Source organism: Bifidobacterium saimiriisciurei, from assembly GCF_010667655.1.
Lineage (GTDB): Bacteria > Actinomycetota > Actinomycetes > Actinomycetales > Bifidobacteriaceae > Galliscardovia > Galliscardovia saimiriisciurei.
In genome coordinates this window covers 57,672-173,014 of record NZ_WHZU01000001.1, presented here as the reverse complement: position 1 = coordinate 173,014, position 115,343 = coordinate 57,672, and the positions used below count along the sequence as shown (strand labels likewise).

The window sequence follows — 115,343 nt, the reverse complement described above, 5'->3', positions numbered from 1 at the left end:
AACGACATCGACTGATTGATGTCGTCCGATCGGACCAATTCATTCATTAAGAGGTTTGTGGGTCTATTGCATACATAGGGACGTCGAAAAGGACTTCCTCATGTATGCAATAGCCCCACTTTGTGTTTTCGCGATTGGATAGACCCACAAACCTTGCCGTATGGAGGCATAGCAACTTGCCATGCAGGACGCATGACGTCAACGAGACGACCATTGCAACGAACAAGACGGGGCGCATGACCGGATGAACCGGCATACGCCCCATCCTATTCAGAATTCATTCGTCTGAGCCTGCTCAAATCCGAGCCCGAACTCGCCGAAGCCGTCCGCCGCATCAAAGCCGTGCTGCGATAGCGTGAATCCCGTGATTTACACGCGCAAATTGTCGCGAAGAGGGCCTTTCGGCGACAATTTGCGCGTGTAAACCTCGGATTTCGGCGATTTGGGCATGAAAAAACGGGGAACAGGCCGAATGAGCGGTCTGTTCCCCGTTTTGGTCGCTCAGAGTGTCAGCGTCAGGCGGTGAAGTACTCGACGCCGGCCTCGAAGATCGGCTGGTACTTGTCGCCGGGCACGTTCACGTAGAGGCCGTTGCCGCTACGCTCCGAATGGCCCATCTTGCCGAACACGCGGCCGTCGGGGCTGGTGATGCCCTCGATGGCGAGCAGCGAGCCGTTCGGGTTGACGTTTAGGTCCATGCTCGGCACGCCGGCCTCGTCCACGTACTGCGTGGCGATCTGGCCGTTGGCCTTGAGCTGCGCCAGCACGTCGTCGTTGGCGACGAAACGGCCCTCGCCGTGGGAGATGGCGACCGTGTGCACGTCGCCGACCTCGGTCTTCGCCAGCCACGGGGAGAGGTTCGAAGCCACGCGGGTGCGCACCAGACGGCTCTGGTGGCGGCCGATGGTGTTGAACGTCAGCGTCGGGCATTCGTCGGTCATCGGCACGATGTCGCCGAACGGCACCAGACCCAGCTTGATGAGCGCCTGGAAGCCGTTGCAGATGCCGAGCATCAGACCGTCGCGGTTCTGCAGCAGGTCGCGCACGGCCTCGGTGACGGCCGGGGCGCGGAAGAACGCGGTGATGAACTTGGCGGAGCCGTCGGGCTCGTCGCCGCCGGAGAAGCCGCCGGGGATCATCACGATCTGGCTGCGTCGGATCTCGTCGACCAGGGCCTGCGTGGACTCGGCCACGGCCTCGGGCGTGAGGTTGTTGACGATCAGCGTGGTGGCGTCGGCGCCGGCGCGCTCGAACGCGGCGGCCGTGTCGTACTCGCAGTTGTTGCCGGGGAACACCGGGATGACCACATGCGGCTTCGCCACGGAAGCGCCCGTGTACACGGTCTTCTTCGGCGCGGTGAAGCTCACGGTCTCGACGGTCTCGCCCTTGCCGCGGTAGGGGAACACATCCTCGATGCCATGCTCCCAGGCCTCCTGCACGTCGGCCAGGTCGAGCGTCTCGCCGCAGGCCGCGAACTCGTAGGCCTCGGTGGTCTCGCCAATCTTGCCCATGCACACCAGGTTGGAGACGGCCGGCAGCTTGCCCTGGTCGGCCAGCTCCACGATGAAGCTGCCGTATGCCGGGGCGAACAGGTCGTCAAGGGCGATGGCATCGTCGAGCTTCACGCCGATGCGGTTGCCCAGCGTGTCCTTGAACAGCGTCTCGGCCGTGCAGCCGTAGCCCGGCGTGGAGACGGCGGCCACCTGACCGTCATCGACGAGGTTCTCGATGACCGACAGCACCTCGATGAGGCTCTCCGGCTCCGGAGTCAGGCCATCGGCCTTGTAGCGCGGGGCGATGCGGACCACGTCGTGGCCGGCCTTCTTGAACTCCGGGGAGGTGGCGCGGCCCATCGGGCCCACGGCCACGGCGAAGCTCACCAGCGTCGGCGGCACGTCGAGGTCCTCGAAGCTGCCGGACATGGAGTCCTTGCCGCCGATGGCGCCGACGCCGAGGTCGACCTGCGCCATGAGCGCGCCGAGCACGGCCGCGAGCGGCTTGCCCCAGCGCTTCGGGTCCTCGCGCAGCTTCTCGAAGTACTCCTGGAACGTCAGGTAGGCGTCCTCGCGGCGGAAGCCCGCGGCGACCAGCTTGGAGATGGACTCGACCACCGACAGGTAGGCGCCGGTGAACTGGTTGGCCGACATGATGTATGGGTTGAAGCCCCAGGCCATCGCGGAGGCGGTGGTGGTCTCGCCGAACACCGGGAACTTCGCGACCATGGCCTGCGACGGGGTCAGCTGCTCCTTGCCGCCGAACGGCATGAGCACGGTGGCCGCGCCGATGGTGGAGTCGAAGCGCTCGGACAGGCCCTTGTTGGAGGCCACGTTGATGTCGGTGACCAGCTCGTGCATGCGCTCGGACAGCGTGGCGCCCTTCCACGGGGTCTCGTAGGTGCCGCCCTGCTCCACATGCGCGTCCATGTACTTCGGGGCGCCGTTGGAGTTGAGGAAGGCGCGGCTCAGGCTCACGATGGTGTCGCCGTTCCACGTCATGACCATGCGCGGGTCCTCGGTGACGGTGGCGATGACCGTGGCCTCGAGGTTCTCCTCGCGGGCGTAGCCGAGGAACTCGTCCACATCCTCGGCGGCCACGTCCACGGCCATGCGCTCCTGCGATTCGGAGATGGCCAGCTCGGTGCCGTCAAGGCCCTCGTACTTCTTGGTGACCTTGTCGAGGTCGATGGTCAGGCCGTCGGCGATCTCGCCGGTGGCCACGGAGACGCCGCCCGCGCCGAAGTCGTTGCAGCGCTTGATGAGGCGGCAGGCGTCGCCGCGGCGGAACAGACGCTGCAGCTTGCGCTCGATGGGGGCGTTGCCCTTCTGCACCTCGGCGCCGCACTCCTCGAGGGAGTCGATGTCGAGCTGCTTGGAGGAGCCGGTGGCTCCGCCGATGCCGTCACGGCCGGTGCGGCCGCCCAGCAGGATGATCTTGTCGCCGGGGGCCGGGGTCTCGCGGCGCACATGGTCGGCCGGGGTGGCGCCCACCACGGCGCCGATCTCCATGCGCTTGGCCACGTAGCCCGGATGGTACAGCTCGTCGACCTGGCCGGTGGCGAGGCCGATCTGGTTGCCGTAGGAGCTGTAGCCGGCGGCGGCCGTGGTCACGAGCTTGCGCTGCGGCAGCTTGCCCTCAAGCGTCTCGGACACCGGCACGGTCGGGTCTGCGGCACCGGTGACGCGCATGGCCTGGTACACGTAGGAACGGCCCGACAGGGGGTCGCGGATGCAGCCGCCGATGCAGGTGGCAGCGCCGCCGAACGGCTCGATCTCGGTGGGGTGGTTGTGCGTCTCGTTCTTGAACAGGAACAGCCAGTCCTCGTCCTCGCCGTTCACGTCGACCTTCACCTTCACGGTGCAGGCGTTGATCTCCTCGGATTCGTCGAGGTTCCTCAGCACGCCGTGCGCCTTGAGGTACTTGGCGCCGATCGTGCCCATGTCCATGAGGCACACGGGCTTCTCGTCGCGGCCGAGCTCGTGGCGGATGGCGAGGTACTTGTCGAACGCGGCCTTGACCACGTCGTCGTCGATCTCGACGTTCGTCAGCTGCGTGCCGAACGTGGTGTGGCGGCAGTGGTCCGACCAGTACGTGTCGATGACCTTGATCTCGGTGATCGTCGGGTTGCGCTGCTCCTTGGCGAAGTACTCCTGGCACACCTTGATGTCGGCGAGGTCCATGGCCAGACCGCGGTCATCGATGAACTTGGCGAGACCCGCCTCGTCCAGTTCGAGGAAGCCGTCGATGACCTCCACCTTGCCCGGCGTGGCGACCTCCATCTTCAGGGTGTCGCGCGTGTCGAGGGAAGCCTCGCGGGCCTCCACCGGGTTGATGACGTAGTGCTTGATGGTGGCGATGTCGTCGTCGGAGAGCGCGCCCTCGAGCACATACACCTTGGCGCTGCGCACATCGGGGCGCTCGCCCTGGCTGATCAGCTGGATGCATTCGCTCGCCGAATCGGCGCGCTGGTCGAACTGGCCGGGCAGGAACTCCACGGCGAACACGGCGGCGTCGCCGGTCTCGGGAAGCTCGTCGGTGGCCACGTCGGTCTGCGGCTCGCTGAACACGGTGGGCACGCACTGGCGGAACAGCTCCTCGCTGATGCCCTCCACGTCGTAGCGGTTGATGACGCGCAGGCCCTTGAGACCCTCGACGCCGAGGATGGTGCGCAGCTCGTTGTTCAGCTGCTGCGCCTCCACGTCGAAGCCGGGCTTCTTCTCAACATAGATGCGAAAAACCACTGCAGTTTTCCTTTCTTGATTCGTATGGCCCCGTCAGGTCGGGCTCGTCGGTGAAAAACAACCAAGGGGAGGGACGCCGTTCACGCGTTCACCTCCCCTTGGCGGCTTCGCCGACGACTCCCCTCCGGGAGGGGAGTCATGGCCGTGGCCATGCCCAACGCTCCGGGGAGCCGTAACAACGATTACTTGACTTCGATGCCTTCGGACTTGGCCAGCTCGGCCAGGCGGGACTCGATCTCCTCATAGGCGGGGATGATCGAACCGAGGCCACGGCGGAACAGGTCCTTGTCGAGGTGCTCGACCTTGCCGGAATGGTCCTTCTGGTCCCACAGGCGGCAGGAGTCGGGGGTGATCTCGTCGGCCAGCAGCAGCTTGCCGTCGTCGGTGCGGCCCATCTCGATCTTGAAGTCCACGAGCTTCACGTCGATCTTCGCGAAGATCTCGATGAGGGCCTCGTTGATGCGGCGGGCCAGCGGCGCGATCTCGGCCAGGTCCTCGCGGGTGCACACGCCCAGGGCCACCAGGTCGTCATCGTTGACGAACGGGTCGTGCAGGTCGTCGTTCTTGAGGAAGTACTCGAGCACCGGCTCCTTGAGCGGCAGGCCCTCCTCGACGCCGAGGCGCGAGCAGAAGTGGCCGGCGGCGGTGTTGCGCAGCACGATCTCCAGCGGGAACATGTTCACCTTGCGCACCAGCTGGGCGGTGTCGTTCACGCGTTCGATGAGATGGCTGTCGATGCCGCGCTTCTTGAGCAGGTCGAAGATGATGGTGGTGATGAGGTTGTTCAGACGCCCCTTGCCGGTGAAGTCCTCCTTCTTCTCGCCATCGCCGGCCGTTGCCGTGTTCTTGTACTCGACCCAGAAGACCTCCGGATCGTCGGTTGCGTACAGCTGCTTGGCCTTGCCCTCGTAGAGCTTTTCCAGTTTCTCCATCATTACCTTTCTCACAACGTGATTTCACAGCGTTATCGGAGTGGAAATTCGGGGTGAATAATCGAGCCTAGGATATCAAGCGCCAGCTACAAACACACCGCGCCCGGACGTCTGGAAAACGTCCGGGCGCGGTGTTGCGGGAATGCGGGAATCCACGTCGTGCCGACGATGCGTCGTCAGCCGCGTTCGCCCACCGTGACCTCCAGTCGCCGTGCGACGTCGGCGGCCTTGCGGCGGGCCTCCTCCTCGGTCGGGGCGGCGGCCAACGCCACGGCCATGCGGCGATGGCCGTTCACGCCGGGCTTGCCGAAGATGCGCACGTCCGTGTCGGGCTGCGACAGGGCTTCGGCGAGATGACGGAACGTCACCTCGCCCTTGCCGGAGACGACGATCGCATGGCTGGCCGAGACCATATCCGGGTCCCGCAATGCGACCGACCGGCCGGATACCGGGACGCCGAGCACCGCGCGGGCGTGCAGCGCGAACTCGCTGAGGTGCTGCGAGATCATCGTGACCATGCCCGTGTCGTGCGGACGGGGGGAGACCTCGTTGAACAGCACACGGCCGTCCTTGAGCACGAACAGTTCCACGCCGTATACGCCCCAGCCGGTCTCGCCATGGCGTCGGGCGAGTTCCACCAGGCCGGAGACCATCGTCGTGGCGATCTCGGCGGCCTGACGGCGCACGTCGTCGGTGATCGACGCGCACTGCCACGACTCACGGTAGTCGCCGTCCTCCTGACGCTGGCCGATCGGATCGCAGGTGACGATGCCGGACGACGAGCTCACCGTAAGCACCGTCAGCTCGTAGTCCATCGGAACGAACGCCTCGACGACCACGCGGCTGACCTTGTGCTCCTTGGCGGTGCGGCCCTCGTTCTGCGCGATGTCCCATGCGCGGGCCACATCATCGGCGCCGCGCATCACCGACTGGCCATGGCCGGAGGAGCTCATCACCGGCTTGACCACGCAGGGGAAGCCCACGGCCGCCGCGCCCTCGGCCAGCTCCTCCTCGGATTCGGCGAAACGATACGGCGACGTCGGCAGTCCGAGATCCTCGGCGGCTAGGCGGCGCAGACGCTCGCGGTCCATGCAGATCTGCGCGATCTGGCAGCTCGGCACCACCTGCACGCCCGCCTCGGCGGCCTTTGACAGCTCGGCGGTGGCGATGGCCTCCACCTCGGGGATGATGATGTCGGGTCTCACGTCGGCGATCAGGGCGTTGAGCTCATCGGCCTTGGCCATGTCGAGCACGCGGGCCTCGTTCGCCACATACTGGGCCGGGGCGCCCTCATAGGAGTCGGCCGCGCAGACCCACACGCCCAGACGCATGAGCTCGATGACGATCTCCTTGCCCAGCTCGCCGGAGCCGAGCAGCAGCGCGCAGGTGCGGTTTCCGCGAAGGTCGCCGAGCGGGCGGTCTGTCGCGGCGGGGGGATTGGAGGAATTGACTGTGGGATTCTCAGACTTGCTCATGCCCTTTATTGTGGCATCAGCGCTACCCGTCAAGGCCATGCCTATGGAAATGACCGTGGAAACGCTTGTGCGGCTTGGTTTTCGGCGATGTCGGAGGACGCCGGGCACCTTCGCGACACGCCGATGTGACAAGCGCTGAAAATCGTGTATAGTATTCACCTGTTGCGCTCGTTCAGTCCGCTGAACGGAGACGACATGGTGGCTATAGCTCAGTTGGTAGAGCATCTGATTGTGGTTCAGAAGGTCGCGTGTTCGAGCCACGTTAGCCACCCCGAAGTCAAGGGCTTCTCCGAAAGGAGAAGCCCTTTTTCGTTATGTGACATGTGGCTTCATCATTGACGTGGTCCTATAACCCTACGGCCCTTGACCTGCGACGGCCAGAACGATATCCGGGCCCGAAATCGGTTTTGCGGGTCTATCCGTTCATTAATAGTCGGTCCACGACGGTCATAAAGAGATTTGTGGGTCTACGACATACATGAGGACGTCAGGAACGACGTCCACGCAAACGGATAGACCCGCAAAACCGATTTCGGGCCCGGATATCGTTCTGGCCGTCGCAGGTCAAGGGCCGTAGGGTTATAGGACCACGTCAATGATGAAGCCACATGTCACATAACGAAAAAGGGCTTCTCCTTTCGGAGAAGCCCTTGACTTCGGGGTGGCTAACGTGGCTCGAACACGCGACCTTCTGAACCACAATCAGATGCTCTACCAACTGAGCTATAGCCACCATGTCGTCTCCGTTCAGCGGACTGAACGAGCGCAACAGGTGAATACTATACACGATTTTCAGCGCTTGTCACATCGGCGTGTCGCGAAGGTGCCCGGCGTCCTCCGACATCGCCGAAAACCAAGCCGCACAAGCGTTTCCACGGTCATTTCCATAGGCATGGCCTTGACGGGTAGCGCTGATGCCACAATAAAGGGCATGAGCAAGTCTGAGAATCCCACAGTCAATTCCTCCAATCCCCCCGCCGCGACAGACCGCCCGCTCGGCGACCTTCGCGGAAACCGCACCTGCGCGCTGCTGCTCGGCTCCGGCGAGCTGGGCAAGGAGATCGTCATCGAGCTCATGCGTCTGGGCGTGTGGGTCTGCGCGGCCGACTCCTATGAGGGCGCCCCGGCCCAGTATGTGGCGAACGAGGCCCGCGTGCTCGACATGGCCAAGGCCGATGAGCTCAACGCCCTGATCGCCGACGTGAGACCCGACATCATCATCCCCGAGGTGGAGGCCATCGCCACCGCCGAGCTGTCAAAGGCCGCCGAGGCGGGCGTGCAGGTGGTGCCGAGCTGCCAGATCGCGCAGATCTGCATGGACCGCGAGCGTCTGCGCCGCCTAGCCGCCGAGGATCTCGGACTGCCGACGTCGCCGTATCGTTTCGCCGAATCCGAGGAGGAGCTGGCCGAGGGCGCGGCGGCCGTGGGCTTCCCCTGCGTGGTCAAGCCGGTGATGAGCTCCTCCGGCCATGGCCAGTCGGTGATGCGCGGCGCCGATGATGTGGCCCGCGCATGGGACATCGCGCAGAACGAGGGCCGCACCGCCAAGGAGCACAAGGTCAGCCGCGTGGTCGTCGAGGCGTTCGTTCCGATGGACTACGAGCTGACGGTGCTTACGGTGAGCTCGTCGTCCGGCATCGTCACCTGCGATCCGATCGGCCAGCGTCAGGAGGACGGCGACTACCGTGAGTCGTGGCAGTGCGCGTCGATCACCGACGACGTGCGCCGTCAGGCCGCCGAGATCGCCACGACGATGGTCTCCGGCCTGGTGGAACTCGCCCGACGCCATGGCGAGACCGGCTGGGGCGTATACGGCGTGGAACTGTTCGTGCTCAAGGACGGCCGTGTGCTGTTCAACGAGGTCTCCCCCCGTCCGCACGACACGGGCATGGTCACGATGATCTCGCAGCACCTCAGCGAGTTCGCGCTGCACGCCCGCGCGGTGCTCGGCGTCCCGGTATCCGGCCGGTCGGTCGCATTGCGGGACCCGGATATGGTCTCGGCCAGCCATGCGATCGTCGTCTCCGGCAAGGGCGAGGTGACGTTCCGTCATCTCGCCGAAGCCCTGTCGCAGCCCGACACGGACGTGCGCATCTTCGGCAAGCCCGGCGTGAACGGCCATCGCCGCATGGCCGTGGCGTTGGCCGCCGCCCCGACCGAGGAGGAGGCCCGCCGCAAGGCCGCCGACGTCGCACGGCGACTGGAGGTCACGGTGGGCGAACGCGGCTGACGACGCATCGTCGGCACGACGTGGATTCCCGCATTCCCGCAACACCGCGCCCGGACGTTTTCCAGACGTCCGGGCGCGGTGTGTTTGTAGCTGGCGCTTGATATCCTAGGCTCGATTATTCACCCCGAATTTCCACTCCGATAACGCTGTGAAATCACGTTGTGAGAAAGGTAATGATGGAGAAACTGGAAAAGCTCTACGAGGGCAAGGCCAAGCAGCTGTACGCAACCGACGATCCGGAGGTCTTCTGGGTCGAGTACAAGAACACGGCAACGGCCGGCGATGGCGAGAAGAAGGAGGACTTCACCGGCAAGGGGCGTCTGAACAACCTCATCACCACCATCATCTTCGACCTGCTCAAGAAGCGCGGCATCGACAGCCATCTCATCGAACGCGTGAACGACACCGCCCAGCTGGTGCGCAAGGTGAACATGTTCCCGCTGGAGATCGTGCTGCGCAACACCGCCGCCGGCCACTTCTGCTCGCGCCTCGGCGTCGAGGAGGGCCTGCCGCTCAAGGAGCCGGTGCTCGAGTACTTCCTCAAGAACGACGACCTGCACGACCCGTTCGTCAACGATGACGACCTGGTGGCCCTGGGCGTGTGCACCCGCGAGGACCTGGCCGAGATCGCGCCGCTGGCCCGCCGCATCAACGAGGCCCTCATCGAGATCTTCGCGAAGATCGACGTGAAGCTCGTGGACTTCAAGATCGAGATGGGCCGCACCGACGACGGCAAGCTGCTGCTGGCCGACGAGATCACCCCCGACTCCTGCCGCCTGTGGGACCAGAAGGACCATTCCGGCAAGGTCGAGCACCTCGACAAGGACCTGTTCCGCCGTGGCCTCGGTTCGATCATCCCCGCCTATGAGGAGATCGAGTCCCGCCTGGCCGAGCTGGCCAAGTCCGAAGGCATCGAAGTCAAGTAATCGTTGTTACGGCTCCCCGGAGCGTTGGGCATGGCCACGGCCATGACTCCCCTCCCGGAGGGGAGTCGTCGGCGAAGCCGCCAAGGGGAGGTGAACGCGTGAACGGCGTCCCTCCCCTTGGTTGTTTTTCACCGACGAGCCCGACCTGACGGGGCCATACGAATCAAGAAAGGAAAACTGCAGTGGTTTTTCGCATCTATGTTGAGAAGAAGCCCGGCTTCGACGTGGAGGCGCAGCAGCTGAACAACGAGCTGCGCACCATCCTCGGCGTCGAGGGTCTCAAGGGCCTGCGCGTCATCAACCGCTACGACGTGGAGGGCATCAGCGAGGAGCTGTTCCGCCAGTGCGTGCCCACCGTGTTCAGCGAGCCGCAGACCGACGTGGCCACCGACGAGCTTCCCGAGACCGGCGACGCCGCCGTGTTCGCCGTGGAGTTCCTGCCCGGCCAGTTCGACCAGCGCGCCGATTCGGCGAGCGAATGCATCCAGCTGATCAGCCAGGGCGAGCGCCCCGATGTGCGCAGCGCCAAGGTGTATGTGCTCGAGGGCGCGCTCTCCGACGACGACATCGCCACCATCAAGCACTACGTCATCAACCCGGTGGAGGCCCGCGAGGCTTCCCTCGACACGCGCGACACCCTGAAGATGGAGGTCGCCACGCCGGGCAAGGTGGAGGTCATCGACGGCTTCCTCGAACTGGACGAGGCGGGTCTCGCCAAGTTCATCGATGACCGCGGTCTGGCCATGGACCTCGCCGACATCAAGGTGTGCCAGGAGTACTTCGCCAAGGAGCAGCGCAACCCGACGATCACCGAGATCAAGGTCATCGACACGTACTGGTCGGACCACTGCCGCCACACCACGTTCGGCACGCAGCTGACGAACGTCGAGATCGACGACGACGTGGTCAAGGCCGCGTTCGACAAGTACCTCGCCATCCGCCACGAGCTCGGCCGCGACGAGAAGCCCGTGTGCCTCATGGACATGGGCACGATCGGCGCCAAGTACCTCAAGGCGCACGGCGTGCTGAGGAACCTCGACGAATCCGAGGAGATCAACGCCTGCACCGTGAAGGTGAAGGTCGACGTGAACGGCGAGGACGAGGACTGGCTGTTCCTGTTCAAGAACGAGACGCACAACCACCCCACCGAGATCGAGCCGTTCGGCGGCGCTGCCACCTGCATCGGCGGCTGCATCCGCGACCCCCTGTCGGGCCGTTCCTACGTGTACCAGGCCATGCGCGTCACCGGTGCCGCAGACCCGACCGTGCCGGTGTCCGAGACGCTTGAGGGCAAGCTGCCGCAGCGCAAGCTCGTGACCACGGCCGCCGCCGGCTACAGCTCCTACGGCAACCAGATCGGCCTCGCCACCGGCCAGGTCGACGAGCTGTACCATCCGGGCTACGTGGCCAAGCGCATGGAGATCGGCGCCGTGGTGGGCGCCACCCCGGCCGACCATGTGCGCCGCGAGACCCCGGCCCCCGGCGACAAGATCATCCTGCTGGGCGGCCGCACCGGCCGTGACGGCATCGGCGGAGCCACCGGCTCCTCCAAGCAGCTCGACATCGACTCCCTCGAGGAGTGCGGCGCCGAGGTGCAGAAGGGCAACGCCCCCATCGAGCGCAAGCTGCAGCGTCTGTTCCGCCGCGGCGACGCCTGCCGCCTCATCAAGCGCTGCAACGACTTCGGCGCGGGCGGCGTCTCCGTGGCCACCGGCGAGATCGCCGACGGCCTGACCATCGACCTCGACAAGGTCACCAAGAAGTACGAGGGCCTTGACGGCACCGAGCTGGCCATCTCCGAATCGCAGGAGCGCATGGCCGTGGACGTGGCCGCCGAGGATGTGGACGAGTTCCTCGGCTACGCCCGCGAGGAGAACCTCGAGGCCACGGTCATCGCCACCGTCACCGAGGACCCGCGCATGGTCATGACGTGGAACGGCGACACCATCGTGAGCCTGAGCCGCGCCTTCCTCAACTCCAACGGCGCCCCGAAGTACATGGACGCGCATGTGGAGCAGGGCGGCACCTACGAGACCCCGTGGAAGGGCGCCACGCTGTCCGAGCGCATGCACGAGCTGGTCACCGACATCAACGTGGCCTCCAACAAGGGCCTGTCCGAGCGCTTCGACTCCACCATCGGCGCGGCCACCGTGCTCATGCCGTTCGGCGGCAAGGAGCAGCTGACCCCGTCGCAGGCCATGGTCGCGAAGTTCCCGGTGTTCGGCGAGACCACCACCGCCTCCGCGATGGCCTGGGGCTTCAACCCATACATCATGTCGGCCAACCAGTTCACCGGCGCCTACCTGTCGGTGGTCGAGTCCATCTCCAAGCTGGTCGCCGCGGGCTTCCGCCGCGAGGACGCCTACCTGACGTTCCAGGAGTACTTCGAGAAGCTGCGCGAGGACCCGAAGCGCTGGGGCAAGCCGCTCGCGGCCGTGCTCGGCGCGCTCATGGCGCAGGTCGACCTCGGCGTCGGCGCCATCGGCGGCAAGGACTCCATGTCCGGCAGCTTCGAGGACCTCGACGTGCCGCCGACGCTGGTGAGCTTCGCCGTGGCCGTGGGCCCGATGGGCCGCGCCACCTCCCCGGAGTTCAAGAAGGCCGGCCACGACGTGGTCCGCATCGCCCCGCGCTACAAGGCCGATGGCCTGACTCCGGAGCCGGAGAGCCTCATCGAGGTGCTGTCGGTCATCGAGAACCTCGTCGATGACGGTCAGGTGGCCGCCGTCTCCACGCCGGGCTACGGCTGCACGGCCGAGACGCTGTTCAAGGACACGCTGGGCAACCGCATCGGCGTGAAGCTCGACGATGCCATCGCCCTTGACGACCTGTTCGCCCCGGCATACGGCAGCTTCATCGTGGAGCTGGCCGACCAGGGCAAGCTGCCGGCCGTCTCCAACCTGGTGTGCATGGGCAAGATTGGCGAGACCACCGAGGCCTACGAGTTCGCGGCCTGCGGCGAGACGCTCGACCTGGCCGACGTGCAGGAGGCCTGGGAGCATGGCATCGAGGATGTGTTCCCCTACCGCGGCAAGGGCGAGACCGTCGAGACCGTGAGCTTCACCGCGCCGAAGAAGACCGTGTACACGGGCGCTTCCGTGGCGAAGCCGCATGTGGTCATCCCGGTGTTCCCCGGCAACAACTGCGAGTACGACACGGCCGCCGCGTTCGAGCGCGCCGGCGCCGACGCCACCACGCTGATCGTCAACAACCTCACGCCCGAGGCCGTGGCCGAGTCCACGCAGGCCCTGGTCGACGAGATCCGACGCAGCCAGATCGTGATGATCCCCGGCGGCTTCTCCGGCGGCGACGAGCCCGACGGCTCCGCCAAGTTCATCACCGCGTTCTTCCGCGCCCCGGCCGTCACCGAGGCCGTGCGCGACCTGCTGCAGAACCGCGACGGTCTGATGCTCGGCATCTGCAACGGCTTCCAGGCGCTCATCAAGCTGGGTCTGGTGCCGTTCGGCGACATCGTGCCGATGACCGACGAATGCCCGACGCTGACGTTCAACACCATCGGCCGCCACCAGAGCCGTCTGGTGCGCACCCGCGTGGCTTCGAACCTCTCCCCGTGGCTGGCGAAGACCGAGGTCGGCGACGTGCACACGGTCGCCATCTCCCACGGCGAGGGCCGTTTCGTCGCCAACGACGACGTGCTGGCGCAGCTCAAGGCCAACGGCCAGATCGCCACGCAGTACGTGGACGAGGCCGGCGTGCCGAGCATGGACCTAAACGTCAACCCGAACGGCTCGCTGCTCGCCATCGAGGGCATCACCAGCCCCGACGGCCGCGTGTTCGGCAAGATGGGCCATTCGGAGCGTAGCGGCAACGGCCTCTACGTGAACGTGCCCGGCGACAAGTACCAGCCGATCTTCGAGGCCGGCGTCGAGTACTTCACCGCCTGACGCTGACACTCTGAGCGACCAAAACGGGGAACAGACCGCTCATTCGGCCTGTTCCCCGTTTTTTCATGCCCAAATCGCCGAAATCCGAGGTTTACACGCGCAAATTGTCGCCGAAAGGCCCTCTTCGCGACAATTTGCGCGTGTAAATCACGGGATTCACGCTATCGCAGCACGGCTTTGATGCGGCGGACGGCTTCGGCGAGTTCGGGCTCGGATTTGAGCAGGCTCAGACGAATGAATTCTGAATAGGATGGGGCGTATGCCGGTTCATCCGGTCATGCGCCCCGTCTTGTTCGTTGCAATGGTCGTCTCGTTGACGTCATGCGTCCTGCATGGCAAGTTGCTATGCCTCCATACGGCAAGGTTTGTGGGTCTATCCAATCGCGAAAACACAAAGTGGGGCTATTGCATACATGAGGAAGTCCTTTTCGACGTCCCTATGTATGCAATAGACCCACAAACCTCTTAATGAATGAATTGGTCCGATCGGACGACATCAATCAGTCGATGTCGTTCAGCAGGAAAACGTTGTAGGCCTTGTCCGCGATTATCTTCGTACCGGCGAAATCCATGCCGGCTCCGACCAACGCCCCGGCGACCGGCACGACCTTCACCAGATTGATGGCGCCCTTGGAACCGAATTTGGTGAGAAGCCGGAAGCCCACCTTCTTGTTGATGTTCATCAGCACCTGTCCGGGAAGCTTCTTCAACATGGCCATGGTGACCTTGTTTGCGACCTCTATGCCGGTCTTCTTTACGATATCCGTGATGGATGTGCCGACAAGGCACATATATGCCAGCGTCTGCACCTCGTCGTCGTGCGGATCGTATCCGCCCATATAGGCGAGCGCGGCGATCATGCGCATCTGCACATAAATCACGCTGGTGATATTCGCCGGTATGGTCACAGGCATGGTGATGAATCCACCGAAGCCGGTGACGAATCCGGACGTGGAGCATTTCGCGATCTGATTGGCGATGAACATCCTGGCCGCCTTCTCCGGCGAATCATACCGGTCCAGGTACTCCTGCGCCAAGGCATCGCTGCTTTTGCTGACCTTGGGGATGCCGTTCAGTGCGGCCGCATAGCACTTGTCCAGAATCTCGGACATCTGCTCTTCGGTCAACGACGGTGCAGACACGTTCGAGGCAACGTCTTTCATCGCATTCGCGGCATCGCTACCGGCCTGCTTTACCGATTCTCCAGCCTGCCCTGCGACCTTTTCGACCTCGTTGACGGCGTCCTTGGCCGCCTTGCCGACACCATCGACGGCGTTCTTCGCCGCTTGGCCTGCATTGTCGATGGCGTCTTTCGCCATGTTGCCGATGCCGTCGATGATGCTCACAGGCGTCTCCCTCGTCTCATGTCATGTGGCTGCAAGTGCCCCGTTGCAACTTCATAAAGAAGTTTACATTCTTACAAGCCATAAGACACATGGGCATGTTTGCAACAATGTCGGAGGGCTGTCTGGATTCACCTATCCACGTCGTCTAGCGCAAAGCAATCTGGATGCGGCGGACGGCTTCGGCGAGTTCGGGCTCGGATTTGAGCAGGCTCAGACGAATGTAGTCGGCGCCGACATGACCGAAGCAGGTGCCGGGCAGCACGGCGACGGCGGCGTGGTCGAGCAGGTGGTCGGCGAGGCGCTCACCGTTCCAGCCGCCGTCACGGGGCACGTGCGCCCACACGTAGATGCCTCCGGCTGAGTCGAACACGTCGAGTCCGGCCTCGCGCAGTCCCTCGGCCACGATGCGACGACGGGCGGCGTAGCGTTCGGCGAGTTCGGCGACGCATGACTGGTCGGAGAGCAGCGCCGCGATGCCGGCGTCCTGTATGCTGCCGGTGATCATGGAGCCCATCTGATAGTGGTAGAGCTTGAGCCGTGAGACCACGGCCTCGTTGCCCGCCACGAATCCGGCGCGCCAGCCGGCCATGGCGTACATCTTCGACAGTGAGCACACCTCGACGGCCACGTCGAACGCACCGGGAATCTCGAGGATGCTGTGCTGCTGTGCATCCGGCCCGCCGACGCCGAGGCCCGTGTAGGCGTAGTCGTGCACGATGACGAACCGATGCTCACGCGCCAGTTCGACGGCGCGACGCAGGAATTCAAGGGACGCCTGGGCTCCGGTGGGATTGTTCGGATAGTTGAGCACCAGCATCTTCACACGGTCCCAGGTGTCGGCGGTCACGGCGTCCAGGTCGGGCAGGAATCCATGGTCGGCGAGCGCGGGCAGCAGTATCTCCTCGGCACCGTGCATGACGGCCATGCAGTGGTATGAGGGATAGTAGGGGTCGACGAACGCGACGGCGTCGCCGCGGTCGATGAGGATGGCGTAGAGTCCGGCGAGCCCGTCGACCGCGCCTTCGACGGCGAACAGCTGCGTAGGCCAGTCGAGTTCCACGCCGTGCACGTTGCGGTACCATTCGGCGGCGGCCTCGAGAAACGCGGGCTTGCCGTCGAACGGTGTGTATCGCGCGTTGGCCGGATCGTCGACGGCCTTCTTGGCGACGGCGCGGATGAATTCGGCCGGATAGGCGTCGGGGTTGCCCTTGGCGAGGTCGATGACGTCCGCGCCCGAGGCGACGGCCTTCGCGACCTTCCGGTCGGTGACGGCGAACACGTTGGGCGGTATCGATTCGGCAATCGGCGCGAACGGCACCGGACATGAACGGACGTTGGAATCGGCTGCAAGCATGGTGATGGTCTTCTCCTGACTGATTCAATCACGCCCGAATATACCGTTCTTGCGTCGCGTTCCGCATGGGATTGATCAGCGGAGGCTATAACGGTTATCTATTGGCCGCTATTTCATGGATGTCCACGATGTCCTGCAGGGCGATGGTCTGCCCGTTGCCAAGTATGAGCAGCCGGTGCACGGTGTCGATGCGGCGGAGCGTGTCGCCGACGGTGACGTAGACGCCGCCGTCCTTGCGGGGGTCCGGCATGAAGAACGTCACCGAGACCTGCGGATGGTCCGACGCATGTTCGACGATGTGCCGCAGCCGTTCGTCCAACACCTGACGTTCGTCGTCACCGAGCTCCACACGCTGTTGGGTCTGCCTTGCCGTCTCCATGATGATGGCGTCGTAGCCGCTGAGCGCGGCGAACGGCATGAATTGCGCGGCGCGTTTGCGCAATGGCATATGCGGTCGTGTGGATGACCGGTGATGCGGCCTGTCGATGATGTCGTCGTATCGGTGGGTCGGGGTGAGGGGCATGAGACTCCTTTCCATGAGGTTCCGTTGGCTTAGGCGGCATGGCCGCCAATCTGGCTGTTGCGCTCGATGCCGGTGGCTCCTTCCTCGAGGTTCATGCCTTTGATGACGGCGTTTCTGCCGAACCGGTGTTTGATATCCAGCAGGGTCTTCTGCACGTCATGCTCCCGCCGCTCCCCTACCGCCGACTCCCGCCGCCGACGTTCCTCGGCTTCCGAGTCGGTGAACAGGTCGGGCTGTTCGTAATGGTCGCCGGCCGATTGCACGACGGCCGCTCCCTCCCCGTTCTTCTCCGGTTTGAGCCGTCCGGCGACGATGGTGATGCGACGGACGGTCAGGTTCGGATCGACGGCTCGGTCGTATATCCTCGTGGCCGCGTCGACGATGCGGCGGGCGGATGACGTATACGGCAACGTTTCCGTGCCGTGCGCGGCTTTCGGGATTTTCCTCCCGTAATGGTCCGTGTCAACCACGCCGGCATAGTGCGACGCATCGGTCCGGGGCGCCTCCCCCATGCCGCAGTCGTCCTTCCTGCCGCCGAGGTTCTCGATGTCGTAGCCGACCATGAGCGACACGCAGTCGGTCCGCTCGTTTCGTTCGACCATGTCTAACGCCAGCTGGTCGGCCATCTCCTTGACGATGATGCGGGCGTGCGCGAAATCATAGGGCTCGTGCAATACCTGTCCGATGCTCATGCTGTTGGATTCGGGGCGGTACGCCTTGATGTCGGCGATGGTGCACGGCTCCCATCCCCATGCGTGGTCGATGAGTAGTTCCGCGTTCACGCCGAACAGCCGGTACAGCAGATTCTCGTTGTAGAAGTCGGTGGGACCGCCGAGCGAGCAGCGTGCGACATCGCCCATGGTGTTGAGCCCGTGGGCCTCGAGTTTTTTCGCATAGCCGCGCCCGACCCGCCAGAAGTCGGTGAGCGGCCTATGATCCCACAGCAGCCGCCGGTACGACATCTCGTCGAGCTCGGCGACGCGCACGCCGTCGCGGTCGGCCGGCATGTGCTTGGCGACGATGTCCATGGCGACCTTGGCGAGATACAAGTTCGTGCCGATGCCGGCCGTGGCAGTGATGCCCGTGGTCGCGAGGATGTCTCGAACGATGGTCATGGCCAGCCGGTGCGCAGTCATGCCGCAGGACTTCAGATACCGCGTGACGTCCATGAACACCTCGTCCACGGAATACACGTGGATGTCCTCGGCGGCGGCGTATTTGAGATAGATGCCGTATATCTGCGCGCTGCATTCGAGATACATCGCCATCCGCGGCTTCGCCACGACATACGTCAGTGCCAGACGTGGGTTCTCCGCCAGTTCCGATGCCAGATACGACTCCCCCATGAACCGCCGGCCGGGCGCGCGAAGACGCCGTTCGGCGTTGACCTGCCGTACCTTCTGCACCACCTCGAAAAGCCTGGGCCGACCGGGAATGCCGTATGCCTTGAGCGACGGCGAGACCGCGAGACAGATGGTCTTCTCCGTGCGGCTCGCATCAGCCACCACCAGATGCGTGTTCAGCGGGTCGAGGCCGCGTTCCACGCATTCCGCCGACGCATAGAACGACTTCAAGTCGATGGCGATGTACGTCCGGTCGCGCAATCCCTCCTCACCCCCTGCCAAGCCCGAGCCTTCATCATCAAGACAAACAAACAAATGTTCGAATACCGTTTTCGAGACTATCATATCTCGAACATATGTTCGAATAAACGCCGTGTCGTTCAGCGCCACGACGGGGCGTCGGTTGTAGTGCGCGGTTGGTAACGTGGGAGCGATTGAATCCTGCGTTAACTCTATATGAAGGAGCGAGTGGCTTGTCCGCCGAACTGGAAGAAATTCACGAGGAATGCGGCGTTTTCGGCGTCTGGGGTCATCCGGATGCGGCACGTCTCACCTATTTCGGTCTTCACGCCCTGCAGCACCGCGGCCAGGAGGGCGCCGGCATCGTCTCGAACGATAACGGCCACCTCATCGGCCACCGTGGTCTGGGCCTACTCACCCAAGTGTTCGGCGACGAACGCGAAATCACCCGTCTTGCCGGCGACAAGGCCATCGGCCACGTGCGCTACGCCACGGCCGGCTCCGGCTCCACCGACAACATCCAGCCGTTCATCTTCCGCTTCCACGACGGCGACATGGCCCTGTGCCACAACGGCAATCTCACCAACTGCCGCACGCTGCGCCGTCATCTCGAGGACGAGGGCGCGATCTTCCACTCCAACTCCGACACCGAGGTGCTCATGCACCTCATCCGCCGCTCCGACCAGCCGACCTTCATGGACAAGCTCAAGGAGTCGCTGCGCAAGGTGCACGGCGGATTCGCCTACCTGCTCATGACCGAGGACGCCATGATCGGTGCGCTCGACCCGAACGGCTTCCGCCCGCTGTCCCTCGGCCGCATGAAGAACGGCGCCTATGTGCTCGCCTCCGAGACCTGCGCGCTCGACATCGTCGGCGCCGAACTCGTGCGGGACATCCGCCCGGGCGAGGTCATCGTCATCAACGACGACGGCTACACCATCGACACCTACACCGACCACACGCAGCTTTCCATCTGCTCCATGGAGTTCATCTACTTCGCCCGCCCCGACTCCAACATCTACGGCGTCAACGTGCACTCCGCCCGCAAGCGCATGGGCGCACGCCTCGCCCAGGAGTCCCCGGTCGACGCCGACATGGTCATCGGCGTGCCGAACTCCTCGCTCTCCGCGGCCTCGGGCTACGCGGAGGAGGCCGGCCTGCCCAACGAGATGGGCCTCATCAAGAACCAGTACGTGGCACGAACCTTCATCCAGCCCACGCAGGAGCTGCGCGAGCAGGGCGTGCGCATGAAGCTCTCCGCCGTTCGCGGCGTGGTCAAGGGCAAGCGCGTCGTCGTCATCGACGACTCCATCGTGCGCGGCACCACGTCCAAGCGCATCGTGCAGCTGCTCAAGGAGGCCGGCGCCGCCGAGGTGCACATGCGCATCAGCTCGCCGCCGCTGAAGTACCCGTGCTTCTACGGCATCGACATCTCCACCACCAAGGAGCTCATCGCCGGCAAGAAGAGCGTGGAGGAGATCCGCGAATACATCGGCGCCGACTCCCTTTCCTTCCTGTCGCTCGACGGCCTCGTCGAATGCATCGGTCTGCACGAGGACGCCCCGTACGGCGGCCTGTGCGTCGCCTACTTCAACGGCGACTACCCGACCGCCCTCGAGGACTACGAGCAGGACTTCCTCAAGTCGCTCACCCCGGAGGACCGCAAGCGCCTGCCCGAGTTCGCGCTCTACAAGAGCAAGTACGTAGGCAACGAATACTCCTGCCAGCAGGCCGGGGCCAAGGCCTGACGGTCCGTCCGTCGGGCAGCCGCTCCAACGGCCGGCGGCCCGACGGACGATTTCAACCATCCGCAACAGTTCGATATTCGATAGACACAAGTTCGATAGACACAAGTTCGATAGACACAAGTTCGATAGACACATCCGACGCGTCGGCCGACACACCGACGCACATCGACATTCACGAAAGGACCATCATGCCCGAAGCGTATGAAAAGGCAGGAGTCAGCGTCGAGGCCGGCTACGAGGTCGTCAAGCGCATCAAGTCCCACGTCGCCCGCACCAACCGTCCCGGCGTCGTCGGCGGCATCGGCGGCTTCGGCGGCCTGTTCGACCTCGCCTCGCTCGGCTACAAGGAGCCGGTGCTGATCTCCGGCACCGACGGCGTCGGCACCAAGCTCGTCGTCGCCAAGATGGCGAACAAGCACGACACCATCGGCATCGACTGCGTGGCCATGTGCGTCAACGACATCGCCGCCCAGGGCGGCCAGCCGCTCTTCTTCCTCGACTACATCGCCTGCGGCAAGAACGACCCGGCCCTGCTCGAGCAGGTCGTCGCCGGCGTGGCCGACGGCTGCGTGCAGGCCGAGGCCGGCCTCATCGGCGGCGAGACCGCCGAGATGCCCGGCATGTACGACGAGGACGAGTACGATCTCGCCGGCTTCACCGTCGGCGTGGCCGAAAAGTCCGCCATCGTCGACGGCTCCACCATCACCGCCGGCGACGTGCTCATCGGCCTGCCCAGCTCCGGCGTCCACTCCAACGGCTTCTCCCTCGTGCGCCGCGCCCTGTTCGACCAGGCCGGCTACACCGTCGACACCGAACTTCCCGAACTCGGCGGCGCCAAGCTCGGCGACGTGCTGCTCACCCCCACCAAGATCTACGTGAAGACCCTCAAGCCCCTGTTCGCGGCCGGCGTCGTCAAGGGCGTCGCCCACATCACCGGCGGCGGCTTCATCGAGAACATCCCGCGCATGATCCCCGACGGCCTCGCCGCCGACATCAAGCTCGGCACCTGGCCCGTCCTGCCGATCTTCGACGTGCTCGAGAAGGCCGGCGAGATCGACCACAAGGAGATGTACAACATCTTCAACATGGGCATCGGCATGGTGCTCGCCGTCTCCAAGGACCGCGCCGACGAGGCGCTCGCCATCCTCAAGGAGCATGACGAGGCCGCCTACGTGCTCGGCTCCATCGTCGAATCCGCCGACGGCAACCAGATCACGCTGCACGACTGATTCGCCACTCGTACGATTCGATTACGCAGCAACGGCAATACGCATCAATCGAACAAACGCACTGAACTGATTGAAAGGACTTGACATCATGGGTCAGAAAGTACTGGTCATCGGCTCCGGCGCCCGCGAGCACACCATCGCCCACACCCTGCTCAAGGGCGACACCGTCGACGAGGTGTTCGTCGCCCCCGGCAACCCCGGCATGAGCGCCGACGGCATCCACATCGTGCAGCTGAGCGAGGAGAACCACGCCGCGCTCATCGACTTCGCCGTGCAGAACGACATCGACTGGGTGTTCATCGGACCCGAGGTCCCGCTCATCGAAGGACTCGTCGACGACTACGAGGCAGCCGGCGTCAAGGCGTTCGGCCCCAACAAGAAGGCCGCCCAGATCGAGGGCTCCAAGACGTTCGCCAAGGAGCTCATGCAGCGTCACGACGTGCCGACCGCCGCCTACGCCACGTTCGAAAGCCTCGAACCGGCCGTCGACTACGTCAAGGAGCACGGCGCCCCCATCGTCATCAAGGCCGACGGACTCGCCGCCGGCAAGGGCGTCACCGTCGCCATGACCGAGGTCGAGGCCATCGAGGCCCTCGAGGAGATCTTCGTCGACCATCGTTTCGGCGCGGCCGGCGCCTCCGTCGTCATCGAGGAGTTCCTCGAAGGCCAGGAGTTCTCCCTCATGAGCTTCGTGCGCGGCGAGGAGTTCTGGACCATGCCGATCTCCCAGGACCACAAGCGCGCCTACGACAACGACGAAGGCCCCAACACCGGCGGCATGGGCGCCTACAGCCCCGTCCCGCAGATCGCCCAGTCCGTCGTCGACCAGGCCGTCGAAACCATCGTCAAGCCCGTCACCAAGGCCATGGTGGATGAAGGCACCCCCTTCACCGGCATCCTCTACGCCGGCCTCATCGCCACCGCCGACGGCCCCAAGGTCATCGAGTTCAACGCCCGCTTCGGCGACCCCGAGACCGAGGTCGTGCTCCCCAAGCTCACCTCCGACCTCGGCGCCGGCATCTGGGCCATCCTCAACGGCGAAACCCCGACGTTCACCTGGGACGAGCAGCGCTCCACCCTCGGCGTCGTCCTCGCCTCCGACGGCTACCCCGTCAACGTCATCAAGGGCGCCAAGGTCCCCGACATCGCCGTGGACGCCGACTCCCACGTCTACTACGCCGGCGTCACCACCACCGGCGAGAACGGCGACCAGCTCATCGCCAACTCCGGCCGTGTGCTCCTCGTCGAAACCACTGCCGACACCCTGCAGGCCGCTCAGGACAAGGTCTACGCGATCATCGACTCGCTCGATACGACCGGTCTGTTCTATCGCCACGACATCGGCGCAAAAGCGCTGAAGTGAAATAACGGAGTGTCCGCGGCATTATGGGAGATTCGATGTACTGAGCGCACCTTCATCTCCCACGCCTTGCGGCCACACACGTTATTTCCCTTCAGTGAGCGTGCCCAGCCCCCTCGTCAGAGGGGGCTTTTGCGTAGTGGCCGGATCCCCCACAAAACCGATGGCGCTCCGTCATGCCCGCCCACCCGTCGGTGGTGCGATGACGCGTGCGGCATCAAGACACGGCAGGACGAAGGCGTACAACAGTACGTCGAATCCTCCGCAACGACGATGACGCTCCGTCATCACATCACCGGGCGCCGCAAACATCACCTGCTGTTCACTTTGCGTTCATACTCCAATCCACGTCCGGCAACACCGCCGGACGACAATGAAGTATACGGATACATGTCTCTTCGTCGTTTCGGGGGATATTCGATACATGACGACCGGCGACGAGGGGACTCGAATAACAGGAGATGAGATGTTCAGGGCAGTGCATTCGTCGATGAAAACCTGGACGGTCGCGGCCATAGCCGCGGTTCTCGCAATGGTGATGATGCTCGCCGGATGCGCGGGCGGTACGGATTCCCAGAAGAACGGCGGTGGCACATCGTCCGGCGACACGTCGCAGACCGACCCGACATCGTCGGCCAAGCCAACGGTCTCGAACAACGGCAAGACCGAAACCTACAAGCCGGCTGACGGCAATGCCACGGCCACATTGAAGATCGCCTCCGGCTCGGAGAACAAGGAGGTGTCCGCGGCCATCCAGCGCGCGGTCGACGACTCCAAGATCGGCGTGACCATCGACTACATGGGATCGCTCGACATCATGAACGTGCTGAAGAACGGCGGCAAATCATACGACGCCGTCTGGCCGGCGTCGAGCATGTGGATCACCATGGGCGACACCAAGCATATCGTCAAGGACCAGCAGAGCACCTCCACCACGCCCATCGTGTTCGGCATCGCCAAGTCCAAGGCGCAGCAGCTCGGCTGGGCCAACGGCGACGGCACCACCAAAGCCGTGAAGACGCAGGACGTCATCGACGCGGTGAAGGCGAAGAAACTCACGTTCTCCATGACCAGCGCCACGCAGTCGAACTCCGGCGCCAGCGCCTACCTCGCGTTCCTCACCGCCATCGCCGGCAAGAACCAGGCCCTCACCAAGGCCGATCTCGACAATGCGAACGTGCAGGCCAACGTGCACACGCTGCTGTCCGGCGTGGACCGTTCGTCCGGCTCGTCCGACTGGCTCAAGGACATGGTCGTGGCCAATCCCGACCGGTTCAACGCCATGGTCAACTACGAAAGCCTCGTCATCCAGGCCGACAAGGTCCTGACCCAAAAGGGCAAGGACCCGCTGCTGGCTGTATACCCCTCGGACGGCATCGCCGTCTCCGACTCCCCGCTCGGCTATGTCGACCGCGGACAGAACCTCAACGACGCCTACGACTCCTTCGCCAAGGCCCTGAAGTCCAAGGACGCGAAGCTGCTGTTCGAGCGCGCCGGCCGTCGCACCGGCCTCGCGGGCGTGCTCACCTACAAGAACGATGCCAAGGTCAAGGATGCGTTCCGCAGCGAATGGGGCATCAACACCGGGGCCGACGCCTTGAAGACCATTCCGCTGCCGGCGGCCGACGTCATCGACGAATCGCTGAACGTCTACCAGTCGAGCCTGCGCAAGCCCAGCTGGACGGTATGGGTGGTCGACTACTCCGGTTCCATGCAGGGCGACGGCAAGGACGGCGTCGTGCGCGGACTCAACGCCGCGCTCGACCAGACGCAGGCCAGGCAGTCGCATCTTGAGGCCGGCAAGAACGATGTGAACATCCTCATCCCGTTCTCCGGCGACGCGCAGGAGCCGACCAAGTCGACCGGCGCCGACACGACCGCCATTCTGCAGCGCGGCCAGGCGACCGACACCATCGGCGGCACCGACATCTACGACGGTCTGGAGAAGGCCCTGCAGAACCTGCCGAAGAACACCGGCGACTACACCACGGCCATCGTTCTGATGACCGACGGCGTCTCGCAGACCGGCAACAAGGACGCGTTCACCAAGCAGTACAAGGCCTCCGGCCACGACGTGCCCGTGTTCTCCATCATGTTCGGCCAGGCCGATCCCGCCCAGCTCAACGAACTCGCCAAGCTCTCCAACGCGAAGGTGTTCGACGGACGATCCGAGGACCTGGCTTCCATCTTCCGCCAGGTGAAGGGATTCAACGGATGATCAGCACCATCATCAGCTTCCTCGCCGGACTCGGGCTCGCCGCCCTCACGTTCTGGGTGGCGGGCGGCGGCATCGTCGGTCTCGTCGGCGCGGTGGTCGTGGCCGCCGGCGGATACATCGGCGTCTCGTACCTCACCCAGCCGGAACGCAAACTCGGCAAGGTGCTTGCATCGGCCGTGCCCAACGGGCAGAAGGCCGTGGAGGCCATCGACATGGCCAACGCGCGCATGAACGCCATCAGCGGCCTGATGTCCCAGGTGCGCGACCCTGCCGTACGCAAGGAGGTCAACGACATCGTCGTGGCCACGAAGGCGCTCACGGCGTTCGTCGAGGACAATCCCCGTTCGTACGAGACGCTGCGGCATTTCATCAACGTGTATGGCGACCAGACGCAGAACCTGCTGCAGGGCTATGTGGAGGTGGAGCGTTCCGGCGCCCGCGACCAGATAGCGAAGGCACGCATCGACACCATCAACGCCATGCAGGTGCTCGAGCAGACCGCCGCCGGCGAGCTCTCGCACGCCGTGGAGGCGAAGACGCTGGCCCTGTCCGCCGATTCGGAGGCCATCGCGCGGTTGGCCAGCATGGACGGCTACAGCGTGGAGACGGCGCATGACACCTTGCCGGGCGATGCACAGGCGCGGTCCCAGCGGAACGGCCGGCGCCCCGCATCGACATATACGTCGCCGATCCCGTACGACCGGCCGGCGAACGGACCGATGAACGTGCCGGCGGGAACGCCCGGGCCGCTGCCGGCGTCCGGACCATCGCCGGCATCCGGAGCCGGCGCGGCGGAAACGCCGACGGCACCTTCGCCGGCCGCGGACGTTCCCGCCGACGATGGAACGGCTCAGAAAGGAGTCAGGTCGTGAAACTTTCGAAATCGAAGATCATCGGTCTCGCCGCGCTGCTCGTGGTGGTGCTCGTGCTCGGCGGCGTCACCGTGCTGCGCAACTGGAAGGCCAGCACCGCCCCCAAGCCCGTGAAGACCGAAAGCGTGACCGGCTATCTCGGCGGCGAGAAGATCACGCTGTTCGAGGACCAGCAGTTCAAGGACCTCGCCGCGAAGAACGGCCTGAAGATCGACTACCGCAAGGCCGGCTCGCTGTCCATGATGGATGCCGACAACAACGGCATGGACTATCTCTTCCCGTCGTCCAAGGTCGCCGTCGAATACGGCAAGTCGAAGAAGATCGACACGTCGGGCGCCGACATCGTGTTCAACTCCCCCATCGTCATCTACACGCACAAGCAGGTGGCCGACGGCCTGGTGAAGACCGGCATGATGAGCAAGACCGACGGCGTCTACCATATGGACATGGCCAAGGCCGTCGACGCGCTGAAGACCAACAAGACGTGGGCCCAGGTCGGCTGGTCGGGCGGCTACGGGCAGTTCCGCATCGACTCGACCGACCCGGTGAAGTCGAACTCCGGCAACGAGTACGCGGCCCTGGTGGCCACGGTATTGAACGGCGGGCAGCCCGCGACCGTGCAGTCCGTGCAACGCGACCAAGCCACCCTGCAGTCCATATTCTCGAAATCCGGTTGGATGGAGACGAGTTCGGAGGACAGCTTCAACCAGTTCCTCACGCTTGGCGTCGGATCGAAACCCATGATGATCGGCTATGAGAGCCAGGTGCTCGACGTGGCCGCCAACCAGCCCGACGCATGGAACCAGGTGAAGGACGACATCGTCATCGTCTACCCGACGCCGACGGTATGGTCCACGCATATGCTCATCCCGCTTGACGACAAGGGCCGCAAGCTGCTGACGCTCCTCAAGAGCGACGACATGCAGAAACTCGCCTGGCAGCGGCATGGGTTCCGTTCGGCGAACTTCACCGGCACCGACGGCATCAAGCGGTTCAAGGTGCCCGGCACCGTGGACCAGGTCACCGCCGTCTCCGAACTGCCCAGCAACGACGCCATGCAGGCGATCATCACCACGCTCTCGAAAGGACAATGAACCATGAAGGAAATCTCTCTCAGCGACCTCGCGGGAGGCTCGCAGACCAGTGCCGTGGACCTCGCCGCACCGTCCGGGGACCAGGCGCTGGCCGCCGACGCCACGCCCGACCAGCAGATCGCGAAGCTCAATCCGGCGGATCAGGCGAAGGTGACGCAGCTGGCCGGCTCGCTCGACCTGACCAAGGCCGGCATCGAATCCGCATACGGCAAGGACGTGCAACGCGCTACGTCCACGTTCGCCGACGACATCCTCGCCAAGACGCGTTCGAAGGACGCCGGCCAGGCGGGCGAGCTGCTGCAGGGTCTGCTCGTCACCGTGGACGAGGCGGAGCTGAGCGGCATCAAGAAGGTACCGATCCTCGGCACGATCGCCGTGAACATCAACAAGCTGCGCCGCCGCTACGAGAAGGTCTCCACGCAGATCGACGACATCGTCGCCAAGCTGGAGGGCGCGCAGAGCCAGCTCGTCTCCGACATCTCGATGTTCAACACCATGTATGACCGCAACGCCGAGCAGTACCGCGACCTGAAAATCACCGTGCTCGCCGGCAAGAAGGCGCTGGCGGACTTCAACGCGAACCAGCTGCCAAAGCTCGAGCAGGAGGCCGCCGCGTCGCAGGACCCGATGCAGGCGCAGATCCTCTCCGACTTCAAGGCCAAGCTGGAACGCTTCGCCAAGCGGCTCGACGACCTCGACCGCGTAAGCGTGATCTGCCTGCAGACCGCGCCGCAGATCAAGATCATCCAGAACGCCGACCAGATGGTGTGCGACAAGATCGACACCACCATCTCCACCACGATTCCGGTGTGGAAGAGCCAGATGGTCATCGCGCTCGGCCTAGAGAACCAGCGTCAGGCGCTCGACCTGCAGAAGAAGACCGACGACGTGACCAACAAGCTTATCCAGGCCAACGCCCGTGCTCTGCATCAGGGTGCCGTGGACGCGGAGAAGGCGAACCAGCGTTCCGTGGTCGACATCGAAACGCTGGAGAAGGTGAATTCCGAACTCATCGCCACGCTGCGCGAGACCGTGCAGATCCAGAAGGAGGGCAAGGCCAGCCGCGCCGCCGCCGAGGTGAAGATGCGTCAGCTCGAAGGCGATCTGAAGAACGCGCTCATCGAGAACGCCCAGCAGCTGGGGCGGTAAGGGCAGCTTTCCGAGATACGAGATATGTATTGGCTCCCCTCGCTGAGGGGAGCTGGCCGCCGCAGGCGGTCTGAGGGGAGTTGAGTACCCGAGGTGCCACTCCCCCAGTCGACTCACGCCATTGGCTCCCCTCAGCAAGGGAAGCCAATGGGTATTCTTATACTTTCACTCACTTCACGGCACCGGTGAAGTCGTCGACCAGCGCGCTCATCCAATCGGTGAGGTTCGTGTACTCCTTCGGCATCTGCTCGGTGAGCTTCACCACGGGCACATCGCCTTCCGCCGCGGCAGCCTCCAGATGCTCGGTGGTGTCGTTCGATTCCTGCGTGTTGAGCACGAATACCTTCATCTTTCCGGCCTTCAGCGCGTCGGAGAACTGCTTGATGTCGGCGGGCGAGGGCTCGCTTTCGTTGGCGCTGGCGTTCTTGTAGCCGCTGGTGGTGGCGTCGGTCATGCCGAGGTCGTCGGCGAGGTACCATGCCACGGACTCGCTGGCGGCGTACGGCACGCCCTTGGTCTTGGATTCGGCCGCCTTGATCTTGTCCTCGACCTTCTGCTCCTGGGCCTCCCATGCCTTGTGCCGCTGTTCGAAGTAGTCCTTCTGGTCGGGCATGGCCTTCTCGTAGGCTGCGGTGATGGCATCGGCGGTCTTCTCGCGCACATCATGGGAGAACCAGACGTGGGGATTGTCGCCTTCCTTGATACCGTCGGTCTCGGCGGCGTTCACCACGTCGGCCTTGGTGCCTTCCGTGGCCTTGGACGCCCATGAATCGTAGTCGGCGCCGTTCACGACGGCGACCTGCGCCTTGGCGAACGCGGCGACGTCGGATGTCGTCGGCTCGTAGTCGTGGGCCTCCACGTTCGTGCTCGCCATGATCGACTTCACATCGACCTTGTCGCCTCCCAGCGCCTCAGCCACGGAACCCCACTGGTTGATGCTCGCCACCACCGCGATCTTCTCGGATGACCCGCCGCCGGACGTCCCCGCACCGCCGCACGCCGCCAAACCGATGGTCATGATCGCCGCCGTTGCGGCAGCCGCCAGCATGGTCATCCCGCGCCTGAACCGATTCGACGCAATTGCCTTGGTCCTGTCGCTGCCGGTCATGCTTGTATCGTTCATTGTTCGTCGTCTTTCTACCGTTGCATTCCCCTCTCTGAGGAAATCCACGCTCTTAGTATACACATAAATTGATAATCATTTTCATTATTGGATAAATTTCTTTTCCATTGGCAAAACCATGAATCAATCCCGAAAACACGAACCGAGGGCATCTGCCCCCAGTCGTCATCCGACAATCGTCGAAATTCCAATGCCGCGTTTGTTCCCAGCCGGCCGTCCTTGCCACGGAGCGTCATATAACGGCATTTGGGCGTTCCCCGCCATTCATACGCGTCACCGAACGACGATGTCCCCTCTTATTGCATTCCGTGCCACGAACCCCAACCGACACTCCACCGCCCTTGTTGCAATTTCAACGGTTTCGAACCAAACCACTCTTCATGAAAGCCCATCCGCCGTCACGGAATGGATAATCGCGGCAAAATGGCTTTCCCTGCCGAACTTTTCCGCCACGAAGCGAAAAAACGCAACGAAAACGGGCTCCGTGCCAAAAATCCGGAGCGAAAAGCCGGAGTTCACTGCCTCAACGCGGTGATGAGGTCCTGCATGGCGTCGTTGGGTGGCAGTTCGGTCACGTTCTGCACGGTGTCGACGGTGCCGGGCACGCCGAACCGCCTGATGGAGTCGGTGCCGGAGAAATCCACGCTACGGAAGCCGTGCCGCTCCCATGCGAGCTTCTGCGCCGGCTTCGATTCCAGCAGCGTCAGCAGCCTCTCCCCCTTGGCGTCGAGCGCCATGAACGTGTGCGTGCTCCACACGGTCGGCGTCGGATACGCGATGACCAGGTCGTCCTTCACCTGCGCGTAGGCGTCGGGATTGTTGACGGCGAGATCGAGAATCTGGCTTTCATAGCCGACCATCATGGGCTTGGAGCCCACGCCGAGCGTGAGGAACTGGCTGAAGCTGTCCTCGGAGGAGGTCTCCATCCACCCGGACTTCGCGAAAATCGAACGGATCACGGCGGCGTCGCGTTTCACCGTCGCCCGCGTGGCCGGCTGCCCGCCGTTCATCGTATTGGCCAGCAACGCCGCGTATTCGTTGCCGGAATTGGATTTCACCGGGTCGGTGCTTTCGATGTGGAACACGCCGTAGCCGCCCACGTACCCGACCTGGGCCCATGTGCGCCCGGCCTTCATGGCGTCGACGGCCTTCGTCATGTCGAGCCGCCACACGTCGCCGTCACGGCGCATGATGCCCGACTTCGCCAGCCCCTCGGCCACGGATTTGTGCGTGTAGACGACGATGGGCGAGTTGAAGACGATGTCCTGCCTCGCGGCCTTGACGCCCTTGGAGGCGCCGTATTCGACTGCGGTGCGCGACGAGGGAAACAGGTAATCCATGCCCGACCGGTCGGCCGTCATCATGTCGAGGGAGCCGGCCTTGCGGTAGTCCACCTTGAGTCCGGAGTCGGCGGCGAGCTTCGTGAATTCCTCGTCGTCGAACAGGCCGGTCTTCTCGCCGCCGAGGTATCCGGTCACGGATACGGTCGACCGGGCCGGTCGGGATTCGGGCTTCGACGTCGTTCGCCATACCGCGAATCCGCAGATGACCGCGACCACGACGATCAAGGATATGAGCCCGACGATCCTGTTCCTGTTCATATTCCCATTTCAGTCGGTGGCGTTGACTTTGCCTGTGGAGGATTCATCGGCGGCCTCGACGCCATCGTCGGCGGATCGCCTCTCGGCGTCCGCGCATTCGGCGCACACGCCGAAGATCTCAAGAATATGGTGGCTGATGGCGAAGCCGTTGTCCTCGGCCACCTTGCGGAACCATGCCTCGCTCGGCGGTTCGATGTCGATGGTCTTGCCGCAGCGCTCGCATACAAGATGATGGTGGTGCCGCTGCGCGTCCTCGCCGCAGTCGCGGAACAGCTGCTCGCCGCCCATGCGGATGGTGTCGGCCTCCCCCGCCGCCGCCATGGCGTTGAGCTGACGGTATACGGTGGCCAGACCGATCTTGGAGCCTGCGTCCTGCAGCCGGCGGTGCAGGTTCTGCGCGGATATGAAATCATCCGTCTGCCGCAGCGCCGCACGAACCGTTTCCTTCTGAACCGTCCGCCTTGTCAGATGCTCGACCATGCATACCCCGTTTGCCGTGAACTCATTCGTTGCGCGTACTCATACAGAACGCACTCATATAGAATACGCACGTCAACGACCAAAAATACGGGCCCAAAATCCCATTATCAGCGATTTACGGTGCGTTGCGGTCGTTTCCGGAACGGAAAACGACCATGACGCACCGCGAATCGGCGATATCGGGGTCTTGGGCCCGTATTTCAATAACCGATTACTTCATCTGTGCCATGATTGCCCGTCATGACCATCCGTCATGACATACGACGATTACAGCGGCCAGTAGGGGGCCACTTCCTTGTCGAAGGCGTCGGACACCTTCTTCGCCACGACGGCGGGGTCGGTGTCCCAGATCTTCTGGTTGAACAGCTCGCATTCGATGTCGCCTCGCCAGCCGGTGTTCCATACGGCCTCGGTGAGCGGCTTGAAGTCGATGACGCCTTCGCCCATGTAGTGGCGGCTGAGCAGCGGATCGGCCTCGAGAGGGGTCTTCCAATCGCACACCTGGTACGTGGCGATGCGGCCTTCGCGTCCGGCGCGGGCGATGGATTCCTGCACCTGCGGGTCCCAGAAGATGTGGAAGGTGTCGACGGTCACGCCGACGGCCTTCGGATTGAACGGCGCGGCGATGTCAAGCGCCTGGCCGAGCGTGGAGACGCAGGCACGGTCGGTGCAGTACATCGGATGCAGCGGCTCGATGGCGAGCGTCACGCCGGCGTCGAGGGCGTCCTTCTCAAGCTCGGCGAGCGCCTCGCCGATGCGCAGGCGCGCGCCGGTGAGGTCCTTGGAGCCTTCGGGCAGGCCGCCGACGACGAGCACGAGCACGTGGCAGTCGAGCGCGGCGGTCTCCTCGATGAGCTTGCGGTTGTCGTCGATGGAGGCGCGGCGGGCGGGCCCCTCCTCCATGGTGAAGAAGCCGCCGCGGCACATCGTGGAGACGCGCAGGCCAGAGTCCTTCACCATCTGGACGGCGGTTTCGAGGCCGACGGCCTCGACGGGTTCGCGCCACAGGCCGATGCTCTGGTAGCCGGCGGCCGAGCACACGTCAAGCGCGGTCTTGAGGTCCGCGTACTTGATGGTGGCCTGGTTCATGGAAAGAATCGGATTGGTCATGATTGATGCTTCCTTAGTGCTTCAATGCTTCCGTATGCTTCCGCGAGGATACCGACCGGGTCACAGCAGGTTTTCGGGGACCTCGATCTTGCGGCCTTCCTTGGCGCTTTCGTAGCCGAGGTTGGCCAGACGCACGCCGCGGGCGCCGGATTCGAAGTCGTACGGGTAGGGCTTGTGCTCGACGAGGGCGCGGATGTACTCCTCCCACTGGGCCTTGAAGCCGTTCTCGAACTGCTCGTCGGTGGCGATCTCCTGCCAGTTGTCCCAGTAGTTGTGCGGATCCGGGACGTCCGGGTTCCAGAAGGCGAGCGGCGTGGCCGGGCGGGCCTGAATCTTGGCGGTGAACAGGCCGATGACCGCGGAGCCGAGCGTGCCGTCCACCTGGAACTCGACGAGTTCGTCGCGGAAGACGCGGGTGTTCCAGGAGGAGTTCATCTGCACGGTGATGCCGTTGACGGTGTTGAACACGGCGTAGGCGGCGTCCTCGGCGGTGGCGTCATAGTGGTTGCCCTGCTCGTCCCAGCGGTCGGGAATCTCGGTCTTGGCGTCGGCGTAGACGTCGGTGATGCGGCCGAAGAGGTTCTCGATGATGTAGTTCCAGTGCGGGAACATGTCGGAGATCATGCCGCCGCCCTGCTCCTTCTTGTAGTTCCAGCTGGGGCGCTGAGACTTGTGCCAGTCGCCTTCGAACACCCAGTAGCCGAACTCGCCGTGCACGGAGAGGATGCGGCCGAAGAAGCCGGAATCGATGAGGCGGCGCAGCTTGAGGAAGCCGGGCAGGAACAGCTTGTCGTGTACCACGCCGGAGACGACGTCGTGCTCCTTGCCGAGCTTGACGAGTTCGACGGCGTCCTCGAGGGTCTCGGCGATGGGCTTCTCGGTGTAGACGGCCTTCTTGCCAGCCTTGATGGCCTTTTCGATGGCGGCCACGCGGGCGGATGTGACGAGGAAGTCGGCGTACAGCGGGTACTTGTCGTCGGCGAGGACCGAGTCGAGGTCGGTGGTGTACTTGATGCCGCCGTGCTTTTCGGAGACGGCCTTGAGCTTGTCCTCGTGACGACCGACCAGGATTGGGTCGAGCTGCACGCGGGAGCCGTCGGAGAGTTCGACGCCGCCCTGCTCGATGATCGGGAGGATGGAGCGCACGAGATGCTGGCGATAGCCCATGCGGCCGGTCGCGCCATTGAGAATCACGCCCAGAGTCTTATCTGCCATGATGGTTGTTCCTTTCGGGATTGTGTTGTGTTTGATTGATTGACGATATGCGTATTGGTATTGGTGGCTCCCCTCATGGTTGGGGGGAGCCGGGATCCTGCGGAATCAGTCGATGTTGCCGTTCTCGCGGTAGGAGCGCCAGACGTTCTCGAAGAAGTCGTCGTCCTCGGGAATCGGGTGCACCGGTCGCCAGCTGCAGGAGACGGTGCCGTTGGCCTGGGTGTCGGAGTCCTGGCTGAACTTCGTCTCCTGGGTCACGCCGTTGTAGGCGCCGCCGTCGAGCTTGAAGCGGAAGATGTCCTCCATGTCGAGCGGGGTGTCGGGGTCGTCGCCGTAGCCCTTGACCGGCAGTTCGCCTTCGGGGTTCGTGTAGAGCACGGAACCGCGGGAGGTGTTGCCGGCGTGGTCGGCGTATTCGGCCATGGCGCCGAGGTACACGTAGGCGGTGGTGAGGATGTCGCGCACGAGGAACAGGCGGTCGACGCTGCGGCGGGAGCCGGCGTTGGCGCTCACGGTGCTTTCGTATTCGTCGAGCCATTCGCCCACCTGGCGGTATGCGGCCTCGACCTCGTCCTTCTGGCGGACGGGGCCGGCCTTGGCGCTCATGAGCTCCTGCACGTCCTTCATGTACTGGTGCACATTCTCGGAACCGCTCTGCTCGGCGCGCGCGGTGGCGGTGTCGAACAGGTCGAAGTCCTCCTTCGCGCGGTTCGCGACGGCGGCCTCGAACGCGGCGTCGTCGAGGGTGGCGGCATCGGCACGGCGGGCGGCGATGTACGTCGCGGCGCGGATGGCGGCGACCTGACCGGCGTTGAGGCCGGTGCCGCCGGGACGGTACACGCCGTGCACGCCGTCGGCCTCGCCGATCGGGAACATGCCTTCGACGTTGGAGCGCCACCAGGCGTCCATGACCAGTCCTCCGTTGTTGTGCTGGGCGCACAGGTCGATGCGCAGCATCTCCTTCTCGAGGTCGACGCCCGGGTTCTTCTCCAGATAGAACTGGTAGGCGGGCTCGTTCATGTGGCGCAGGCGCTCGATGGGGGTGCCGGTCAGCGCGCCGGCCTGCTCGAGGTACTCGTAGGCCTCCTTGTCGAGCTTGGAGGCGTCGAGCTCGGGCTGCACGGGGTTGGAGCGGAAGTCCAGGTACACCTTGCGGCCGCGCAGCACGGTCTCGCGGTAGACGAGCAGGTCGATGAGCGAGCTGCCGTCGCGGGCCTTGCGGATGTCGAACGGCCACTGGTAGCCCTTGAGGAAGATCAGCGAGAGCTGGCGGCCGTAGTCCGGGATGGCCTCGGAGAGGAACTCGCGCTCGTCGGAGCCGTCCTGGGCGGTGGAGACGAAGCGCGGCAGCACCTGCATGTAGGTGCCGGAGACGTTCCACTTCGGGTTGGTGGAGGCGAGGCCGAACTGCCATTCGGTGAGGTTCTTGCCGTCGACGCCCGCACGGTAGGCGGCGCCGGAGGCACCCCACTGGCCGTTCGGGTACACGCGGTTGCTGTAGATGCCGGCAGGGCCGCCGGTCGCGTAGACGAGGTTGGCGGTGCGCAGCACGAGGAAGCGCGACTCCTCGGCGCCGTCCTGCACGTCGGTGCGCAGCACGAGCAGGCCGACGACCTTGCGGCCGCCCTTGCCGTCGTCGGCGGTGAGGATGTCGACCACGCGGCAGCGGTCGTAGGTGTGGATGCCCTTGGACTCCACCGAGGCCTGCAGATGCTCGACCATAGACTTGGAGGTGTAGGGGCCGATGGACGTGGCGCGACGGCGGGGGTCGTGGTCGGTCTTGTAGCCGATGTACTCGCCGTACTTGTTGCGCGGGAACGGCACGCCGAGGTCGCACAGGTGCAGGAAGCCCTGGGCGGAGACGGCCGCCTCCACGAGCGCGGTGTCGCCGTCGACGGCGCCGCCTTCGAACAGGGTCTGCGCCATCTCGCGCACGGAGTCGGGGTCGCCGCCGGAGAGGGTGAGCTTGTAGTAGGTCTGCTTGTCGGAGCCGGCGTTGCGGGAGGTGCCGCCGTTGATGTGGTCGGAGACCAGCACCACGTCGGTGACGCCCAGGTCGTACAGGCGTTCCGCGGCGCAGTATCCGGCGGCGCCGGTACCGACCACGACGGCCTGGTGGGTGACGACCGGCACGTCGTGGCCGGCGATCGTGAGTGTGGTTTCGTTCATATTGGTGCCTTAGTGAGGTGCCGGACGTTCATCGTCCGGAAGAACGGTTGTATGGGGGAATATGGAGGGAAAAGAGTGGGTGTGGCCCCTTCCCGGGCGTCGGGCCGAATGCCGTGGACGAAGACGCATGAATCTCATGGAAAGAAAGGAGGAGTTGTCTCACAAGATATGCGGTTGAAAGCCTTATGTCCTTCGTCCGGGCCGCCGCGAATCCCGCACAGAGGAGAATGCGGGCCGTGGCGCGACCGTCGGTCCTGCGAAAGGGGCCAGGTCTGTCAGAGCACCGGGATGTGCATGCCGCCGTCGACGTTGATGATGTCGCCGGTGGAGTACGGGGTGTTGCCGGAGGCGAGGATGGACACGGCGCCGGCGACGTCGGCGGGCTTGCCCCAGCGGCCGATCGGGGCGCCGCCGTTGGCGAAGAAGGTGTTGTACTTGTCGTGCACGGTGGAGGTCATGCTCGTGGCGATGATGCCCGGGCGCACCTCGTAGACCACGATGCCTTCGGGGGCGAGGCGCACGGCCCACAGCGAGGTGGCCATGTGCACGCCGGCCTTGGAGATGCAGTACTCGCCGCGGTTGAGGGAAACCGTCTCGGCGGAGGTGGACGCCATGTTGATGATGGTGGCGACCGGCTGCTCCGGCGGCTCGGGGAGCTTGTCGAGCGGTCCGCGCAGCTCGATGACGCGGTTGGCGAAGGCCTGGGTGAGGAAGTACGGTCCACGCAGGTTGATGCCCAGCACACGGTCGAAGCTTTCGGGCGTGGCCTCGAGCAGGTCCTTGCGCTCCTTGGGGGCGACGCCGGCGTTGTTCACGAGCACATCGAGGCGGCCCCAGGCGTTCACGGCGTCGTCGAGGTAGCGCTTGTGATCGTCGAAGTTGTCGACGGAACCCTGCACGTAACGCACGAGGGAGTCGTCGCCGGCCTCTTCACGCAGCTCGGCGAGCACGTCGGTCGGCTCGTCCCACACATCGAGGATGGACACGGCGAAGCCGTCGGCAATCAGTCGCTTCGCGATTCCGAAACCGATTCCCTGCTTACCACCAGTAACAAGAGCAACTTTGTGCGTCATCGCAATCTTCTTAACGGTTTTCTTGCTGTCGTTTTGAACCATACACCATTTTGAAACCGGTTTCAAATCAAGTCAGAAATAATCCGCGAAACGCCGGAAAAATCGTCGCTTTCGAAAATTTATCTCCCAAACATACGACGTCTCCGAAATCAATCGGCACAACGGTTTTCAAAGCCTCGACACGCCGACGGCGAAGCAAATCATGGCAACCCGCCGTCGCGACACTCCGGAAAGGCATGGTATCGTGTTTTTCCAGCGATGTAACTAGTTACCTAAATGATGTTCGCATCGTCGGTTCCGCATCAGCGAGAATGGCCCGGACGCCCGATGTCCGGCCTGTCGACGACGGAATGACCGACGGCGAATGCCATACAGGCGACATCCTACATCCCCCACCCCGTTTCCCCTATGATTTGCAGCAGATGCAAAGGAGCATGATGAACATCAACGTCAAGAACGCCGCCGTCACCGACGCGCAGCAGAACTCATTCCCATGGAGGCCGTCGATAGCCCAGTTCTTCGGCACCATCGGCTTCTACGCCCCGTTCTTCGGCATCAGCGCCGTGCTGCTGCCGGCCAAGATCCAGATGATCGCCCCCGACCAGAAGGTCTCCATGGTGGCGAGCGCCACGAGCATCACGCTGCTCATCTCCGTGTTCGCCGGCTTCATCTGCGGCGCGCTGTGCGACATGACGCGCTCCCGCTTCGGCGCCCGCACGCCGTGGATAGTCGGCGGCGGCATCCTCGCCACCGTCTGCCTCGTCATCTTCGCCACGTCGTCGAACGCCACCGTCGCGCTGGGCGCATGGTACGTGTACGTGGTGTGGTACAACGCCGTCATGGCCGCCGCCATGGCGTGGATGCCCGACCTCATCGCCCCGAAGTACCGCGGCACGGCGAGCTCCATGTTCGGCGTGGCCACGCAGATCGGCCTCAACGGCGCCCAGTCGCTGGCCTCCCTCTACATCACCAACGTCTCCAAGGGCGTGTTCATCCTGCTAATCGTCGCCGACGTCGCGCTGATCCTCGCCGTCGTCATCTGCCAGGAGAAGTCGAACAAGCACGTTCCGCGCGAGCCGTTCTCCTTCGAATCCTTCAAGACGAACTTCCTGCCGCCGCGTCACGCCGGCCGCGACTACTGGTTCGCCGCGCTCGCCCGCCTCATGTACATGATGCCCGGCGGCATCGGCACCTACCGTCTGTACACGCTGACCGACTACATGCACACCCCGGCCGAGGCGGCCGCCAAGTGGATGAGCCTCATGGCCGCGCTGAGCCTCGTGATGGCCATCGTCGCCGCCGTGATCTCCGGCCCGCTGGCCGATAAGCTCAAGACCATCAAGGTGCCGGTCGCCGTGGCCGTGTTCCTGGTGGGCGTGCCCTGCTGGCTGCCGTTCTTCATCCCGACGCCGCTCATGTACACCATCTACGTGGCGCTCTCCGGCCTCGGCGGCGGCATCTTCGTCGCCCTCGACCAGGCGCTGATGACCTCCGTGCTGCCGAACCAGAAGAACGCCGCCAAGGATCTGGCCTTCCTCAACGTGGCCGGCACCATCGGCCAGATGCTCGCCCCGCTTCTGGCGGCGGCCGTGATCGGCATCTTCGGCTACATGGGACTGTTCCCGATGGGCTTCATCGTGCTGTCCATCGCCGCCGTCTCCGTGTTCGGCATCAAGGGCGTCAAGTGATCTGACTCTTACCACCCCTCCTTTTCGAGCGTTCCGCATGGTCTGCCAGCCATGCGGAACGTTTTTTCATGCGCATCCGTCTGTTCGCCTTTCATATGCATGAGACTTCCGGACACGATTCATCGATTGCCGCCGCATCTCATAATTCATGATTCGTTCCTATGATTCGCGCCGTGCACGAATCGGCATATGCACCGGCAATCGCCATATCGTGCCTCGGCCTTACGCAACATGACGCCTGCAATCGGCTTCCACACGGGTATTCCATCGGCACGATTCGCCGGTTACCGCGGCATCTCACGATTCGTGCCATACACGAATCGCAGAATATATCGATATCAGACGATTCGCCCCCTGATTTTCGCGTATCGAATCGTCTATTGCATCCATATCTCACGGTTCGTGAATACACGAATACGCGGATATCTCGGCATCTTGCGATTCGTCGGGAAAAAACGACGTCGATGGCAACGTCATAGTCAACGAGGCTCCTCCCGAAAAGCACTAAAGTCCCCAAACGCAAAAGGCTTCGCACCATATTGGGTGCGAAGCCTTTGAGGTATCGGATGCGCGACCTTTGCGCATCAATCAGTCAGGATTGTCGGCCGGGCCGCGATGCAGCCTGCGACACGGACCGGCCGTCAGTGCCGTTCGGCGTAGTCGAGGTATTTGAAGTCGGCGTGGGAGCCGTGGGCGTCCATGTCCTGGGCACAGATGCCGAGCATGGCGCCGGTGAACGCACAGCCCTTGATCGTGCGTTCCACATAGTCGTCGCTGATGTGGTCGGCGGGCTGGTCGCCGCCGAGCGGCTTCAGTTCGCCGTCGCCCAGCGCGTAGGAGAATTTCGCGACGGCGCCGCGCACCTCCACGTGCAGCTTCACCGGGTCGGTGCCGGAGATCTCCACCTGCTCGCAGCCGTACTCAAGATCCTCGTGGTCGCAGCGCAGGATCTGCAGCACGCGGGTGTCGGTGCCCTCGGTGTCGAAGGTGACGCACGTGTAGATCCAGTTCTGGGTGTCGTAGTAGAGAATCAGTCCGGCAAGCTGCTGGAAGTTCTTCGGCTGGAAGTCGATGACGGTTTCGGCGTCGAAGTCGAAGTGCTCCCAACGGCGGGCGAACAGGCTCTGCCGGTGCTGCGAGCGCAGGGACTGGCCGCCATAGAGGCGCAGCCAACCGGGACGGGCGGTGAGGCTGTAGTCCTCGCCGGCAACGAGCGCGGTGCGCAGGGTCTTGAGGCTCGGCGGGATGGCCGGGTCGGTGACGGAGGTGAGCGGGGTGGAGAGGGCGTCGGACGCGGCTTCATCTGCGGGCACGGCCAGAGCCGAGAAGTCGATGCGCTCAGAGTGGTCCGTCTTCTGCACCACGCCCTGCGAGATCTTCGGGGCGGGCACGTCGAGGTCGGGGCTGATGGTGTTGTTCTCCAGGCGCGGCCAGCCGTCCTCGGTCCAGTAGATCTTCTGGATGCCGGTCTCGCGGCCGAGCGTGCAGTTGCCGCGTTCGGTGAGCGGACGGCCGCAGATCTGGGTCACGTACCATTCGTCGCCGATCTGAAGGAAGCAGCAGTGACCCGACTTCTGCAGCGGGTTGGTCGGCTCGTCGCGCGCGGTGAGCAGCGGTGTGTACGGCGAATCCTCGAACGGGCCTTCGAGCGTGCGGGCGCGGGCCACGGTGGCGGCGTGCATGTAGCCGGTGCCGCCGGCCGCGCACAGCAGGTAATACCAGCCGTTGCGCTTCAGGATCTGCGGCCCCTCGCACACGCCGAGCTTGGTGCCCTTGTAGAAGTGCCTGCGTTCTCCGATGAGCTTCATGGTCTCCGGGTCGAACTCCTGGATCACGGTGCCGGCGAACAGTTCGTGGCTCGGACGGTAGTCGTAGAGCATGTTGAGGAACCACTTGCGGCCGTCGTCGTCATGGAAGATGGCCGGGTCGAAGCCGGACGCGGTCAGGAAGTGCGGCTCGCTCCACGGTCCGGTGATGCTCGGCGCGGTGATCACGTAGTTGAGCGTGTCCTTGAACGGCGCATAGGTCTTCACGTCCGTGTAGACGAGCCAGAACTTGCCGTCGGCGTAGCTCAGGTGCGGCGCCCACAGGGAGCCGGAGTCGTAGTTGCCGAGCAGGTTCACCTGGGATTCGCGGTTCACAGGCGCGGCGACCCACTCCCAGTTGACGAGGTCCTTGGAATGGTAGATGTCGATGCCCGGCCACCATTCGAAGGTGGATGTGGCGATGTAGTAGTCGTCGCCCACGCGCAGGGCGCTGGAGTCCGGGTGGAAGCCCGGCAGGATCGGATTGTGGATCATCGTGGTCATGGGAAACTCCTTTGTCATGAAATCACAGTAATACGGCCACGCCGTCGAAGTCGGTCAGGCCGCTGACGGTCAGCGTGCCGTCGGCAAGCGTCACGTTGATGCCGCTGCGGTGGAACGCGCGGGCGATGACGCTGGAGAAACCGGCATCCGCATCACCATCGTTCGCCTCGTCCAGCGAGATTGTCACGTTCTCCGGCGCATCGTGGAACGTATGCAGCACCACGAGCGTGCGGCCCTGCGCGTCGGTGCCGTGCTCGCCGCGGCGCACGATCGCCTGCCATCCGCGTGGATGACGGTAGCTGCCGAGTTCGGACCCATGCCATTCGCTCGCACCGTGATCGATGGTCGGCGCGGCGGCACGGTAGAAGTCGACGCCGCTGTGGATCACGTCGTTCTTCTCGCCGGAGAACGCGTTCGCGTCGCCGGAGAAGCAGAGACGGCCGAGCAGGCCGGAACAGATCTGATAGTGCAATTTGCTCGCCGGCTCCTCGTCACGCACCACGGCCCAGATCTGCGACTGACGCGGCAGAATCATGCGGTGCATGTTCGCGGCGATCACGGGGATCTCGTCGCATTCGTGCGCGTCGGAGAAGCTGGCCATGGCGCCGATCTCCATGAACGACTGCACGAGCCGGTGGCCGCCGGACGCGCAGATCTCGATCATCAGGTCCGGCAGTTCCTCGCGGATGCGGCGGAAGAAGTCCTGCGACGCCTGGACCTGCGAGTACAGGCCGTCGCCCAGCGACGCGTCCGGGTCGCCGGGGGTCTCGCAGCCGATGCCGATGGTGTCGTTGTAGTCGACTTTCATATAGTCGAATCCGTTGTCTCGCAACATGTCGATGACCTTGTGCGCAAGGTAGTCGCGGACCTCAGGATTGCGCATGTCCCACCAGCGGCGGTTGCCGGAGGTGATCGGCAGTCCGTCTCGCGTGAGCAGCCATTCGGCCTTGTTGAAGCAGTCGGGCTCCTGGCGTCCGGCGACCTCGAATTCGAACCAGATGCCGGCCTTCATGCCGGCCGCGTGGATCGCGTCGACGACGGGCTTCAGACCGTGCGGGAACGCGGTCTTGCTGACCTTCCACTTGCCGAATCGGCTGGCCGCCTCGAACGCGGCGTCGTCGAACCATCCGGCGTCGATGACGAAGTATTCCACGCCGAGCGCCTTGACCGCGTCGAGCTGTTCGAGCACGCTCTTCTCGGTGGGCACGCCCCAGGTGGAGCAGAATTCGTTGAAGATGATGGGCAGGTGGTTCTCGGATTCGGGAACGTCGAGATACCGTCGCACGTTGCCGGCCACGGCCTGCGCGGCCTGGTTCACGTCGCCGGCGACCACGGCGACGACGGCCTTGGGCGCGTCGAAGCGCTCGCCCGGCTTCACGGCGTGCGTCCACTGGCCGAATTCGCGGTCGGCGATGCCGCCGGACAGGCTCAGCCCGTCGTCTCGGCGGTAGGCCTCGATCTGCCAGCTGGAGGCGTGCGTGGTGGCCGCGGCCCAGGTGACGCCGGCGCGCTCATCGGTCAGTCCCACGAACGGTACCCATTCACGTACGGGGAAGCTGCCGACCGAGCCGAAACGCACGGAGTTGGCGGAGAATCGCTGCCAGCTGGGTTCGAGCTCCAGATCCTCGACCGGCTGGGAGAGCAGTCGTCCCTCGGCGCTCCATGTGCTGCGCATGCGGTGCAACGCCAGGTTCTCCGGGTCCAGTCCGGTGGCGAACGGCGAGAGCGAGCCGAGCGTGAAGCTGGAAAGCATCTCGAACGTGATCGATTCCACGGAGTCGTTGACGACGGACGTGCGGATCTCCACGGCCGGACTCTTCGTCGTCATCGTCAACCTGTGTTCGTAGTGCCAGCCGCGCGGGTCGTCGATGCGCGTGGTCACGGTGGTCACGCCGTTGTCGTCGGCGAGTGCGCGCGGCTTGCCGAACTCCATGCGCGCCACGGTCTGCGAGTTACGCATGGTGCGCCCCTGCGAGAAGCCGAACGGGTAGTCGTCTCCGATGATCTTGGCCTGCACGAGCGGTTCGGCGGCGCAGTCGTCGCGCAGGGCCGCGTCGACACCGCCATCGTTGCCGAGCACGTCGGACGGCACGAGCAGCAGTTCGACGATACCGGTTTCGGCGTCGCGGCGGTATACGGCCGTGGTCCCGCCCACGGTGGACTGCAGAAGAATCGTTCGCATATGTGTTCCTCGTGTTCCTTGTTTCAGTCGAATCATTGCCGTCGGCTCCCCTCGGTCAGACATTCGTCTGACGGCTACCCTCAGAGAGGGGAACCGACCGTGCAGCGGATTGAGAGGAGTGCGACCTCACGAATATCGCTTCCACGACCTTCCATTGACGCGGATGTTGTCAGCGGCCATGTCGTCGCAGCCGTCGGTGAGAATCGCGGGGCGTTCGTCGTCGTGCAGCGTGCGCAGCCGGACGTTCCGCAGCTGCAGGTCGGCCACGTTGCGCAGGTCCATGAACGACGTGCGCGACCAGTCGGGCCAGTAGTTTTCGCTGGACCTGCCTTCCGGCGCGACCAGTCGGTCGAGCACCTTCGGGTATTCGCCGGCGGGGATGTCGGACTGCTTCACGCCGCCGATGAACGTGTACCGGATGTCGCTGAGCGTCACGCCGCTAATCGGATGGCCGTCGGCCGCGTCGAAACGGATGCCGTTGAATCGCGGCGAGCCCATCACGTCGTCGGTGAAACGCATGTGCGTGTTCGCCATCTCCTCGTCGTCGACCGCCGTCAGATGCGAGATGTCGATGTTCTCGAGCCTGCCGATGGCCGGAACATGGTCGAGTTCGATGGACGTGCCGTAGTCGTCGGGCTCGAAGCGGTTGTTGAGGATCACGAAGATCGGACGGGTGACGTTGCGCATGACGATGTTGCTGACGCTGATGTCGCTGATCGTGCCGCCCTCGGTGCTTTCGATCTTGATGCCCTCGCGCCACACACGGTCGAGCGTGCAGTTACTGATCGTGACGTTGCGGATGTCGCCGATCGACTTCAGGCCGATGCGGATGCCGGCGCAGATGCCGGAGAACTCGCAGTTGGTCACGTGGACGTCGTGCACGGGCAGCGCCTTGCTGCTGGCCTGCAGGCAGAAGTTGTCGTCGGTGCCGCGCACGTAGCAGTCGGAGACGAACACGTGGGCGCAGCCGTCGAAGTCGAGGCCGTCGCCGTTGTAGCGCTTGTCGTTCCTGATGTCCACGCCGCGCACCCAGATGTATTCGCTGTCGAGGAACGCGGTGGTCCACGCGGCCGCGTTGTACAGGCGCAGGTTCTCGATGTGCACGTTGGAGCAGCGCAGCACGCGGATCATCATCGGCCGGTAGATGGAGCCCTCGTTGGGGAACGCCTCGGCCTGTCCCTCGATCATGCCATGGCCGATCAGACCGAAGTCGTGCGCGTCCTCGGCGTAGATGAAGCAGCGGTCGATGTTCGTCTCGTTGCGGTAGCGGTTGTGGTGCACGTCCGGCGAGTAGTCGGCGATGTTCGGGCTGGCGACGAGCCTTGCCGACGCGGCGACGTTGAGATACACGTTCGACTTCATGAACAGCGTGCCGGAGAGGAACGCGCCGTCGGTCAGACGGACCGTGCCGCCGCCGTTCGCGGCGCATGCGTCGATGGCCCGCTGGATGGCCGCGGCGTCGTTGGTCGTGCCGTCCGCCTTGGCGCCGTAAGTACGGGGATCAATCGTCATTGAAAGGTTCCTTTTGTGTTGTGTGGGATGGGTATGCACCTTTATGGAATCGCCTCCCCTCAGTCAGCCTGCGACTGACAGCTCCCCTCGACGAGGGGAGCCAGTGGAAGCCGGTCATGCTCTGGCTACCTCATGATTGAGGGGAGCCGATGGAAGCCGGACAGCCTCTCTTATTGGCTCCCCTCATGATTGAGGAGAGCTGTCGGCGCAGCCGACTGAGGGGAGTCGACGACACCTACTCGACCGTCACCCTGCGAACGCTCACGCCAGCTGGGCGTCGAGCGGCAGGTTGTCGATGGCGTTCCGCGCGGCCACGAGCGCGTCCTTGAGCGGCGCGACCTCGGGGTACCAGCGGCGCTCCCATTCGAGCGACAGCGGGCCGGTGTAGCCGCCGTTCTTCAGCAGACGGCAGCACTTGGCCAGCGGCACGCGGCCGGTGCCCTGCAGGACCGGGGTCTGGTCGCCGGGGAACGCGCAGTCCTTGATCTGCACGAGGCCGCGGCCGTTCGCGATGTACTGGCCGATGTATTCGAACGTGGTCACCGGGTCTTCGCCGACGCGCCACGGGTGGGCGAGATCCCAGATGGAGCCGACGCGGTTGCCGGGGGCCAGACGGTCGATTTCGGCGTGGATCATGGCGTTGCGCTCGCCATTGGTGTGCGAGTCGTGGGTTTCGAGCAGCGGCTGCACGCCGAGCTTGTCGGCCAGCGGCAGGGCCTTGACGATGATGGCGGCGCCGCGCTTGGAGATGCCGGCGAGATTCTGGCCGTCGGGCAGGGCGAGACCGGGCAGGCGGTCGGGGGTCCAGCACGGGTCGAGCGGGGCGGTCGGGAACACGCGCACGTACTGGGCGCCGAGCACGTCGGCCATGTGCAGGCAGTGTTCGAGGCTTTCGAGCAGTTCGTCCTCGGTGCGGTCGGGGTTGCACACCTGCACGCGGGAGTCGACGGAGAAGATGGAGACGTTGGCCTTTTCGGCGAGCTCGTCGCGCATGGCCTTGAGCTCGTCATCGGTGGAGGTCATGGTGAATTTCATTTCATCGCCGACCGCGACCTCGATCTTCGTAACACCGGTTTCAGTGAAGGTCTTCGCCAGTTCATCCATGGTGTCGTACGGCGCGCCGAGCGTGCTTGCAGCCAGTTCCCAAGCCATTGTCGCTTTCCTTTCCTAAGCCTCGTTGCTGAGGTATCGCAGGGCTTTGGGAAACATATGGTTCCGTCGGCCCCTATATCATCCATATCGGCCCATCGCGGCTCGTCGTCGTTTCTGACTCCCCGCCGTTTCTGAAACCGATTTCAAAAACAGTTTCAGTGTACACCAATCCACGCCCCGAAACAGCGGGTTTTGCGAAAATCGCCGTCGTACGACGCCAACGCGAATCCCGCGCATGACACGCACAAACGCATAGCGTCGAGCGACCGGTGCACAAACAGCGACCGGTGCACACACACGATACAAAACCACGACGCCCGGCGTCGACGCATGGCACGGAACGAATAATCACAACGAAATGTCGTTCCGTGCCAGAATTTCCTGGCACGGAACAGAAAAACAACAATGAAAACGACTCCCGTGTCACAGGTACGTGACAAGCTTGTCGATCGGCTTGCGACGCGCGTGTTTCGCCGACGGCTCGGCGTCGACGGCCGGATAGCCGAGGTCGAGCATGGCAACGACCCGCTCCTTGTCGGCCAGTCCGAACGCTTCACGCACCTTGTCGGGGTCGAACACGTTGACCCAGCAGCTTCCGACGCCGCAGTCCGTGGCGGCGAGCATCATCTGCGTGGTGGCGATGGACGCGTCCTCCACGCCGGAATCGTATCTGCCGCCCGGATATTCGAACACGTCGGTCATGTCGTACGTGACCATCAGCACGGTCGGCGCGCCATACCGGCATTCCGACAGTTCGTCGACCTTGGCGAGTCCCTCCGCCGAACGGATGACGTACACATGCTGCTCCTGCTGGTCGACCGACGTCGGCGCCAGACGACCGGCCTCGAGAATCGCATCCAAATCGGATTGCGCGACCTGCCGCGCATCATACTTCCGGCATGCATACCGCCGCGCAATCACATCGTTGAATTCCATCGTGCATATCCCCTTCCATCGCCATTCCGACGATTCCGGGACCCACTATAGGCGCGGATTACTGCGCGGAATCGCGCACGATCATACGGCCCTGCACGGTCTCGAGTCGCGACTGCGGCGGCTCCTCGCCGGCGCGCTTGGCCTGGATCTGCTCGTAGAGCATGGCGAAGGCGCGTTCGCCCATCTCGTTGAAGTTCTGCCGATAGCTGGTGAGCGCCGGCTTCCACAGGGGCGCGAACTGGCGGTCGTCGAATCCGACGACGCTCACGTCCTCGGGCACGCTGCGCCCCTCCTCGCGCAGGCCGTTGATGACGGCGATGGCGGTCTCGTCGTTGCCGGCGAACACGGCGGTCACGTCGTCGCGGCGGCCGAGCGCGCGACCGGCCTCGACGGCCTCCTGCAGATCGGCGGCCGAAACCCGCAGAATCTCGGGAATGGGCGCGCCGGCCTCGGTGAGGGCGTCACGCCAGCCGTTGGTGCGGGTGTTGCTGCTCGGGCCTTCGGCGCGCGCCACGTGATAGACGGTCTTGTGGCCATGGCCGAGCAGGTATTTCGTCATCTCCCTGCCGCCCTCGCGTTCGGAGTTGATGACCTGATACGGGCCCTCCCCCGCGTTGCCGCCGACGATGACCAGCGGCATGCCGTCGGGGATGTAGCGCAGCGCCTCGGCGCCGGCATGGTCGTATTCGTAGACGATGACGCCGGCGGGGTTGGAGCCGAGCGCCATCTGCACCATCTGCTGCACGTCGTCGATGTGGTGTTCGCTCAGCGTGGTGACGCCGAACAGGTAGTTCTTCGACTGCGCACCGCGTTCCACACCGATATTCGTCATGTTGGTGGAGAACGTGCCGGAGTTCGTGGCGAACACCATGACGGAGTCCATCTCCTTGTTCGCCAGTGCGCGGGCGACGATGCTCGGCTTGTATCCGAGCAGTTTGATGGCCTGCGCGATGCGCTTGCGCTTCTCCTCGTTCACGTTGGCGGTGCCGTTGAGGTATCGGGAGACGGTGGGCGCCGAGACTCCGGCGAGTTTGGCGACGTCCTTGATCACCGGCGTGCTGCGTTGCGCGTTCCTGGCCATGGTTGTGGACTCCTTGGATGATATATGCCGTCATACGGCGGCGGTACTGCATTCATGACCGTCGGCATGAAATCATTTCAGATTCCATGCCGACGATTGGAATGTGGCTTATTATTTCAAGCCATGCTGACATGACCGACAGTCATGTAAGCGATTGCCTCACGCTTCCTTGGCGGCGAGCGATGCCTTCAGCGCCGGGGCGACGGAGACGGCCGGGTCGAGCAGCGGGATGAGCGTGGCCTGCGTGGCGTGGTACAGGTCGGACTTGCCGGGCCACACGGTGGTGAGCACGTGGTTGTCCTTGTCGAGCTGGTGGAACCACGAACCCTTCTCGTGGTCGACGAGGTATTCGTCGATGTACTGCCAGAACCTCGCGTACCAGTCCTTGTACTCCTGCTTGCCGGTGACCTTGGCGAGCGTGGCGGAGGCGTTGACGGCCTCGGCGAGCGTCCAGTGCATGCGGTCGGTGACCACGGGGTTGCCGTCCCAGTCGGTGGTGTAGGCCAGTCCGATGGTGCCGTCGCGGTTCCATGCGTCTTCGAGCGCGCGGTTGAACAGATGCTCGGCGGCGTCGACGAGCGCCTTCCTGCCGGCGTCGTCACGGTCGGAGCTCAGCGCGTACTGGGTGATGAGTCGCGACCATTCGATGCCGTGGCCGGGGGTGGCGCCGAACGGCTTGAACTGGTCGTCGGGCTTGTCGCGGTTGCAGTCGAGGTCGGGCTGCCAGTCCTCGTTGAAGTGCTCGGGGATGCGCCACTCGTTGTTGGCGGCCCAGTCCACCACATGGTCGATGATGCGTCCCGCGCGACGGCGGTACTCCTCGTCGCCGGTCACGTCGGCCACGGCGAGGAAAGCCTCGGTGGTGTGCATGTTGGCGTTGAGGCCACGGTACGGGTCGAGCTTGGTGAACTCGGTGTTCCACGTGTCCACGGCCAGGCCGATCTCGTCGTCCCAGAAGTGCTTGTTGTAGGCATCCAGCGCCTTCTCCAGCAGTTCGGGGCCCTTCGGACGGCCGATCAGCGTGGCGGACGTGCCTGCGAGGATCACGAAGGCGTGGGCGTAGCAGATCTTGTCGGGCGCGGGCTTGCCGTCCCACGTGATCTCGGGGTACCAGCCGCCGTTGGCGTCGTCGTGCAGATGGCCGAGCAGGCCTTCCACAGCGGCGTCGACCAGTTCCTCGGAACCGGGGTGGCCGAGCAGGGTGCCCAGCGAGTACACGTGCGCCATACGGCAGGTGATCCACGTCTGGATGCCGTGCGAGGGGTCGGGGTTGCCTTCGTTGTCGAGCCAGGCGGAGCCGCCGCCGGGCGCGGGGAACCTGTGGCCGAAGCCGAGCAGGTTCTCGGTCTCGCGCTTGAGCAGCGCGCGGTTCTCGTCGGTGCCGTATTCGTATTTCTTATCCATGACGGAAACGCTCCTGTCCGGTCAGGCCAGCGGGTTGGCTTCGAAGTGGATCGGCGGCTCGCCGGCGGCGATGTGCTCGAACTCGGCGAGCACGGAGGCGCCCATGCGGTTGAGGTCGCAGCCCATGGAGCCGGCGATGTGCGGGGTGAGCACCACGTTCGGCAGGTCCCACAGCGGGCTGTCGGCGGGCAGCGGCTCCTCCGGGTCGGTCACGTCGAGCACGGCGCGGATGCGGCCGGAAACGAGCTCCTTCTCGAGCGCCTTGTGGTCGATGACGATGCCGCGGGCGGAGTTGAGCAGCAGGGCGCCGTCCTTCATGAGGCCGAGCTCGTGCTCGCCGATCATGCCGGCGGTCTGAGGGATGCCGGGCGTGTGGATGGAGACGATGTCGGACTCGCGGAACACCGTGTCGAGGTCGACCTTCTTGGCGCCGTACTCGGCGGCCTCCTCGTCGGTGAGGTGGCGGCTCCAGGCGATGACGTTGAAGTCGAACGGCTTGAGCATCTCCATGAAGTCGCGGGCGATCTGCGCGGTGGCGGTCACGATGCCGATGGTCTTGCCGTAGGTGCCGGCGTCGGCGTAGTTGACCTCACGGTTGATGTAGGCGCGGGATTCGCCGTACTGGTGCTGGGAGAGCGTGTAGTCCTTGCTTTCGAGCAGGGCCACGCCGAGGCAGTATTCGGCCACGGGGATGGAGTTGGCGGCCTGCACGTTGGTGGCGAAGATGCCGCGTTCCTTGGCGATCTTGCGGGCCTCGTCGGTCAGGCCCTTGTAGGCGACGCCCTGGGCGGCGATGATGCCCTTGAGCTTCGGCATGTTGTTCAGCGCCTCGGCGGTGACCTGCGGGGCCTCCCAGCCGTACCACAGGTAGTCGGCGTCCTTCATGCGCTCGAGCGCGGCGGGGTCGGAGAAGTCGGTGATCTCGGTGTGCTGCTCGATGTTGGCGATCTCGTGCAGACGCTTCCACATGGGCTCCGTCAGCAGCTTCTCGGGCAGGCCGGGCTTGATGGACATGACGACGTTGAATTTCTCGGACATGACGCTCCTTTGCAATGTCGTTTCACCGGACGGTCATTTTTTGAAATTGATTTCTTACAATCAATTCTCTTTCCGCCTTGAAAACACTGTGTTCTGCGATTTTCATGAATTATTATATGAAACCGATTTCAGAATTGCAAACGCGACACGTCGCCGTCGTCGAATCATCGAGGACCAGTCTCCATTCCGACGGTTTGCGCAGGGAAGCCCCCCAGAACGCGGGAAAGCATGCGGAAATGCCGGCGGCGCCCGTTTCAGACGTGCACGTCGGCCGCGTATTCGCCGACATGCACGTTCAGTTCGCCCAACGTGCGGCATGGGCGCCCGCCACGCGTCACATCGACGAACCGCACATTCCTCACCATGCGCGCCCCGTCGAAGCCCGCGATAAGCGACGGCTCCTCCCCCGAACCATCGGCGATCTCCACGTTTTCCACCGTCACATGCTCGACGCCGCGGCCGGGGATGGGATTGTAGTCGGGGTTTTGCCTCACGCGGAAGTCGAACACGCGGCCATGGCGGAACGATTCGACGCGGACGCCGCGGTAGGCGATGTCTCTCGCAAGGTTGCCGTCGCCCACGTTGATGGCCATGACTCCGAGGTATCCGGGCTGGTATTCGTTGTGTTCGAGCACGTCGATGTTCTCGAACGCCACGTTCTCGATGATGTCGCCCCCATGCAGGTAGTCGCCGTGGGTGCCGATCATCGTCGGATGCGCCACGTCGGACCACAGCACGCAGTCGCGCACGGCGACGTTTCGGGTGTCGCCCCGATATTCCCAACGGCTGCCGTAGATGGCGATGCAGTCGTCGGAGGTACGAAGGAAGCACCGTTCGATGGTCACGTCGGAGCACGACATCATGTCGATGCCGTCGCTCCATCCTTCGCAGCTGAACGATTTGAGGTCGCGGATGACAACGTCGCGGGACGAGCCGAGCATCACCGTGTAGTGCGGCGGGTTGATGCAGCAGATGCCGGCGATCTCCACGTTTCGCGAATTCGCGACGGCGATGGCGCAGGTGCCGGCGAAGCGCTTGAAGTCGGCGAGATGGAGGATGCCGCGGCCCATGACGCGCACGTCCTCGGCACAGTCGACGCGCAGCGCGCCCTCGACCACGGCCCCGCCTTCCAGAATCAGCGTGGTGTGCGACGGCAGGTTCATCACGCCGTCCTCGATGAGGTAATGCCCCGGCTTCACTCGGATGACGAGTCTGCGGTCGGGCTCGATGGATGACGGGGCTTCATTGAAGTCGCCCGTATCATCGGCAGTTACATCGTCGGCATCGTCGCCGCAGAACCGCGTGCCGTCGAGATAGCCGGCGTCGAGAGGACGGCCCCGGCGGATGTTCTCCAGTTGCAGCAGCACATCCCGCCCCAATGTATTCGGCCCGTCCATGCGCCCCTCCACGACGACGTCGGCCTTGTCGCCGGGACGTTCCAGCGCGTCGACGTCCGCGATGGAGCCGGCGAAGAGATGAAGATTATGACGACGGTCGCAGTTGAGCTCCACCGACAGGTTCGCCGGCCGGTCGAGCCGGAACGCCACCCTCCGCGGCTCCACTTGCGGGGCAATGCCCAAGACAAGCGGTCGGATGTCCGCCGTATAGCAGTACCACCAGCCGGGACGTGTGACCTCGACCTCCACGACGCCTTCGAAGTCGAAGTACGCCATCGACGCCTCGGAGACGTCGTGCATATCGACCTTCACGCGGTATGTGGGCACCTCATGCCATGCATCGTCGCCGACGGTTCGCACGCGCACGATCAGATCGTGCTGCAATACGGCGCCTGCGGGCACCGGATACATACGAATCGTGGAATCATCGGAAGACGGAATCATGACGGCCTGCTCCTGTCAATAATCAATCGGAAAAATGATGGACGGCCCCGTTCGGGAGCCGTCCATCAGGGGAATCACCGGGAATCACTGGGCCTTACGACGCAGGGACAGTGCGATGCCGGCGGTCAACGCGATGACGGCGAGCGCCGTCACGCCGATGACGGATGCACCGGTGCGGGAGAGGCGGGCACTGTTGCCGGAGGCGTTGCCCTGGGCATCGGTCTTGCCGTTCGCGGCGTTGGAACCGTTGCCGGAGGTGTTGCCGCCGTTGGGCTTGGTGCCGTTCTGGCCATTGGAGCCGTTGGCGCCGGTCGAACCGTTGTTGCTCGAACCGTTGTTGCCGCTGTTGTTCGAGCCCGAACCACTGTTGTTGTCGGTGTTCTCGTCGTCGCCCGGCACCTTGACGGCATCATGGTAGGTGAACTGCAGCCAGTTGGTGGTCTTGGTGTCGGCTGCGGCGGCCGGGGTCGCGGCGGTGCCGAGTCGCAGCGCCGGCGCGCACTTGGTCACGTCGGGCTTGTCGGTTGCGCACGAGGCGTCGGATCCGACGACCGTCTGCTCCACCATGCGTCCGTCATGGCTCAGGTAGCTGATGCCGATCCAGCTGGTCATGGTGAACTTCTCGTTCGCGCCCACCTTGTCGGCGGTGGCGGTGATTGGGTTGGTGCCGTCGGCGGCCTGCTCGCCCACGCTCAGGTACTTGCCGGTCTTCGCGTCCTGCACGGAGTAGGTCTCGTCGGCGTTGGTCACCAGACGATACACGTCGGCGTCCTTCTGCCTGGCGGCGACCTTCACCGAGCCGTCGGCCTGGGTGGTGAAGTAGGAGTTCGTGGTCTCGGTGGTGTAGTTCTTCGGCAGCACGCCTCCGGTGATGGAGTTGGAGCCCTCGGGGACCTCACCGTACTGGGCGATGGCGTTCCATGCGGTCTGGTACCACGGCGCGATGCGCGTGCGGATCTGGAAGTACGGCTTGGTCGTGCCGGCCTTCTCCGCCTTGCCGTTGTACGAGGTGAGCGTGTCGAAGTTGAGGTTGTCGTAGTGCACGAAGCCCTCGGGACGGCTCGCCGCGGCGGCCTTGGCCATCCACGTGGTGTCGACGCCGGGCACCTTGGAGTAGTGCGCAAGCGCGGTCTCGTAGATCGGGCGGAGCTGGCCGCGGTACACGCCCTGCTCCTCCATCGTGCTCCACTTGGCCCAGTTGTCGGTGCGGCCGAAGATGTTGTCGATCGGCTGCGCCTTGAGTTCGCCTTCGCCGCTGAACATGTTGTACTGGGCGGCCCAGTTGTAGGCCTTGGCGAGCTTGTTGTTCTCCAGGCCCCACAGGTCGTCGCCCTGCTGTTCGGCGATGGCGCAGATGTCGCCCATGGCGCCGACGCCGAGCTGGCCGTGCGCCTGGTCGCGTGCGGATTCGGCGGTCTGGCCCCAGTCGCTCACGTAGTTGACGATCGATCCGTTGATGTACGGGCTCTTGTACATGTTCACGGCGTTGTCGTAGATCTCGGCGTTGTCGGTGGCCACGCCGATGGCGATCATGGTGTTGATGGGGATCACGTCCCAGTTGCCGTTGGCGTTCATGGGGGCGCCGCCGTCCTGGATCACCGGGTAGACGACGTTGAGCAGCAGGTTCTGGAACCTGGCGAAGTCGGCGGCCTTGTAGACGCTGTATCCGCCGTCGTAGTAGCGCACGATCTCGGCCGCGTTGATGAGCTTGTCGGTGGAGAGGGATGCGCCGAGGATCTGGTCGCGGCCGTCGAGGATGTCGAGCTTGTCGGACCAGCCGTTGAGGATCTCGACGGTCTTGTCGGCGTACTTGCTTTCACCGGTGACGACCCATTCCAGGGCGTTGAAGTAGGCTGCGGCACTGGCCTTCTCGTAGTAGGCGATGTTGCCGTGGCCGGGCTGGTCGCCGCGGCCGACGCCCTCCTGCGGGGTGTCGACGAAGTCGGCGGATGCGGTGTTGTCGGGCGCGGTGTTCTTCAGACGCAGGTAGTCGGAGTACCAGGGGTCCTCCTTCTTGGCCACGTGCTCCTTCATGGCGTCGAGCTGCTGCTCGCTGAGCGTGACGCCGGGGTGGTTGAACACGCGTACGGTCACGTCGTCGCTGGCCTTGGCGGCGCCGTCGGCGTAGTTGACGGTGACGGTTCGGCTGCCGGCCTTCAGTCCGGTGACGGTGGCGGACAGCACGCCGTCGGCGCTGGTCACGGTGGCGCCTTCCACGCTGTAGTGGCCGGCGTCGGCGTCGCCGTTGACGGGCGTCCATTGCACGGTGGCGCTGGTGCCGTTCACGGTGGCGTGGGCTTCGAGCAGGTCGGCCGGGGCCTCTTCGAACGTGTACTTGTACACGTGGTGGTCGCCGGCGACGGCGGTCATGCCGTTGTCGGTGGCCTGCACCGGGGACTGCGCGCCTTCGGCCCCGTCGCGCAGCGAGTTGAGGTGCGTGGCGATGGCGATCTTGCCGGCCTTGGCGTATTCATGCAGGTAGAAGCGTTCGTTCCACAGCACGGAGGATGCGGTGGCCTTGACCTCGTAGGCGTTGCCGGACATGTTGTAGTACGGCTGGTTCTTTGCGGTGCCGTAGTTCTGGATGGTCAGGTACTTGCCGTTGGCGAGCGACTTGATGGCGTAGGTGGTCTGCTGGGCGCCGCCCTTGTCGTCGTACTCGGATGCGGTGTAGTCGTAGCCGTAGATGGCGAACAGCGAGGCGTTGTCCTTGGAGTCGACGGTGGTGACCGCGCCGGTGCTCTTGTTCACCGCAAGGTATTTGCCGTCGTCGGTCCTGATGTTCACGATCTTCTGTGCGGTCTCGCCGTTGGCGATGTATGAGGAGAACGGCGTCTTCACGGCGAGGTCGACGGGCTTTTCGTCGTCGGCGTAGGAGGCGTCCACGTAGGGCCGGAGGCTGCCGTCGTCGGCACGGGTGGAGTAGAGGTCGGAGCCGGTGGTGCCCTCGGTGGACAGGCGCAGGGTCATGGTCTTGTCGCCGGCCGCCTTGGCGTCGTTGACGAGCTTGGTGATGTCGATGCCGAAGGAGACGTTGCCGCCGGCCATGTCGACGCTCACGGAGTCGGTGTCGCCGGCGATCGGCTTCGTGGACCAGGTGATGTTGCTTTCGCTCCATGCGGTGTCGGTGTCGGCGCCGTCCTTGCTCAGGTTCTCGCTGGCGCGCTGCACCTTGAGCGTGTTGGCGGCGTTCTTCTTCGACATGTTCAGTGTGACGGATTTGGCGTCGGGCCTGATGCCGGAGAGATCGAGACGCATGTAGGAGTCGATGTCGTTCTTGACGATGAGGGCGCCGTCGGCGTGGGCGTTGCCGGCGTCGGATCCCCAGACCCATGCGTTGTCCTTGATGACGTCGTCCACGGTGTCCGCGTATGCGGCGGTTCCGGTGGCCGCCAGTCCCACGGCGGCCATCATCGCGCCGCTTACCGCGACGCCTATGGCCGCGCCGCAGATGGTTCTTGCTTTCTTCAATACCGTCAATGCAGTACCCTTCCTCCCGACGGCCGCTGCGCCGCCGGATTCGATGTGCGTTCTCGTTGAACCACATTCCGCCCTACCGGAGAACATCTATGTAACCGGTTTCAAAACGGACTATCCCAGTATACACCGCCGAATGCGCCGACGACTTCGGACGATTGCAAAAAGACGACCGAGCTCGGGAAAAGCGTCGATTGCCGGAAGAGGACGATGAAAACCGGCTAGCGCCGAGGCAGCGAATCACGCAGGATGACGTCGGGCTTGGCATGCAGGAAGATGAGGCGGTGGCCCAGCCCCCGGTATTCGTCGTCACCGAGCAGAATGTTCTCGACAGCGGCGGCGCCCATGCCCTGCAACGGCAGGTGCACGGTGGTCAGAGCCGGGTAGACGTCCACGGCGTAGGGGATGTCCCCGAATCCGGTGACGCCGATCTGCCGGCCGGGTTCGAGGCCGGCGGTGCGCAGCGCGGTCATGGCCCCGATGGCCATCACGTCGTTCAACGCCACGATGCAGTCCGCGCCGGAGCCGTCATACAGCGCGCCCTCCCCCGGCAGCAGCAAACGGTCGCGAATCATCTGCGACACAACCGCGAAACCGGTCTCACGGCGGAATCCCCCGTTGGCCACGGCCCGGGGGTCGATGTCGACCCCGCTCTCGGAAAGCGCCTTGACCACACCCCTGTAGCGCTGTCCGGACGAGCGGTATCCGTCGTTGCCCTTGAGGATCACGGGACGACGGTATCCGGCATCCGCCAGCAGCCTCCCGATGGCGTATCCGCCCTCTTCGTTGCCCACGTCGACGGCGGGGAACGGCATGTCACGGTCGAGGATGAACACGACGCGCCCGCCGGCGTCGGCATAGCGCTTCAGCTCCTGTTCGAGCTCCTGACGCAGGTTGTCGTTGACGTTCTCGCTTTCCGAGATGACGATGCCCCTCGGCCGGGAGGCGATGAACCCGCGGATGCGTTCGAGCTCCTCGGCGCCGTCGGACGCCACGCCGATGGAAACGTCGACGCCGCGTTCGGAGGCCGCCTTGACCACACCTTGCGAGACGCCGGCGAAGTACGGGTCGGAGATGTCGGAGACCAGCAGCGCGATATTCGAGGATGTCCCCTTGGCCACGGCCTGCGCGAAGGCGTTGGGCCGGTAGTCGAGCCGCCGGGCGGCCTCCGCCACCTTGGCGTAGGAGTCCTTGCGCACCTTGCGCGTGCCGCCGTTGAGCGCACGCGACGCGGTGGCGATGGAGACGCCGGCCTCCCTGGCCACATCCATGAGCGTCGCCGCCTTGCCCTGATGATCCGTCGTCATCGCCGTTCATCCTCCATGTGATCGATACATGTGATTGATACCCGCCCGGCACATCGCCACATCTCTGCGGAAAACGATTGCCACGCCAATGGTGAAGTCTATCATCCGAGCGACGCCCCGACTATTATGGAAAGCGCTTACCGTACTGATTCGTGATTGATTCCTGGGGAAATCAAAGGAGCGTATCTCATGAGGACGCCACAGACGCCGGCGGAAACGAAGACCCGCACGGCAATCCGCACACCGATACAGACGACACAGGCCATGTCTCCGAAACCCATCGGGTCCATCGTGGCCGTGGGCACGACCGTGGCGGCCACCGTCATCTCCGTGTTCCAGAGCGGTTCGGGCACCGTCGGCACCCAGGGATACCGTCTCGCCACGCAGGACGGCGCGCGGATCGACTACCTCATCATGACCATCGCGGTCGCCGCCATCGGCATGATGCTGGCGCGGGCCCTCAGACGCGGATGAGACTCATCGTGTCGGCGCGATGCCCACGGAACCGCGGATTTTCAGCTGCGTAGGCATGATCACATCGTGCCCGAGACCGTCGAGACCGAGTTTGACGGCCATATGTCCCATGTTGGCGAAGGGGGCGTGCACGGTGGTCATCGGCACGACCAGATCCTCGGCGAAGGGCATGTCGTCGAAGCCGCCGACGGAGACGTCCCCCGGCACGCTTTTGCCGAGCTTGTGCAGCGCCGCGATGGTGTACAACGCCATGGCATCGGTGACGGCCACGACGGCCGTGCAGTCGGGGACCATGGGATAGGCGGCCATGACGTTGGCGATGACGCTGTCGCGGTCGTCGTCGATGGGCACGGCGATGCGGTCGTCGTATGAGAGCCCGGCCTCGTGCAATGCACGCAGGAAGCCTTCGTATCGCGCCGTGAACACGCTGGAGTCGGGCTTCCTGCCGACGAACATGAACGACCGGTGGCCAAGCGAGATCATGTATTTCGTCATCTCGTAGGTGCCGCTTTCGTTGGCGTAGTCGACGACGGCGATGCGCGGGTCGAGGCCCATGCGGGGACGGGCGAGCACCACCACGTCGGTGCCGACGGAAGCGAACTTGTCGACGTAGTCGTTGAGGATGCCGTTGACCGGCGCGTCGATGACGTCGCTGGCGGTCAGGACGACCAGCCGCGACCGCTGGGAGAGCAGGTTGTCGAATATGGGTTCGGGATCGTCCCAGTTGCCGCCGGTGGACTGCAGGCGGAACGTCATGTTCCGGTCGGCGGTCTCGCGCTCCACGCCGGCGGTCATCTCGCCGTAGGTGCCGCCGTAGATGTGGTCCACGACCAGGGTGACGGAGTTGGGCGGCGTGGTGAGCGCCAGGGCATGCGCGTTGGGGATGTATCCGAGTTCCTCGATGACCTTCCGCACCTTGGCGCGCGTGGCTTCGGAGACACGGGCGCCTCCGCGCATCACGCGCGAGACGGTGGCGGTGGAGACGCCGGCCGCTTCGGCGATGTCCCTGATGTTGACGTTGCCCGTACGGGCGGGACCGGGACCGTGATGCCTGGACTCGTCGCCCTCAAACTGCTCTTGGCGGCTCATACCGTCCCTCCGTTCGTCGTTGCAATGACCGTTGATGCGACGGCGACCACCGTGGTGACCATACCGTCACACGTACGTATATATAACGATGTTGTAGTGTAACTGATTTCCTTTACAAAAAGCGGCGGCATCGCAAGGAGTCGACGCCGCCGCATTCAGCAAGGTGATGGTTACTGAAACTTGTTACATTTCCGTTGCCCGGATTCGATGACGTTCCGGTCAGACGGCCGCCACGGCCGACTCCGACCGCCGCGCGGCGGCGTCATCGGCGTCAGGGGCATCGGCCAGACCGCGCTCCACGGCCCAGCGCACGGTCTCGTCGGCGAACCGCCGCGGATCCTCCATGTGCATGAAGTGACCGTGATCGGATTCCCACAGCGAGATCTCAACGTCAAGACCGTCCGGATCGCAGGCCCGCTCGTAGTCGCCGCGCGCCCGGCTGGTGTAGAAGCCGAGCACGGGCCTCGTGCGGCGCTTCGCCACTTCCGGAGTGTGCCCGCGCAGGCCGAACGACCCGTCCTCGAGGTATTCGGAGGAGAAGTAGTCGGCGAGCGCCGTGCCGTTCGTCCGGCCGGCGTCATCCATGATGGCCCTGCGGCTTTCGGCCGGCAGGTACTTGGAGAACGCGCCCTGGATGAACTCGTTCATGGCGCCGTGCGGGTCAGTGCGGAACGCGTCGAGGGTGCGCCGCATTCCGGCCACGTCGGCCGGCGAGTCGTCGCCGTTGTATGCGGGGTCGATGACGACCTCCCCGTCGAGGAGTTCGGGGTGGTCGGCGTTGACCAGCATGGACAGCTGTCCTCCCATGGAGTGGGCGATGAGCAGGGTGCGGGCGCCGGCCGGAACATGCCTGCGGATGTAGTCGGCCAGGTCCTCGGCCGCGGACGGGATGGTCCACGGCCCTTCCTGCGCACGCTCGGCATGGCCGGGAAGCGTGTAGGCGAGCACCTTCCACGATTCGGGCCATTGCACCGGCTCCCAGGTCTTCGGGGAGCCGCCCCATCCGTGGATGAGCACAGCGTATGTGGTGGAGGAAGACATCGGAGCACTCACCCCTTGACGGAGCCGAGCGCCACGCCGGACTTCCAGTATCGCTGCATGGCGATCATCACCACGGCAAGCGGCACGATGGAGAGCACGGCGCCGGCGAGGGCGATGGTCGTCGGGTCGAACAGGGCGGTCTGCTTGGTCTGCATGAAGCTGTAGAGGCCGAGGGAGAGCGTCCACTTGTCGGAGCCGCGCAGCATCACGATCGGCAGGTAGAAGTTGTTCCAGTTGAGCACGAAGGTGAGGATGAAGATGGTGGCGGCCGGGGTGGAGAGCAGCGGCAGCACGATCTTGCCGAAGATGAACAGCTCGCCGGCGCCGTCCACGCGGGCGGCCTCGAGCAGCTCGTCGGGCACGGAGCCGTCGATGTACACCTTGGCGAGGTAGACGTCGAACGCGTTGATGAAGAACGGCACGAGCACGGCCCAGATGGTGTCGGTCATGTGCACGGCGGAGAACATGAGGTACATCGGCATGGTGAGCAGTGCGGCCGGGATGAGGAACGAGCACATGACGAGGCCCATGCCCACTCCCCTGCCGGGGTACCTGAACTTGCTCAGCGAGTAGCCGGCGGCCAGCGAGATGACCATGCAGATGAGGGAGCCGAGGCCCGCGTAGAGGATGGAGTTCCACATCCACTTGAAGAACAGGCCGTTCTCGTAGGTAAACAGCTGCTGGAAGTTCTGCACGATGTTGTTCGTGTGGCCGAACCACAGGCCGTTGGTGTTGTAGAGGTCGACGCGGGTCTTGGTGACGGAGACGACGAGCCACCACAGCGGGGCGCATGCGTAGAAGGCCATGACGATGAGCACGATGAGCACGCCGAGGCGGGTGCGCTTGTTGCCCATGCCCTTAATCCCCTTGCCGGGAGCGTGATTGGCGGTTGCGGATGTCATAACGTATCACTTCTTCCTGTTCGAGAATCCGTAGATGAGTGCGGAGAGGATGCCGATGACGATGGCGAGCACCACGGAGAGCGCGGCCGCGTAGTTGTAGTCGCCGCCTGCGGTGAACGTGTAGTTGTAGATGGTCATGATCGGCGTGAAGTTGGCGGTCACGGTCTGCGGCGATGCGGAGCGGAACAGCAGCGGCTGGTCGAACAGCTGGAGCATGCCGATGAAGGAGAGCAGGCCGGTGAGCACGAGGGATCCCTTGATCTGCGGGATCTTGATGGACCAGGCGATGCGCAGCTCGCTGGCGCCGTCCACGCGGGCGGCCTCGAGCAGAGCCGGGTCGAGCGCGGTGAGGGAGCCGTAGAGGATCAGCATGTTGAAGCCGACCTGGGTCCACAGCAGCAGGTTGGCCATGGAGACCCACAGCATGCCGGGGCTGAAGAAGTTGACGTCGAGGCCGAAGACCATGAAGAACTTGCGCAGCGGGCCGATGTCGGGAGAGTAGAGGTACACCCACATCAGCGTGGAGACGATGGTCGGCACCATGTACGGGATGAGCAGGATGAAGCGGAAGGCCTTCTTGGCCTTGGCCTTGGCGGTGTCGATGAGCAGCGCCTCGAGCAGGGCGAAGCCCATGATGATGGGAACGACCACGACGGAGTAGATGGCCACGCGCCCCATGCCGACCCAGAAGTCGTGGTCCTGCATGACCCGTGCGTACTGGCTCAGGCCCGCGAAGTGCAGGGTGGGCTCGCCGATGCCGAGGCCGCTGGACTGGCGCTTGAAGAGGCTTTCGTAGATGGCGTAGAACAGGGGGATGATGAAGACGAAGAGGAAGCCCACGAAGAACGGCAGTCCGAACAGCGCGCCCTTGTAGCCGAGGCGCCTCTGCCATGACGGCGTCTTGTTCTCTCGCGCCTGGGCCGAGGACTTCGCCGCCGTGGATACGTGGACCGAAGATGTTACGGCACTCACAATCCAACTCCTAACGATGAATGGTGCATCGGCGAATCGTCGGGGCAAGCGGACGATGACCGATGGAAATGAACGGGATGAATGGTTTTCGGGAAAAGGAATGCCGTCGAGTGGAAGAAAGGAGAAACCCGACGGCATTCGTTATGAGGAGGAGAGATGGTAGGTCTCAGTCAGACTCGGATTCGGATCAGTTGGCGGATTCGACGCTGATGCCCTTGTCCTTGAGGTCCTTGACGGTCCATGCCTGGACGTTGTCGAGCATCTGGTCGGCGGTGATCTTCTTCTGGGTGAACTGCGCCCACTGGTCCTGCAGCTGCTTGAACATGGAGCTCCAGTTCACGCCGGTGGTGTAGGGGGCGAGGGTCTTGTCGGCCTCTTCGACCACCTTGGCGGCGTCGTCGTTGTCGTCGAGCAGCTTGTCGGGCAGGGAGTCCTTGACGTACTTGCTGGCGTCGGTGACGGCCGGGAAGGCGCCGGAGCCGGTCTGGGCGTTGGCAGCGGTCTTGATGGCGGTGTCGTTGGTGGCCAGCCAGGTGGCGAACTCGACGGCGGCCTGCGGGTTCTTCGCGCCCTTCGGCACGCCGTTGCCCTGCGCGTTCAGCGGGGTGACGACGTCGGAGCCGGCGGATTCCTTCGGCCATGCGACGGCGTGCCAGTCACCGAGCGACTTGGAGAAGTTCTGCTGGTAGGCGGACAGCTGCCAGGTGGAGGTGCCGACCGTGGCGAGGTTGCCGGACTGGAAGTACTGCATCAGGGCGTCCCATTCGACGTAGGTCTTCTGGGAGAACATGTCGTTGTCGACGATCTGCTGCAGGTAGGCGGCGGCCTTCTTGGTCTCCGGGCCGTTGATGTCGACGACCCACTTGTCGCCCTTGGTGGAGTACCACTTGGCGCCGAACTGCTGGGCCATGAGCACCAGCTGCGACGGGTCCTCACCGGGCAGGTTGATGAGCTTGATGTCCTTGTTCTTGGCCTTGAGGGCCTTGCCTGCGGCGATCATCTCGTCCCAGGTGGTCGGGGCCTTGACGCCGGCGGCGTCGAGGGTCTTCTGGTTGACGATCATGAACTGCGGGCTGACCTTGTAGGGGATGACCGCGAGCTGATCGCCGACGGTGAAGGAATCGACGGCCTGCTTGGAGATCTTGGACAGGTCGGGGTTGTACTGCTTGACGTTCTGCAGCGTACCGTCGGCCAGCAGCGAGATCGTGGAGTCCATGTTGACCTCGGTGAGGTCAGGGGCGTTGCCGGCCTTGACCGCGTTGACGAGGGCCTGCTCGGCCTTCTCCTGCGAGGCCTGCTGCTTGTAGACGACCTTGATCTTGCTCTGCGACTTGTTGAACTCGTCGGCCTGCTTCTTCTGGCCCTGGTCCCAGCCCCACCATTCGATGGTCACGGGGCCGTTCGAGGTCGAGGAGCCGCTGCTCGAGCCACCGCATGCCGCGAGCGGAGCCAACAGACCGACGGCGGCGACGGCGCTCACCGCGATCTTCATCCAACGCTTGTTCATACCGAACCCTCCTTGGTTTGGGTTATGTAACTAGTTTCAACCGCGAAACAATTACAGAATAGGGCAAATTTCGACAATCTGTCAATTTCGTTGAAATCATCGGCGTTTCGCGGTTTTTGCAGATGTTCATAGAGACCGCTATAGTGCCAGATAAGCTCGTAACTATTTACATGAACATCGTTGTTGTGCAGCTATCCGGCCGACGTCATCCGTCGGCCTCATGTGAACGGACCCGCGGGCGAAAACAACTATTTCCGAGGAAGGGAATGCTAATGACACAGCTGTCATTATGGCGACGGGCCGGCCGGGCCGGCATCGCCGCCGCCATCTCCACGGCCATGGCCATATCGGCGCTTGCGGCCGGCGGAAGCATGGCGAACGCATCGGAGGCCGTGACGCCTCGCATCGGCGCGCCCACGGCGAGCTCCGTCACGCCCGATCCCGACGGCACGGTGATCCAGACCGCCAGGATCAAGGGCTCCGACGGCGGCTACCTCGCCGTTCGCCAGAACGACGGCGCCGTCTACTCCACCAAGGACGCCTCCGAGGCGTCGGTGTTCAACGTCATCGAATACAAGTACAAGTACCAGGACTACGTGACCGGAACCGACACCATCCCCGCCGAGACCTTCGGCTCCATGGTCACCACGTACTCCTTCCAGGACACCCGCTCCGGCCAGTACCTGACCATCCAGAACTACCGTGAGAAGAACACGGTGGCCGCCAAGTACTACAACGACGACCCCACCTGGGGCTCGACCGTCTACGACATCTACGCCACCGCCGGCTACGTGGGCTACAACGAGCGCTTCTACATGGACCAGGACACCGCCGACGGCAGCTGGGCCATCACCACGCACATGAACTCCGAGCGCGACATCAAGCCCGGCGACGAAAGCGACGGCAAGTCGTTCGCCAAGTACCAGACCAAGCTTTCCGGCACCCGATTCGTCACCTTCAACACCGAGGCGAGCACCCCCGACAAGGCCCCCTATCGCGTGACATTCGAGAAGGCCGACCCGCAGTCCAAGATCGTCGCCGACAACGAGACGCGTGACTTCACCCACCCAGGCATCGCGCTTTCCGCCACCGACCTCGACACCATGAAGGCCCATGTGTCCAAGGGCGAACAGCCATGGAAGGGCGACTTCGAGAAGCTGCTGGCCGACTCGCACACCACCGACGGCCCCAAGGGCCAGAACTACACCGAGATCGGGCGCGGCTCCTACACCACCTGGGACGCCCCGCGCCGCGACCAGTTCGACAACGACGCCCAGACCGCATACAACAACGCGCTCGCCTGGGCGGTGACCGGCGAGGCCAAGTACGGCGACAAGGCCGCAGCGACCATCACCAACTGGACGCATCTCAAGGCGTTCAACGGACGCGACCGCATCCTCGGCGCCAGCATCGGCACCTACCGCCTGCTCGCCGCGGCCGAGATCGTCACCTACTACGACGGCGGCTACGCCGGCTTCACCAAGGACGCGCAGACCGCCCTGAAGAACGAGATGCTCGACGTGTTCTATCCCGTCATCCGCGACGGCAGCGCCCCGATGCTCGCCAACGGCAGCTGGGACGACAGCTCCATCATGACGATGATGGCCATCGGCGTCTACACCGAGAACGCGCACATCTACAACCGCGCCGTCACCATGTATCAGGACATCCACGTCAACGGCTCCATCGCCGCCTACATCAACGACGAGGGCGTCACCCAGGAGGCCGGCCGCGACATGGACCACGCGCAGCTGCCCATCGCCTGGATGGCGCAGATCTGCCTGACCGCCGAGAAGCAGGGAGACGCCAGCCTGTGGGGCCTGTACGACAACCGCCTGGCCAAGGCCATGAACTGGTACGCCAAGTACAACCTCGGCCATGACGACGTGCCCTATTCCATCGTCGACAACATCTACCATCTGCGCGGACCGTTCGCCTACTGGGACAAGATCAACACCTGGATCAACGTGAGCTACCGCGGCTTCCTCGCCCCGACGTTCGAGACCGCCTACGCCCACTACAGGAACGTCGAGGGCGTCGACACCACGTGGATGGAGAAGGCCGCCCGCGCCATGCGCCCCGAAGGCTACAGCACGCTCGACTTCCTCAACTACTCCACGCTGACCAACTACAACGGCGAGGCCACCACGCCGCGCACGTTCATCCAGCTGCGCACCTCGGAGAAGCCGTGGTACCAGAACACGTGGGACGAGGTCAACGCCTACCGTCCCGGCTCCGACGAGCTGCCCAGCGGCGTGGACCAGACGCTGAACTCCTTCTTCTCCGTGAACAAGGACGGCACGCTCGCCATCACGTCGAAGTGGGAGAAGGCCCCGCTGTTCGAGGTCATCAAAAACGCCGACGGCACATACTCGCTGCTCGCCACGCAGAACGGCAAGTACCTCTCCGTGACCGACGAGGCCGACGGCGCCGACCTGGTCGTCAAGGCCTCCGCCAGCACGATCGGCGACAACGAGAAGTTCGCGATCTCCGGCATCGGCGGCCCCGGCGCCACCATCAGCTCCCCCTCGCACGACAACCGCCAGCTGACCATCACCCCGAAGAGCAGCAAGGACCCGGCCGGCACCTCGCCGAAGCTGGTGCTGGGCGCAGCCGGAGTCAAGGGCTCGTTCGGCCTGATGCGCCAGGCCTCCGACATCACCGTGAAGTTCGACGCGAACGGCGGCTCCGAGGTGGCATCGCAGACCGTGCAGTGGAACGACCCCGTCTCCGAGCCCAAGGCACCGACCAGGGCCGGCTACACGTTCACCGGCTGGTACTCGGACGCCGGGCTCACCCAGGCATGGGACTTCAAGACCGCCAAGGCGACCGGCGACACCACCCTCCATGCGGGCTGGGCCAAGCAGGCCGCCGGCGTGGACAAGGCCGGCCTGATCGCGATGGTCAACAAGTACGCCGGCGTGAAGCAGGGCGACTACACCGACGCCTCATGGACGAAGTTCCAGGACGCGCTGGCCAAGGCCCGCAAGGCGCTTGACGGCGCCACCACGCAGGCCCAGGTGGACCAGGCCTCCAAGGAGCTCGACGCCGCCTACAAGGCGCTTGCCGTCAAGCCCGGCAACGGGCAGCAGCAGGGCAATGCCGGCGGCTCGCAGAAGCCCGGAAACAGCGGCCAGCAGGCGGCCGATGGCGGCAGCTCCCCGAAGCCGACCAACACCAACGCCTCCAACGCCAACGCCGACAACGGCGGAAAGACCAGCACCAACGGCGGCGCCCTAGGCCATACGGGCACGGCGGTCGCCGGCCTCGTCACGGCCCTGGTGCTGCTGACGGGTGCGGGCACCGCGTTCGTCATCCGCAGGCGCCGCGCATGACCCGGCACCAACAATGATGACGGCGGGCCATCGTTGATGGACCATCGCCATCATCTCCCCTGACTCGAGAGGGCCCCGGCAGATACGCCGGGGCCCTCTCGCCGTCTCATGCGTCATATCCCCGCATCCATAAGCCCCCTTCCCCGAACGGCGCCGACGACCAGCGGCAGGCACATACGGAAAATTGATACACGGAAAATCGGTAAGCATTTTCCATAAGTAAAATCTTTTTGTTGCAATAATTTGCTTTTCTTATGGAAAGCGCTTACTGTAACGGTAGTCATGAATCAGCGCACGCGTCTTTCGCACCGATCCACGACACCTGAGACGCCGCGCCCGAGACCTATGGACGCTCCGGTATACATCGGAAGGAACAATGATGCTCACCCAAATCCTTGCCGCCGTCGAACGGTTCGGCATTCCGAAGAAACTCATAGCGGGATTCCTCACCGTCGCCGTGTTCATGACCGGCGACGGCTTCGAACTCACGTTTCTGACGAAATACATGGTCGACCACGGCTTCTCCGCAGCGCAGGGATCGCTGCTCATCACCGTCTACGGCCTGTTCGCGGCGATCGCTGGATGGACTGCCGGCGTGCTCGCCGAGATGTTCGGAGCCCGCCGCATCATGCTCATCGGCGCCTGCTGGTGGATCGGCGTGCATCTCGTCTTCCTCGGCATCGCCCTGCCGAGCGGCGTCTATCCGTTCATACTCGCCGTCTATGCGCTGCGCGGATTCGGATACCCGCTGTTCATCTACTCGTTCATGGTGCTGCTCGCGCAGACGGTGCGCCCCGAACGCCTCGCCTCGGCCACCGGACTGTTCTGGACGTGCTTCTCGCTGGGCCTCGGCGTGTTCGGCGCCTACATCCCCAGCTTCCTCATCCCCGCCGTGGGCGAATACCGCACGTTCTGGTTCGCCATCCCCTTCTCGGTGGCCGGCCTGCTGCTGTGCCTCCTCATGGTGCCCAGGACCCGTGATTCCAAGGCCGCCAAGCTCACCCACGAGGAGCGCGTCAAGGAGCTTGCCGAGGGCGTGACCATCGCGTTCCACAACCCCGGCATCGCCGTATGCGGCATCATCCGCATGATCAACAGCCTGCTGCTCTACGGATTCCCCGTCATCATGCCGCTGTATCTGTGCGGCAGGCAGTACGGCGGCGACAACTGGTTCCCCGTGCAGGACTGGATGCGCATCTGGGGCTGCGTGTTCATCGTCATGCTGTTCTTCAACGTGTTCTGGGGCTGGTTCATGGACCGCTTCGGATGGGTGTGGCCCATGCGCTGGTTCGGCTGCGCGCTGCTTGCCATCTGCGCGCTCTCGTTCTACTACGCGCCGCGCCGGTTCGGCGCGAACGCGCCGCTGATGGTGCTCGCCGCCGTGTTCATCGGCGTCGGCACCAGCGCCTTCGCATCGATCCCCGCCATCATGAACAGCCTTGTGCCCGAGAAGCGGGGCGCGGCGCTTTCGGTGTACAACCTCTCCGCCGGCCTAGCAACGTTCGTCGGCCCTGGCATCGCCACCCTGCTGCTTTCCACGGTCGGCATCGCCGGCATCTGCTGGACGTATGCGGTGCTGTATGTGGCCGGAGCGGCGCTCACCTATACGTTGCGGCCGAAGCAGCCCGGCCTGGCGAAGAAGCCGGCCGCAGTCGTCCGGACGGCGGACGCCAAGGACGGCGACATCTCAATCGAGGCTGCGGCCAAGGTGACTGCGCTTGCGCACAACCCCATGGCAACCATGGACGACGAAGCGATATAGACCACTTCATCGGGACATCGGCCAGGCCGGGGCGTCATTCATCGACGCCCCGGCCTTTTTATTGTGTTTGTATAGCGCTCACATGTACGAAAAACCCACATTCCATACCACCTGACCGCTATATCGCACAGAATCCGACACGCCGACGAAACGGCGCAATACCAACCAATCGGTAGGTACATTTGCGCCAGCGCTTGCGCAAATTGCGCAGGTGGTCTATCGTTATTCATGTCAGCCAAACAGGGCGGACGAAAAACATGAAGGAGACAACATGAACATGAAGCATTCCATGATGCGCGGTCTGGCGCTGTACGGCGCTTCCACCATGGCCGGCATCTCCACCACGAAGCTCAACGAGACCATCCTCGACATCGCGCGCGACGAGCGCTGAGCTCACCCACAGACTTTCATAACCGAATAACCAATACAGACTTTTCAATCAAGGAGAACACAATGGACTTCACCAAGGCCCTTCGCAACCTCGCTTCCTACGCCGCCGACAACATGGTCGTCGCCCCGCACTCCGTCAAGGAGATCGCGGCCTTCCACGTCGACATGGACCGCTGAACCGGCAGCAGCAAGCGATAGATAACCAACAAAGACTTTCGATCAAGGAGAAACAACAATGAACATCAAGAGCGCTCTTCGCGGACTCGCCGCCTACGCCGCCGACAACATGACCATCGTCCCGGCCTCCCCCAAGGAAATCGCTTCCTTCCACGTCGACATGGACCGCTGAAACACCGGTCAGCGAGTTTCGACCCACTGAAAACACCTTCCGTCCCGCACTTCGGGTACGGTACATCCCCGGCGATAATCGCCGGTCATCAATCAATACGAAACAAACGGAGATATGACAATGAACATCAAGAAGAACCTGCTGCGCGGCCTCGCTCTCTACGGCGCCTCCACCATGACCACCACCCCGTCGATGAGCAAGCAGATGCTCGACACCATCCACAGCATCGAGAACGACGCCCGCTGAATCGCGGACTGGCATCCCGACCAATTCAATTCGTCAACCAAAGCCATAAGGAGTAATCATGGGCTTCAAGAACAGCATGAAGAAGACCTTCGCCCTCATGGGTGCCGCCTCCCTCACCGCCTACAACGGCCGCACCTACCAGCAGATCGCCGATTCCGTCCTGGAAGAAGACGCCCGCTGAGCTGAGGTCGAGATAGACATGGTCTGCCGCAAGGCATGACCACGGGAGGCCTTAGGGGAATCCCAACAGAGAAGAAGATAAGAGGATATGCGGCCAACGGCGTCCGCGTATCGCATTCATCACATACGTATATAAATCAATATGATTCAAGCGGCGCGAAGCCGCTTTTTTGTTATGCGCCCGGCAATCCCCCGACATGGAAACCCCCAAGGAGTTGATTCTGTTTTGAGGTCAGAGGGGACCACGCTGCGCGTCCGTATGCGACCGACCCGCGACTCCCGTCAATCCGCGCGCAGGCCGCGCAGCAGGGCGATCTCCTCACGATGCGTGGTCTCGGTGAGTTCTTTGGTCTCAAGAATCATCGGCAACTCTTCCATACGCGGGTCGTTGACCATCGTACGGAAGAACCCGAGGCCGAGCTCGCCTTCGCCGATATTGGCGTGACGGTCCTTATGCGATCCGAAGCCGAACTGCGAATCGTTGGCGTGAATGGCCTTGAGACGCCCCAGCCCGACGACGTCATCAAATTGCTTCAATACGCCGTCGAGGTCGTTCACAATGTCGTAGCCGGCATCATACACATGGCAGGTGTCGAAGGTAACGCCGATCATCGCCTTGTTCTCCACGCCGTCGATGATGGAGGCAAGCTCCTCGAAGCTGCGGCCGCATTCGGTGCCCTTGCCGGCCATGGTCTCGAGCAGGATCATGACGCCGGACTCCTCGGTATCGTCGTCGGCAAGCGCATCGAACACGCGGTTGAGGCCGTCGGCGATGAGGCGGCAGCCGGCCTCGCTCCCCTGCCCCACATGCGAGCCGGGATGAATGTTGATGTACGTGCGCTGGCCGGCCGCGGCGATGGGCTCCAGCAGTCGGATGTCCTGGGCGAGCGCGTCGATGGCGAAGGCGCGCTTGGAGGCGTCCTTGCCGGCGAAGTTGTAGACGTAGGGAGCATGCACGACCAGCGGGCCGTAATGCTCGGCCGCCAGCTGCTCGCCGAACGCGGCGGCCCCTTCGGGGGTCAGCGCCTTCGAACGCTTGCCGTACGGCGAACGCGGGAAGAACGCGAACGCGGTGCCGCCTTCGTCATGCGAACGCTCCAGCAGCTTCTTCCAGCCGCCCGAGGTCGACAGATGCGATCCGATGAAGAGCTTATCCATGTGCGGCTTCCTTCCCTGCGATATGGCAATCGTGTTCGAGACTACACCTCGGCCGGGCCCGAATCGCACACGTACCTCTGCAATCAGCGAATGGGCCGCCCCCGTCGTTTCCGGCCCAGCCCACCATGACCATGCGAGTTTTGTGGTTTTTCCGAGGTCATATCACACCAAACAGTCTGATTTTCGAGCGAATGCCAAGCGATACCGGACTATTAAAACCACAAAAACACACGAGGTCGATTCAACACGTCCTGATTCGCCCGCCCCGCTCATTTCCCCACCACACGATTCCAAGGCACCCATATCGCGTTGCCCACGACAATCGTCATCGCAGGTAAACTCCGTGTGACAAATCGTGGCACGACTTGCTGAAACCGGTTTCAAGAGCTATATTGGGAATCGTTGGGAAGGAAAACAACGAAAGCGATACACAAGATCGTTGATTTCCGAAGGATTATTTGGAATTCATCGATAGCGCGCATCACGATTCGGGTTTTCGTCCTTAACGAAGTCAATTGATGAAGAAACACTATGAAAGGTGGCAATCATGTCTCTCAAGGATTCGATGCTTCGCGGTATGGCTCTCTACGGCAGCGCCAAGATGGCCGGCACGATGGGCTGCTCCAACCACGAAATGAACGACACGATCATCAAGATCGCCCAGGATCGCTGATTCGGCGGTTCATATACGACGTGAAGGGTTGATTCGGCGCCCTTCGCGCAATTGCGGCAGAGATTGCAGCAGTCAGGCCGAATATGTGAGGGAAAGCGGACAACGGGGTCCGTCTTCTTCTTTTCTACGGGGATTTTTCTTTTTTACGGGATTTCCCCTCAACGAACCCCTCTTCCACTTCGGAATCCACTCCGCTTCGACGCCTCCATACACCTTGCTATGAGCAAAATGTCAATCGTGGGCTCGGTATTTCGAAAGTATGGTTTTCACTGGAAGCTTGGGACGCAATCGCAACGATTAGGAGCGGCGCGCTTCCCCGACGCCAGCGGCAAAACCTCATAATTCGCGTTTTCGGGATATTCAAATATTCAAAGATAAAAAGCAACGAAACCAGTATTATTTTAGGTCGGTTTTCGCTCGGATTCCAGCGGTTTTCCTTTGCGGCACATAGAACGATTGACGACTGGAAATCCACGTACGCCCTTCTACCATGGGAGCCATGAGCATTCCAAATGAGTATCCAATGAAGCAATATCTCGGCGGCATTGTTGAAGCACTGAAGGCTGCTCCCACCAACGGCGCCAATCCGAACGACGTGGAGACGATTCGTTTCTACGGCGAGCTGGGCAACGACGCTCCCGATTCGCAGCTGCCCAATGTGCTGGTCGCCATCGCACGCGTGACCCGCGCCGTCACCGAGGACGAAGCCGCCAAGAAGGAGTTCACGAAGGCCGGTGGATTCGGCTACGTGAAGGACGCGCAGCACGCCATCATGGCCACGCTGGACAAGGATTCCGAGGACCTCGTCAAGAAGCGCGGCTGAACGAACGTTCGCTCCCCGCGTTCACGATTCTCAGTAGAGAAAACCGTCAACTGACTCGTTGCCAGTGCGACGGTTTTTTCATGCGCATGCGTTATAACCGACACTGAGAGTCATTATGCGGAGGGTTTCACGCACCGGTGCGTTATAACCGACGTTACGGAACCATATGCGTCGGTTATAACGCATGTATCCGTTATAACCGACGCCGAATAACGGTAGGTTGCAAAAATACGAGGCCGTTCCGATTCGTTCAGCGCCATCCAACGGACGGGAACCGAAGACACGCCACGGTTCCTGTTTGTTGGCACCGCATAACCGACAGGATGCAAAGCAACGCCCCGGTTCCGATTCATCGCACCGTATGCAACGGATGGGAACCGGAGAGCCGGAACGATTCCGGTTCGTTGGCCGATACGCAACGGACGGGAACCAAGAAGCCGCCACGGTTCCTGTTTGTTTGGCACAGACCAACCAACAGGATGCAAAGCAACGCCCCGGTTCCTGCTCGTCGCATGATGACGACGGGAAGGAACCGGGGCGAACGGCGAGCGGCCGGAGACGAACTACTTCAGGTCGTCCCAGACGCCGGTGGCCTCGAGGTCGGCCACGGTGCGGGCGGTGTCGTCGGTGAGCACGGTGATGTGGCCCATCTTGCGGTTGTGGCGCACCTGCGCCTTGCCGTAGTCGTGCACGTTCCATTCGGGATGCTCGCCGATGAGCGCGCGGCTGGGCGCCACATGCTGGCCGAGCACGTTCACCATGACGGCGGGGCTGAGCAGCTTCGGCTCGGGCAGCGGCCATCCGGCGATGCCGCGGATGTGCGCGTCGAACTGGTCGATGGAGCACGCCTCGATGGTGTAGTGGCCGGAGTTGTGCGGACGCGGCGCCAGCTCGTTGACGACCACGCGGCCGTCCTTGGTGATGAACAGCTCGATGGCGAGCGTGCCCGCCAGCTCGAAGCCCTTGGCCAGACGCAGCGCGAGGTCGCGGGCCTGCTCGTGCAGCTCGTCGCTCACCTCGGCCGGGGCTACGGTGATGTGCAGGATGTTGTTGCGATGGTCGTTGCGCACCATCGGGAACGTCACGTACTGTTCGCCGTTGCCGGAGACCAGGATCGACGCCTCGAACGCGAAGTCGACGAAGCCTTCGAGGATGCTCGGCGGGAAGCCGCCGCCGCGGTCGCCGCGGGCGCGGATCTTCTCGAGGTCGGCGTCGTTCTTCAGCACGTGCTGGCCGTGGCCGTCGTAGCCGCCGGAGCGGGTCTTCAGAACGCACGGGTAGTGCAGGTCGTCGATGGCGGCCTCGAGCTCGTCGAAGTCGTTGACCTCGCGCCACGGGGCGGTTTCGATGCCGTGCTTGTTGATGAACGTCTTCTCGTTGATGCGGTCCTGGGTCACGCGCAGCAGGTCAGTGCCCTGCGGGGCGGCGACCAAGTGGCGCACCTCGTCGATGGAGTCGGCGTCGACGTTCTCGAACTCGTAGGTGAGCACGTCGGACTTCTCGGCTAGGTCGTGGATGGCGGTCTTGTCGTCGTATTCGCCGACGACCTGGAAGTCGGCCACCTGCGCGGTCGGGCAGTCGGGGGTCGGATCGAGCACACCGATGCGGAAGCCGCGGTACTTGGCCACGATGGCCATCATGCGGCCGAGCTGGCCGCCGCCGACGATGCCGATGGTGGCACCGGGCTGCAGCATCTTGACGGCGCCGTTGGTTTCCTCAGACAAGCTGGGCATTGGACTCCTCTACCTTCTTCTTCAGTTCGTCGCGGTACTCCTGCAGCTCCTTGGCCAGACGCTCGTCGGTGGTCGAGAGGATCTGCACGGCCAGCAGGCCGGCGTTCGTGGCGCCGGAGTTGCCGACGGCGGTGGTGGCGACGGGGATGCCGCCGGGCATCTGCACGATGGACAGCAGCGAATCCCAGCCGGAGAGGGCGTGGGAGCGCACCGGCACGCCGATCACGGGCAGCGTGGTCTGCGCGGCGACCATGCCGGGAAGGTGGGCGGCGCCGCCGGCGCCGGCGATGATCACGTGGATGCCCTTGCTACGCGCGGAATGGGCGAAGTCGGCCATGAGCTCCGGCGTGCGGTGGGCGGAGACCACCTGCTTGGAATACGGTACTGCGAACTTGTCGAGCATCTCGCATGCGTGCTTCATCGTCTCCCAGTCGCTGGAAGAACCCATTACCACGGCTACGAGCGGTGCGTTTTCAGCCATCATTAACCTCCGTTGATCCGAACAGATACAACTGTACGCAACAGCGGGGAAAACACCGGCCGCGACGTGCGGAGACGGCAACGCCATCGGTTCCCCGGGGAAACGCATCCGCCCGGCGATGACGACGGCCCCGGCGAACGCCGAACGGCCCCGGCTCAGTTCTCGGCGAGCACCTCGACCCGCACCTTCTTGGAGCGCAGGAACGCGACGGCGTCGCGGATGTTGCGCTCGGGACCCTCGAACACGCCCACGATGCCGCCGATCGGGTACTTGCCCACGATCTGCACGTCGGCAAGCATGATGTTCACGTCGATGCCGAACTTGCGGGTGATCAGCGACACCAGGGGCTCCGAGACATCCTCGTGCACGTAGCGCAGACGGATGAGCTTCTGGCCGGGCCGTAGATCGACCACGGGGTCGTGGCCGGCGAGCAGCGCGTCGACCTTGCCAAGGCTGGAGACCGCCTCCATGAACACGCGGGTCTGGTCGGTCTGCGGGTCGGCGAGCACGGAGAACGTGCTGCCCTCCTCCACCACGAGGCCACGGTCGAGCACGACGATATGGTCGCAGATCTCCTTCACCGTGGCGATCTCGTGGGTGGCGAGCACCACCGTGGCGCCGGATTCACGGGCGAACTGCTGGATGAGGCGAAGAATCTCACGGCCTTCGATATGGTCCTGGGCGGCGGTGACCTCGTCGAACAGCAGGATCTTCGGGCTTGACGCGAACGCGCGGGCCACGGCGGCACGCTGCAGTTCGCCGCCGGAAAGCTGCGAGGGATGGGCGTCCCTCTGCGAGCGCAGGCTCACCTCGCGCAGCAGACGCAGGGCCTTGGCGCGGGCGGCCTCATCGGGACGGTCGGCGTCTTCGGCCTCTCCGGCGGCGATGGCCACGGATTCGAGCACGGTGCGTTCCTCGTCGAAGGCGGGGAACACGCCGGCCCGCGAGATCTGCGTGCGGAATCGGGCGAGCGCGGGCTTGCCGAGTTTCGCAAGATTCTCGCCAAGCACGGTGACGACGCCGGATGTGGGCGTCAGACGGCCGTCGATGAGTTTGAGCAGCGTGCTTTTGCCTGCGCCGCCAAGACCGATGACACCGTAGATGCCGCCCTGTTCGAAATGCAGGGTGACGTCCTTGAGCAGGGATTTCGGCCCGTCGGCCGTCAGCACCGTTTTGGTGACGTTGGAAAGGACTATCGCATCGTTCTCGACTGCATCGTGTTCTTCGGCCATCGGTCGCTACCTCCCCGCCGGGCCCGCCGCCGTGCTTCGCACCGGCCGACGGGCATACGCTGTTCCATACTGAATCCCAAGGGTATTGCACTTTTCCGACCGTTTCCAGCCTAGCGGCCGGAATGTCGGCGGGAACCGTCCCGGGATGCGTTCCGATAAACACCCACGGCGCCTGCAACCGCAACGTTTTACCGACGACGATATAAACGCGGGTTGTAGACGCCGATCAGATAATGCGAATCACACGTGGAGGACGACCTTGCCGAAGACGTCGCCGTCGAGGACCTTGCGGAACGCGACGTGCGCGTCGGCGAGCGCATACGTGGAGTCGATGACGGGATGGATGTCGGCGTGTTCGACGAATCGTAGCAGTCGGGCGAAGTCGTCGCGCGTGCCCATGGTGACGCCCTGTACGCGGATGTCCTGGAAGAACACGCGCGTCAGTTCGGCGCCGGGCTGGTCGCCGGTGGTGGCGCCGCAGACGGCGATGGTGCCGCCGGGGCGCACGGACTTGACGGAATGCGACCATGTGGCCGCGCCCACGGATTCGATGACGGCGTCGACCTTGCGCGGCAGACGCTCTCCCGGCCCGAACACGGCGTCGGCACCGATTTCGAGCGCCTTGGCGCGCTTCTCCTCGCTGCGGGAGGTTGCGAACACCTCGAGTCCGGCCGCATGGGCGAGCATGATGGCGGCGGTGGAGACGCCGCCGCCCGCGCCCTGCACGAGGATGGTGTCGCCGGGCTTGACGCCGGCTGCGGAGAACACGAGCGAGTAGGCGGTCAGCCAGCTGGTGCCGAGCGCCGCGGCCTCGTCCATGGTGAGGTTTGCGGGCTTGGCGAACACGTTGGCGCTGGGCACGGAGGTCTTTTCGGCCATGGTGCCGGCGTACTTCTCGGAGAGGATGGTGCGGCGCTCGCCGGGGGCCACGCCGTTGCCGTCGGTGCCGACGAACGTGTAGAGCACGACCTCCGCGCCGGCCTTGAGCCCCTTGCGCACGGGGATGTCGTCGTCGAGGACGCCGGCGGCGTCGGTGCCGAGGATCATCGGCGTCTGCTTGTCGGAGAGGCCGACGCCCTGCAGCGACCACAGGTCGTGGTGGTTCACGGTGGCGGATTTCACGGATATCGTGGACCAGTATTCGCGCGGCTGCGGTTCGGGCCGCTCCCCCACGGCCAGTACGGACATCGGATCGTCATGGTTCACGTTGCTTGCGTATACGGCCCTCATCGGCTCTCCTTTCGATTACGGCGGCACGGACACGGCCGGCCGCCGGTCCTATTGTGCGGCGAAGTCATGCGACGACACGAACGGACACGCGCGTCGCACGAATCTATACGAAGATGTTGGGGGTATTCACGGCAACCCGGATCATTCCGACGTGTTATCCGCTATGATTTCGCGGTTGGAACCTTCCCGCAGCGAGGATGACTATCGCAAAGGAGCACGATGAGCGATCTTCTGGCACATATCGACGGACCTGACGATCTGAAGCGTCTGTACGTGGTGCAGTTGCCTGCTCTCGCCGACGAGATCCGTGCCGCGCTGCTGCGGTATTGCGCGGCGAAGGGCGGTCATATCGGCTCCAACCTCGGCATGGTCGAGGCGACCATCGCCCTGCACTATGTGTTCGATTCGCCGCGCGACCGCATCGTCTTCGACGTCTCCCACCAAAGCTATGTGCATAAGATGCTGACCGGCCGCCGCCTCGCCTTCACCGACGAGACGCTGTTCGGTTCGGCGACGGGATTCACGAATCCCGACGAAAGCGAACACGATTCGTTCGTGCTGGGGCATACGGGCACGTCGGTCTCGCTGGCGTGCGGCATGGCGAAGGCGCGTGACCTCATGGGCGGAAGGAACAACGTGATCGCGGTGATCGGCGACGGGTCGCTGTCGAGCGCGGTGGCGTTCGAGGGACTGAACGAGGCCGCGGAGCTGAACGGCAATCTCATCATCGTGTTCAACGACAACGAGATGTCGATCGCCGAGAACCATGGCGGCATGTATGCGGGATTGGCGGAATTGCGTGCGACGAACGGAACGTCGCCGCACAATCTGTTCCGTGATATGGGATTGGACTACCGGTATGTGGCGGACGGCAACGATACGTCCGCCCTCGTGCAGGCGTTCGAAGATGTGAAGGACTGCGACCACGCGACGGTCGTGCATATCCATACGTTGAAGGGCAAGGGGCTCGACGCCGCCGAGGAGGGGCGCGTGGAGAGCAATCACTGGCATAACCCCGTTCCGGCGGCCGAGGCCGCGCCGGCGAGGCCGAATGCGAGGAAGACGTACGGCGGCATGGCGATGGATGCGCTGGCCGCACGATTCGACGCGGAGCCCGGCCTGGTGGTCATCTCGCCGGCGACGCCCGGCTCGAACGGCATCACACGTCAGTGGCGTGCGGCGGCCGGACGGCATTACATCGACACCGGCATCACCGAGGAGCATGCGGTGACGTTCGCGGCGGGCATCGCCCGGGCGGGCGGCACGCCGGTGCTGGCGACGAGCGCCACGTTCTTCCAGCGCGCCTACGACGAGATTCATCAGGAGTTCGCGCTGAACAACGTGCCGGGCACGCTGCTGGTGTTCTCGGGCGGCATCTCCGGCACCGACAACACGCATTCGGGCGCCGGCGACGTGGTGATGTTCGGCAATGTGCCGGGATTGACGTGTCTGGCGCCGACGAGCGGCGAGGAGATGCTGCGGATGCTGGCGTGGGCGACCGGCGACGCGCGGCGGCCGGTGGCGATCCGTATGCCGGGCGAGGCGGTGCTCGCCGGCGAGCGCGGCGGAGAGTATCCGCGGTTCGTTGCGACCACTGCGGAATCCGCCGGCGCGCAGTCCGATGTTGCGCAGTCCGATGTTGCGCAGTCCGATGTTGCGCAGTCCGATGTTGCGCAGACCGATGACGGCGCTATGACGAAGGCCGATAACGGGAAGGCCGGCGATGCTGCCGCCGCGGCCGGCGGAACGGCCGGCAGGTCGCGCGGGGCCGGCGAGGTGTCGGTCGACGACATCGCGGCGGCGTCGGTCGCCGGCGACCCGTGGGCGCGGTATACGGTCACGAGGGCCGGCTCGCAGGTGGCGATTCTTGGTCTTGGCAATGCGTATCCGTTGGCCGAGAAGGCCGCCGCGTCGTTGGACGACGCCGGCGTGCGGGCCACGGTCATCGACCCGCATCAGTATTCGACGATCGACACGGCCACGTTGGACGTGCTGCGCGAACGGCACACGGTGGTGGTCACCGTCGAGGACGGCCAGCTGGAAGGCGGCTGGGGCGGCAAGATCGCCTCGTATTACGGAGATTCCCCGATGCGCGTGCTGAACTTCGGAGCGCGTAAGGAGGTCACGGACCGTATTCCGTTGGACGCGCTATGCAAGCGCTACCGGCTCACCGCCGCCGATATCGCCGACGCGGCGCTGAAGGCGTTACACGGCTGACATACGGTCCGTCAATCCCGAAATCCGCGATTTACGGTGCTTTATGGTCGTTTTTCGGCGAAAAAACGACCATAAAGCACCGTAAATTACCGGAAACGGGTTTTTGCGCCGGATTACGGCCGCCAGCGGGAGCCATGTGAGCAAACGGTCAGCGGCCAAGCAGGCCGGAGATCTGGCCGACGATGTCGACGGGCAGGCCCACCTGTTCGGCGATGGCGCCCAGGTCGACCCCGCCCGCAGCATCGCTCACGGCCTGGCCGGCGCCTTCGGCGAGGCCGGCGCCCTGCTCCTGGATCATGCCGGCGACGTCGGCGATCTGGTCGGCGGGGATGTTCTCCGTGGCCAGCGTCTGCAGTTCGCCCAGCTGGTCGGCGTTCAGCGTGTCGCCGACGACGTTCTGGATCTCGCCGAGCTGGTCGGCGTTGAAGTGCTCGCCGATCACGGCCGGCAGGTCGGTGATCGAGCCGAGGTCGAACGTCTGGCCGCCGAGCGCGTCGCCGATGGCGCCTTGCACCCCGTTGGCGGCGTCGCCGAGTACGTTGCCGGCCGCGTCGCCGAGCACGCCCGAGGCAAGGTCGCGAAGACTATCGAACAATCCCATGATGATTCCCTTCTATGAACGGCGAACCGGCCGTCCATCCGTTCCTCCACTGTAACGGATGGACGGCCGGTTTGCCGAGAGATGACGCGGATGGCCTGCAACGGAATCATTCGACGGCACGGGCCATCCTCCGTCGGGCAATCACTCGCCGGCGTCGATGGCGCGCAGCACGTTGATCATCTCGATGGCGCCGAGCGCGCAGTCGAAGCCCTTGTTGCCGGCCTTGGTGCCGGCGCGTTCGATGGCCTGCTCGATGTTCTCGGTGGTGATGACGCCGAACAGCACCGGGGTGTCGGTGCCGAGCGACACCTGCGCGATGCCCTTGGCGGTCTCGTTGCACACGAGGTCGTAGTGGGAGGTGCTGCCGCGGATGATGGCGCCGAGGCAGATCACGGCGTCGTAGCGGCCGGTGGCGGTCATGCGCTTGGCGGCGATGGGGATCTCGAACGAGCCGGGCACCCACGCCACGTCGATGTTCTCGTCGTCGACGCCGTGGCGACGCAGTCCGTCCTGTGCGCCGGAGAGCAGTTTCGACGTGATGAACTCGTTGAATCGGGCGACGACGATGCCCACGCGAATCGGCTTGGCGTCGGTTCCGGCGGCCGGCGTAGCGCCGGCGACGAGCTGTCCTTCGAATACGGTCATGTCAGTTCTCCTTTGCGGTGGTGTTCAGGGCGCCGAGCAGGTGCCCCATGCGGTGTTGTTTGGTGGACAGGTAGTTCGCGTCGAATTCGTTCGGCGCGATGATCAGCGGCACGCGGGAGTCGATGGCGATGCCGGCGGCCTTGAGCTGGCTGATCTTGTCGGGGTTGTTGGTCATGAGGTCGATGGAGCCGATGCCGAGGTCGTCGAGGATCGCGGCGGCGGTCTCGTATTCGCGGGCGTCGGCGGGGAATCCGAGCTCGAGGTTGGCGTCGAGCGTGTCGAAGCCCTGCTCCTGCAGCTCGTACGTGCGCAGTTTGTTGAGCAGGCCGATGCCACGGCCCTCCTGGCTGAGGTAGAGCAGCACGCCGCGGCCTCGTTCGGCGATGCGACGCATGGCTTCGTGCAGCTGGGGGCCGCAGTCGCAGCGTTCGGAGCCGAACACGTCGCCGGTCAGGCACTGCGAATGGATGCGGCAGAGCACCGGTTCCGTGACCGTACCGGCACCGCCCGTCGCGGCGGCGAGGATGTCGTCGCCCATGACCAGCGCCACGTGTTCGCCGCCGTCCTCGGATTCGTAGCCGAACATGGTGAAGCGGCCATGCTCGGTGGGCAGCGTCACCTGGGCCACGCGGCGGACCGTGTGCGGGAACTCGTGCGCGCGGCGGTACTGCTGGAGCTGGGCGATGGTGATGTAGGTCAGGCCATGCTCCTCGGCGAACGCCTTGAGGTCGCCGCGGCGCATCATGGTGCCGTCGGCCTTCATCATCTCGCAGCACAGGCCGCACGGCTCGAGTCCGGCGAGGCGAGCCAGGTCCACGGTGGCCTCGGTGTGGCCGTTGCGTTCGAGCACGCCGCCCGGGCGGGCGACCAGCGGGAACATGTGGCCGGGCCTGCGGAAGTCGGCGGGCTTGGCGTCCGGGTCGATGCAGGCCATGGCGGTCACGGAACGGTCGCGGGCGCTGATGCCGGTGGACGTGGTCACATGGTCGATGGAGACGGTGAACGCGGTGTGGTGGTTGTCGGTGTTGTCGGCGCACATGGGCGGCAGGTCGAGACGCCGCGCCAGTTCGGCGGTCATCGGCGTGCAGATGAGGCCGCGGCCGTGCGTGGCCATGAACGCGATGTTCTTCGGCGTGGCGAAGCGTGCCGCGCAGATGAGGTCGCCCTCGTTCTCGCGGCCCTCGTCGTCGGCCACGACGACGATGCGGCCGGCGGCGATGTCGCGCACCGCCTGAGCGACGGGGTCGAGCGCGGTGGATTCGGTGCCCTTGTTGATGTCGGTCATGATGGTTTTCCTTTGCTCTAGAACCCGTGTTGGGCGAGGAATGATTCGGTGATGGTCGCGGGATGGGAGCCGCCGCCGGAAGCGGCCGATCCGGCATCGCCGGCCGCCGTGCCGCCGCCCATGCCGAGCAGCCGGGCCACGTATTTGGCGATGGGGTCGGTTTCGAGGTTCACCACGTCTCCGACCTTGCGTTCGGGCAGCACGGTGTTCGCGGCCGTATGCGGGATGATGGCCACGCCGAACGTGCGCTCGTCGGCGAAGGTGACCGTCAGGCTGATGCCCTCGATGGCGATGGATCCCTTTTCGGCGATGAACCGCATGAGCTCGCGCGGCGCGCGAATCGTGTATACGGTGGCGATGCCGTCGGGGCGTATCGATTCGATGACGCCGGTGCCGTCGATGTGGCCGGAGACGATGTGGCCGTCGAACCGTCCGTCGGCCGGCATGGCGCGTTCCACGTCCACACGGCTGCCGCGGCGCAGGCCGCCGAGACTCGAACGGCGCAGCGTCTCGTGCATCACGTCGGCGGTGAACGACGTGCCGTGCAACGCCGTGACGGTGAGGCATACGCCGTTGACGGCGATGCTGTCGCCGATGCGCGTGTGGTCGTCGACCACGACATCCGACGATACGGTGAGCTTGGCGAAATCCGCGCCCTGGACCACCGACTCCACGACGCCGAGGTCCTCAACGATTCCCGTGAACATGGTCTTCCCCCTCTTCGGCACTGTCATCGGCGTCGGACGGCTCGCTGCCGTCGTTGTCGTCGTTGTCGTATCGGACGAGGCCTTCGATGAGCAGGTCGTCGCCCAACGTTTCGACCGTCGTGTTCGTCAGGCGGAAGCAGTCGGCGGGCGTTTCGACGCCGTCGCCGCCGACCGGCGTCGGCGCGCTTGCCCCGCCGAAGATCTTCGGCGCCACATAGGCGTCGATTTTCGTGACGATGCGCGCGCGCAGTGCAGCCCATGCCAGCGACGCGCCGCCTTCGACGATCACGCTGTCGATGCCGCGCGAGCCGAGCACGGTGGCCAACGCGTTCACGTCGACGTGCCCGGCGGCGTCGGCGTCAATGGTGAGCACCTCGCAGCCGGCGTCGGCGTAGGGTTTCGCGGCCGGCTCGTTCCACGGCACGCAGGTGGCGATGATGGTCGGCACGTCGTGCGCGGTGCGCACGAGGGCCGAGTCGAGCGGCGTGCGCAGGCGGCTGTCGCAGACGATGCGGAGGGGATTGTGGCCGGTGGTCTCGCGGCCGTCGCCGGCATCGCCGTCGCCAAGTCGGCAGGTGAGCTGTGGGTCGTCGGCGATCACGGTGCCGACGCCGACCATGATGGCGGCGAACCTGCCGCGGTCCTCGTGCACGCGATGGCGGGCCGCCTCGCCGGTGATCCACCGCGAGGCGCCGGTCCGCGTGGCGATCTTGCCGTCGGCGGTCATGGCGTACTTGAGCAGCACGAACGGTTTGTGGGAAACGATGTAGTGCATGAAGATCTCGTTGAGCGCGTCGCATTCGTCACGCAGCACGTCTTCGGTGACCTCGATGCCGGCCTCGCGCAGCTGGCGGATGCCCTTGCCGGCGACGAGCGGATTCGGGTCGGCCGAGCCGACGACCACGCGCGCGATCCCGGCGTCGATGAGTGCCTGCGAGCACGGCGGCTGCTTGCCCTGATGGCAGCAGGGCTCCAACGTGACGTAGATGGTGGCGCCGCGCACGTCGACACCGTCGCGCTTCGCCGCCTCGAGTGCGGCGCGTTCGGCATGCCATCCGCCGAAGTGATCGTGATGGCCGACGGCGATGATGCGGCCGTCACGTACGATGACCGCACCGACCATGGGGTTGGGATTGACCTTTCCCGCGCCCTTTTTCGCGTGGCTCAGCGCCACGGACATGTAATCCCTATCGTCCACGTCTCCCCTTTCACCGCGATAGAGCATGTCCAGGGTTTCACGTGGCGACGGCGCATTCGTCGGGTCTCGTCGCACATCCGTTGCGATGTTCTCGCCGCCGATAACAAAAATCCCCGAATTCCGTTGGAATTCAGGGCTGCGTTATGACGATGGCGATGGACAGTGCGGATATGCACGAACATATACCGGCCTCGCATCGGCCCAACGGCCGTTCGGCCGCGCCGATGCGTCGACCGTGCCGACGCCGTCGCATTCTTCTTCCATCCAGACTATGACTGTCGGTACCGGAGTCCCACCGGTTCACGAGCGCTTTCGCTCCCACATGTTCAACGCGAACGCCGACGGCCGTTGCCGGCCGGATGGCGGTTCGCACCTGCATGCTCGCGGACTATACCGCCGATCGGGAATTTCACCCTGCCCTGAAGATGCGTGTTCAATTGTCGGTTCCGATTGAAGCGCCCGTCGCCGACAAACGCGACCGCATCACGCCCCAATCTCGAATAGTGGATATCACCATTGTTGATAACACCTTCAATATCGCCGGAATCTCAACGAAAATCCACGTTCGTCAACATTCCTCTAAAACCATATTGTGGCGAATCTCCAAGCGGATATCCGTCGGGCCGCAAACGACGACAAACAGGAACCGAATACCCTGTAATGGTTCCCATTCGTTGGGGAATTTACGACGGATGGGAGCCGGGCTTTCCCTGCGGTTCCCGTTTGTTCGCGGAAACACAACCAACAGGAACCGGACACGTTCCACGGTTCCTCTTCGTTCGTAAAACCACAACGGACAGGAACCGAACGCCCTCCATGGTTCCCGTTCGTTTACGACCCGACAACGAATGGGAACCGAACGCGTTCCACGGTTCCTTTTCGTCGTATGAGGACGGAGCTACGACGATGTTGGTAGTATGTCGGTCGGAGATTTGAATTCTTGCAGGGGCTACGACCGCGCGGATGAACGCGGCCGTCCGTAATCGGCTTGGTTCGGCATCCCGTCCGGCGCACGGCGACCGGCTTCGGCCGCATCCGCCCGCCGGCGCACCACGATGAATGGCTGACAACAACAAGAACACCGAGGGGACACTGTGTCGGAAGAATCACAGCACGCCGCGTCCATGACGGCGGACACGGCATCGACCAAGAACACCACGAACGAAACGCACGGCATGAGCTACATACCCATCGTCATCATGATGGTCGGCAGCTTCACCGCCATCCTCAACCAGACGCTGATGACGTCGGCGCTGCCGCATCTCATGCGCGAATTCGACATCACCAGCAACACGGCGCAATGGCTGAGCACCGGATTCATGCTCACCAACGGCATCATGATCCCGATCACCGCGTTCCTGATCCAGAGGTTCACCACACGGCAGCTGTTCTTCTATGCGATCGGCATGTTCCTGTTCGGCACGGTCGTATGCACGGCGGCGCCCGGATTCGCCGTGCTGCTGCTGGGCCGCATTCTGCAGGCCACTGGCGCGGGCATCCTTATGCCGCTGCTGCAGACGGTGCTGTTCCTTACGTTCCCGCCGGAGAAGCGCGGCACGGCGATGGGCTGGTTCGGCCTGGTGATCGCGTTCGCGCCGGCGCTCGGGCCGACGCTTTCCGGCCTGATCATCGACTTCCTGCCGTGGCGGTTCCTGTTCGTGCCGCTTATCGTCATCGCAGTCGCCGTGCTGGCGGCCGCCGTTCCGACGGTGCGCAACGTCACCAGGCAGACCGACCCGAGCATCGACATCGCGTCGGTCGTTCTGTCGACGATGGGATTCGGCGGTGTGCTGCTGGGATTCAGCCTCGCCGGCCAGGACGGCTGGACGGCGCCGGAGACGCTGGGCTCGATCGCCGTGGGCGCGGTGTCGTTGGCGGCGTTCATTCTTCGGCAGTTGCGCCTGAAGCAGCCGATGCTGAACTTCCGCGTGTTCGCCCGTCCGATGTTCAGCCTGTCGATGGCCGTGGTCGTTCTGGTGTTCGTCACGTTCATCACGTCGATGAACATCCTGCCGATGTTCATCCAGAATTCGCTGGGTATGACGGCCCTGCAGTCCGGCCTGCTGCTCATGGGCGGCGGCGTGGCCGAGGGCGTGTTCAACCCCATCGCCGGACGTCTGTTCGACAAGGTGGGCATCCGGCGTCTTGCCCCGCCGGCCATCGCCGTCGTGGCCGTGGCGGCGTTCGCGCTGTCGCGCATGCACGCGGACACGCCGGCGTGGTATCCGGCCGTGTTCTTCACGTTGATGATGGCCGGTGTGGCGTTCTGCCTCATGCCGCTGACCACCACGGCGCTGAACCAGCTGACCGGCCCGCTCATCCCCCATGGCACGGCGATGAACAACACGCTGCGGCAGACCATGGCCGCCATCGTCATCGCCTTGTATTTCACGGTGATGACGACGAACACGCTGCCCGCATCGGTGGCCGGCTCGGGGGAGGCCGGCCTGGCGCATGGCGTGGATGCGGTGTTCGTCGTCTCGACCGTGGTGTCCTGCGTGGCGTTCGTGCTGTCGCTGTTCGTGCGGGATGGAAGGCGGAAGTAGACGATTACCGCTTCTTGCCGCCGGCCATGCGGAAGGGGGCGGCCTTCTTGCGATGACGGTGGAATCCACCCGACTTGGCGTTGCCGCCGCGCTGCTGCGAACCGCCGCGCGCGGAGGAGCCGCCGTTCTTGCCGCGTCGGCGTTCCTCGCCGTTGCGCGCCACGGCGCCGCGTTTGCCGCCGCCACGGTTGTCGATGCCGCGCCTTGCGGAATCACGCTTGCCGGAGTCACGACGGGATTCCGATTCATCACGGGATTCGGCGGCAGCCGCTCCCCTGTTCCGAGAGCGTGAACGGCGTCCGGTTCCCGCAGGCTTCTGCGGCGCCGGCTTGGGCAGCTCCCAGCCATTGACGAGCGGGGCATGCTCGCCGACCAGCTCCTCCACCTCGGGCGAGGTGGGCGTGACCTCCACGGAGGCGATGCGCAGGCCGGCGCGGCGCATCATCTGCCGCACCTCCTTCTCCTGACCGGGCAGCACGAGCGTGACCACGTCGCCGGAATGGCCGGCGCGAGCGGTGCGGCCGGAACGATGCAGGAACGACTTGGGGTCGGCCGGCGGCTCGACCTGCACCACGAGCTCCACGCCGCTGATGTCCACGCCGCGCGCGGCCACGTCGGTGGCCACGAGCACGCGTACGTCGCCGTTGCTGAACGCGGCGAGATGGCGGTCGCGCTGGTTCTGCGAAAGATTGCCCTGCAGGTCGACGGCGGGAATGCCGGCCTTCACCAGTTTGGCGGCCATCTTCTTCGCCTGGTACTTGGTGCGGGTGAACAGGATGCGCTTGCCCATGCCCGAGGCCAGCTGGCGCACCAGCTCATGCTTGTTGCCCTGCGTGACGACGAACACGTGATGCGTCATCTCGTCCACATGCGATTCGGCGGAATCCACGGCGTGCACGCGCGCGTTCTTCAGGAAGCGCTTCACCAGCCCGTCTACACCGTGGTCGAGCGTGGCGGAGAACAGCATGTGCTGGCTGTGCGGATCGATCTTGCCCAGCAGTCGGGTCACTGCGGGGAGGAAGCCCATGTCGGCCATCTCGTCGGCCTCGTCGAGCACGGCGATGCGCACGGATTCCAACGACAGCAGGCCCTGGCCAAGCAGGTCCTCGAGACGTCCGGGGCAGGCCACGACGATATCGGCTCCGTTGCGCAACGCCGTCACCTGTCGGCTCTGCTTCACGCCGCCGTAGATGGTGACGGTCGTCAACCCGTAGGCATCGGCCAGCGGACGAATCACCTCGTCGATCTGGTTGACGAGTTCGCGCGTGGGGGCGAGCACCAGGCCGCGCGGATGCGGCAGCCGCGCATCCGACGCGGCTCCCCCGCGGTTACGGATGCGCCTGAAGTCACGCATGGCGGCGGCGCCGGACGAGCGTTCGCCGCCAAGACGGGCGACCAGGGGGATGGAGAACGCAAGCGTCTTGCCCGACCCGGTCTTGCCGCGGCCGAGCAGGTCACGGCCGGCGAGGGAATCGGCCAGGGTATCGGCCTGGATGGGGAACGCCGTGGTCTTGCCGTCGGCGGCGAGCACACGCACCAGCGGCTTCGGCACGCCCAATTCGGCGAACGAGACGGCGGCGGGCGCGTCGTCGTCCGTCTTGCCTCCCATATCATCCATATCGTCCGGATGGTCCATATCATCCGAGCGGTCATCAAAATCGGTCGTCACATCGTCAACGTCGTCAATATCAATATGCTTCGGCACAGCAGCCTTTCAACGGGAATTCAAGCCGGAATCCGCCGGCTTGCAGTGAAAACAAACGTCCATAAGCGTACCGGAGCGTGTGGAGAAGCGGCTACACCATCAGGTCGTCGATGGAGGGCTGGAAGAGCACGGCGTGAGGATTGCTCACCTTGAGAATCGACCGCTCGCCCAACGTGAGCGTGCCGCCGATCGACGAGCGCTCGGTGCGGACGACCGCGTTGAGCCGGTCGCCGTTCTTGAACGAGATCTCGCCGCGGTCCCATTGCGCGAGGAACCGCCGGTCGGCGATGCGCGCATAGAACTTCTGGTCGCCGTCCTTGAACCGCCATTTGTCGGAGCTGAACTGGATGGTGTCGATCTGCAGCTGACGGGTCTCGATAAGCGGCTTGTGCACCTCGACCAGGTCGTCCACGTCGCGCAGGGCACGGGCCACGCCGGACGGGATGTCCAGCGATCCGCCGGAATCGGGCGCGCAGACCGTCACCATGTCCACGTCGATGCTGGCGAACGAGCCGAACGCGCGGCCGAGGTACTTCGCGAGGCGAATGGATTTCGACGCCACATAGGCCTCATGGTCCACGACGACGGGCGTGGCCTGCTCCGCGAACGTCACCTCCACGCCGTCCTCCGTCATGACCGCACGCTCCGACGAGTTCGGCATCGGGTCCCCGGTGGTGAGCACGCGCGCCTTGAAGATGCCGATGGTCTCGATGAATCCGACGGCGATGTCCGTCACGTCGGTCACATCGGCCATGCCGCGCCCGGACCCGCCACCGGCGTCGGGCGCGGCGGCCCGCGCGATGGCGACCGGCTCGCCGAGCAGCACCAGCGACGCGACGAACGCCCCTCTCCTCGGCCGCATGGAGTCGGCGACGGCGTCGAGGTTCATCAGCGGCAGCACGATGTTGCGGTATTCGCCCACGGCGTCGGTGAATCCGCTGAGCGACGCCGCCAGCGACCTGATGTTCAACGACCGCGAGCGCGCCGCGTTGCCGGAGTATCGCAGTTCGATCGCCGTTCTGGTCTGATGCTCCATGAGTCCGCTCCTTTGTGCCGTATGTTCCATACGATATCTCACGAACACGCGTCGTTCCGGTAATGCATCGCCCGCTGTGCACGCGTTATAGTGGCAGGGATACATCGGCGTAGTTTCACGAAGGGGACGGCATGGCGATCAATGCGAGCGAGAAGCCGCTCGGCAAGGTGTTTTCCACGGATTATCAGTTCGTCATCCCGGCCTTCCAGCGCGCGTATTCGTGGCGGGTCGAGCATATGCTGCAGCTAGTCGACGACCTGCGCGACGCCTCTGAACATCCCGACCATCCGTATTTCCTCGGTTCGCTGATTCTGGTGGGCGACGGCGACCCGAACAACCGGCTGTTCCAGGTGATCGACGGCCAGCAGCGCCTTACGTCGCTGACCATCATCATCGCCATCCTGCGGGCCATGGAGAAGGACCATGATCTGTCCGACAATCTCAATGCGCTGATTCTCGAGGAGGGCAACCGTCTGTTCGGCCGTGCGGCCGAACCGAGGCTGACCCTGCGCGAGCGTGACGCGGAGTTCTTCCGCGACTATGTGCAGGAGGGCAATCTGGAGGGCCTGTTCGATCTTCGCGACACCGACCTGGAGTCGAACGCGCAGCGCAACATCATGCAGAACACGAAGGCGGCGTATGATGCGCTGTCGTCGCTGACCGACGACGAGCGCCGGTATTTCGCCTCGTATCTGGTGAGCAACGTGCTCATGATCATCGTGACGACGAACGACCTGGCCGGCGCGCACCGCATCTTCGATGTGATGAACATGCGAGGCATGCCGCTGACGCCGTCGGATGTGCTTAAGGCGAAGGCGATCTCGGCGATCGACATCGCGGACCGCGACTACTACGGCAGGCGTTGGGACAATGCTGTCGATCCGTTGGGAGACAACGTCGAGACGTTCTTCAACGACCTGCTGCTGGGCATTTCGCCGAAGAAGTCGCACCGCATGATCCTCGACGGCTTCCAGTCGAAGGCATTCGACGCGTATCTGGAGAAGAACACGGCCGTGGAGTTCATCAACAACATCCTCGTGCCGTATGCGACGGCGTGGAACATCCTCGGCCAGCCGCACGCGTATGACCTGCCGCAGGAGGTGTCGGAATGGCTGGTGCGGCTTGACGACTTCCCGACGACGGAATGGAAGTCGGTGGCGATCTGGGCGTTGGTCAACATCGGGCGGGTCGGCGTGCTCGGAGCGAACGGCTCGGCGAGCGCGACGAACGACGCGGATACGGCGGCGACGTCCGCGAGGAACGACGCGGGCGCGAACGCAGGCCCGCAAGGCGGACGGCATTCCGCGCGGCATTCGCGCGTTCCGCAGACCATCACGTTCGAGGAGAAGGACCAGGAGCAGCTGGTGAAGGTGCTGCGCGCGCTGGAACGCGTGACCGGCGTCGACAATCTCGGCAAGGCGTCGTCGTCGCAGCGTCGCCAGCGTGTGGTGCAGATCCTCAAGGACCTCGACCATGGCCGCAAGCTGAAGAAGTCGACCGGGTTCAGCGTGAGCGACGAGGACCGCAAGACCGCTCTGGCCCGTCTGCGCGGCGAGATGCAGATGAACGACACGATGAAGAAGGTGCTGCTGCTGCGCGCCAACGACGTGAGGAACGGCTCGCCCGTGGTCCGTCCTCGCAGCGTCAACGTGGTGCGAATCCTGCCGGAGAGGATCGGCCCGAACTCGTCGTTCGTCACCTGGCCGGAGGCGACGCGCGACCATTGGACGGACCGCATCGGCAACATGGTGCTGTCGGCGGCAAACGAACAGCAGCTGGCCGACGTCGACAGCTTCACGCCGCGTATGGAGCGCATCACCGAGGCTCCCCGTTCCCGTCGGTTCCCGCTGACCGCCGAACTCACATCGGTGACGGGCATGACGCCCGATGTGCTGGAGCGCCGTCAGAACGAGATCGTGCAGCTGCTTGCCGAATACTGGCGGATTCGTTTCGACGCCGACGACGTGGATCTGACGTCGGTGAGCGAGGAGACGCTGTCCCGAGGGGCCCGACGGGTTTCGCAGGGCTCGCGGCGCATCACCATCATGCAGGTGATCGACGCAGGACTGCTCGTCCCCGGCGAGAAGCTGGTGTGGAAACGTCCGCGCCTGGGGCAGGAATGGTATGCCACGGTGACGAACGACGGCAGGCTCGAACTTGAGGACGGTTCCGTGCATGCCACGCCCACGGCGGCGGCGCGTGCGGCCAGCGGCAAGGCGGCGGGGGCCGCGCTCAACGTGTGGAAGCGGGTCTCCAACGGGCAGAAGCTCAGCGACGTATGGCAGACGTATCGTCTGAGCACGCTGAAGTAAATAACGTAAGGAACATAGAAAAGAAGAAACGAAAAAAGAGGAAGATATACGGACGCCGTTGGCCGTATCTCCGATCGATAAGGTCTGGTCCTCGAATCAGAGAAGACCGAATGACTCATGCCAGCCGATGCCTGCGGGCATCATGACCGGCGACGGATCACTTGTCCTCTTCGATCTGACGGGCGACGTAGCGCATGGTCTCGAGCATGTCCTTGTTGACGTAATCCATGCTGGAGAAGCTGGCCATCGCGAGACCCTCCTGGAATGCCTTTGCGAACTTCATGATGAACCTCCTTGATTGGTTTTCCTTGTTGCGATTGTCAATCTAGGAGGCGGGCATTACGGATGCAACGGTTTTCCATTCGTTGCACAATTCCTTCGCGATTATTGTGCGTCAGCGCACATTAGGTCGTTCCAATGGCGGTTTTCCGAAGTGGATTGCGGCTTTTGCCGCTTTTGCAGGCCTTCTGCAAAAGCGGCGCAGAAGGCCGGCAGCCGAAGGAAGGCGATGCGACGGCCTATTTTCTTCCCAGTTCGAGGCGGCTGCGATGCTGCCGCACGAGGTCGACGGAGTATACGGCCAGGGCCAGCCAGATCACGCCGAACGATATGAACCGGTGGGCGGGCACCTGCTCGCCGAGCACGACGATGCCGAGCAGCAGCTGGATGGTGGGCGTGATGTACTGGGTGAAGCTCAGCATGAGGAACGTCGCGTGCTTGACGCCGTACGAGGTGAGCACCAACGGCACGGCGGTGAGCACGCCGCATCCGGCGAGCAGCGCCCACACATGCCATGGGGCGTCGGCGGGCACGCCGAACCTCGGCTGCACGGCCAGGGCGATGAACGCCACCGGCGTGAGCACGCCGGTCTCGAACGTCAGCGATTCGAAGGCGTCGAGCGGCACGAAGCGTTTGATGAGACAGTATCCGCTGTAGCTGAACACCATGGCGAGGGCGAGACCGGGGAACCTGCCGGTGTCGATGACGTAGAGGATGCCGCCGATGAGCGCGATGAGCATGGACGCGATGCCGAGCGCGCTGGTCCTCTCGCGCAGGAGAAGCAGTGCGAGCATCATGTTGACGAGCGGGATGAGGAAGCCGGCGGCGCTGGCCTCGGACGTGTGGCCGATGGAGACGAGATAGATGTAGACGACCCAGTCGATGGTGACGAGCACGGCGGCGAGCACGGACATCCAGAACACGCGACGCGTGCGCCACATGGCCTTCACATGGGCCACGAGCCCGCCCCAGCGGCCGGTGACCAGCATGAACAGCACCATGACCACGGCCGCGGTGACGATGCGGTAGAGCATCACGTTCATGGAGGACACGCTGTCGAGCGCCGCCCAATACAGGGGGAACATGCCGTATACGAGCGCCGACGCGATGGTGGCCGCCACGCCGTGCGGGGTCTGCTTCACTTCTTCAACCGCTTTCTTCACCCCACGATGATACCGCGAGGCCGCGCTCCGGCGGCCGCGGACGGCCTGCCGACGGCAACGCGCGGCGGAGCCGTCCGCACGGCACGGCGACATGCCCCACCGGTGAACAACGGCATAACTCTCGTCGATGCGATGACCCCTCCCCGAGCTTCGGGGGCATAATGCAAGGAGGGAATCATCGTCAACGAAGAGGAAGCCTGCCGTATGAGGACGCTACGGAACCGAACCATCATGTTGATCGTGGCGATGCTGTCGCTGCTCGCCTACACCGTCATCCGCTTCACATGGCTGGTCTCCTCCGGAATCGGCGGACAGATGACCCTCGCCGATATCGTATGGATGCTCGGCCTCATCGTGGTGGTCGCGATCTGCATCTACTACACCGTCAGGAACATCAGACTCCTCAGGCGGGGAGTCACCACGGCACGGGGCATCATATGGATGTTCAACGAGATCCATTCGACGGATTCGGACGGCGACCCGACGACCCGTTTCGAATACACGATCCGGCTCGAACGCGGCGACACCCTCAAATTCGCCGAACTGCCGGTCTACGGCCGCATCGAACGCCTCATGAAGACGCCGGGCACGCATATCATCCTGCGATGGATCGAAGACACCGACATCATCGACCTCATCGAGCCGGACCCCGGGTATCCGCAGCCCAATCCCTATGACGTGGTCGAAGAGCGACGGGGAGACAACGCCAACAGGAGCGCCGGCAGCGGCAACGCCAGCAACAATAGGAACGACGATGCCGACAAGCACTACACCGTCGTACGACGCATGGCGACGTCCCAGGAACACGAATGGCGGACCTCGCATATGTCGTCCATGCCATACGGTGCGACGACCATGCCGTATATGGCGCCGGCGGCGCAGGGGACGGACGGCGGCAACGGCAACGCCGACGACGATGCCGCATGGTACGACGCGAAGCGCCGGTATGCGGTGCTGCTCAATCCGCCGACGATGCTGTTCTTCTTCGGTCTGGTGGCCCTTACCGGATATCAGTTGGGAACGATGTCGCCGTTCGGCGTAGAGCGTGTGATGCAGGATGCGGTGGTGTTCGTCAGCGCGCTGGTCTTCGCGGTCTGGATGATCATCCACATGCTGGTGCAGGGGCCCAGCCTGGCCCACGACGACATATACCGGCACGAACCGCGGCAGGTGCGCTCGCGCCTGCTGCGCCGCAACATCGTACGGCACTGCATCGGCATCGTGGTCTTTCTGGCCATCGGCCTTTCGGGATTGTCCGGCGTGTTCGGCACGTTGCAGCAGGGACCCGTCACGAAGCCGGTGACGTTCAGCAGCTTCGCGCATCATACGGAGACCGATGACGACGACGATGAGACCGAATACGCCGATTTCACGTTCACCGACGCCCTAGGCGAGGAGATCGGCATCAGCGTGGAATCATCCCACGAGGAATACATTCTTCGCCAGACCGGGGAGAGGACCGGACGCGGATTGGTGCTGACCTACTGGGATCTCGGCCACGGCAACTACGCCTACGACCACGCCAGGCCCAACGCCACGACGGAATGAGACCAGCCCAGACAGAACCCGTCCGGCACCCGACTAGTGCAGCAGGGCGAGCAGATCGTCGCGGGTGAGGGCGGATATGGCGTTGCCCGACGACGACGCGGCGTCCACGAACCGTGAGGCGAGGTCGGTCTTGCCATGCTGCAGGTTCAGGATGCGTTCCTCAATGGTGTCCTTGGCCACGATCTGATACACGTTCACGTCCTGCGTCTGTCCGATGCGATGGGCACGGTCGGTGGCCTGGTCCTGTGCGGCGGCGTTCCACCATGGGTCGGCGTGCACGACCACACAGGCGCCGGTGAGGTTGAGCCCCGTGTTGCCTGCCTTGAGCGAGATAAGGAACACGGGGGTGGCGTCGGCGTTGAAGGCGTCCACGAGTTCGAGCCGTCGCTTCTTCGGCGTGGCGCCGGTGATGATGTCGTAGGCGACGTCGTCGCGGCGCAATCGTTCGGCTATCAGATCCAGATAGCTCGTGAACTGGGAGAAGATGAGCATCTTGCGTCCGGCGTCGCGGCACGAGAGCACAAGCTCCTCGATGGCATCGAGCTTGGCGGATTTCGGCGGCCTCGCGGATTTCGCGGCCTTCACGGCGCCGCCCGCCGCCACGGCCGTCGCATCCTTCGACGCCACGTCCGCCGAGCCGTCGTCCTGTGGCAGGTCGGAGCCGTAGTTCGCGTACAGCAGCCGTGGATCGCAGCAGGCCTGGCGCAGCCTGGTCAGCTGGGCAAGCACCTGAATCCGGCCCGCATTGAAGTCCACGTCCTTCTGCTTGTTCAATGTGGCGCGCAGACGTTGCTCGAGCGCCGCATACAGTCGCCGCTGCTCGCCCTCCAGCCGCACGGTGATGACGTTCTCTATCTTCTCCGGCAGGTCCTTCAGCACGTCGGCCTTGCGGCGGCGCAGGATGAACGGGCCGACGAACGCCTGAAGCCTGGCCTGCGCCTTCTCGTCACCGCTCAATACGGGCATTTCGAAGCGCTCGCGGAAGTGCGCGTACGAGCCGAACATGCCGGGCATGAGGAAGTCGAAGATGCTCCACAGTTCGGCGAGCCGGTTCTCTATCGGCGTGCCGGTGAGCGCGAACCGGTGACGGGCTGCGATCGCGCGCACGGCCTTCGACGATTTGGTCGCGTGGTTCTTCACATACTGGGCCTCGTCCAACACCATGCAGCAGCATTCGATGCCGTCGTAGTCGGCGATGTCGCGGCGCAGCAGGTCGTATGACGTGATGAGCACGTCGGGGACGGAGGAATCGCCGGACTTCCCACCGCCGCGCGCCGTTTCGAGCATCCGCCGCCGTTCGGCCTTCGTTCCGGCCACGACCTCGACCGACAGCTCCGGCGCGAACTTCGCGCATTCGGCGGCCCAGTTGTAGACCAGCGACGCCGGACAGACGATGAGGTTCGGCCCGACGGTGCGGAATTCGTCGCGTCGGGCGACGAGCAGCGACAGCAGCTGCACGGTCTTGCCCAGGCCCATCTCGTCGGCGAGGATGCCGCCGAAGCCCTTGTCGCATACGGCGCTGAGCCAACGGAATCCCTCGACCTGATACGGGCGAAGCGTCGCGGCCAACGATTGCGGCACGGCGTACGAGGCCGGGTCGATGACCTTCAGATCGTTCACGTAGTCGCGGAATCGTTCGTCCTTGTCGTCGTCGGCGACCTGATGGTCGAGATAATAGGCCTCGTATGACGGCACCGCGACGCCTGCCGCCAGTTCCTCGGGCTTGAGTCCCAGGTCGGCGGCGATGTCGTCGATGGCCGCCGTGTTCACATCATGCAGGTTCACGAACGCACCGTTCGACAGGCGATGATATTTGCGGCGGCGTCGGTATCCGGCGAGCAGCGCGGGCACATCCTTGGGATCGATTTCGTCGGCGATCGGCGATATCTCCACCAGATCGGATTTCAGCGACAGACCGACCCTGATGACCGGATGGCTTACGGCGGTCAGGCCGTCGAACGCGGGTGTGGAGAACACGTCGCCGAGGTCGCGCAGCACGGGCAGCCCTTCGGTGAGCAGCCGCCATATGGCGTCGTCGTCGGATTCGGGAATGCGGGCGATGAGACCTTCCGGCCGGGGGAAGTAGTGCAATGCCGCCTCGACGGCAAGGCGTTCGGCGTCGCGGTCGCGCATCGCGTCATGCGGGCCGATGCCGGCGAACACGTCGAACCGGTCGTCGCCGTAGCGGGCCTTCATCTCGCAGCTGACGCCATGCAGGTCGCGGTCAAGATAGATTTCGATGCGGCATGGCAGGCGTCTGCGCCGCGCCAGCTCGTCCGGCAGACGCATGGGGATGCCATTGCCGTGGCCTTCATCTCGCGACGAATCCTGCGGCGCGACGGCGTTCGCGGCGCCGTCGGTGTCGGCCGGATCCGCCGCGTCGCCTCGTACGGGCGTGACGTAGGGCAGCACCGTCGCGGCGAATATATCCACGTCGTCGGGACCGAGATAGAGTCCATCGGCGTCGTTGTCGTCGCATAGCACGTCGATGACGCGACGATTCTCCACGAACCGACGGCTGCACCGGTGGATCACCGGAATCCCGCCGTCGATGTCGTCCGCCGACGCGCGGACGATGACGAAACTGCTCTGCTGGCCGATTATCAACGCCTCCGCGTTCATGCGATGCCGTATAACATAGCCGCCACCGTGGCCGACGACGGCACCGGACGCGGCGGAGCCGCCGTCATCGGTGCCGACACCGTCGGAGCCGTCGATGCGTTCGACCGACAATCCCATATCGGGGTCGCCGTCCACGACGGATGCATCCATGGCCGCCGCATAATACCCTGCGGGCGCGTAATCGATGGTCTGCCCCGAATCCACGTACAGATCGAGCAGATCCGCGATTTCGGCGTCGGTGAGCAGCATCTCGGAGGACTGCGGCTTACGGCTTCGGTAGCCGCCGCGATATCCGCCGCGGCGGCCGACGGACGCGCCGCCGACGGATTCGATGCCGGCGCGGATATCCGCCGCCCTGCGCAATATGCCGATGACGGCGCGTGAACGTTCGTCGAAGGCGTCCAGCGTATGCGTGAACGCGAGTTTCTTGCCGTAGACCACGTACTGCCGCCATTGGATGGCGCGCAGCAGGGCGTCAATGTCCTTGACGACGTATGCGATGCCACGGCTCGGCACGATGATATGCAGCCGCATCAGCCATCCATTGCCACGCTCCGATTTGCCGATGCCGGGCCGGAGCGCAACACTGCCCACCGGCATATGCTGTTCGAGCGTGGCGATTCCGACGGCGCCTTTTCGGCCGGCGGCACCGACGGCGTCGTCCGAATCGGCGAGCGCGCTGACCTGCTTGAGAAGGTCGACCTGCCGTTCCTGTGCCTCCTGACGCCGACGCATCTCCTCCTGCTGCATGAACGACTGCAGCATTCGGGACGTTCTGCGGCGGCGCAACGTCATGCCGCCCGCCTCCGTGCCGCCCGGTGCGTCCTGATCGAAGGATTCGGGCGAATCGTTGTATTGCATGATGAGCGCGATGATGTGCTTGCATGCGGAACCGTAGCGACCATAGGCGGGACATGAGCACGAGGAGTCGAGCACGCGGCCGTGGGATTCGTCCAGTGTCGCTCGCACACGATAGGACGCGCTTCCCGAGGAGCTGGAGACCAAGGCGGTCAGCGTGGTGGTGGAGTCTCGGCCGACGGTGCAGGCCAGCGCATGCATCCGTCCGCCGGAGATGACGTCGTAGGCGCGGTAGAAGGCCGATCCGCCGAGTACACGCAGCACATGCTCGGGAATGGCCTCGTCCTGATGGCCGTATGCGGCGCCTTCGCCTTCGGCGGCATCGTCGTAGCCGTAGCCTCCGTCGTAGCCGAAATCGTCGTCGGCGTCGTAGCCGGAGATATCACCGTAACCGGCGCCGAACGACGAGCCGCCTCCAAATGACGAGCCGCCGCCTCGGCCGCCATACACGCGCGTCCGCCAGTCGTCCGCCATCACCGCCGCCTTTCGTTCTCCCGCTCATAGTAAGTCGGGAGGATTCGTTTCACCGCGAGAGGAAGGCCCGGATGTCGGCGAACTCGCGTTCGCATACGTCGTGACGCATGCCGTCGTAGGAATGCTCCTCGCCGTGCGTGAACCGTGCGAGTGCCTCGCGCATGGCGGCCTTCTGCCCGTCGGGAATCTGCCGGTCGAGGGTGCCGTAGCCAAGGAAGACATCGGGGCGGGCGTCGTCGGCGAGATCGGGCACGGTGACGACGTCATCATGGAACGACGGCGCGAGCAGTACGGCGGCATCGAACACATCCGGATGGTCGGCGAGCAGACGGTATGAGAGATACCCGCCCTGCGAGAATCCGACGAGCACGATGCGACGGCCGAGCAATCCGCTGGCGTCAAGCAGGGTGACGAGTCGGTCGCCGATGGCCGAGCATTGCGCCTGGATGCGCGCGTTGTCCCAGCCGGCGCTGTCGTACCATGCGTGGCCGCCGAGATACGTGCGGTGAATCGGCGCTTGCACGGAGATGTAGTCGGCGTCCGGTTCGATGGCGTCGATGATGCGCACCATCTCCTGCTCGTCGTTGCCATACCCGTGGAACATGACGAACAGATCGTCATCGTCGTCGTGGTCGAAATCGATGTTCGATATCATCGCCAGTCGCATGGTTTACTCCGTTTCGTTCGGGTCGACCGTCTCGCCGCACATCCGATTTCCAGACTACCGTGCGGCTTGGCCCGTCCCAGCGATGCCGCGTTCGACCCGACCGGTGTTCGACTCCGGCAATCCTCAATCCTCCATTGGCGGCGATCCGCTTCGGCGTCGGAGCCCCGTCAACGTCGGCGGTTCGACGTGGCGGAACGGCGGGCGAGTTGCTACAATGTCGTTTCGTTGTCTTTGGCCCCGTAGCTCAGCTGGATAGAGCATGTGACTTCTAATCTCAAGGTCGCCGGTTCGAGCCCGGCCGGGGTCACGCCTCAGCCCTTGGAATCATTACGGTTCCAAGGGCTTTTCGTTTTCCGCCCAACCGTTTCGGGTACTGCTCAGGTACTAAGAGTGAATTGGGATTATGCTGAAGACCATGGAATCGCGGGAATTGCAGCATGTGGAGCATGGGTTCGGACCGGTGTGGGACGCGGATTCGCGCATGCTTGTCCTCGGGTCGATGCCAAGTCCGAAATCGCGTGAGGCGGCGTTCTACTACATGCATCCGCAGAACCGGTTCTGGCCGGTGATGGCCGCATTGTTCGACGAGCCGGTGCCGGAACCGACCGCCGAGGCCCGACGCGACTTCGCCCTGCGGCATCGTTTCGCCCTGTGGGACGTCATCGCCTCCTGCGACATCGCGGGAGCGAGCGATTCGTCGATCCGCAATGCGGTGCCGAACGACCTGGCGCCCATCATCCGCGCCTCGCGCATCACCCATGTGTTCACGACCGGAGGCAAGGCGGCGCAGCTCTATCGTCGCCTGTGCGCGCCGCAGCTGGCCGCCGCCGGCATCGACATACCGATGACTCCCCTGCCGTCGACCAGCCCGGCGAACGCCCGTATGCGTCTGCCGCAGCTGGTGGAGGCATATCGCCGCATACTGGCATGACCGCGCCGAACCGGCGACGGCGTACGGCCGATCATGACGAAACCGGCCCGGCGCCGGATCATGCGGGTCATGCATGGTCCGGCGCCGGGCCGACATCTACGATTCGCCCGTTTCACGGGCCCTATCGCCTAGTAGAATTCCACCGTGTTCACGACGGCGCGCAGGGGCTTGCCGTCCAGGAAGGCGGTGGCATCCTGCGCGAAGCGACGGGCGATACGCTCCTCCTCCTTGCTGCTCAACGCAGCGGTGTGCGGGCTGACCACGACCTGCGGATGGGTCCAGAACGGAGAGTCGGCGGGGAGCGGCTCATGCTCGAACACGTCCATGGCCGCGAAGGCCACGCGCCCGTCATCGAGGGCCTTGAGCAGTTCGGATTCGTCGATCACCGTGCCGCGGCCCACGCTGGAGATGATGGTGCCCGGCTTCATGTTGGCGAACACGTCCTTGCCCAGCATATGGAACGTCTGGTCGGTGCCCGGCAGCGTGTTGATGATGGCGTCGGCCTCGCCCACGACCTGCGGCAGTTCGGCGGCGGTCACCACCTTGTCGACGCCGTCAATCCGAGGGCTGCCCTCGGCGACGCCGATCACCCGTGCACCCAGCGCGTTGAGACGCCGCACGCACTCGGAGCCGATGCCGCCCAGTCCCATCACCAGCACGGTCATTTCATCGACCTGTCGCATCTCCCAGCGCCCCGGCCAGTTCTTGGCCTGCTTGTCGGCGAGCAGTTTCGGCAGGTTCTTGGCGCCCGCCAGCAGACCGAACACCGCGAACTCGGCGAGAGGTCCACCGTGGACTCCGGCACTGGTGGTGAAGATGATGCGGTCGAACTCCTCGCGGGCGAGACCCGCGTCCTTGACCTGGCTGCCGCCGCCGGCGGCCGTCGTCATCACCCATTTCAGGTCCGGGTTGGCACGGACCGTGCGGGCGAGCGCGGCGGGTTCGACGTCGGGGATGCCGAACAGCACTTCGGCGGAGTCCACCAGTTCGTCGAATGCCTTCTGCTGCTCCTCGGTGCGATGGTATTCGGGATCGCCCGACCAGTCGGCGGCGCAACGCATGGGCTTGAGCAGGGACTGGTCGCGCACCATCTCGACGCGGGGTTCGAGGGTCTCGACCAGTTTGCAGAGCTCCTCCTTCAGCGGGACGGCCACGACCACGCGCAGCTTGTGTCCGGTTTCGTTCGTTGCGGTTGCGGTTGTCATATCGTGTTTCCTTTGGGTGTATGTCGGGATTCGACGGATATATAGGGTGGATGCGCAGAGGAACCGGCCGGAGAGGTCAGTTCGACGCCGCCACGGACTGGTAGCCGAGCGTGTCGGCGACCCCCGGAACGCGGGTCGTGACATCGCCGCGCTCGTTTTCCGGAAGCCTGACGGCGTCCTCGAGACGGGTGAGGTCCCGACCGGCGGTCTCGGGCACCATGAAGGTCGACAGTGTGGTGACGGCCGCGAGCACGGTCATGTACACGCCCATCAGCATCCAGTTCGCGTTGCTCACCGCGATGATGTAGGAGCCGAGCACACCGGCCAGGCCGCCGGCGACCACTGCGGAGAGCTCGCGGGCCATGGCCACGCCGAGATAGCGGTGGCGGGCGCCGAACAGTTCGGGGAACATGGCGCACTGCGGGCCGAGCATGAAGTTGACGCCGAAGCCGACACCCAGCGTCACCACCGCGACGGCGATGTAGTGGTTGCCGAGGGAGAGCAGCCACCATGCGGGGAAGGCGAACAGCAGCAAGAACACCGAACCGGCGCGGTAGATCACGCGACGGCCGAACCTGTCGGACAGGGCGCCGGAGAACGGCACCGTGAACAGGCCCACCAGCGCACCCAACGCGACGCCCCAGGACAGCACGCCCCTGTCGGCGTTGCTGCCGGCAACGGCCACGACGTAGGACATCGACAGCGTCTGCAGCATGTAGCTTCCGCCGTTTTCGGCCATGCGCATGCCGAACGCGGCGACAAGGCCGGGCATGCCGGTGGAGAATAGCTCCTTGAGCGGATGCTCGGCCACCTGGTCGTTGGCCTTGAGCTCCACGAAGGTCGGCGATTCACGAAGATGCATTCGAATGAACAGGGCCAGCAGGATCAGCAGGAACGAGGCGAGGAACGGGATGCGCCAGCCCCACGCCAGCAGCTGCTTCTCGGGCATGAGGGTCAGCAGGAAGAAGGCGACGGACGCCATAAGGCTGCCGGCCTGGATGCCGATGTACGGCAGTGCGGCGAAGAATCCACGCTGCTTGACCGGCGCATACTCGGCCATCAGCACCGAGGAGCCGGTCTGTTCGGCGCCGGCGCCGAAGCCCTGCACCAGTCGCGCGATGACCAGCAGAATCGGGGCCAGCATGCCGACCGAATCGTAGGTGGGCAGGAAGCCGATGGCGGTGGAGGCGCCGCCCATGAGGATGATGGTGACGACCAGCACCCACTTGCGGCCGATGATGTCGCCGAGACGGCCGAAGATGAGTCCGCCGAACGGTCTTGCGATGAAGCCCACGCCGAAGGTGGCGAAGGAGGCCACGGTCGCCATGGCGGGATTGTCCTGCGGGAAGAACAACGTGTTGAAGATCAGCGCGGTGCACAGGCCGTACAGCGCGAAGTCGAAGTATTCGAGGGCGCTGCCGAGGCTCGAGGCCAGGGTGGCGCGCTTGAGCTGGTCGGCGTATTCCGCCTCGCTCATGGGCGCGGTTTCCGGAACATCGGATTTTGCCATCATAATCTCCTTTGATTACGGGGAAATCTGAAATGATTGGTCGGCCGGACGTCAGCGCAGCAGGTAGCCGCCGTCGACGGGGATCATGGCTCCGGTGATGTAGTTCGACGCCGACGAGCACAGGAACACCATCGCCCCCATGAGCTCGCGCGGCTCGCCCCAGTGTCCGGCGGGGATGTGCTCGCGGATCTCCACGCTGCGCACGGGGTCCTCCTGCAGCGCCTTGGTCATCGGGGTGTTGATGTAGCCGGGGGCCAGACCGTTGACCTGGATGTTGTACGGAGCAAGGGCGTCGGCGTAGGCGCGGGTCAGACCCATCACGCCGTGCTTGCTCGCCGTGTAGGGGAAGATGAACTTGCCGGCGCGGTAGGACTGCATGGAGCCGATGTTCACGATCTTGCCGCCCTTCCGGTCGATCATGACCTTGGCGACCTCGTGAGAGAGGTAGTACAACGCGTTGAGGTTGAGTTCGATGACCGCACGCCAGTCGTCGTCGGGGAAGTCCACGATATCGTGGCGGCGCTGCATGCCCGCGTTGTTGATGAGCACGTCGATGCGGCCGTATTCCGCGATCGCGGCGTCGACGATCTTCTTCGCGGCGCCGGGCTCGGTGATGTCCTGCTGCAGGAACGCGACCCTACGGCCGTTGGCCTCCACCTCGGCGCGTACGTCCTCCCAGCCGGTGCGGTCATACGAGACGATGAACACGTCGGCGCCGACCTTGCTCACGGCCTGCGTGTAGAAGCGTCCGAGGCCGCTGGCCCCGCCCGTGATCAGCACGACCTTGTCGGTAAGCGCAAAGCTGTCGATGGAGAACTCTTCCATGCGTCACTCCTTAACGATTCGATTCCGGCCGGTTCGCCGGAGAGACCGGTGTGGATGCGGCATCTCATGGCCGCATCCATGCCGGTTTCACTGTTTCCTATGATGTCTTCCCTTAGGTTATCGATATCCCATCGAAATATAACTTCGTTGTGTTTACTTGGGTGTATCGATATCCCTAAGATATACCCAACCGTGAAAACACGCCACCATCGGCGTGTTGCGCGACAATCCGCGCACAATCGCGGGAACGGCGCGCGCCGTCCGTGAAATCGGATTTACACTGGTGGGGCGCAAGTCAACGGGGCAATGCAGGAAAGGACGTCGACATGGCCAAGGTAACCATCGCGGACATCGCACGCGAGGCCCAGGTATCCGTGACCACGGTCTCCCGGTTCATCAACGGCAACTACGGCAAGATGAGCCAGGCGACCAGGAACCGCGTCCAAGACACCATCACCCGTCTCGACTACCGTCCCAGCGCCTCGGCGCGCAGGATGCGACAGCAGTCCACCCATGTGGTCGGCGTCATCGTCTCCGATATCTCCAACGTCTTCTCATCGCTGCTGTTCAGCGGCATCTACACCGAACTGCAGCCCGCCGGGTACGACGTCATGCTGATGAACTCGAACAACTCCGTACGCGAGGAGCACGACGAGATCGAACGACTGCTCGCCCAGGAGGCCGACGGACTGATCATCCAGCCCAACTCCACCGACTTCCGCTCCTATGAGGACGTGACCAGCGCCCGCGTGCCGCTCGTCATGGTCGACCGCAGGCCACCGAACCAGCCGGATTCCGTCACCAGCATCGTCTCGAACAACCGGGAGGCCTGCCACGACCTCGTCGGCAGGCTCGCCGACATGGGGTACGACAACCTCGTGGTGGTCCGTCGGCTGCGCAGCGACCTTTCCGCGCAGACCCCTCGCGTCGAAGGATTGAAGCAGGCGGCCGAGGAACGGCACGTGCTCATGGTCACCATCGGCGCGGAAGGCCAGGACGCCGCATGGCTGCAGCGGGAGATAGACACCACGCTGCGTCATCTCAACGGCAGGACGGCGCTGGTCTCGCTCATGGGGCCCACGTTGTTCGACATCCTCACGGCATTGCGCAACCTCGGCATCACCTTTCCCGACGACATCGGCCTCGTCAGCTTCGACGACTGGCGATGGTCGCAGCATGTGAGGGACGGCGTATACCTGCTGGAACAGGACCCGCGGATCCTCGGCCAGGAATCCGCGAAGAACCTGCTGGAGCAGATCCGCGCCAAGGAATCCGGCAGTGGCGGCAACGACCCATACACGGCGAGCCGGCAGCTCGTTCTGCCCGTCTCCATCGTGAAGGCGCCGTCGATCTGACCACGGCGGGCGCCGCCCGTCATCCCACGGTGTTGCCGAAGATCTCGGCCTGAAGGTTCTTGCGACTGGCCTCGAGCCTGGTTATCTCCCCGAGCAGGCGGAACTTCTCCTCGCCTTCGGGCAGCTGGTTCATCCGCCGCTTGTTACGCGCGATGAGCCGCATGTAGCCCATGTCGAGCAGCCGCACCAGCAGTTCGGAGGCATACTGCTTCTCCGCATCGGTGGCCGGACGCAGCGGCGCCGAGACAGCCGACGACGACTGTGCCATCTCGTCCGTCACCTGCTGCGAGTCCTTCTCCGCGCTCGGCAGCGGCAGCGGCATCACGGCCAGCTCGTTCACCACGCCCTCGAGCAGCGGCCCAGCGGCCTTGGACAGATTGTGCATCCACAATCCCTGCGGCGTATCGTTCGACGGCAGTCCGCCGGCCGCCTCCAGCGCCTGATACATCGAGCGGAACACCGGCGTCGTGAAGCTCTCCTCCGTCAGCTGAGCGAACATCGACGGGTTGACCGAACGCGGCACCTGAATGAGAATGCCCATGAACTGCTGCTCGCAGATGAACACCGCATCATCGATGCGATAGTACCCCTGGGTCAGCGCATCCTGCCGTTCAAGCGCACGTCGACGGGCCGGATTCGCATACGGGTTCTCCCCACGTTCCCCGCGCGCTCCCCTATCGGCGTTGTTGAAACCGCCGTATTGGCGCTGGCCGCGCGGCGCATAGGCGTCTTCGTCGCGGACCCGCAGCTGACGCCGAGCGTTCTGCACCTCACGCGCCATCACATCGAGCTCGATGCCGATGCGGCGCGCGGCCTTGCGCGCATACAGGTCGACCAGCGAACGATCGCGGATCTGCGCGATGACCGGCGCCACGGCCTTCACCGCGCCCATCTGCCCGGTCGCATACTGCGTGTCGAACTGGTCGATCGCCGTGTTGATGACGAAATCATACAGCGGATACGCGTTGTCGATCAGCGTGCGCACGGCGGTGTCGCCCCGCTGGATGCGCAGGTCGCACGGGTCGAGATTGTCGTCGGCCACGGCCACGAACGTCTGCGAAAGGAACGCGCCGTCCAGGCCGAACGCGTGCAGCGCGGCCTTCTGGCCGGCGGCGTCGCCGTCGAACGTGAACACGACGCGCGACGTCCGGTTCTTTCCCGGACCGATGAGCTGCAGGCCGCCGAGCTTGTCGTCGGAGATCAGACGACGCACGATCTTCGCATGCTCGTTGCCGAACGCCGTGCCGCAGGTCGCCACGGCCGTGTCGACGCCGGCGAGATGACAGGCCATCACATCGGTATAGCCTTCGACGATGACGACCTGACGCTTCTTCACGATGTTCGCTTTGGCGATGTCGAGGCCGTACAGCACCTGGTTCTTGTGATACAGCGTGGTGTCGGGCGTGTTGATGTACTTCGCCTGAATCGTGTCGTCGTCATACAACTTGCGGGCGCCGAAGCCGAGCGTGCGGCCGGTCGCGTCGCGAATCGGCCACGTCACGCGGCCGCGGAAATAGTCGTAGACGCCGCGCTGGCCCTGACGCGCCAGGCCGGCGTCCATCATCTCCTGCTGCGTATAGCCCTTCGACGCCAGGTGACGGACGAGATTGTCCCAGCCCTGCGGCGCGTATCCGCAGCCGAAGCGCTCGCAGTCGGCCTGGGAGAAGTTTCGGCCGGCGAGGAGCTTGCGCGCGGCCAACGCCTCGCGGCTCATGATCTGCGAGACGAAGAAGCGCTGCGCCTCGTCGTTGATCTCCAGCAGGCGGGAGCGCTTGGAACCCTGACGCTGCTGAGGCTGCTTGGAGTCGTAATGCAGCTCGATGTGGTATTTGTCGGCGAGGATCTCGACGGCGTCGGCGAATCCGACGTTTTCGGACTGTTCGACGTATTTGAAGATGTCACCGCCCAGACCACAGCCGAAGCAGTGCCATGAGCCGAGTGCGGGACGCACGGAGAAGCTCGGCGTCTTTTCGTCGTGGAACGGGCACAGGCCCATGAACGTGCCGGAGCCCGACGCCTTCAATGTGACGTCGGCGGAAACGATGTCGTACAGATCGGCGGCTGCACGCACCTTCTCAATGTCTTCCTTCAGAATCAAACCCGGCATAACGCTTTAGTCTACCCAACCGGGGTGATTGCCGGCGTCGTGTGGCGGTCGGCGAACGCCGCACGGGCCGCGTCGGCACACAGGAGCCCGACCCATGTGACGAACCTGAGGAAACGTTGCGATTCCAACGATTGATCAGCACCGTCTAATCAGCCCCGCCACACAGGCCGTACCGCCCATGTGACGGGGCGTCCGGCTACAGCAGCGTTGCGGGGTCGAGTTTGGCGAGGTCCTCGGGCGGCAGCACATCGGCGGCGTGGAGGTACAGCCTCGGGATGCGGTTGCGCAGGCAGGTGAAGATCTCGTAGCTGATGGTGCCGGCGGCGCGGGCCCAGTCGTCGGCGGTGGGCTCGGCGAACTGTTCGCCGCGGCCGGGGCCGAACAGCACCACGGTGTCGCCCTCGTGCACGTCGAGCTCGTCGGCGGAGCAGGAGCCGTGCAGGTCGACCATGAACTGGTCCATGCACACGCGGCCGGAGACGCGGTAGAGCTTCGGGCCCTCGCTGGTCATCACGCGCACGGGTCCGCCGTCCTTCTGCACATGCTTGGCGCCTTCCATGTCGAATCCGGAGGCGGAGCGGTGGATGCCGTCCGCGTAGCCGATCGGCACGATGGCGGTGGAGGTGTCATCGGGCGTCAGGTACGTGCGGCCGTAGGAGATGCCGTGGCCGGCCTCGATGTGCTTGACGGTGCCGAGCTGCGCCTGCAGCGTCATGGCGGGCTTGAGCCGCCATGTGGAGGGCGTGCCCATGGCCGGGTCGGGCTCGTAGCCGTACAGGCCGATGCCCGGACGGGTGAGCTCGAAGTGGATCTCCGGGCGGTTCAGTGTGGCGGCGGTGTTGGCCAGATGGCGGATCTCCGGCGCGATGCCGGCCTTCTCCATGCGCGCGGTGAACGCGTTGAAGTGCTCGATCTGCCGGTCGGTGGACGCCACGAACTCGGGGACGTCGGGAGAGTCGGCCACGGCGAGGTGGCTCCACTGGCCCACGATGTGGAACACGCCTTCATGCGCGTAGGCCACGAACTTCTTCAGCGCCTCGTCGAAGGATTCCTCGGTGAAGCCGTTGCGACCGAAGCCGGAGTCCACCTTCACGTGCACGCGGGCGGTCTTGCCCACGGCGCGGGCGGCGGCCGCAGCCAGGTCGATGCCGGCCATGGAACCGATGGAGATGTCGATGTCGTTCTTGATGAGCTCGCCGAACGGCACGTTCACGCCGTTGTACACCCATGTGAGAATGTGGCAGCGGTCCGGTCCGATGCCGGCCTTGCGCAGCAGCAGCGCCTCGTGCGACTGCGCGGTGCCGAGCCATGTGGCCCCGCCGGCGAGCGCGGCCAGCGCGGCCGGGATGAGTCCGTGGCCGTAGGCATCGGCCTTGACCACGCCCATGACGGCGGTGCCGGATTCGGGGCCGCCGCATACGGAGACCAGATGGCGCATGTTGTCGCGCAGGACCGCCAGGTCCACGATGCACTGCGCCGGGTACTGCTCGCACGCGTTGCGATAGTTGGTTTCGCCGTCTGCTGAAGAGAAAGCCCATTCGGGCGCTGCACTCAAAGTCATGTGCCCTATTGTGCCGCCGCTATGCGACGGAATCGTGACGAGGCTCACTTTTTCGTCATTTCCGCATATTTCCTCGCGATGAGGTCGTTGTAGAAGTCGACGGCCTCCTTGGCCGGGCCGTCGAACGCCACGCGGTGCTCGTCGAGCACGATCACGCGGTCGATGGCGTAGTCGGGGTTGGTCACGAGGCTCAGGTCGTGGGTGGCGAAGACCACCTGCTTGTCGTAGCCGAACAGGGCGCGGGCCACGGTGCGCGTGGCGTTTTCGTCGAGGCCCTTGGTGGGCTCGTCGGCCACGATGGCGGCGGGGTTGATGGCGAGCGCGCCGACGATGGCGAGCAGGTGGCGTTTCTCGCTGTCGAGGCTGGCGGCCTTGTTGCGCGCGTACGGCGTCAGTCCGAAGTGCGCGAAGAGCGCTCCGACGGTCTCGTGCCGCATGCCTTCGGGCAAGCTGCTTTTCTTCAACGGCTCGGCGACGGCTTCGGCGATGTTCTCGGCCATGTAGTAGCGCTGGGGAATCTCCTCGCGCCGTACGATGCCGATGACGTCCTTCAACGCCTTGGCGTCGGACTTGCGTGCGGGGTCGAACGCGGTGTCCTCCCCCGTCACGGGTTCGCCGTCGTCGTCGAGGATGCTCCGGACCACGCTCACCGTGCCGGTGGTGGCCTTGCGCGAGCCGTCGATGAGTTCGAGCAGCGTGGATTTGCCGGCGCCGTTGAGTCCGATGACGGCAACGCGTTTCTCGTCGATGGTGATGGTCGTCGGTTCGAGGCCGGTCTTGCCGTCCTCGTAGGTCAGGCCGGCGTCGTCGAGAATGAACGACAGCCGGCGCTTTCGGGTGTCTATGGTCTTCTTGCGGGCGAACAGATCCATCAGTCCCATGATTGGCTCCCATCGTTGTGGCTCTTCCTGTATTCTAGGGAGGCCCGGGAACGCCGATGACGGAGCATCCACGGCCGTCGGCATTCACCGTCGGCCCGGGACATCGCCCGGGGCCGACGTCCGGCCGCTTCGCAGTCCCGTGGTTCGCACATGGTTCATTCACGATTATCGTCGCGTTCATATACCGTTGGGACTGACAAAATCAAACAGATGTCTTACCATGCGGACATTGCACGTTCAAAACAATTCGTTCGTAACGATTGCTCCCGTAAGATGTTGACGGTTGCAGGAGAGTTTCCATCCCAAGAAGGAATTCATGAATAGCCTATTACGCAAAAAAGACGTGTCGAAGATAGTGGCCGAGGCCACGCCGTTGAAGCGCACGATGAAGACGTTCGATCTGACGATGCTCGGCATCGGCGCGATCATCGGCACCGGCATCTTCGTGCTGACCGGCAAGGGAGCGCTCACCGCGGGCCCGGCGCTGGCGGTCTCGTTCCTGCTCGCCGCCATCTGCTGCGGTTTCGCCGGACTGTGCTACGCGGAGTTCGCGTCGATGGCCCCGGTCTCCGGTTCCGCCTACTCGTACGCGTATCTGGCGTTCGGCGAGCTCATCGCGTTCGTCATCGGATGGAACCTCATTCTCGAATACGCATTGCAGGCGGCGACCGTCTCCGCGGGATGGGCGGGCTATTTCAACAAGCTGCTTGAAGGGTTCGGATTCCATCTGCCCGTGGAGCTCACGGCCGCATACGGCACCACGCCGGGCGTGACCACGTACTTCAACCTTCCGGGATTCGTCGTGGTGCTGCTCATCACGTGGGTGCTGTCCGTCGGCATCAACCAGACCAAGCGCGTCAACGACATCATGGTCATCATCAAGCTGGCCATCATCGTGCTGTTCATCATCTGCACCATCCGCTACATCAACCCGGCCAACTGGAAGCCGTTCTCCCCGTACGGCATCTACACGTTCCAGCCCGGTTCCACCCAGCCGTACGGCATCATCCCGGCCGCGTCCATCGTGTTCTTCAGCTTCATCGGCTTCGACGCCGTCTCGTCGTCGGCCGAGGAGACCGTCAACCCGAACAAGACGCTGCCGCGGGGCATCCTCATCTCGCTGGCCATCTCGACCGTCATCTACATCATCATGACGCTGGTGATGACCGGCGTGGTGCCCTACATGGACTTCGCGAAGTTCATCGACGCGCCCGTCGCCGGCGTGATCCTGGCCACGGGACTCAACTGGCTGGCGGTGATCGTGAACATCGGCGCGCTCGTGGGCATGACCACGGTGATGCTCGTGCAGCTGTACGGCCAGTCCCGCATCTGCTACGCGATGGCGCGCGACGGCCTGTTCCCGAAGCTGTTCGGCGAGGTGCACAAGAAGTACCTCACGCCGTTCAAGGGCACGTGGTTCTTCGGCATCCTCACCGCCATCGCAGGCGGCTTCATCAACATCAACATCCTGTTCGAGCTGGTGAACATCGGCACGCTTTCCGCGTTCATGATCGTCTCCGCCGGCGTGCTGTGGATGCGCAAGACCCAGCCGAACGCCCACCGCGGCTTCAAGGCGCCGGGCGTGCCGTTCACGCCGATCCTCTCCATCATCTTCTGCCTGGTGTTCATCGCCGGCCTGAACTGGGAGACGTGGGTGCGTTTCGCCATCTGGCTGGCCATCGGCCTTGCCGTGTACTTCGGCTTCAGCCGCCGCAACTCCGTGCTTGGCAAGCAGGCGCAGAAGAAGGCCCGCAAGGCGATCGACGAGGCCATGGCCGCCGCCGAGACCAAGACCGAGACCAAGGAGTAGTTTTCCTGCCGATACTTGGTAAAACCGATTGCAAAGGGGTCGGAAAAGGGTCGTAAACGACCGGTCTGACCAAATTGACAATGGGCGGTTCCGCCGGAATTCCGCGGAACCGCCCATTGTCATATCGGGAACCGACAAGGCCCGCTACTGGAGTTCGGAGAGCTCCTTCATGTCGCCCTTGAGGTGCTCGTAGACGGACTTGTACACGGCGAAGTACCTGCTGTAACGCCTGTGGCCTTCGACCGAGGGTTTGACGGGCTTGTCGAGCACCTGCCACCGCTTGGTCTGCTCGTAGGTGAGCAGACCGGTGCCGATGCCGGCGAGCATCACGTCGCCCATGTTCGCCTCGACGTCCTCCTTCGGGCAGACGACCGGGTAGCCGGTCACGTCGGCGAAGATCTGGCGCCACAGCTTCGACTTGGTCACGCCGCCGGCCAGCAGGATGTAGTCGCCCAGATCGTCGGATGTGGCCTCCATGGCGTCACGCAGCGAGTAGGCCACGGCCTCGAGGAACGCGCGGTAGAGATGCGCCTTGGTGTGCGCCAGCGACAGGCCCACGATGGTGCCCTTGGCGTCGGAATCCCAGATGGGGCTGCGCTCGCCCATGAAGTACGGCAGCACGACGAGCCCCTCGCTGCCGGCCGGCACCTTTTCGGCGGCCTCGTTGAGCTGGTCGTACACGCTCACGCCGGTGCGGTCCTGCTCCTCCTTCTCCCACTGGCACAGGGTGTCGCGGAACCATTTGACGATGGCGCCTGCCGTGGCGCCGCCGGCGAAGTTGTAGGAGAGCCTCCTGGCGTCGTACAGGTACGGCCACACGATCAGGCCCTTGCCCTTGACCGGCTTGTCGGAGATCAGCGCCGCGCACATCGAGGTGCCGATGGCCGCCGCGTACACGCCGGGCTCGAACACGCCGAGGCCGATGTTGGCGGCGCCGCAGTCGATGCCGGAGGCGATGACCGGCATGCCGGGTTCGAGCCCGAGTTCGGCGGCGATGTCCTCCTTGAGGCCGCCGACGATGTCGGTCGATTCGACGATGCGCTGCGGCATCATCGAGGCCGGAATGCCCATGTCGTCGAGCAGCTCCTTCGACCAGGTGCGCGTGTTCATGTCGAAGATGCCGCCGATGTTGCCGGCCGAGGAGTAGTCGATGGCCACTTCGCCGGTCATTTTGTAGATCACGTAGTCGTTCGGAGGCAGGAACAGCCTGGTCTTCGCCCAGTTCTCCGGCTCGTGGTTCTTCATCCACAGGATCTTCGTGTAGCCGTAGTACGGGTCGGCGCCGTTCTGGGTGATGCGCAGCAGCTTCTCCTCGCCGATGTTGTCGAGCACCCACTGCGTCTCCTCGTTGGCGCGACGGTCCATCCAGATCATGCAGGGGCGGACGGGCTCCATGTTCTCGTCGAGCGGGATGCCGGAGCCTCCGTAAAGGCCGGAGATGGCGATGCCCTTGATGTCGGAGGCGGCGACGCCGGACTTGGCCACGGTGTTCCTGATGGAGTCGACGGCGCCGCGGTACCACACGTCGGGCCACTGTTCGGCCCACAGGGGCTTGGGGGTGAGCACGTCGTATTCCTGCAGGTCCTGGGCGATGAGCTCGCCTTCGGTGTTCATAAGGACGGTCTTGGTGCCGGAGGTGCCGATGTCGGTGCCGAGAAGATACTTCATTGTGTCCTCGATTGTCTCGTAGGGTTGGAAATCGAAATTGTCGCGATGTCTTTATGCCGTTGGCGACGCATCGCGTACCTTGTAGGGGCGCGCCTGCGCCGTTGCAAAAAGAAATCATCCTGAACGGGGTCATGACGGCCGGTGCCGGGAATCGGATGTGGTGTGGGAATGATCCCCGGCCTTGGCCCATGTCCTTCGTTCAGGATGACGGGATGGGACTGCGCAGGCCGCCCGCCCCGTCATATCGAACACGCTGAGAGACAGGATCCATTCGATATGACGGGCGCTGCGGCAGAGCGTCAGGCCACGGATCAGAAGGCGGTGAAGGCGCCGTCGACCACGAAGTCGGAGCCGGTGGTGAACGTGGAGGTGTCGCCGGCGAGGTAGACGCAGATGGACTGCAGCTCCTCGGGCTTGCCGAGGCGTCCCATCGGGGCCATGGCGTTCCACTGGGCGATGAGCGGCTTGAGGGATTCGGAGCTCAGGGTCAGGTCGGTGCCGATGTAGCCCGGGGAGATGCAGTTGACGCGAACGCCGCGCTTGGCCCATTCGATGGCCAGCGACTTGGTCAGCTGGATGACGCCGGCCTTGGAGGCGTTGTAGGAGCACTGCGGCTGCGGCACGTTGACGATGTGCGCGCTCATCGACGCGGTGTTGATGATGGAGCCGTGGCCCTGCCTGAGCATGACCTTGCCGGCGGCCTGGGCGGTGAGGAAGATGCCGGTGAGGTTGATGTTGATGACCTTGGCCCACTGCGCGGGGGTCATCTCCTCGGCGGGGATGTTCATGCAGATGCCGGCGTTGTTGAAGGCGACGTCGAGGCCTCCGAACTCGTCGACCACCTTGGCGACCATGGCGTCGACCTGTTCGGGCTCGGTCACGTCGCACTTGATGGCGAACGACCTGCCCTCGTGCGCGGCGTCGAGCTCGGCCGCGGTCTTCGTGGCCTCGTCGATGTCCACATCGACGATCGCCACGTTGGCGCCCGCCTCCATGAAGGCCGTGGCCACGGACTTGCCGATGCCTCGCGCACCGCCGGTGACGTAGATGTTCTTGCCGTCCAGCCGCATCTTCTCGATGATACCCATGGTTACTCCTTTGTATTTGTGGTTGTTGGTTGGGTTGGTTGATTGGGTTGATTGGTTACATTTGCCGTTCGGGGTCTCCCCCGTCATGACCGACTCGCATCGGTCAGGCTTGTTTGGTCAGGCTTGCCTCGGCCTCGCGCACCTCGGCGATGTCGCCGGTGATGGATTCGACCTCGGCGATGCGCTCCTCCTCGCTCAGGCGACGTCCCTTGATGTCGAAGCCGGGCTGCTTGGGGCGGATGAAGAACGTCAGGACGAACGCGAAGGCGTACAGGATCGCGTAGGCCCAGCACACTCCGCCGAAGCCGGCGATCGGCATGACGATTGTGGCGATCAGCGGGCCGGCGAACGTGGTGAGTCCGGCGGCGAGGTTGTAGGCGGAGAGCGCCGCACCCTGCTCGCCGGGGGCGAGCGTGGTCACCACCGCCGTCAGCGGCACGAATGCGCAGGTGCCGACGCCGACGAGGAAGAAGCCGATCCACATGAGCGGTGCGTTGGCGCCGAAGAACTGCGGCACGTAGTAGACGAACAGGGTGGAGACGGTGAGCAGCAGGCAGCCGAACCAGCGCACGGGCATCATCCAGCCGAAGCGGTCGCCGAACCAGCCCCAGAACACGTTGGCGAACAGGGTGACGACGAACACGAAGCCCCAGAAGCGCATCCACGTCTCGGTGGGGAACCAGCCGCCACCGCCGTTGTTCTTCGTGGAGAGGTACAGCGGCATGATGACCGGGAAGCCGTAGAGCACGAGGTTGTTGATGACGCGCACGATGGCGGCGAAGGCGACCTGGCGGTTCTTCACCAGGATGGTCGCGCCCTTGGTGAGTTCCCGGATCTGCTCGGCGCGGTCGAGCCCTTCGGAGGCCCTGCCCTTGGTGTTCGGCACCAGCAGGATGCACATGATCGTGCCGACGATGGCGAACGGCATGGCGCACCAGAAGGTCTTGTACTCGCCGAGCACGGGGATGATGTAGCTGGGCAGGTAGGCGCCGAACACGCCGATGCCCATGGAGAAGGAGGTCCAGAACCATCCCATGGCGCTGGAGAGCTTCGCCGGATCGACCGTCTCGGCCATGAGCACGACGAACGAGTAGATGAACAGCGGGTATCCGACGCCTCGCACCGCGTAGACCGCCAGGATGAACGGGTAGCTTCCCGAGGGAAGCGCCACGCCGAGGAAGACGATCTGTATGACGATCCACCATGTGGCGCCGATCAGCATGAGCCGTTTGGCGCCGAACATCTCGGCGAGCACGCCGCTGGTCCATGCGGCGGCCGCGGCGAACAGGCCGTACAGGGTGATCAGCAGAGACGCCTGCGTGGCCGCGAATCCGTGGTCGACCATGTACTTCGAGAGGAACGTCAGCTCGAAGCCGTCGCCCGTCATGAACACCGCGATGGCGAGGAACCCGCCGATCAGTCTGCGCGTGCTGTTTGATAGCTTGCTCATCCCCGCTCCTTGTCCAATGTCGAGGACGCCGCAGTCATTGGGAACGTCATCGTCCACCTCCTTGAAAACCATGCCGTGCACCGATGCACCGCGTTTGTCGTACGCCGGGCAGGACGTTTGCGTCCGAATCGGCGAAATCACTGCGCTTCACTTTAGTTGACCACTTTTCATTAAGTGGTTGATTAAAGAATACGCACGACACCCCGCTTTGTCAATCCACTTTTATTAAAGTGGTCCTTATAATTGTAAAAGGCTTGAAAAACATACGTTTTGAAGAAACCCGGCAACCGCTCACACCGCGTGTCGCACACTACACTAAAGAACATCATGCAAGGAGGTTCGACGGCATGGAAATCGCAACGACCACAGCAATCAAGGAGCAGAAGCGCCGTCTCGTACTCGGATACATCTATCGCCATCGCCACGCCTCACGGCAGGACCTCGCCCAGGCCCTGCCGATCAGCCCACCCACCATCACGCAGAACCTCAACGACCTGGAGGATTCCGGACTCATCAAACGGTCGGGCTTTCTCGACTCCAACGGCGGCCGCCGCGCGCAGATCTACTCGTTCGACCAGACCGCCCGCATCGCCATCGGCGTGGAGATCCTCGGCTCATCCGTCGCCCTGCAG

At 64.1% G+C, this 115,343-nt stretch carries 82 protein-coding genes, 3 tRNA genes and 1 riboswitch (2 of these 86 cut by a window edge); of the genes, 29 read left to right on the top strand and 56 right to left on the bottom strand.

Annotated elements, in window-relative coordinates; all coding sequences use genetic code 11:
• Nucleotides 1-15, top strand: the final stretch of a protein-coding gene (locus GFD18_RS00630) for an EcsC family protein (RefSeq protein WP_204313996.1). The gene continues 831 nt to the left of window position 1, outside the view; the window shows 15 of its 846 coding nt (coding positions 832-846); its start codon lies beyond the left edge, outside the window; its stop codon occupies nt 13-15.
• A 500-nt stretch (nt 16-515) separates the two neighbouring features.
• On the opposite strand, the gene GFD18_RS00625 is transcribed toward GFD18_RS00630, so the two are convergent.
• The 3 genes from GFD18_RS00625 to purT (GFD18_RS00615) all read right to left on the bottom strand — a co-directional run bounded on the left by GFD18_RS00625 (nt 516) and on the right by purT (GFD18_RS00615) (nt 6,645).
• Nucleotides 516-4,238, bottom strand: coding sequence for a phosphoribosylformylglycinamidine synthase (locus GFD18_RS00625; protein ID WP_163200058.1), 3,723 nt, complete (start codon nt 4,236-4,238; stop codon nt 516-518).
• A 182-nt stretch (nt 4,239-4,420) separates the two neighbouring features.
• Entirely contained in the window at nt 4,421-5,170 is a 750-nt protein-coding gene (gene purC / locus GFD18_RS00620; protein WP_163200057.1) for a phosphoribosylaminoimidazolesuccinocarboxamide synthase, read from the bottom strand.
• A gap of 176 nt (nt 5,171-5,346) precedes the next feature.
• Nucleotides 5,347-6,645: a formate-dependent phosphoribosylglycinamide formyltransferase gene (gene purT / locus GFD18_RS00615; RefSeq protein ID WP_163200056.1), complete on the bottom strand. Its 1,299-nt coding sequence runs from the start codon at nt 6,643-6,645 to the stop codon at nt 5,347-5,349.
• A 198-nt stretch (nt 6,646-6,843) separates the two neighbouring features.
• Between purT (GFD18_RS00615) and GFD18_RS00610 the strand changes: the two genes are divergently transcribed.
• Nucleotides 6,844-6,916, top strand: a tRNA-His gene (locus GFD18_RS00610).
• Nucleotides 6,917-7,305: 389 nt separating this feature from the next.
• Here the strand turns inward: GFD18_RS00610 and GFD18_RS00605 are convergent.
• Nucleotides 7,306-7,378, bottom strand: a tRNA-His gene (locus GFD18_RS00605).
• Between the two features lie 198 nt (nt 7,379-7,576).
• Between GFD18_RS00605 and purT (GFD18_RS00600) the strand changes: the two genes are divergently transcribed.
• From purT (GFD18_RS00600) to GFD18_RS00590, 3 genes are all read left to right on the top strand, one after another.
• The gene (gene purT / locus GFD18_RS00600) at nt 7,577-8,875 is read left to right on the top strand and encodes a formate-dependent phosphoribosylglycinamide formyltransferase (protein WP_163200056.1); all 1,299 of its coding nucleotides are present in this window, start codon (nt 7,577-7,579) and stop codon (nt 8,873-8,875) included.
• A gap of 176 nt (nt 8,876-9,051) precedes the next feature.
• Nucleotides 9,052-9,801, top strand: a complete 750-nt coding sequence (gene purC, locus GFD18_RS00595; RefSeq protein ID WP_163200057.1) for a phosphoribosylaminoimidazolesuccinocarboxamide synthase — start codon at nt 9,052-9,054, stop codon at nt 9,799-9,801.
• A gap of 182 nt (nt 9,802-9,983) precedes the next feature.
• A complete protein-coding gene (locus GFD18_RS00590; protein ID WP_163200058.1) occupies nt 9,984-13,706 on the top strand; it encodes a phosphoribosylformylglycinamidine synthase in 3,723 nt (1,240 codons plus the stop codon).
• Nucleotides 13,707-14,206: 500 nt separating this feature from the next.
• Here GFD18_RS00590 and GFD18_RS00585 read toward each other — a convergent pair whose 3' ends face one another.
• The 4 genes from GFD18_RS00585 to GFD18_RS00570 all read right to left on the bottom strand — a co-directional run bounded on the left by GFD18_RS00585 (nt 14,207) and on the right by GFD18_RS00570 (nt 18,617).
• On the bottom strand, nt 14,207-15,052 hold the full coding sequence (locus GFD18_RS00585; RefSeq protein ID WP_204313996.1) for an EcsC family protein: 846 nt from the start codon (nt 15,050-15,052) through the stop codon (nt 14,207-14,209).
• Nucleotides 15,053-15,197: 145 nt separating this feature from the next.
• Nucleotides 15,198-16,406 carry a pyridoxal phosphate-dependent aminotransferase gene (locus GFD18_RS00580; protein WP_163200059.1) on the bottom strand — a complete coding sequence of 403 codons (1,209 nt, stop codon included), beginning with the start codon at nt 16,404-16,406 and terminating at the stop codon, nt 15,198-15,200.
• A gap of 94 nt (nt 16,407-16,500) precedes the next feature.
• A complete protein-coding gene (locus tag GFD18_RS00575; RefSeq protein WP_163200060.1) occupies nt 16,501-16,929 on the bottom strand; it encodes a hypothetical protein in 429 nt (142 codons plus the stop codon).
• A gap of 29 nt (nt 16,930-16,958) precedes the next feature.
• Nucleotides 16,959-18,617, bottom strand: a complete 1,659-nt coding sequence (locus GFD18_RS00570; RefSeq protein WP_163200061.1) for a Y-family DNA polymerase — start codon at nt 18,615-18,617, stop codon at nt 16,959-16,961.
• 128 nt (nt 18,618-18,745) lie between these two features.
• Here GFD18_RS00570 and purF point away from each other — a divergent pair, with 128 nt between their 5' ends.
• From purF to GFD18_RS00535, 7 genes are all read left to right on the top strand, one after another.
• The gene (gene purF, locus GFD18_RS00565) at nt 18,746-20,260 is read left to right on the top strand and encodes an amidophosphoribosyltransferase (RefSeq protein WP_163200062.1); all 1,515 of its coding nucleotides are present in this window, start codon (nt 18,746-18,748) and stop codon (nt 20,258-20,260) included.
• Nucleotides 20,261-20,448: 188 nt separating this feature from the next.
• A complete protein-coding gene (gene purM / locus GFD18_RS00560; RefSeq protein WP_163200063.1) occupies nt 20,449-21,489 on the top strand; it encodes a phosphoribosylformylglycinamidine cyclo-ligase in 1,041 nt (346 codons plus the stop codon).
• Nucleotides 21,490-21,577: 88 nt separating this feature from the next.
• Complete coding sequence (gene purD / locus GFD18_RS00555; protein WP_163200064.1) at nt 21,578-22,852, top strand: phosphoribosylamine--glycine ligase; 1,275 nt, start codon at nt 21,578-21,580, stop codon at nt 22,850-22,852.
• Between the two features lie 463 nt (nt 22,853-23,315).
• On the top strand, nt 23,316-25,067 hold the full coding sequence (locus GFD18_RS00550; protein ID WP_225432829.1) for a vWA domain-containing protein: 1,752 nt from the start codon (nt 23,316-23,318) through the stop codon (nt 25,065-25,067).
• Entirely contained in the window at nt 25,064-25,939 is an 876-nt protein-coding gene (locus GFD18_RS00545) for a 5-bromo-4-chloroindolyl phosphate hydrolysis family protein (protein ID WP_163200065.1), read from the top strand. Before GFD18_RS00550 ends, GFD18_RS00545 begins: the two co-directional genes overlap by 4 nt.
• On the top strand, nt 25,936-27,033 hold the full coding sequence (locus GFD18_RS10990) for a hypothetical protein (RefSeq protein ID WP_225432827.1): 1,098 nt from the start codon (nt 25,936-25,938) through the stop codon (nt 27,031-27,033). The genes GFD18_RS00545 and GFD18_RS10990 overlap by 4 nt, the downstream gene beginning before the upstream one ends.
• A 3-nt stretch (nt 27,034-27,036) precedes the next feature.
• Nucleotides 27,037-28,182 carry a toxic anion resistance protein gene (locus GFD18_RS00535; RefSeq protein ID WP_163200066.1) on the top strand — a complete coding sequence of 382 codons (1,146 nt, stop codon included), beginning with the start codon at nt 27,037-27,039 and terminating at the stop codon, nt 28,180-28,182.
• A 169-nt stretch (nt 28,183-28,351) separates the two neighbouring features.
• On the opposite strand, the gene GFD18_RS00530 is transcribed toward GFD18_RS00535, so the two are convergent.
• The 7 genes from GFD18_RS00530 to GFD18_RS00500 form a co-directional block, all read right to left on the bottom strand.
• A complete protein-coding gene (locus tag GFD18_RS00530) occupies nt 28,352-29,236 on the bottom strand; it encodes a metal ABC transporter solute-binding protein, Zn/Mn family (protein WP_404801596.1) in 885 nt (294 codons plus the stop codon).
• Between the two features lie 584 nt (nt 29,237-29,820).
• Nucleotides 29,821-30,906, bottom strand: coding sequence for a hypothetical protein (locus GFD18_RS10985; protein WP_225432824.1), 1,086 nt, complete (start codon nt 30,904-30,906; stop codon nt 29,821-29,823).
• Nucleotides 30,907-30,915: 9 nt separating this feature from the next.
• Nucleotides 30,916-31,386 (bottom strand): Fur family transcriptional regulator, encoded by a 471-nt coding sequence (locus GFD18_RS00520; RefSeq protein ID WP_163200067.1) that lies wholly within the window; start codon nt 31,384-31,386, stop codon nt 30,916-30,918.
• A 267-nt stretch (nt 31,387-31,653) separates the two neighbouring features.
• Entirely contained in the window at nt 31,654-32,496 is an 843-nt protein-coding gene (locus GFD18_RS00515) for a sugar phosphate isomerase/epimerase family protein (protein WP_163200068.1), read from the bottom strand.
• 60 nt (nt 32,497-32,556) lie between these two features.
• Nucleotides 32,557-33,711 (bottom strand): Gfo/Idh/MocA family protein, encoded by a 1,155-nt coding sequence (locus GFD18_RS00510; RefSeq protein WP_100509883.1) that lies wholly within the window; start codon nt 33,709-33,711, stop codon nt 32,557-32,559.
• 105 nt (nt 33,712-33,816) lie between these two features.
• The gene (locus GFD18_RS00505; protein ID WP_163200069.1) at nt 33,817-35,880 is read right to left on the bottom strand and encodes an FAD-binding protein; all 2,064 of its coding nucleotides are present in this window, start codon (nt 35,878-35,880) and stop codon (nt 33,817-33,819) included.
• A 275-nt stretch (nt 35,881-36,155) separates the two neighbouring features.
• A complete protein-coding gene (locus tag GFD18_RS00500; protein ID WP_100509885.1) occupies nt 36,156-36,953 on the bottom strand; it encodes a 3-ketoacyl-ACP reductase in 798 nt (265 codons plus the stop codon).
• Nucleotides 36,954-37,387: 434 nt separating this feature from the next.
• Between GFD18_RS00500 and GFD18_RS00495 the strand changes: the two genes are divergently transcribed.
• Nucleotides 37,388-38,641, top strand: a complete 1,254-nt coding sequence (locus tag GFD18_RS00495; protein ID WP_163200070.1) for an MFS transporter — start codon at nt 37,388-37,390, stop codon at nt 38,639-38,641.
• Between the two features lie 641 nt (nt 38,642-39,282).
• On the opposite strand, the gene GFD18_RS00490 is transcribed toward GFD18_RS00495, so the two are convergent.
• The 11 genes from GFD18_RS00490 to GFD18_RS00440 form a co-directional block, all read right to left on the bottom strand.
• A complete protein-coding gene (locus tag GFD18_RS00490) occupies nt 39,283-40,950 on the bottom strand; it encodes a glycoside hydrolase family 43 protein (protein ID WP_204313997.1) in 1,668 nt (555 codons plus the stop codon).
• 22 nt (nt 40,951-40,972) lie between these two features.
• Nucleotides 40,973-43,132: a glycoside hydrolase family 36 protein gene (locus GFD18_RS00485; protein WP_163200071.1), complete on the bottom strand. Its 2,160-nt coding sequence runs from the start codon at nt 43,130-43,132 to the stop codon at nt 40,973-40,975.
• Nucleotides 43,133-43,258: 126 nt separating this feature from the next.
• Nucleotides 43,259-44,644 carry a glycoside hydrolase family 28 protein gene (locus tag GFD18_RS00480; RefSeq protein WP_163200072.1) on the bottom strand — a complete coding sequence of 462 codons (1,386 nt, stop codon included), beginning with the start codon at nt 44,642-44,644 and terminating at the stop codon, nt 43,259-43,261.
• Nucleotides 44,645-44,905: 261 nt separating this feature from the next.
• A complete protein-coding gene (locus GFD18_RS00475; protein ID WP_163200073.1) occupies nt 44,906-45,796 on the bottom strand; it encodes a sugar phosphate isomerase/epimerase family protein in 891 nt (296 codons plus the stop codon).
• Between the two features lie 423 nt (nt 45,797-46,219).
• Nucleotides 46,220-46,732 carry a nitroreductase family protein gene (locus GFD18_RS00470; protein WP_163200074.1) on the bottom strand — a complete coding sequence of 171 codons (513 nt, stop codon included), beginning with the start codon at nt 46,730-46,732 and terminating at the stop codon, nt 46,220-46,222.
• Nucleotides 46,733-46,790: 58 nt separating this feature from the next.
• Nucleotides 46,791-47,813, bottom strand: coding sequence for a LacI family DNA-binding transcriptional regulator (locus GFD18_RS00465; RefSeq protein WP_163200075.1), 1,023 nt, complete (start codon nt 47,811-47,813; stop codon nt 46,791-46,793).
• A 159-nt stretch (nt 47,814-47,972) separates the two neighbouring features.
• Nucleotides 47,973-49,217 carry an AGE family epimerase/isomerase gene (locus GFD18_RS00460; protein WP_163200076.1) on the bottom strand — a complete coding sequence of 415 codons (1,245 nt, stop codon included), beginning with the start codon at nt 49,215-49,217 and terminating at the stop codon, nt 47,973-47,975.
• A 21-nt stretch (nt 49,218-49,238) separates the two neighbouring features.
• Entirely contained in the window at nt 49,239-50,255 is a 1,017-nt protein-coding gene (locus tag GFD18_RS00455; RefSeq protein WP_163200077.1) for a hydroxyacid dehydrogenase, read from the bottom strand.
• A 254-nt stretch (nt 50,256-50,509) separates the two neighbouring features.
• Nucleotides 50,510-52,096, bottom strand: coding sequence for a glycosyl hydrolase family 28 protein (locus tag GFD18_RS00450; RefSeq protein WP_163200078.1), 1,587 nt, complete (start codon nt 52,094-52,096; stop codon nt 50,510-50,512).
• An 84-nt stretch (nt 52,097-52,180) separates the two neighbouring features.
• Nucleotides 52,181-55,567, bottom strand: coding sequence for an alginate lyase family protein (locus tag GFD18_RS00445; protein WP_163200079.1), 3,387 nt, complete (start codon nt 55,565-55,567; stop codon nt 52,181-52,183).
• A 227-nt stretch (nt 55,568-55,794) separates the two neighbouring features.
• The gene (locus GFD18_RS00440; RefSeq protein ID WP_225432822.1) at nt 55,795-56,880 is read right to left on the bottom strand and encodes a LacI family DNA-binding transcriptional regulator; all 1,086 of its coding nucleotides are present in this window, start codon (nt 56,878-56,880) and stop codon (nt 55,795-55,797) included.
• A 189-nt stretch (nt 56,881-57,069) separates the two neighbouring features.
• Between GFD18_RS00440 and GFD18_RS00435 the strand changes: the two genes are divergently transcribed.
• The gene (locus GFD18_RS00435; protein ID WP_163200080.1) at nt 57,070-57,354 is read left to right on the top strand and encodes a hypothetical protein; all 285 of its coding nucleotides are present in this window, start codon (nt 57,070-57,072) and stop codon (nt 57,352-57,354) included.
• A gap of 3 nt (nt 57,355-57,357) precedes the next feature.
• Here the strand turns inward: GFD18_RS00435 and GFD18_RS00430 are convergent, their stop codons facing one another.
• From GFD18_RS00430 to GFD18_RS00410, 5 genes are all read right to left on the bottom strand, one after another.
• A complete protein-coding gene (locus GFD18_RS00430; RefSeq protein WP_163200081.1) occupies nt 57,358-58,443 on the bottom strand; it encodes a LacI family DNA-binding transcriptional regulator in 1,086 nt (361 codons plus the stop codon).
• A gap of 219 nt (nt 58,444-58,662) precedes the next feature.
• The gene (locus GFD18_RS00425; protein ID WP_163200082.1) at nt 58,663-59,484 is read right to left on the bottom strand and encodes an alpha/beta fold hydrolase; all 822 of its coding nucleotides are present in this window, start codon (nt 59,482-59,484) and stop codon (nt 58,663-58,665) included.
• An 8-nt stretch (nt 59,485-59,492) separates the two neighbouring features.
• Nucleotides 59,493-60,386 carry a carbohydrate ABC transporter permease gene (locus GFD18_RS00420; RefSeq protein WP_163200083.1) on the bottom strand — a complete coding sequence of 298 codons (894 nt, stop codon included), beginning with the start codon at nt 60,384-60,386 and terminating at the stop codon, nt 59,493-59,495.
• A gap of 6 nt (nt 60,387-60,392) precedes the next feature.
• On the bottom strand, nt 60,393-61,358 hold the full coding sequence (locus GFD18_RS11310; RefSeq protein WP_204313998.1) for a carbohydrate ABC transporter permease: 966 nt from the start codon (nt 61,356-61,358) through the stop codon (nt 60,393-60,395).
• A gap of 187 nt (nt 61,359-61,545) precedes the next feature.
• Nucleotides 61,546-62,865, bottom strand: a complete 1,320-nt coding sequence (locus GFD18_RS00410; RefSeq protein WP_163200085.1) for an ABC transporter substrate-binding protein — start codon at nt 62,863-62,865, stop codon at nt 61,546-61,548.
• Between the two features lie 272 nt (nt 62,866-63,137).
• Here GFD18_RS00410 and GFD18_RS00405 point away from each other — a divergent pair, with 272 nt between their 5' ends.
• From GFD18_RS00405 to GFD18_RS11215, 4 genes are all read left to right on the top strand, one after another.
• Nucleotides 63,138-66,200 (top strand): InlB B-repeat-containing protein, encoded by a 3,063-nt coding sequence (locus GFD18_RS00405; protein WP_163200086.1) that lies wholly within the window; start codon nt 63,138-63,140, stop codon nt 66,198-66,200.
• Between the two features lie 391 nt (nt 66,201-66,591).
• Nucleotides 66,592-67,962, top strand: a complete 1,371-nt coding sequence (locus GFD18_RS00400) for an MFS transporter (protein WP_318644302.1) — start codon at nt 66,592-66,594, stop codon at nt 67,960-67,962.
• 853 nt (nt 67,963-68,815) lie between these two features.
• Complete coding sequence (locus GFD18_RS11220; protein WP_263863966.1) at nt 68,816-68,947, top strand: hypothetical protein; 132 nt, start codon at nt 68,816-68,818, stop codon at nt 68,945-68,947.
• Nucleotides 68,948-69,005: 58 nt separating this feature from the next.
• Nucleotides 69,006-69,128 carry a hypothetical protein gene (locus GFD18_RS11215; RefSeq protein WP_263863965.1) on the top strand — a complete coding sequence of 41 codons (123 nt, stop codon included), beginning with the start codon at nt 69,006-69,008 and terminating at the stop codon, nt 69,126-69,128.
• A 281-nt stretch (nt 69,129-69,409) separates the two neighbouring features.
• Here GFD18_RS11215 and GFD18_RS00395 read toward each other — a convergent pair whose 3' ends face one another.
• Nucleotides 69,410-70,285, bottom strand: coding sequence for a deoxyribonuclease IV (locus GFD18_RS00395; RefSeq protein ID WP_163200088.1), 876 nt, complete (start codon nt 70,283-70,285; stop codon nt 69,410-69,412).
• Between the two features lie 547 nt (nt 70,286-70,832).
• On the opposite strand from GFD18_RS00395, the gene GFD18_RS11210 reads away from it, so the two are divergent.
• Both GFD18_RS11210 and GFD18_RS00390 read left to right on the top strand, forming a co-directional pair.
• Entirely contained in the window at nt 70,833-70,958 is a 126-nt protein-coding gene (locus GFD18_RS11210) for a hypothetical protein (RefSeq protein WP_263863964.1), read from the top strand.
• Between the two features lie 523 nt (nt 70,959-71,481).
• Nucleotides 71,482-71,781 carry a hypothetical protein gene (locus tag GFD18_RS00390; RefSeq protein WP_100509903.1) on the top strand — a complete coding sequence of 100 codons (300 nt, stop codon included), beginning with the start codon at nt 71,482-71,484 and terminating at the stop codon, nt 71,779-71,781.
• Nucleotides 71,782-72,344: 563 nt separating this feature from the next.
• Here the strand turns inward: GFD18_RS00390 and purK are convergent.
• The 4 genes from purK to GFD18_RS00370 form a co-directional block, all read right to left on the bottom strand.
• Nucleotides 72,345-73,514 (bottom strand): 5-(carboxyamino)imidazole ribonucleotide synthase, encoded by a 1,170-nt coding sequence (gene purK / locus GFD18_RS00385; protein WP_163200089.1) that lies wholly within the window; start codon nt 73,512-73,514, stop codon nt 72,345-72,347.
• Nucleotides 73,498-73,995 carry a 5-(carboxyamino)imidazole ribonucleotide mutase gene (gene purE / locus GFD18_RS00380; RefSeq protein WP_163200090.1) on the bottom strand — a complete coding sequence of 166 codons (498 nt, stop codon included), beginning with the start codon at nt 73,993-73,995 and terminating at the stop codon, nt 73,498-73,500. The genes purK and purE overlap by 17 nt, the downstream gene beginning before the upstream one ends.
• Nucleotides 73,996-74,150: 155 nt before the next feature.
• Nucleotides 74,151-75,227 (bottom strand): ATP-binding cassette domain-containing protein, encoded by a 1,077-nt coding sequence (locus tag GFD18_RS00375; protein WP_163200091.1) that lies wholly within the window; start codon nt 75,225-75,227, stop codon nt 74,151-74,153.
• 240 nt (nt 75,228-75,467) lie between these two features.
• On the bottom strand, nt 75,468-76,457 hold the full coding sequence (locus GFD18_RS00370) for a zinc-binding dehydrogenase (protein ID WP_163200092.1): 990 nt from the start codon (nt 76,455-76,457) through the stop codon (nt 75,468-75,470).
• A gap of 219 nt (nt 76,458-76,676) precedes the next feature.
• Here GFD18_RS00370 and GFD18_RS00365 point away from each other — a divergent pair, with 219 nt between their 5' ends.
• Nucleotides 76,677-78,674: a 1-deoxy-D-xylulose-5-phosphate synthase gene (locus GFD18_RS00365; RefSeq protein WP_163200093.1), complete on the top strand. Its 1,998-nt coding sequence runs from the start codon at nt 76,677-76,679 to the stop codon at nt 78,672-78,674.
• Nucleotides 78,675-78,822: 148 nt separating this feature from the next.
• On the opposite strand, the gene GFD18_RS10975 is transcribed toward GFD18_RS00365, so the two are convergent.
• The 5 genes from GFD18_RS10975 to ribD all read right to left on the bottom strand — a co-directional run bounded on the left by GFD18_RS10975 (nt 78,823) and on the right by ribD (nt 83,110).
• On the bottom strand, nt 78,823-79,275 hold the full coding sequence (locus GFD18_RS10975) for a hypothetical protein (RefSeq protein ID WP_225432820.1): 453 nt from the start codon (nt 79,273-79,275) through the stop codon (nt 78,823-78,825).
• 141 nt (nt 79,276-79,416) lie between these two features.
• A complete protein-coding gene (gene ribH, locus GFD18_RS00350) occupies nt 79,417-79,920 on the bottom strand; it encodes a 6,7-dimethyl-8-ribityllumazine synthase (RefSeq protein ID WP_163200094.1) in 504 nt (167 codons plus the stop codon).
• Between the two features lies 1 nt (nt 79,921).
• Nucleotides 79,922-81,205, bottom strand: coding sequence for a bifunctional 3,4-dihydroxy-2-butanone-4-phosphate synthase/GTP cyclohydrolase II (locus GFD18_RS00345; protein WP_163200095.1), 1,284 nt, complete (start codon nt 81,203-81,205; stop codon nt 79,922-79,924).
• A gap of 17 nt (nt 81,206-81,222) precedes the next feature.
• Nucleotides 81,223-81,912 carry a riboflavin synthase gene (locus tag GFD18_RS00340; protein ID WP_100509910.1) on the bottom strand — a complete coding sequence of 230 codons (690 nt, stop codon included), beginning with the start codon at nt 81,910-81,912 and terminating at the stop codon, nt 81,223-81,225.
• The gene (gene ribD / locus GFD18_RS00335) at nt 81,893-83,110 is read right to left on the bottom strand and encodes a bifunctional diaminohydroxyphosphoribosylaminopyrimidine deaminase/5-amino-6-(5-phosphoribosylamino)uracil reductase RibD (RefSeq protein WP_100509911.1); all 1,218 of its coding nucleotides are present in this window, start codon (nt 83,108-83,110) and stop codon (nt 81,893-81,895) included. Before ribD ends, GFD18_RS00340 begins: the two co-directional genes overlap by 20 nt.
• Nucleotides 83,111-83,357: 247 nt before the next feature.
• A riboswitch (FMN riboswitch) is annotated at nt 83,358-83,541 on the bottom strand.
• A gap of 663 nt (nt 83,542-84,204) precedes the next feature.
• Here ribD and GFD18_RS00330 point away from each other — a divergent pair.
• Nucleotides 84,205-85,656, top strand: a complete 1,452-nt coding sequence (locus tag GFD18_RS00330; RefSeq protein ID WP_204313999.1) for an MDR family MFS transporter — start codon at nt 84,205-84,207, stop codon at nt 85,654-85,656.
• 4 nt (nt 85,657-85,660) lie between these two features.
• On the opposite strand, the gene GFD18_RS00325 is transcribed toward GFD18_RS00330, so the two are convergent.
• Complete coding sequence (locus GFD18_RS00325) at nt 85,661-87,292, bottom strand: DEAD/DEAH box helicase (protein ID WP_163200190.1); 1,632 nt, start codon at nt 87,290-87,292, stop codon at nt 85,661-85,663.
• A gap of 160 nt (nt 87,293-87,452) precedes the next feature.
• The gene (locus tag GFD18_RS00320; RefSeq protein WP_163200096.1) at nt 87,453-88,397 is read right to left on the bottom strand and encodes a hypothetical protein; all 945 of its coding nucleotides are present in this window, start codon (nt 88,395-88,397) and stop codon (nt 87,453-87,455) included.
• A gap of 131 nt (nt 88,398-88,528) precedes the next feature.
• On the opposite strand from GFD18_RS00320, the gene GFD18_RS00315 reads away from it, so the two are divergent.
• A complete protein-coding gene (locus tag GFD18_RS00315; RefSeq protein WP_100509913.1) occupies nt 88,529-90,709 on the top strand; it encodes a GmrSD restriction endonuclease domain-containing protein in 2,181 nt (726 codons plus the stop codon).
• Between the two features lie 157 nt (nt 90,710-90,866).
• Here GFD18_RS00315 and GFD18_RS11205 read toward each other — a convergent pair whose 3' ends face one another.
• Complete coding sequence (locus GFD18_RS11205; protein ID WP_263863963.1) at nt 90,867-90,992, bottom strand: hypothetical protein; 126 nt, start codon at nt 90,990-90,992, stop codon at nt 90,867-90,869.
• Between the two features lie 235 nt (nt 90,993-91,227).
• Nucleotides 91,228-92,130 (bottom strand): EamA family transporter, encoded by a 903-nt coding sequence (locus GFD18_RS00310; protein WP_163200097.1) that lies wholly within the window; start codon nt 92,128-92,130, stop codon nt 91,228-91,230.
• 252 nt (nt 92,131-92,382) lie between these two features.
• Here GFD18_RS00310 and GFD18_RS00305 point away from each other — a divergent pair, with 252 nt between their 5' ends.
• Nucleotides 92,383-93,699: a hypothetical protein gene (locus GFD18_RS00305; protein ID WP_133119498.1), complete on the top strand. Its 1,317-nt coding sequence runs from the start codon at nt 92,383-92,385 to the stop codon at nt 93,697-93,699.
• Nucleotides 93,700-93,732: 33 nt separating this feature from the next.
• On the opposite strand, the gene GFD18_RS00300 is transcribed toward GFD18_RS00305, so the two are convergent.
• Both GFD18_RS00300 and GFD18_RS00295 read right to left on the bottom strand, forming a co-directional pair.
• On the bottom strand, nt 93,733-97,653 hold the full coding sequence (locus GFD18_RS00300) for a DEAD/DEAH box helicase (protein ID WP_225432819.1): 3,921 nt from the start codon (nt 97,651-97,653) through the stop codon (nt 93,733-93,735).
• A 49-nt stretch (nt 97,654-97,702) separates the two neighbouring features.
• Nucleotides 97,703-98,320 carry an alpha/beta hydrolase gene (locus tag GFD18_RS00295; protein ID WP_225432817.1) on the bottom strand — a complete coding sequence of 206 codons (618 nt, stop codon included), beginning with the start codon at nt 98,318-98,320 and terminating at the stop codon, nt 97,703-97,705.
• 233 nt (nt 98,321-98,553) lie between these two features.
• Here GFD18_RS00295 and GFD18_RS00290 point away from each other — a divergent pair.
• Together GFD18_RS00290 and GFD18_RS00285 are read left to right on the top strand one after the other, a co-directional pair.
• Nucleotides 98,554-98,627: transfer RNA gene (locus tag GFD18_RS00290), tRNA-Arg, on the top strand.
• 108 nt (nt 98,628-98,735) lie between these two features.
• On the top strand, nt 98,736-99,251 hold the full coding sequence (locus GFD18_RS00285) for a DNA-deoxyinosine glycosylase (protein ID WP_100510429.1): 516 nt from the start codon (nt 98,736-98,738) through the stop codon (nt 99,249-99,251).
• Nucleotides 99,252-99,379: 128 nt separating this feature from the next.
• On the opposite strand, the gene GFD18_RS00280 is transcribed toward GFD18_RS00285, so the two are convergent.
• From GFD18_RS00280 to GFD18_RS00270, 3 genes are all read right to left on the bottom strand, one after another.
• Nucleotides 99,380-100,456, bottom strand: coding sequence for a D-2-hydroxyacid dehydrogenase (locus GFD18_RS00280; RefSeq protein ID WP_100509916.1), 1,077 nt, complete (start codon nt 100,454-100,456; stop codon nt 99,380-99,382).
• Between the two features lie 76 nt (nt 100,457-100,532).
• The gene (locus GFD18_RS00275; RefSeq protein ID WP_207759976.1) at nt 100,533-101,969 is read right to left on the bottom strand and encodes an MFS transporter; all 1,437 of its coding nucleotides are present in this window, start codon (nt 101,967-101,969) and stop codon (nt 100,533-100,535) included.
• A 48-nt stretch (nt 101,970-102,017) separates the two neighbouring features.
• Complete coding sequence (locus GFD18_RS00270) at nt 102,018-102,791, bottom strand: SDR family NAD(P)-dependent oxidoreductase (protein WP_100509918.1); 774 nt, start codon at nt 102,789-102,791, stop codon at nt 102,018-102,020.
• A gap of 326 nt (nt 102,792-103,117) precedes the next feature.
• Here GFD18_RS00270 and GFD18_RS00265 point away from each other — a divergent pair, with 326 nt between their 5' ends.
• Nucleotides 103,118-104,146 (top strand): LacI family DNA-binding transcriptional regulator, encoded by a 1,029-nt coding sequence (locus GFD18_RS00265; RefSeq protein WP_100509919.1) that lies wholly within the window; start codon nt 103,118-103,120, stop codon nt 104,144-104,146.
• A gap of 19 nt (nt 104,147-104,165) precedes the next feature.
• On the opposite strand, the gene dnaG is transcribed toward GFD18_RS00265, so the two are convergent.
• From dnaG to GFD18_RS00250, 3 genes are all read right to left on the bottom strand, one after another.
• Nucleotides 104,166-106,253, bottom strand: coding sequence for a DNA primase (dnaG, locus tag GFD18_RS00260; RefSeq protein WP_100509920.1), 2,088 nt, complete (start codon nt 106,251-106,253; stop codon nt 104,166-104,168).
• 196 nt (nt 106,254-106,449) lie between these two features.
• Complete coding sequence (gene alr, locus GFD18_RS00255) at nt 106,450-107,814, bottom strand: alanine racemase (protein ID WP_100509921.1); 1,365 nt, start codon at nt 107,812-107,814, stop codon at nt 106,450-106,452.
• A 44-nt stretch (nt 107,815-107,858) separates the two neighbouring features.
• On the bottom strand, nt 107,859-108,695 hold the full coding sequence (locus GFD18_RS00250) for an ATP-binding cassette domain-containing protein (RefSeq protein WP_100509922.1): 837 nt from the start codon (nt 108,693-108,695) through the stop codon (nt 107,859-107,861).
• Between the two features lie 316 nt (nt 108,696-109,011).
• Here GFD18_RS00250 and GFD18_RS00245 point away from each other — a divergent pair, with 316 nt between their 5' ends.
• On the top strand, nt 109,012-110,505 hold the full coding sequence (locus GFD18_RS00245) for an APC family permease (RefSeq protein WP_100510430.1): 1,494 nt from the start codon (nt 109,012-109,014) through the stop codon (nt 110,503-110,505).
• A 144-nt stretch (nt 110,506-110,649) separates the two neighbouring features.
• Here the strand turns inward: GFD18_RS00245 and GFD18_RS00240 are convergent, their stop codons facing one another.
• The 3 genes from GFD18_RS00240 to GFD18_RS00230 form a co-directional block, all read right to left on the bottom strand.
• On the bottom strand, nt 110,650-112,173 hold the full coding sequence (locus GFD18_RS00240; RefSeq protein ID WP_100509923.1) for an FGGY-family carbohydrate kinase: 1,524 nt from the start codon (nt 112,171-112,173) through the stop codon (nt 110,650-110,652).
• Between the two features lie 311 nt (nt 112,174-112,484).
• Entirely contained in the window at nt 112,485-113,261 is a 777-nt protein-coding gene (locus GFD18_RS00235; RefSeq protein WP_100509924.1) for an SDR family oxidoreductase, read from the bottom strand.
• 103 nt (nt 113,262-113,364) lie between these two features.
• Nucleotides 113,365-114,711 carry an MFS transporter gene (locus tag GFD18_RS00230; protein ID WP_100509925.1) on the bottom strand — a complete coding sequence of 449 codons (1,347 nt, stop codon included), beginning with the start codon at nt 114,709-114,711 and terminating at the stop codon, nt 113,365-113,367.
• Nucleotides 114,712-115,058: 347 nt separating this feature from the next.
• Between GFD18_RS00230 and GFD18_RS00225 the strand changes: the two genes are divergently transcribed.
• Nucleotides 115,059-115,343, top strand: the beginning of a protein-coding gene (locus tag GFD18_RS00225; RefSeq protein WP_100509926.1) for an ROK family transcriptional regulator. Its footprint extends 876 nt past the window's final position; 285 of the gene's 1,161 nt are visible here — the first part of the coding sequence; the start codon lies at nt 115,059-115,061; its stop codon lies beyond the right edge, outside the window.

Bases quoted from the DNA above. Each gene is read 5' to 3' on its own strand.
- GFD18_RS00575 (WP_163200060.1), bottom strand. From the start codon at position 16,929: ATGCCCCTCACCCCGACCCACCGATACGACGACATCATCGACAGGCCG.
- GFD18_RS00275 (WP_207759976.1), bottom strand. From the start codon at position 101,969: ATGATGGCAAAATCCGATGTTCCGGAAACCGCGCCCATGAGCGAGGCG.
- GFD18_RS00520 (WP_163200067.1), bottom strand. From the start codon at position 31,386: ATGGTCGAGCATCTGACAAGGCGGACGGTTCAGAAGGAAACGGTTCGT.
- GFD18_RS00325 (WP_163200190.1), bottom strand. From the start codon at position 87,292: ATGGACCATCCGGACGATATGGATGATATGGGAGGCAAGACGGACGAC.
- GFD18_RS00245 (WP_100510430.1), top strand. From the start codon at position 109,012: ATGAATAGCCTATTACGCAAAAAAGACGTGTCGAAGATAGTGGCCGAG.
- purT (WP_163200056.1), bottom strand. From the start codon at position 6,645: ATGAGCAAGTCTGAGAATCCCACAGTCAATTCCTCCAATCCCCCCGCC.
- GFD18_RS11220 (WP_263863966.1), top strand. From the start codon at position 68,816: ATGACAATGAACATCAAGAAGAACCTGCTGCGCGGCCTCGCTCTCTAC.
- GFD18_RS11205 (WP_263863963.1), bottom strand. From the start codon at position 90,992: ATGAAGTTCGCAAAGGCATTCCAGGAGGGTCTCGCGATGGCCAGCTTC.
- GFD18_RS00475 (WP_163200073.1), bottom strand. From the start codon at position 45,796: ATGGCTTGGGAACTGGCTGCAAGCACGCTCGGCGCGCCGTACGACACC.
- GFD18_RS00455 (WP_163200077.1), bottom strand. From the start codon at position 50,255: ATGTCCGAGAAATTCAACGTCGTCATGTCCATCAAGCCCGGCCTGCCC.
- alr (WP_100509921.1), bottom strand. From the start codon at position 107,814: ATGACTTTGAGTGCAGCGCCCGAATGGGCTTTCTCTTCAGCAGACGGC.
- GFD18_RS00440 (WP_225432822.1), bottom strand. From the start codon at position 56,880: ATGACGACGGATCATCAGGGCAAGGCGGCGACGCTCATGGATGTGGCC.
- GFD18_RS11215 (WP_263863965.1), top strand. From the start codon at position 69,006: ATGGGCTTCAAGAACAGCATGAAGAAGACCTTCGCCCTCATGGGTGCC.
- GFD18_RS00235 (WP_100509924.1), bottom strand. From the start codon at position 113,261: ATGGGTATCATCGAGAAGATGCGGCTGGACGGCAAGAACATCTACGTC.
- GFD18_RS00305 (WP_133119498.1), top strand. From the start codon at position 92,383: ATGTTGATCGTGGCGATGCTGTCGCTGCTCGCCTACACCGTCATCCGC.
- GFD18_RS00395 (WP_163200088.1), bottom strand. From the start codon at position 70,285: ATGGATAAGCTCTTCATCGGATCGCATCTGTCGACCTCGGGCGGCTGG.
- GFD18_RS00500 (WP_100509885.1), bottom strand. From the start codon at position 36,953: ATGACGCACAAAGTTGCTCTTGTTACTGGTGGTAAGCAGGGAATCGGT.
- GFD18_RS00370 (WP_163200092.1), bottom strand. From the start codon at position 76,457: ATGAGGGCCGTATACGCAAGCAACGTGAACCATGACGATCCGATGTCC.
- GFD18_RS00420 (WP_163200083.1), bottom strand. From the start codon at position 60,386: ATGACATCCGCAACCGCCAATCACGCTCCCGGCAAGGGGATTAAGGGC.
- purE (WP_163200090.1), bottom strand. From the start codon at position 73,995: ATGGCTGAAAACGCACCGCTCGTAGCCGTGGTAATGGGTTCTTCCAGC.
- GFD18_RS00250 (WP_100509922.1), bottom strand. From the start codon at position 108,695: ATGGGACTGATGGATCTGTTCGCCCGCAAGAAGACCATAGACACCCGA.
- GFD18_RS00340 (WP_100509910.1), bottom strand. From the start codon at position 81,912: ATGTTCACGGGAATCGTTGAGGACCTCGGCGTCGTGGAGTCGGTGGTC.
- GFD18_RS00510 (WP_100509883.1), bottom strand. From the start codon at position 33,711: ATGGCAGATAAGACTCTGGGCGTGATTCTCAATGGCGCGACCGGCCGC.
- GFD18_RS00535 (WP_163200066.1), top strand. From the start codon at position 27,037: ATGAAGGAAATCTCTCTCAGCGACCTCGCGGGAGGCTCGCAGACCAGT.
- GFD18_RS00570 (WP_163200061.1), bottom strand. From the start codon at position 18,617: ATGATAGTCTCGAAAACGGTATTCGAACATTTGTTTGTTTGTCTTGAT.
- GFD18_RS00285 (WP_100510429.1), top strand. From the start codon at position 98,736: ATGGAATCGCGGGAATTGCAGCATGTGGAGCATGGGTTCGGACCGGTG.
- GFD18_RS00485 (WP_163200071.1), bottom strand. From the start codon at position 43,132: ATGCGAACGATTCTTCTGCAGTCCACCGTGGGCGGGACCACGGCCGTA.
- GFD18_RS00230 (WP_100509925.1), bottom strand. From the start codon at position 114,711: ATGAGCAAGCTATCAAACAGCACGCGCAGACTGATCGGCGGGTTCCTC.
- GFD18_RS00435 (WP_163200080.1), top strand. From the start codon at position 57,070: ATGAGGACGCCACAGACGCCGGCGGAAACGAAGACCCGCACGGCAATC.
- GFD18_RS00315 (WP_100509913.1), top strand. From the start codon at position 88,529: ATGGCGATCAATGCGAGCGAGAAGCCGCTCGGCAAGGTGTTTTCCACG.
- GFD18_RS00265 (WP_100509919.1), top strand. From the start codon at position 103,118: ATGGCCAAGGTAACCATCGCGGACATCGCACGCGAGGCCCAGGTATCC.
- purT (WP_163200056.1), top strand. From the start codon at position 7,577: ATGAGCAAGTCTGAGAATCCCACAGTCAATTCCTCCAATCCCCCCGCC.
- GFD18_RS10985 (WP_225432824.1), bottom strand. From the start codon at position 30,906: ATGAACAGGAACAGGATCGTCGGGCTCATATCCTTGATCGTCGTGGTC.
- GFD18_RS11210 (WP_263863964.1), top strand. From the start codon at position 70,833: ATGTCTCTCAAGGATTCGATGCTTCGCGGTATGGCTCTCTACGGCAGC.
- GFD18_RS00465 (WP_163200075.1), bottom strand. From the start codon at position 47,813: ATGGCCAGGAACGCGCAACGCAGCACGCCGGTGATCAAGGACGTCGCC.
- GFD18_RS00375 (WP_163200091.1), bottom strand. From the start codon at position 75,227: ATGGCCGAAGAACACGATGCAGTCGAGAACGATGCGATAGTCCTTTCC.
- GFD18_RS00280 (WP_100509916.1), bottom strand. From the start codon at position 100,456: ATGACAACCGCAACCGCAACGAACGAAACCGGACACAAGCTGCGCGTG.
- GFD18_RS00345 (WP_163200095.1), bottom strand. From the start codon at position 81,205: ATGACCGACATCAACAAGGGCACCGAATCCACCGCGCTCGACCCCGTC.
- GFD18_RS00480 (WP_163200072.1), bottom strand. From the start codon at position 44,644: ATGACGATTGATCCCCGTACTTACGGCGCCAAGGCGGACGGCACGACC.
- GFD18_RS00470 (WP_163200074.1), bottom strand. From the start codon at position 46,732: ATGGAATTCAACGATGTGATTGCGCGGCGGTATGCATGCCGGAAGTAT.
- GFD18_RS00300 (WP_225432819.1), bottom strand. From the start codon at position 97,653: ATGGCGGACGACTGGCGGACGCGCGTGTATGGCGGCCGAGGCGGCGGC.
- GFD18_RS00515 (WP_163200068.1), bottom strand. From the start codon at position 32,496: ATGACCAATCCGATTCTTTCCATGAACCAGGCCACCATCAAGTACGCG.
- ribH (WP_163200094.1), bottom strand. From the start codon at position 79,920: ATGACCGTATTCGAAGGACAGCTCGTCGCCGGCGCTACGCCGGCCGCC.
- GFD18_RS00270 (WP_100509918.1), bottom strand. From the start codon at position 102,791: ATGGAAGAGTTCTCCATCGACAGCTTTGCGCTTACCGACAAGGTCGTG.
- GFD18_RS00450 (WP_163200078.1), bottom strand. From the start codon at position 52,096: ATGATTCCGTCTTCCGATGATTCCACGATTCGTATGTATCCGGTGCCC.
- GFD18_RS00390 (WP_100509903.1), top strand. From the start codon at position 71,482: ATGAAGCAATATCTCGGCGGCATTGTTGAAGCACTGAAGGCTGCTCCC.
- purK (WP_163200089.1), bottom strand. From the start codon at position 73,514: ATGCCCAGCTTGTCTGAGGAAACCAACGGCGCCGTCAAGATGCTGCAG.
- GFD18_RS00240 (WP_100509923.1), bottom strand. From the start codon at position 112,173: ATGAAGTATCTTCTCGGCACCGACATCGGCACCTCCGGCACCAAGACC.
- GFD18_RS10975 (WP_225432820.1), bottom strand. From the start codon at position 79,275: ATGGGATTGTTCGATAGTCTTCGCGACCTTGCCTCGGGCGTGCTCGGC.
- purC (WP_163200057.1), top strand. From the start codon at position 9,052: ATGGAGAAACTGGAAAAGCTCTACGAGGGCAAGGCCAAGCAGCTGTAC.
- GFD18_RS00505 (WP_163200069.1), bottom strand. From the start codon at position 35,880: ATGAACGAAACCACACTCACGATCGCCGGCCACGACGTGCCGGTCGTC.
- GFD18_RS00405 (WP_163200086.1), top strand. From the start codon at position 63,138: ATGACACAGCTGTCATTATGGCGACGGGCCGGCCGGGCCGGCATCGCC.
- GFD18_RS00545 (WP_163200065.1), top strand. From the start codon at position 25,064: ATGATCAGCACCATCATCAGCTTCCTCGCCGGACTCGGGCTCGCCGCC.
- GFD18_RS00530 (WP_404801596.1), bottom strand. From the start codon at position 29,236: ATGACCATGCTGGCGGCTGCCGCAACGGCGGCGATCATGACCATCGGT.
- purD (WP_163200064.1), top strand. From the start codon at position 21,578: ATGGGTCAGAAAGTACTGGTCATCGGCTCCGGCGCCCGCGAGCACACC.
- GFD18_RS00495 (WP_163200070.1), top strand. From the start codon at position 37,388: ATGATGAACATCAACGTCAAGAACGCCGCCGTCACCGACGCGCAGCAG.
- purM (WP_163200063.1), top strand. From the start codon at position 20,449: ATGCCCGAAGCGTATGAAAAGGCAGGAGTCAGCGTCGAGGCCGGCTAC.
- GFD18_RS00410 (WP_163200085.1), bottom strand. From the start codon at position 62,865: ATGAACAAGCGTTGGATGAAGATCGCGGTGAGCGCCGTCGCCGCCGTC.
- GFD18_RS00580 (WP_163200059.1), bottom strand. From the start codon at position 16,406: ATGCTTGCAGCCGATTCCAACGTCCGTTCATGTCCGGTGCCGTTCGCG.
- GFD18_RS00295 (WP_225432817.1), bottom strand. From the start codon at position 98,320: ATGCGACTGGCGATGATATCGAACATCGATTTCGACCACGACGACGAT.
- GFD18_RS00430 (WP_163200081.1), bottom strand. From the start codon at position 58,443: ATGAGCCGCCAAGAGCAGTTTGAGGGCGACGAGTCCAGGCATCACGGT.
- purC (WP_163200057.1), bottom strand. From the start codon at position 5,170: ATGGAGAAACTGGAAAAGCTCTACGAGGGCAAGGCCAAGCAGCTGTAC.
- dnaG (WP_100509920.1), bottom strand. From the start codon at position 106,253: ATGCCGGGTTTGATTCTGAAGGAAGACATTGAGAAGGTGCGTGCAGCC.
- GFD18_RS00460 (WP_163200076.1), bottom strand. From the start codon at position 49,217: ATGGATAAGAAATACGAATACGGCACCGACGAGAACCGCGCGCTGCTC.
- GFD18_RS00425 (WP_163200082.1), bottom strand. From the start codon at position 59,484: ATGTCTTCCTCCACCACATACGCTGTGCTCATCCACGGATGGGGCGGC.
- GFD18_RS00365 (WP_163200093.1), top strand. From the start codon at position 76,677: ATGAGCGATCTTCTGGCACATATCGACGGACCTGACGATCTGAAGCGT.
- GFD18_RS00320 (WP_163200096.1), bottom strand. From the start codon at position 88,397: ATGGAGCATCAGACCAGAACGGCGATCGAACTGCGATACTCCGGCAAC.
- GFD18_RS00490 (WP_204313997.1), bottom strand. From the start codon at position 40,950: ATGACCACGATGATCCACAATCCGATCCTGCCGGGCTTCCACCCGGAC.
- GFD18_RS00550 (WP_225432829.1), top strand. From the start codon at position 23,316: ATGTTCAGGGCAGTGCATTCGTCGATGAAAACCTGGACGGTCGCGGCC.